The organism is Microbacterium trichothecenolyticum, assembly GCF_000956465.1.
Lineage (GTDB): Bacteria > Actinomycetota > Actinomycetes > Actinomycetales > Microbacteriaceae > Microbacterium > Microbacterium trichothecenolyticum.
Genome location: NZ_JYJA01000029.1, coordinates 1 through 115,343, shown reverse-complemented (window position 1 = coordinate 115,343; position 115,343 = coordinate 1). Strand labels below are relative to the sequence as shown.

Sequence of the window (115,343 nt, the reverse complement as noted above, 5' to 3'; positions counted from 1 at the left end):
GGGATGAACGCGGTCGTGATCGCCGTCGGCGGGCTCATGACCTGAGCCTAGGCCTGGACGCGGACCTTCGCGCGGTACTGCCCGAACACCTCGGGCACGGCCTCCCGAGGCGCCCTTGCTGTGCGTCTCGCACAATGCATCCGTCACCAGGGTCGCTCCAGCGTTGTGGACATCCACTAGAGGCTTTGAGTGGAGGTTGTGGGAGTCCTACGGTCTAAGGAAACTTGATCCTTCCCGTCGCACCGAGAGGTGATGCACATGGCTGACGCCGCCGTCCGCACCAAGAAGCCCGCCGTCCACAAGAACACACCCGCCGGCGGAGCGCCGACCGCTCCGCACACCGCTGCCGAGGCATCCGATCCCCGTATCGACATCGCTGCGGTCACCGATCTGCTCCTCGGGACGTGGGGCGAGACCCGCCGCGAAGCCCGCGAGATGATCAAGGACCCCGCGTTCTGGCGCATCGAGGGCCAGCCGATGCCCGAGCACCGCGAGCGTGTGCTGACGCAGCTGCACCTGCTCGTCGAGCACGGCGGCTCGCGCCGCGCGATGCCCGAGAAGTTCGGCGGACTGAACGACAACGGGGCGAACCTCGCCGGCTTCCAGGAGCTCGTGCTCGCCGACCCCAGCCTGCAGATCAAGTCCGGCGTGCAGTGGGGCCTGTTCGGCTCGGCCGTCTTCCAGCTCGGCACCGAGAAGCACCACGACAAGTGGATGCCGGGCATCACCGACCTCTCGATCCCGGGCGCGTTCGCGATGACCGAGACCGGCCACGGATCGGATGTCGCGTCGATCGGCACGACCGCGACCTACGACCCCGAGACCGAGGAGTTCGTCATCCACACGCCGTTCCGGGGCGCGTACAAGGACTACCTCGGCAACGCGGCGCTGCACGGCAAGGCGGCGACCGTGTTCGCGCAGCTCATCACGGGCGGCGTCAACTACGGCGTGCACTGCTTCTTCGTGCCGATCCGCGACGACGAGGGTGCGATGCTCCCGGGCATCATCAGCGAGGACGACGGCGTCAAGGGCGGCCTCAACGGCATCGACAACGGCCGCCTCGCGTTCGACCAGGTGCGCGTCCCGCGCTTCAACCTGCTCGACCGCTACGGTCAGGTCGCCGCGGACGGCTCGTACACCTCCGACATCCCGACGCCCGGCCGCCGCTTCTTCACGATGCTCGGTGCACTCGTGCAGGGCCGCGTGTCGCTCGACGGCGCCGCGACCACCGGCACCGCGCTCGCCCTGCACATCGCGCTCACCTATGCGAACCAGCGCCGCCAGTTCGACTCGGGCGCGGGCACCGAAGAGGTCGTGCTGCTCGACTACGGCAAGCACCAGCGGCGCCTGCTGCCGCTCCTCGCCCAGAACTACGCGCAGTTCTTCAGCCACGACGAGCTGCTGAAGAAGTTCGACGCGGTCTTCTCGGGCCGCACCGACACCCCTGAGGAGCGCGAGGACCTCGAGACCCTCGCGGCGGCGCTCAAGCCGCTGTCGACGTGGAACGCGCTGAGCACGATCCAGGAAGCCCGCGAGGCCTGCGGCGGCTCCGGCTTCCTCGCCGAGAACCGCATGGTCGGCCTCCACCAGGACCTCGATGTCTACGTCACCTTCGAGGGCGACAACAACGTCCTGCTCCAGCTGGTCGGCAAGCGGCTCCTGTCGGACTACGCCAAGCAGTTCAAGGGGAAGGATGCCGCGGCCCTCGCCCGCTTCGCCGTCGGCCACACGGCGGGCAAGGTGTTCCACGGAGCGGGCCTGCGCCAGCTCGGGCAGACCGTGACCGACTTCGGCTCGACGGCGCGCTCGATCGAGCTGGGACTGCGCACCGACCAGCAGCACGAACTGCTCGCCGGCCGCGTGCAGCAGATGGTGGCGGACGTCGCCGCCGCCCTGCGTCCGGCCGCGAAGCTGTCGCCCGCCGAGGCGGCGGCGCTTTTCAACAGCCACCAGTCGGAACTCATCGAGGCCGCCCGTGCTCACGGCGAACTCCTGCAGTGGGAGGCCTTCACCGACGGAGTGAACCGCGTCTCCGACGAGGGCACGAAGCAGGTGCTGACCTGGCTCCGCGACCTGTTCGGGCTGCACCTCATCGAGAAGCACCTTGCGTGGTACATCATCAACGGGCGGCTCTCGACCCAGCGCGCGGCATCCGTCTCCCGCTACATCGACCGGCTCGCGGCGCGGCTGCGTCCGCACGCGCAGGATCTCGTCGACGCCTATGGCTTCGCGCCCGAGCACGTCCGCGCTCCCATCGCGTCGGGTGCCGAGCGCACGCGCCAGGACGAGGCGCGCGAGTACTACCGCGCGCTCGCCGCGTCGGGAACCGCCCCTGTGTCGGAGAAGTCGCTCAAGAAGAAGTGACGGCGCCCGGCTCGCACCGTGCGAGCCGGCGTCCTCGAATGAGGAGCGGAGCCGGGATGAGGGCTGGTCTGCGCCGACGGCTCCGCTGCTCGGCAACGATCCTCGATCGAGGATCGGGATCGTCCGTCAGGAGGCGGTCCAGCCGCAGTTGCCGCATTCGCCCGTCGCGGAGACCTCGATGAAGCAGTTCGGGCACATCGCGCGCACGCGCTCGGGGACGACGGGCTTCGCGACGCGACGCTGCGCGGCCGGACGCGGGGACGACGACTTCGCGCGCGCGGTCGGCGCGGCCGCCGCCGGCTGCGGAACGATCGCCGCTGCGGGGACGTGGTACGCGCAATAGAAGCGCACGTAGCCGTCGTGGTTCTTGGGGTGACGGTGCTTGTACGCCCACAGCTCGGTGCGGGGCAGCAGCTCGGAGTCGGGGCCGCACGTGAAGCAGCGCGTCGCCTCGCCCGGGACCACGTCCGCGAGGAGCACGGGGTTCTCGAAGGGGACCGAGTCCCGCCAATCCGCCGACGCGACGATCTTCATGGTCCTGCCTCCCAGCTGCGCGGACCCGAACAGCCCGACATTCCAAGGTAAGCGACGCGGGCGGCATCCGGGAATCGGCGTGGTGACGCGCGTCTGAACTCCGGCGACGTCGGCGGGGGAGCCTAGGCTGGCGCAGTGAGCACCGATGTCCGCCTCGGCGCCGACGGCCGCGCGCGCTGCGCGTGGGTTGGCGACGACCTCGAGTACGCCCGCTACCACGACGAGGAGTGGGGTGTGCCCCTGCACGGCGACCGGGCCCTCTTCGAGAAGATGAGCCTCGAAGGGTTCCAGGCGGGGCTGTCGTGGATCACGATCCTCCGCAAGCGCCCGCGGTTTCGCGAGGTGTTCGCGGGCTTCGAGACCGAGGCGGTGGCGGCGTTCGGCGACGACGACATCGCACGTCTGATGACGGATGCCGGCATCATCCGCAACCGCGCCAAGATCGAGGCCACGATCTCGAACGCGCGCCTGGTGCTCGAGCTCGAGCCCGGCGAGCTCGACGCCTTCATGTGGTCCTTCGCCCCGGCATCCCACCGACGCCCGGCGACCTTCGCGGACGTTCCGGCGATCACCGCCGAGGCGGCGGCGATGAGCAAGGCGCTCCGAAAGCGCGGGTTCCGGTTCGTGGGCCCGACGACGATGTACGCCCTGATGCAGTCCGCCGGCATGGTCGACGATCACGTCGACGGCTGCTGGAGGGTGGCTCCGTAGAAACGGATAGTTCATCCGTTTCGGGTGTAGGCTGAGGGTGTGAGCCCCCGAGCCGATGCCCTGCGCAGCCGTGAGCGCATCCTCGAGGTCGCGCGCCGGCATGACGTGCGCGCGTTGCGACTCAACGACATCGCCCGCGATGCGGGCGTCGGCATCGGCACCGTCTATCGGCACTTCCCGACCGTGAGAGCGCTCGTCGAGGCGCTCAGCGTCGACACGCTGGTGCGGTTGGGCGACGCCGCCGACCGCGCGACCGCCGAACCGGACGCGCGGCAGGCGTTCCGGGGGTTCCTCGACGACGCCCTGACGCTCCAGCTCGAGGACGGCGGTCTCGAAGCCGTGCTCACCGACATGGCCCGCACGGATCCCGTGCTGCACGACGAGTGCGCCGCGGCGCGGGGCAAGGTGTTCGCGGGCTACGACGCGGTGCTCTCGCGGGCCCAGCGAGACGGCGTCGTGCGCGGCGACGTCTCGGCCGCGCAACTGCAGCTACTCCTCTGCGGTGTCGAGCACGCCGTGCGTCTCGGCGTCCCTGCCGACCGGGACCTGCTCCTCGACATCCTCCTTTCGGGCATGCGTCCCGACCCCCAGGCAGCCCCCGACTCACCGGCCGGCGTCGCAGCGATCCGTCGCCCCGCGGCACTCGGCTGAAAGGACCTCATGGACTACGGACACCCGCTCGAATTCGGCGCCTTCATCACCCCCTCCGCCGCGAGCCCCGAGGCCCCGGTGCTGCTGTCGCAGGTGGCCGAGGCATCCGGTCTCGATCTCGTCACCTTCCAGGACCACCCGTATCAGCCCGCGTTCCTCGACACGTGGACGCTCATGTCCTTCGTCGCGGCACGCACCTCCACCATCCGCATCGCGCCCAACGTGCTGAACGTGCCGCTGCGCCCGCCCGCCGTCGTGGCGCGCGCCGCCGCGAGCATCGACCTGCTGTCGGGCGGGCGGTTCGACCTCGGCCTCGGTGCCGGCGGATTCTGGGACGCCATCGAAGCGATGGGCGGCAGGCGGCTCACGCCGGGTCAGGCCGTGACGGCGCTGGGCGAGGCGATCGACCTCATCCGCGAGCTGTGGCGCACCGACGAACGGCGGGGCGTGTTCACCGACGGGAAGTTCCACGCGGTGCACGGCGCGAAGCGGGGGCCGCGGCCGGCGCACGACATCCCGATCCACATCGGCGCGTACAAGCCGCGCATGCTCGCGCTCACCGGGCGCAAGGGCGACGGATGGCTGCCGTCGCTCGGCTACATGCAGCCGGGCGACCTCGCCAAGGGCAACGCCGCGATCGACGAGGCTGCGCAGTCCGTCGGCCGCGACCCGCGCGAGATCCGGCGTCTGCTCAACATCGGGCAGCTCGCCGCCGATCCGCGCGAGTTCGCCGAGCGCCTCGCGAAGCTCGCGGTCGAGGACGGCATCGGCACGTTCATCCTCGCCGGCGACGACCCGAACCTGCTCCAGCGCTTCGGCGAGGAGGTGGCCCCCGCCGTTCGCGAGCTGGTGGCCGCCGAGCGCGGCACCCGCGGGGTCGACGCCGCGCCGGTGCGGTCAGCCGCGGCCCTCGCCGCGCGCCGGGACGGCATCGCGTACGACGACGTGCCGGCCGGCCTCCGCGCGATCGAGCCCGGCGACTTCGAGTACGGCGACGTGCGCGCCACCTACATGCGCGGCGGGCGGCCGGGGATCGTGCTCCAGCCCTCGTCGGCCGAACAGGTCGCAGAGTCGCTCGCGTTCGCGCGGCGGCATCCCGAACTTCCTCTCGCGGTGCGCAGCGGTGGCCACGGCATCAGCGGCCGGAGCACCAACGACGGCGGCATCGTGATCGACCTCCGCAGCCTCGACGAGATCGAGGTGCTCGACACCGACCGCAGGCTCGTGCGCATCGGACCGGGGGCGCGCTGGGCGCAGGTCGCCGCAGCGCTCGGGGAGCACGGCTGGGCGCTGACGTCCGGCGACTACGGCGGCGTGGGCGTCGGCGGTCTCGCGACGGCGGGCGGCATCGGCCTCCTCGCCCGCGAGCACGGCCTCACCATCGACCATCTCCGGGCGGCCGAGGTGGTGCTCGCCGACGGCTCGATCGTGCGGACGGATGCCTCGACCCACCCAGACCTCTTCTGGGCGATCCGCGGGGCCGGCGCCAACGTCGGAATCGTCACGGCGTTCGAGTTCGAGGCCCGGGAAGTCGGTCAGGTGGGCTACGCGCAGCTCGCGTTCCAGGTGGACGACGTGGCGGAGTTCCTCGAGGGCTACGGGCGCATCGTCGAGGAGTCGCCGCGCGACCTCACGCTGTTCCTGCTCACCGGCGGACCGCGCCCCGGTCAGCCGCAGGTCGTCCAGCTCTACGGGATCGTCGACTCCGACGACCCCGACACGATCATCGCCCGCCTGCAGCCGTTCGCCGAGCTCGCCCCCCTGGTCCAGCAGTCCGTGCAGCTGACGACCTACGCGCAGATCATGGCGAACGCCGACCTCGGCCCGCAGCACGGTGCCGGCGAGCCGCACTCCCGCTCCGGGCTCATCGAGCACGTCACGCCCGCCTTCGCGGAGGCGGCGTCACGGATGCTGGACTCCGGCGCCGTGCCGTTCTTCCAGCTCCGCTCGGTCGGTGGGGCGGTGGCCGACGTCGCGGAGGACGCGACCGCGTACGCGCACCGGTCGGCGAACTTCTCGGTCGCCGCACTCGGATCCCACCCCGACCGGCTCGACGCCCAGTGGCGCACGCTCGCGGATCATGTCGACGGCATGTACCTGAGCTTCGACTCGTCCGAGCGGCCGGAGCGGATCGCCGAGGCCTTCCCGCCCGCGACGCTCTCCCGACTGCGTCGCGTGAAGGCGACCTACGACCCGACGTGCGTCTTCCGCGACAACTTCGCGATCGAGCCTGCGGACTCCGAGGCGGCCTGAGGCGCAGCATCCGTCCCCCGTCCCCCGCGTTTGGGGCGCATTCCTTCCGTTGGGGCGCAGATTCTCCGCCCCAACGGAATAACTGCGCCCCAAACCCCCGAGGTGGTCCGGATCGAGCAGGATTCAGGAAGCGCGGTGTCCGGGGTGACCGGCATACTCGTCGGCATGGCATCCGAGTCCCACATCGCTGATTCGCACGAGGTCATCCGCGTCGTCGGCGCCCGCGAGAACAACCTCAAGGACGTGTCGGTCGACATCCCGAAGCGCCGCCTGACGGTGTTCACCGGGGTGAGCGGGTCCGGCAAGTCGTCGCTGGTGTTCGGCACGATCGCGAACGAATCGCAGCGCCTCATCAACGAGACGTACCCGACGTTCGTGCAGCAGTTCATGGGGCAGTTGAGCCGACCCGAGGTCGACGCGCTCGAGAACGTGAGCCCGGCGATCATCGTCGATCAGGAGCGCATGGGTTCGAACGCTCGGTCCACGGTGGGCACCGCGACCGACGCGCACGCGATGCTGCGGCTGCTGTTCAGCCGCATCGGCGTGCCCCACGTCGGCTCTCCGCAGGCGTTCTCGTTCAACATCCCCTCGGTCTCGGGCGCCGGCGCCGTGACGTTCGAGAAGGGCGGCAAGAAGGTCAAGGAGCGCCGCTCGTTCGAGATCACCGGCGGCATGTGCCCGCGCTGCGAGGGCCTCGGCGAGGTGAGCGACGTCGACCTCGATGAGCTCTACGACAAGACCAAGTCGCTCAGGGAGGGTGCCATCCAGGTTCCCGGCTACAACCCCGACGGCTGGATGGTGAAGGCGTTCACCGAGTCCGGCTTCGTGGACCCCGCCAAGGCGATCCAGGACTACAGTGCCGAGGAACGCGCCGACTTCCTCTACAAGGAGCCGACCAAGGTCAAGATCGCCGGCATCAACATGACCTACGAGGGTCTCGTGCCGAAGATCACGAAGTCGATGCTCCAGAAGGATCGCGACTCGCTGCAGCCCCACGTCCGCGCGTTCGTCGACCGTGCCGTGAAGTTCCTGCCCTGCCCCGACTGCGGCGGCACGCGCCTGAACGAGGGCGCGCGGTCATCGAAGATCAACGGGACGAGCATCGCGGATGCTGCGGCCATGCAGATCACGGACCTCGCGGTGTGGCTCGACACGGTGAACGACCCCTCGGTCGCGCCGCTCATGGTGGGCCTGCGCCAGACGATCGCGTCGTTCATCGACATCGGACTCGGCTACCTGTCCCTGGACCGCGCCTCGGGCACGCTCTCGGGCGGCGAAGCGCAGCGCACGAAGATGATCCGGCACCTGGGCTCGGCACTCACCGACATCAGCTACGTCTTCGACGAGCCCACGGCGGGCCTGCACCCCCACGACATCCAGCGCATGAACCGGCTGCTGAAGCTGCTGCGCGACAAGGGCAACACGGTGCTCGTGGTCGAGCACAAGCCCGAGGTCATCGAGATCGCCGACCACATCGTCGACCTGGGTCCCGGCGCCGGCCGCGCGGGCGGCGAGGTGCAGTACGAGGGGGATGTCGAGGGTCTGCGCACGTCCGGCACCATCACCGGCCGGCATCTCGGCGACCGCGCGCGCCTCAAGGACTCGACGCGGGCCGCGAAGGGCGCGCTCGAGATCCGCGGAGCCACCCAGCACAACCTCAAAGAGGTCGACGTCGATGTGCCGCTCGGCATCCTCACCGTCGTGACCGGCGTCGCGGGGTCGGGGAAGTCGTCGCTCATCCACGGCAACGTGCCCGGCTTCGACGACGTCGTGGTCGTCGACCAGTCGCCCATCAAGGGCAACCGGCGCTCGAGCCCGGCGACGTACACCGGCATCCTCGACACGATCCGGTCCGCGTTCGCGAAGGCCAACGGCGTCAAGCCCGCGCTCTTCAGCGCGAACTCCGAGGGCGCTTGTCCCGCGTGCCGCGGCCTCGGCGTGATCATCACGAACCTCGGGTTCACGCAGACGGTCGAGACCCTCTGCGAGCTCTGCGAGGGATCGGGTTTCAGCGACGAGGTGCTCGAGTACACGCTCGACGGCAAGAACATCGCCGAGGTGCTCGCGATGTCGGCGGCCGAGGCATCCGTCTTCTTCTCCAAAGGTCCCGCACACACGACTCTGATGCGCATGATCGACGTCGGCCTCGGCTACATCACGCTCGGCCAGGCGCTCAACACCCTGTCGGGCGGCGAGCGTCAGCGCCTGAAGCTCGCGATCTCGATGGCGAAGAAGGGCGCGATCTACGTGCTCGACGAGCCGACCACCGGGCTGCACCTCGCCGATGTCGAGAACATGCTGGGGATGCTGGATCGCCTCGTCGAAGCCGGCAACAGCGTGATCGTGATCGAGCACCACCAGGCCGTGATGGCGCACGCCGACTGGATCATCGACATCGGTCCGGGGGCCGGACACGACGGCGGCTCGATCGTGTTCGAAGGCACGCCCGCCGACCTCGTCGCGGGTGCAGAGACGCTGACGGCCCAGCATCTGCGGGAGTACGTCGGCGCGTGACCGAAGCCCGCGGCCGGGGATGGGTGTTTGTCCCCATCGATCATGTCTGATCAGGTGGAATACGATCTCCGGAGTTGACACTCCCTGTCTCGTCACACCCCGTGCCGCGGGTTAGGCTGGGGTGTTCCCCCAGGTCTTCTGTGAGCTCGCGACGCCCCTCGCCGGGGTCCCACGCCACGACAAGACGCACGATGCCCCGGAGGAGGCCGACGTCCCATGAGCTCATTCGCCTGGCTTCGCGCGCGCCCGCGCGCCCTCGCGTCGGCGGGCGCGGTGACGGCTGCGGCGGTCACGATCACGACGCTCGCGTTCGTCTATCAGGGCGTGCCCACCACTGAGGTCGACCTCCACGACGGCGGTGTCTGGGTGACGAAGCAGTCGAGCCTGCTCGTCGGCCACTTCAACCACGAGTCCCAGGTGCTCGACGGCGGCCTGCGCACCACGAGCGACGACTACGACATCCTCCAGTCGGGCAGCACCGTCCTCCTCGTCGACGACTCGGGCTCGTCCGTGAGTGTCATCGACCCCGCCATGGTCGCCCTGTCGGGGGCTGCCGGCCTGCCCGGCGACGCCGACGTGGCGCTCGGCGGCGAGACGGTCGCGATCCTGGACCGCGCCTCCGGCGACCTGTGGGTGGTTCCGAGCGCAAGCGTCGGCTCGTTCCAGATCGAGGGCACCGACCCCACCGCCAGCGTCGGCAAGGGAGCGGATGTCGCGGTCGGTGTCGACGGCGTCGTCTACGTGGTCTCGCCCGAGAGCGCCGAGCTGATCACGATCCGGGTCGGGGCGGACGGAACCCCGGAAGAGCCCTCGCGAGCCGGGCTGCCCGGAATCGACGGCAAGGCCGAGCTCTCGGTCACGGCTGTCGGCGACAAACCCGCCGTGCTCGACACGGCCACCGCGACCGTGATCGTCGACGGCCGTGCGTCCGAGATCGACGGCGGACGCAACGCCGTCCTGCAGCAGCCGTCCGCAGCGTCCGATGCCGTCGCGCTCTCCACGGCCTCCGCCTTCGTGCGCGTGCCGTTCGACGGGTCGGAGCCGACGAGCGTGAAGGCCGGTGCAGACGGCGCGCCGGCCGCGCCGGTGTGGCTCGACGGCTGCGGCTACGCCGCGTGGACGGGCTCGGGCCGGTTCGTGCGCGACTGCGCCGGCGAGGCCGACGACCTCGCGGCCGACATCGACGGCATCGAGCCGACATCGCTGCTGAAGTTCCGCGTCAACCGCGACGTGGTCGTGCTCAACGACGTCGTCGGCGGAGCCACCTGGATGGCCGCCGAAGACCTGCAGCGCGTCGACAACTGGGACGAGATCACCCCTCCCGAGGGCGAGACCGAGGACGACGAGCAGACCACCGAGGAGACGACCGAGACGGTCCTCCCGGAGCGCTCCGACATCAACACCCCACCCGACGCGAACGACGACGACCTGGGCGTGCGTCCGGGCCGCACCACGATCCTGCCCATCCTCGACAACGACAGCGATCCCGACGGCGACGTGCTGACGACGCGCGTCGTCGACGGCGGCCCCTCGGTGGGCGAGATCCAGTCGATCGACAACGGCCGGTCGCTGCAGATCGCGGTCCCGGAGGACGCCCAGGGCTCGACCTCTTTCACGTACGAGGTCTCCGACGGGCGTGGCGGCACCGACACCGCCCGTGTCTCGCTCGCGGTGCACGGCTGGGACGTCAATTCGCCGCCGAAGCAGAATCGCGTGACGACCGTCGCCGTCGAGGCCGGCGGCACCATCACATACAGCGTGCTGCCGGACTGGATCGACCCCGATGGCGACGACGTGTTCCTCGGCTCCGTCCAGCCGGCGGAGGGCGACGAGGCCGACTACACGTCGGACGGGCGCATCACGTATCGCGCGGTGGGCGGCACGCAGGGCCGCAAGGATGTCGAGATCACCGTCTCGGACGGGTCGGATGTGACCGTCGGCACCGTCCGCTTCGACGTGCGCCCGGTCGGCTCGATCGACCCGGTGACGAACGCCGACTACATCGCCGTCCGCGCCGGACAGACGGCCACCGTCTCCCCGCTCGCGAACGACGTCGGCGCCGGCCGCGAGCCGCTGCGCCTTGCGCGCGTCGACCCGGTGACGGGTGCCGACATCGTCCCCGACTACGCGAACAAGACCTTCACGTTCCGCTCGGCGACGCCGGGGACGTACTACGTCCAGTACATGGTCGCCGCAGGAGCAGCCGGCGTTCCGGGCATCGTGCGCGTCGATGTGCTCCCCGACGGCGAGACCGACCTGCCGCCGGTCGCCGTGCGCGACGTCGCCCTGCTGCCGAGCGGCGGCGAGGTGCTCGTCAACGTCCTGACCAACGACTCCGACCCCTCCGGCGGCATCCTCGTCGTTCAGTCGGTCACCGTCGAGCCCAACTCGGGCGTCGCGGTGGCCGTGCTGAACCACGAGACTCTCCGCATCAGCGACCAGGCGGCGCTGTCTGAGCAGGTGCGCATCTCGTACCGCATCTCCAACGGCTCGCAGTCGGCCGAGGGCGACGTCATCGTGATCCCCATCCCGGCCCCCGCTCAGCTGCGCCCGCCGGTCGCCAACGACGACCAGGTGGTGGTGCGCGCCGGAGACGTCGTGACCATCCCGGTGCTCGACAACGACTACCACCCGAACGGCGACACGATCCACGTCGCGCCGGAGCTGGTGCCGCCCCTCATCGAGCCCGAGGACGGTGAGATCTTCGTCTCGCAGGACACCGTGCGCTTCCGCGCCTCCGACGAGCCGGGCACGGTCTACGCGACATACGAGGCCGTCGACAGCACCGGGCAGAAGGACGCCGGCTACATCACGATCCAGGTGCTGCCGGTGAACGCCGACACCAACGCGGCCCCTCGCCCACGCGACCTCACCGCCCGCGTTCTCGGCGGCAGTCGCGTGCGTATCGCGGTGCCGCTGGACGGCATCGACTCCGACGGCGACTCCGTCGAGCTCGTCGGCCTCGCATCATCGCCGGGGAAGGGCCGGATCACCGAGACCGGATCCGACCACCTCGTCTACGAGGCGTTCGACGACACCGCGGGCGTCGACACCTTCACCTACCGCGTGCGCGACCGCCTCGGCGCGGAGGCCACGGCCACCATCCGCGTCGGCATCGCGCCTCCGGAGGGCGTGAACCAGGCGCCGTACGCCGTCAAGGACTCCGTGATCATGCGTCCCGGTCGCTCGGTCGCCGTGCCGGTGCTCGCGAACGACTCCGATCCCGACGGCGACGAGTTCGGCATCGTCAAGAACGGCCTGATCCTGCCCGACGTGGCGGGCCTGAAGGCGAAGGTCGACGGCAACCGCGTCGTGGTCACTTCGCCGTCGCAGCCCGTCGAGACGTCGTTGCAGTACACGATCCGCGACGCGCGCGGCGCCGAGGCGAAGGCCGTGCTGCAGATCACCGTCGCCGAGGACGTGCCCCTGCAGAAGCCGATCGCGCGCGACGACTACGTCCGCGCGGCCGACGTCGAGGACGGCGTCGTCGACCTCGAGGTGCTCGCGAACGACGAGGACCCCGACGGCACGGTCGACGACCTCGAGCTGAAGGTGGCCGACGCGGATTCGCGCGTGCTCGCCGACGGCAAGGTGCGGATCACGCTCGGCGACGCCGACCGGCTCGTCACCTACACGATCACCGACCGCGACGGGAACGAGGCATCCGCGTTCATCCACGTCCCTTCTCTCTCCTCGCTGCCGCCCACCCTCGTGTCGGCCGAGCCGGTCGAGGTCAACAGCGGCGAGACCGTCGAGCTGGCGCTCTCGAAGTACGTGCGTGCGGCGGGCGGCGGCAAGGTCGTCATCACCGAGGCCGCCAAGGTCACCGCCGCCCACAACGACGGCTCGTCGCTGATCAAGGATCAGACGACGCTCGTCTACACGTCGGCGCAGGGCTACTTCGGACCGGACGCCATCACCTTCGAGGTGACCGACGGGACCGGGCCCGACGACCCCGAGGGTCGTAAGGCCACGCTGACCCTTCCGATCACCGTGCTGCCGCCAGCGAACCAGCAGCCGACGTTCGTGAACGGGCAGATGGATGTCGCGCCCGGCGAGGACGCGACGACGCTCGACCTCGGCGGACTCACGACCGACCCCGATCCCGAGGACGCGGGCCGCATCGAGTACCAGATCGTCGGCGGCGCTCCCGAGGGCATGACGGCGACGATCGACGGCGACGAGCTGAAGGTCAGCGCGGCGGCCGAGACGAAGAAGGGCACCGCGGCGACGATCCGCCTGAGGATCGACGACGGCACCACCGAGCCGGTCGACGGCACCGTCAACGTGCGAGTGATCGCATCGACGCGCGAGCTGCCCACCGCCAACGACGACATCGTGCCGGAGGCCCACCAAGGCAAGACCGTCACCGTGGGGGTGCTGAGCAACGACGTGAACCCCTTCCCGGGGAAGCCGCTGAAGGTGACGACGGCGCTCACCGAGACCGGTCAGGGCGATGTCCGCGTGGCGGGCGACCAGGTCGAGGTCACGCCGGACGCCAAGTTCTTCGGCACGATGGTGGTGCGCTATCGCGTGCAGGACGCCACGGGCGATCCCGATCGTGAGGTCGAGGGCCGCATCCGGCTGACCGTGCAGGGCAAGCCCGATGCTCCGGGCACCCCGATCGTCTCGAGCGTGCAGGATCGCACGGTCGTGCTGTCGTGGACGCCGCCGGCCAACAACGGCGCCGAGATCGAGCGCTACCTCGTCACCTCGACGACCGGCGGCTACGAGAAGGTCTGCCTCGCGACCACGTGCACCCTCGACCAGCTGACGAACAACGTCGAGTACAACTTCACCGTGGTGGCCGAGAATCGCGTCGGCCCCTCCGACCCGTCGGCGCCGTCCGAGACGGCCCGCCCCGACGCCCGGCCCGACACACCGGCCGCGCCCACCCTCGTGTTCGGCGACCGGAGTCTCACCGTCTCGTGGGTGACGCCGACGACGCCGGGTTCGCCGGTAGAGAAGTACACGCTCGAGATCTCGCCCGCGCCGCCGTCGGGGCTCGGCCAGAAGACCGAGGTCACGGGCAACTCGATCGTGTGGGACGGGCTGCAGAACGGCGTCGCGTACCAGGTGCGCGTGCAGGCGCACAACCGCGCGCCCGACCCGTCGAGCTTCAGCCCGTGGTCGGTGAGCGAGATCCCGGCGCGCGCGCCTGAGGCCCCCGGTTCCCCGTCGGTGAACCGTCTCGACCCGGTGGGCAATCAGGCCCAGCTCGAGGTGGTATGGGGTGCGCCGGCCGACAACGGCGATGCGATCTCGGGCTACGAGGTGCAGGTGATGCAGGGCTCGAGCGTCATCAACACGGTCACCGGCATCCCGGGCACGCAGACCCGTCAGGCGATCAACGTCGCGACGTCCACGAGCGACTACACGTTCCGCGTCCGCGCCTCGAACAAGGCGGGCTGGAGTGCGTGGGGTGCTCAATCGGCACCGCGTCGCGCGTTCGGCGTGCCGGGTGCGCCGACGGCCGTGAGCGCGACGACGCCGCGCGGTGACAGCAGCATCGACGTGTCGTACTCGCCCGCGCCCGGCAACGGCGCGACGGCCGGCGAGGTCAAGTACGAGTACTCGCTCAACGGCGGCAACTGGCAGTCGCTCACCGGCAACACCATCGGCGGGCTCAGCAATGGCACCGACTACACGGTGCGGCTGCGCGCGTACACCGCGATGGACGGGGTGCGGTACAACGGCGACCCGTCGGCGGCGTCGAACGTGGCCAAGCCGTACGGTCCCGTCCGCAACCCGGGTGTGTCGGCTTCCGCCAATGGCCGATCGATCACGTACTCGTGGAGCGCCCCGTCGCCGAACGGTCGTGGCATCACCCAGATGCAGATCCGCATCGACGGCGGCGGCTGGCAGAACGTCGCGAACAACGGGTCGACGTCGGCCAACTACGGCTACAGCGAGACGCACCGGATCGACGCGCGCGCACAGGATGCCGCCGGCCAATGGAGTGCTGTCGTGTCGGACTCGGCACGGACGGTGGATGCCCCGAAGCCGCGCGCCTGGACCAGCAAGGGCTCGAGCGCCCAGGGCATGCCGGGCTGCAGCAGCGCGTCCTGCGGCTACATGGTGCTGAACGTCGAGAACTGGGTCGCCGGCAATTACACGCTCAATTGCAACGACACCGAGGGTCGATGGGGCAACCGCACCTTCTATGTGCCGGCCAACGGCAGCGTGCAGCTGGGCTGCTACACCGGCTACACCGGGTACACCAGCTGGGTGAGCTACAGCGGCCCGGGCGGCACGGGCAACGCCGAATCGATGGTCTGGTACTGACCGCTGTGCCCTACGAACACGACAGCAACGAGAGAACGAGAACACGCATGACGATGACCCCCGAACAGGCGGCCTGGTTCCAGGGAACCTTCGCGCGACTTGTCGACAACGTCGACCAGGCCCTCATGGGCAAGCGCGATGTCGTGGCGCTGGTGCTCTCGGCGATGCTCGCCGAAGGCCACGTGCTGCTGGAGGATGCCCCGGGCACGGGCAAGACGAGCCTCGCCAAGGCGCTCGCGGCCACCGTGCAGGGCACGTCGAGCCGCATCCAGTTCACGCCCGACCTGCTTCCGTCGGACGTGACGGGCGTCACGATCTACGACCAGACATCGCACCGCTTCGAGTTCCACCGCGGCCCGGTGTTCGCCTCGATCGTCCTCGCGGACGAGATCAACCGCGCATCGCCGAAGACCCAGTCGGCGCTGCTCGAGGTCATGGAGGAATCGCGGATCACCGTCGACGGCGTCACGCACGACGTCGGTCGTCCGTTCCTCGTGATCGCGACGCAGAACCCGATCGAGCAGGCGGGCACCTACAAGCTGCCCGAGGCGCAGCTCGACCGCTTCCTCGTCAAGACGTCGATCGGCTACCCCGACCTCGCGGTGGCCGAGCGGATCCTCGCGGGCGCGGCCGACCGCAACCCGTCGGCGCACCTGCCCGCGATCATCACGACCGGTGCCGTCGCCGACATGGCCGACCTCGCCGGCACCGTGCACGTCGACCCGGCTGTGCTGCGCTACACCGCGCAGCTCGCCGAGGCCACGCGCAACGACCCGGCCACGCGCGTAGGCGTCTCGGTGCGTGGTTCGCTCGCGATGATCCGCGTCGCCAAGGTCTACGCCGCCGCACAGGGCCGCCACTTCGTGCTGCCCGACGACGTCAAGGCGCTCGTGGCGCCGGTGTGGACCCACCGCCTCGTGCTCGACCCCGAAGCGGAGTTCGCCGGCACCTCGGCCGAGACCGTCATCGGGCGCGTCCTCGAGTCGGTCGCCGCACCGCAGGCGAGGTCCGCGGCCTGATGACGACGGAAGCACTCGGGCAGCCGGCGGCCACGGAGGACCGCCGCGCCTGGTACGGGCAGCTGGTGCTCGGCGCGCTGCGGCGCGTCGGCGCGGTGCTCGGCCGCGCGTTCGGGGTCGTGCGCCCCGTCGCCTGGGTGCTCATCGCCGGTGCGCTCACCTTGTGGATCGCCGGCCGGTCGCTCGGCTGGTGGGAGCTCACCGTTGCGGCGATCTCGATCACCGTCGTGCTGGCGCTGTGCCTGCTGTTCCTCATCGGCCGCACGGCCTACGACGTGTCGCTCGACCTCAACCGCACGCGCGTCGTGGTGGGGGAGCGGGCCGTCGGTGCGCTGACCCTCGCCAACACCGGCTCGCGCGCGATCCTCCCCTCGCGCGTGCTGCTGCCGGTCGGAGGTGGCCGCGGCGTCTTCGACGTGAACCGGCTGGCCGCCGGCGAGTCCGCAGAAGAGCTCTTCGCCATCCCGACGTCGCGACGCGCGGTCGTCAAGGTCGGCCCGGTGAGCGTCGTGCGCGGCGATCCGCTCGGCCTCTTCGAGCGCGTGCACCGCCGCGACGAGCCGGTCGACCTGTTCGTGCACCCGCGCACGGTGCTGTTCGACGGGCAGTCGCTCGGGTTCCTCCGCGACCTCGAGGGCCTTCCCGCCACCGACCTGTCGCCCGACGACGTCTCGTTCCACGCACTGCGCGAGTACCAGCCCGGCGACGACCTCCGCCACGTGCACTGGAAGTCGACGGCGCGCACCGGCCACATGATGGTGCGCCAGTACGAGGAGACCCGCCGATCGCACTTCGTGATCGGCCTGTCGACGAGCCCCGGCGACTACCGCGACGACGACGAGTTCGAGCTCGCGATCTCGGCGGCGGGCTCCCTGGGCCTGCGCGCCTTGCGCGACTCGCAGCGCGTCGAGGTGCGGGTGCAGGAGCGCGCGCTGCCGGCCGGCACGGGCAAGCAGTTCCTCGACTCGCTCTCGGCGCTCGGGCATTCGAAGGCGAAGGCGGGCTCCGTCGTCGAGCTCGCCGGCGTCGTCGCCGCGACTCTGCCCCTCGCGAGCGTGGTCGTGCTGGTGTGCGGCAGCAAGGTCGACTCCAACGATCTGCGCACCGCGTGCAGTCGCCTGCCGTTCGGCGCGCGCGTGCTCGCCGTGGTCGCGTCGCCGGGCGACTCCGCGCCGTCGCTGCGCAGAATCGGCGACGCGGATGTCGTGACCCTCGGTGCGCTCGACCAGCTCCCGAACGCCCTCCGGAAGGTGCTCGCATGAGCGCGTCCGTCACGCCGCTTTCCACGCGGGCCGAGGCTTCGACGCCGCCTCGGGCGGCGGCATCCGGTCCCCGCGCGTCGCGCGCCGACGCGCTCCCGGCCCGGCGCTGGATCCTCGACCTCGGCGCTGTCGCGCTGCTGCTGCTCATCCCGATCGTCGGATTCGCGCCGACGTTCGACGGCGCGAGCTATCTCGTCGCCGCGCTCGGCGGACTCGTGCTCGGCATGGGGCTGGGCGTGCTCGGACGGCTGTTCCGCTGGGGCATCCTGCTGCTGACGGCAGCTGCGATCGCCGTCTACTTCCTCTTCGGCGGGGCGCTCGCGCTGCCGCACACGACGGTCGCGGGCGTCATCCCCACCCTCGAGACGCTGGGGCAGCTCGCGCTCGGCGTGGTCATGTCGTGGAAGCAGCTGCTCACCACCATCGCTCCGGTGGCGACCGACGACGGTCACCTGATCGTGCCGTTCATCCTCTCGCTCGTCGCGGCGGTGCTGACGACGTCCCTCGCCCTGCGGCTGCGCAGCGCCGGCTGGGCGCTGATCCCTGCGGCCGCGTTCCTCGCCATCGAGATCGCGCTCGGCACGTCCGAGCCGTTCGTGCCCGTCGTGCAGGGCGTCGCGTTCGGGCTCGTGGCCGTGGTGTGGCTGGCGCTGCGCCAGGCGTGGCAGCCGCAGGCGGCCGCGATCTCGGTCGGCGAGGGAGCGGCGAAGTCGGGCGCCGGTCTGCGGCGCGTGCTGATGGGCGCCGCCGTCGTCGCGATCGCCGCCGTCGTCGGCGTCGCCACCAGCGGGTTCGCGGCGCCGTCGTCGCCGCGGTACGTGCTGCGCGACGTCGTGATCCCGCCGTTCGACATCCGCGAGTTCGCCAGCCCGCTGCAGTCGTTCCGCGCGTACGTGCGCGACCACCCCGAGGACCCGCTCTTCACCGTCAGCGGCCTGCCCGAGGGCGCCCGCATGCGTCTGGCCACGATGGACGCGTACAACGGCACCGTGTACAACGTGTCGGACGACGGAAGCGGTTCGTCGAGCGCGTTCACACCGGCGCGCACCAACATGTCCGCCGGCGCCGAGGGCACGCCCGCGACGGTGCACGTCGAGATCGGGGAGCTCGAGGGCGTGTGGATGCCGGATGCCGGCGCCGTCCGCAGCGTCACGTTCGACGGCGACCGCGCCGACGACCTCCGTCGCACCGCGCACTACAACGAGGCGACCGAGACCGGCGTGGTCACGGTCGGGCTCGAGAAGGGCGACGAGTACACGCTCGACGCGGTGATCCCGGAGGTGCCGAGCGACGAGGCGCTCGCCGACCAGAGGTTCGCACCGCTGAAGATGCCGAAGCAGACCGGCGTGCCCGAGGCGCTGGCCGACATCGCGTCGAAGACCGTCGCCGAGGCCGAGACGCCCGTGGAACAGGTGCGCGCGCTGCAGCAGATGCTGTCGGAGGGCGGCTACTTCAGCCACGGTCTCGCCGGCCAGCCGCTCTCGCGCGCCGGCCACGGCGCCGAGCGCATCGCGACGCTGCTCGGCTCCGAGCAGATGGTGGGTGACGACGAGCAGTACGCGACGGCGATGGCCCTGCTCGCGGGCCAGGTCGGCATTCCGGCGCGCGTCGTGATGGGGTTCTACCCTGACGAGGATGCCGCCGGAGAGCCCGTGTACGCCGCGACCGGCGAGACCCTCCACGCGTGGGTCGAGGTCGCCTTCGACGGCGCCGGATGGGTGCCGTTCGACCCGACGCCTCCCGAGGACCAGGTCCCCAGCGACCAGACGACCAAGCCCAAGGCCGATCCCAAGCCGCAGGTGCTGCAGCCACCGCCCCCGCCGGCGGAGCCCGTCGACCTGCCTCCGACGGTCGCCGACGACCGGGGCTCGGAGGACGAGAACGCGTTCGACGCGGGCCTGCTGTGGACGATCGTGTCGATCGGCGCGGGCCTGCTGGGCCTTCTCGCCGTGGTGCTCGCGCCCTTCATCGTGATCGGCGCCCTGAAGGCCACGCGCCGCCGCAAGCGGCGCGATGCCGAGCGCGCCGCCGACCGCATCAGCGGCGGGTGGGACGAGCTCGTGGATCGCGCCTCGGACTTCGGGGCGCCCGTGCGCCCCGGAGCGACGCGCCAGGAGGACGCCGGCGTGCTCACCGCGGCGTTCGCCGAGCCGCGGGTCGCGACCCTGGCATCCCGCGCCGACCTCGAGGTGTTCGGTCCCACCGAGCCGTCGCCCGATGACATCGCGGCGTTCTGGACACAGGTCGACGAGATCGTCGGCGGCATGGGGAAGGGTCGCTCGGTGTGGCAGCGTCTCGGCGCGAGGCTCAGCATCCGTACCCTCCTCGAGGGCACGCGATTCGCGCTGCCTGCGCGCCCGGCGCGCGCACCGCGGACGCGGACGCCGGACGCCGTCGCTGCCCCGCAGCCCGACGCACCGGACGCCGAAGCGGCCCAGACCTCGACCCGGCGCTCGCGCCGCGGCAGCAAGACCCGGAGCGCACCCGAGCGCTCCACCCACCCCGCACAGGAGAACGAATGACCGCGAGCCCGCCAGGCGCCGCCCCCGCGGCGACCATCGGACGCCGAGTGGGGGCGTTCGCGATCGACATCGGCGTCGCCTGGGTGATCGGCGCCGTGCTGGTCGGCATCGTCGTCGGCATCATCTTCGGCGTGGGCCCCGCCTGGGACCGCGACGGCCTGGCGGTCATGATCCTGCTCAGCTACGCCGGGATCGGCCTCCTGCTGTTCGCCTGGTGGCTCGTCTACTCGGCGATGCAGGGCGGCCGCGGCGGGTCCATCGGGCAGCGGATCCTCGGACTGCGCCTGCACGACGCCGCTTCGGCCGCCCCGATCGGCTTCTGGCGCGCGATCCTGCGCAACATCGTGTTCGGCCTCGCCGCGTCGATCGTGGTCGGCTACTTCACGCCCCTCTTCGATGCGAGCGGCCGCCGGCAGGGCTGGCACGACATGGCATCGCGTGCCCTCGTGGTCGATATCCGGAAACGGGATGCTGCGCCCCCTGCGCCCGCGGCGACGGCCACGGTGAACCCGTACCTGCCTCCGCCGACGGGGGCCGCATCGCTGGCGCCGGCGCCCTCCCTGCAGCCTGCGGGCCCGTTGCCCGCACCGGGGTTCATGCCGGCTCACGCAGCCCCGGCCTCGACGCGCCCGGCCGCTCCTGTATCGACCGGAGTGATCGCCGACGTCCCGTGGATCACGCACGAACCCGGGCCCACGCGGGCGGCCGGGTCCTTCCCCAGCGTCACCATGCCCTTCCCCGCCGCGACCACGACCGAGCCGCTCGGCGCCACCGCGACCGCCTCCACCGTCGTCCCCGCCTCCGCGGAGGAGGACGTCGAGTCCACGCGCATCGTGGTGCCGCCGCCGGCGCAGCGGGCCGCGCTCTACGACGGCGCGCCCGTGCTCGCGGTGCTGACGTGGGATGACGGCACGCGCATGGCCGTGTACGGGCGCACCCTCTACGGTCGCAACCCCGCGAGCGAGGACGGCGCGGTCGCGATCCCGGTGCGCGACGAGACGCTGTCGCTGTCGAAGACGCACTTCGAGGTCGGCGGCGACACCGCCGGCGCCTGGATCGCCGACCGGCACTCGACCAACGGCACCACGCTCGTCCGCGACGGCGGGCGGATCCCGCTCACCCCGGGCGTCCGCACGAACCTGCGCGACGGCGACACGCTCGAGTTCGGCGACCGGCGCGTGACGGTGGGGCTCGAGCGATGACCGGATCACCTCCGCCGATCGCGGTCGCGTTCGGGGCGTCGACGGACGCGGGCCTGCGCCGCCGCATCAACGAGGACTCGCATCTCGCGGTGTCGCCGCTGTTCCTCGTGGCCGACGGCATGGGCGGTCACAACGCCGGCGAGATCGCGAGCGCGACGGTGATCCACGAGTTCTCGGGCCTCTCCGGACGCGAGAGCCTGACTATCGACGACGTGCAGGCCGCGGTCGTCGCCGCGCGCCGCCGCGTCGCGGCGCTGCCGGCCGGCGCCGGTGCGGGTGCCGGCACGACGCTCGCGGGCGTGGTCATCGCCGACGTCGACGGTGAGGGTTACTGGCTCGCGATCAACCTGGGCGACTCGCGCACCTACCGCCTGAGCGAGGGCCATTTCGAGCAGGTGAGCGTCGACCACTCGGTCGTGCAGGAGCTCGTCGACAGCGGGCAGCTCGCCGCCGACGCCGCTCAGCGCGACTCCCGCCGCAACGTGATCACGCGCGCGATCGGGGCGGGCAGCGACGCCGAGCCCGACTACTGGCTCATCCCGGCCGAGGACGGCGACCGCATCCTGGTGTGCTCCGACGGACTCTCGGGCGAGCTCGAGCAGGACGCGATCCACGGCATCCTCCTGGCCGAGGCCGACCCGCAGGCGGCGGCGACGCGGCTGGTGCACGAGGCGATGGTGCGCGGCGGCCGCGACAACATCACCGCGATCGTCGTGGACGCCCTCGCGGTTCGCACGCGCACGAGCCGCACGTGCGAGCGCGACACGGTGCCGGCGAACGCCGCCGGCACCACCGACGCCGACATCGACGGCGACACGCTGCCCCGCGCGGTGTTCGCGGGAGGATTCTGATGCCCACGATCTACGCTCCGGGAACGACGCCGGTCGCCGTCACCCCACGCGGATTCGCCGTGCTCGAGCCCGGCGCCTCGGCGTCGCTGCTCGCCCGCATCCGGTCGGTGCTCGCCGACGGCCGCGGCTTCGGCGGCGTCATCGAGGCGCTCACCGGTGCCTACGGCGCGTCGCTGACCGCGATCCCCGCGTTCGCGGTGGCCCTCGCTGACGGCGACGGGATCCGCGTCGCCGTGCGCGGCGACTTCGCGTTCGACGTCGATGCCGCGGCGTCGGAGCGCGTATCGGGCGCCGGCGTCACGACGTGGACCGAGCGCGTGATCCCGGGCGCGGTGCGCGTCGCGCTCACGACGCCTGGGTCCGACACGCCGGCCGAGTTCGAGATCGCCGACGGCATCGTGCTGGCGAGCAGGATCGAATGGGATGCTGCGCCGGCGGGTGCGACGTCGGCCGCCGGTGACGCCCCGGTCGAGCCCGCACCCGGTCCGCGTCGGCGCGACGTCGCGGTGCCCGCGGCGTCGGAGCCGGCTCCCTCAGCCGATGCGCCGGCAGCCGCAGAAGCGCCGGCGAGTCCGGTGGAGCCCGTGGCAGCCCCTTCGTCGGGCGAGCCGCCGGTTCGCGGTCCGTGGTCCTCGCGCGTCGCCGTGCCCGACGTGCCGTCCTCGACCCCCGCCGCCGAGCTCATCGACTCGACGGCCGTGCCGTCGGTCGTCGACGCCGAGACCCTGCTTCCCCTCGACTCGGCCCTCATCCCTCCCGCCGCTGCGGACACCGTTGTGCCGTCGCCCGCCGCGCCCGTCGCCGCCGAGGATTTCGCCTCGACCACGGGCTACGACCACCTCTGGGGCGCCACGGTGATCCGCTCGGTCGAAGACGCCGCCGTCCGCCCCGAGGGCGAGGACGAAGACGGCGCTCCCACAGCCCCGCCCGCCGGCGACCACGACGGGGCCACGATCTCGCTGGCCCAGGCCCGCGCCCTGCGTGAGGCGGCGGGCGGAGCCGGAGTTCCCATCGATTCGACCCCCGCGCCGCTCGCGCCGCCGCGGCCGCCCGCCCCCGGACGCATCCGGGTGTCGACGGGGCAGGTGCTGCTGCTCGATCGCACCGTCGTGATCGGCCGGCGCCCGCGCTCGACGCGCGTGAGCGGCACCGACCTGCCGCACCTGGTGGCCGTCGACAGTCCGCAGCAGGACATCTCGCGCAGCCACGTCGAGCTGCGGGTCGAGGGCGAGAGCATCGTCGCGACAGACCTGCGCACCACGAACGGCACGACGCTGCTGCGCCAGGGCGCCGAACCGGTGCGGCTGCATCCGGGGGAGGGGGCGGTCGTGATCCCGGGCGACGTGCTGGACCTGGGCGACGGCATCACCGTCGCGATCGAGGGGCTGTCGTGAGCGCCAAGCGCGCGCCCATGGCGCCGCCGGATCTTCCCGGCTTCACCTACGTCGACCTGCTCGGATCGGGCGGCTTCGCCGACGTGTTCCTGTACGAGCAGCAGCTGCCGAAGCGCCGCGTCGCGGTGAAGGTGCTGCTCACGGACCGCATGTCGAGCGGCTCGGTCGAGGAGTTCACCGCCGAGGCGAACGTCATGGCGATGCTGTCGACGCACCCGGCGATCGTCACGATCTACCAGGCGGGTGTCGCCAAGGACGGCCGCCCCTACCTCGTGATGGAGTACTGCCCGCGGCCGAACCTGCAGGTGCGGTACCGGCGCGAGCCCTTCTCGATCGCGGAGTCGCTGCGCGTCGGCGTTCAGGTGGCCGCCGCCGTCGAGACGGCTCACCGCGCGGGCGTGCTGCACCGCGACATCAAGCCCGCGAACATCCTCGTCACCGAGTACAACCGCCCGGCGCTCACCGACTTCGGCATCGCCTCGACCACGAACGCGGCCGCCGAGTCGGCGGGCCTGTCGATCCCGTGGTCGCCGCCGGAGTCGTTCGCCGACGTGCCCCGCAGCGAGCCGCGCTCCGACGTGTACGCGCTGGGCGCGACCGTCTACACGCTCCTGGCCGGACGCTCGCCGTTCGAGCTGCCCGGTCAGCGCAACGGCGCGGCCGAGCTCATCCACCGCATCGAGACGCTGCCGCTTCCCACTCTCGGTCGCGCCGACGTCCCGGTGTCGCTGCAGCGCGTGCTCGAGCGCGCGATGGCGAAGGCACCCGCCGACCGCTACGAGAGCGCGCTCGCCTTCGCGCGTGCGCTGCAGACCGTGCAGATCGAGCTGTCGCACTCGGTCACACCGATCGACATCCTCGACGACCAGCTCCCGGACGACATCGAGGAGGACGAGGACGACGGCCTCACTCGCGTCCGCGGCGTCGTCAGCATCAACCCCGAGACGACTCCCGCCGCGGGCATGACCCGCCCCTCCGCCACGACCGCGCCGAGCCAGGCTTACGCGCCGCGGTTCGACGCGGCGCCCGTCGAGACCGAGACCGTCGCCCGCCGGGCGCCCGCGGCCCCGCCGTCGGCGTACGAGCAGACGGTCCGGCGCGATCAGTTCGGCCTGCCGGTGTCGCTCGACGAGACGATCGTCCGCGCTCCCGCCTTCGAGGCGGCACCTCCGCAGGAGGAGAACACGGATGCTGCGCCGCGTCGCCGCCGTACCGGTCTGTGGATCGGGCTCGGCGCCGCCGCGCTCGTGATCGTCGCGGTCATCGTCGGGGTGTCGCTGCCGGGCATCCTGTCTGGCACGGCACAGGAGCAGCCGAGGCCGACGGAGTCCTCGAAGCCGCAGGATCCGCTCTCGACCGTCGTCCCGGCGGTCGCAGACGTCGTCGGCGCACCGGTCGAGGGCGGCGTGAGGTTCACGTGGACGAACCCGGATCCCCAGGAAGGCGACTTCTACATCATCGAGGCCGTCTCGCTGACCGACGGCACGGGCGAGACCGAGCCGGTCGAGGCGCCCGAGATCACCGTGCCGGCCGCGACGACGGGGCAGACCTGTGTGGACGTCACGCTGGTGCGGGCCAACGGTCAGCAGCAGCCCGATCCCACCCGGGGGTGCACGCCGTGACCACCGCAGAGGCCGACGCGCTCACCGTTGAGTTCGCGGGCGAGGAGTTCTCCGTCGAGCCCGGCGCCGTCTTCACGGTGGGGCGCGAGGGCGACCTCGCGATCGACGACAACCTGTTCCTGCACCGGAACTTCCTCACGATCCAGAACGTCGAGGGGCTCTGGCTGCTCTCCAACGTGGGCTCGCGGCTGTCGGCGACGGTCACCGACTCCGGCGGGCGCGTGCAGGCCTGGCTCGCCCCCGGCGCACGGCTGCCGCTCGTCTTCGCCTCGACATCCGTCATCTTCAGCGCCGGCCCGACGACGTACGAGCTCACGATCCACGCGGCCGAGCCGACGTTCCGCGACACGCAGCCGCCCGCCGACGACGACGGCCTCTCGACGATCGGCGACGTGCCGCTGACGCACAGCCAGCGCGTCATGATCCTGGCGCTCGCCGAGCCCGTGCTGCGGCGCGAGGGCACCGGCATGAGCGAGCTGCCGACGTCGGCGCAGGCCGCCGAGCGGCTCGGGTGGACGCTCACGCGCTTCAACCGCAAGCTCGACAACGTCTGCGACAAGCTCGATCGTGTCGGCGTGCCCGGCATGCGCGGCGGGGTGCGCTCGTACGCGACCAACCGCCGTGTGCGACTCGTCGAGCACGCGATCGCGGCGCGCCTCGTCACCCGCGACGACCTCCCCCTCCTGGACGTCGAGCACGAGGGCTCCCTCCGCGGTGAGAACGACCTGGGAGAGGACGACGCGTGAAGCTCAAGTTCACGCTCCACCGGCCCGGAACGCCGGTGGATCTCGAGGTCACGGCCGACGGCACCTCGACCGTGGGCGACCTGGCGCGCACACTCGTGCTCGCCGATCCGACCGCCGAGATCGCCGACCCGGGTGCCGTGACCCTCGCGGCGGCCGAGTCGGCGGGGCCACGCATCGTCGACCCCGAGCGCGCCGTCGCCGAATCCGGCATCCGCTCGGGGCAGACCGTGCAGGTCGTCGCCGCGCCCGCGTACGTCGGTGACGACGCGCCCGCCGCGGTGCTCCGCATCCGCAACGGACCGCGTGCCGGCAGCGAGCTGCCGCTGCGCGCCGGATCGAACGTCGTCGGCCGCGACCGGGGCGCCGACATCGTCATCGACGACGCCCTCGTGTCCAAGCGCCACGCGCGCATCAACGTCGACGCGGGCATCGAGATCATCGACCTCGGCTCGGCCAACGGCCTCGTGATGGGCGGCGAGCAGATCGCCCGCACCACGCTCTCGCCCGACGACGTCGTGCTGCTGGGGTCGACGGAGGTGTCGGTCGTGCCGCTCACGCGCCCCGGCAGCGTGCACTCGGCGGCATCCACCGTCGAGATCGTGCGCTCGCCGCGCGTCGTGCCGCGCTACGAGAAGCCCGACTTCCCGGCGCCCAAACCGCCCCGGCCGCAGGCCGCTCAGCGGCTTCCGATCATCGCGCTCATCGCGCCGCTGTTCATGGGTGCGATCCTCTTCTGGTTCACCCAGTCGATCCTCGCCGTCGTCTTCATCGCGCTGAGCCCGCTCATCATGATCGCGGCGTTCGTCGACAACAAGCTCGCCGCACGGGCCGAGCACAAGAAGGCGGTGGCGCGCTTCGACGCCGGAATGGAGCAGTTCGACGCGCTGCTGCACCGCGAGCAGATCGAAGAGCGCGCGGTGCGCTCGGCCGAGGTGCCGGCGCTGGCCGATGCGCTCGCGTCGCTGTCGTCGTGGGGCGACCTGACGTGGACCCATCGCCCGGAGCACCCGGCATTCCTCACGGCCCGCCTCGGCACGGGCACCCTGCCTTCTCGCGCGGTCATCGAGCTCGGCTCGATCGAAGACACCGAGCCCGAGTTCACCGAGCGCCTGTTGGCCGTGCGCGAGCGCTTCGCGACCATCGACGACGTGCCCGTCGTGGCCGACCTCCGCGAGGCGGGCAACGTCGGCATCGCGGGCTCGCGCGGACAGGCGGATGCCGCGGCGCGCGCGTTCGCGATGCAGCTGGTGGCGACCCACTCTCCTGCCGAGCTCATCGTCACGGCATTCACGTCACCCGCGTCGCGTCCGGCCTGGTCATGGCTCGAGTGGCTGCCGCACACGAGCTCGCCCCACACTCCGCTGGACGGCGCGCACCTCGCCGCGAACCCCGGGACCGCAGCATCCCTTCTCTCCCGTCTCGAGGGTCTCGTCGACGAGCGCGTCGGCGACAAGGACGTGCACAAGGGCCGCGGGCCCATCGAGTCGGGAAAGCCGGCCGACGCCGCACCGTCGCGCGTGCCCGCGGTGCTCGTGATCGTCGAGGACGACGCCACTGTCGATCGCGCGCGCCTGACGCGCCTCGCCGAGCGCGGCCCCGACGTCGCGGTGCACCTCCTCTGGGTCGCGCCGACGGCGCTCGCCCTCCCCGCCGCGTGCCGGACGTTCCTCGTAGTCGACGGTGCCGCCGAGGGCACGGCGGCCGGGATCGTCCGCCGGGGCCTTTCGAGCACCCCGGTGCGCGTCGAACTGCTCGACGACGGCTCGGCGACGGCGTGGGCGCGCGTGCTGTCGCCGACGGTCGACGCCGGAACCCCCGTCGACGACGAGTCCGACCTCCCGCGCTCGGTGTCGTTCATCGACCTCGCCGCCGCCGACATCGGCGGCGATGCCGCGGTGATCGTCGACCGCTGGCGCGAGAGCGATTCGATCACCCCGCGCGACGGCCGGCCGCCGCAGCGCCGCAAGAAGGAGGGGAACCTCCGCGCGCTGGTCGGACACGGCGGTGCCGGGGCCTTCCACCTCGACCTCCGCACGCAGGGTCCCCACGCGCTCGTCGGCGGCACCACGGGAGCCGGCAAGTCCGAGTTCCTGCAGTCCTGGGTGCTCGGCATGGCGGCGGCGCACAGCCCCGACCGCGTGACGTTCCTGTTCGTCGACTACAAGGGCGGCTCGGCCTTCGCGGACTGCGTCGACCTGCCGCACACCGTCGGCCTCGTCACCGACCTGTCGCCGCACCTCGTGCGCCGCGCGCTCACGTCGCTGCGCGCGGAGCTGCGATACCGCGAGCACCTGCTCAACCGCAAGAAGGCCAAGGACCTCGTCTCGCTCGAGCGCACCGGCGACCCCGAGACGCCGCCGAGCCTCATCATCGTGGTCGACGAGTTCGCCGCGCTCGTGAGCGAAGTGCCGGAGTTCGTCGACGGCGTCGTGGACGTCGCGCAGCGCGGCCGCTCGCTCGGTCTGCATCTGATCCTCGCGACGCAGCGGCCCGCCGGCGTCATCAAGGACAACCTGCGCGCCAACACCAACCTCCGCGTCGCCCTGCGCATGGCCGACACCGAGGACTCCACCGACATCCTCGGCACGCCGATGGCCGCGCACTTCGATCCGTCGATCCCCGGCCGCGGCGCCGCGAAGACCGGACCGGGGCGCATCGCGTCGTTCCAGACCGGCTACGTCGGCGGCTGGACGACGGGCGAGAAACCGCGCCCGCAGATCGGCATCCACGAGCTGGACTTCGGCGTCGGCGCCCGCTGGGAGGTGCCGGCCGAAGAGGTCAGGGCGGTCGCCGATCCCGGTCCGACCGACATCGCCCGGATCGTCCGCACGGTCAGGTCCGCGGCATCCGCGCTCGCCATTCCCGCCCCGCGGAGACCGTGGCTCGACGAGCTCGCGACCGCCTACGACCTGGCACGCCTTCCCAGCCCCCGCACGGACGAACGGATGCTGCTGGGCGTGGTCGACGACCCGCACACGCAGTCGCAGCCGACGACGTTCTACGAGCCCGACCGCGACGGCAACGTCGCGATCTTCGGCACCGGCGGCTCCGGCAAGAGCACGGCGCTGCGCACCATCGCGGTGTCGGCGGCCATCACACCTCGCGGCGGCCCCGTGCACGTCTACGGCCTCGACTTCGGCGCCGGCGGCCTGCGCATGCTCGAGGGTCTGTCGCACGTCGGTGCGGTCGTGGACGGCGACGACGACGAGCGCGTCACCCGCCTGCTCCGGATGCTGCGCGACATCGTCGACGAGCGCTCGACGCGCTACGGCGACCTACGGGCGGGCACGATCGGCGAGTACCGGCGCCTCGCCGGCCGTCCCGACGAGCCGCGCATCGTGGTGCTGATCGACGGGCTCGGCGCGTTCCGCGAGCGGTACGAGTTCGCATCGGGGAGCTCCGGCTGGTTCGCAGTGTTCTCGCAGATCGCCGTCGACGGCCGCCAGGTCGGCGTGCACTTCGTGATGACCGGCGACCGCCCGAACTCGATCCCGACCTCGATCTCGTCGACGGTGCAGAAGCGATTCGTGCTGCGCCTGGCCACCGAGGACGACTACCTGCTGCTCGGCGTCCCGAAGGACGTGCTGACCGCGGCCTCGCCCCCTGGCCGCGGCATGCTCGACGGCGACGAGATCCAGTTCGCCGTGCTCGGCGGCAGCTCGAACATGGCGGTGCAGGCGCGTGAGCTCGAGCGCCTCGCCGACGCGATGCGGCGCCAAGGCGTCGCCGACGCCCCCGCCGTCGGCCGTCTGCCGGAGCGCGCGGACCTGGCGAAGCTGCCGCCGCGCACCCCGCGCGGCGACCTGGTGATCGGACTCGCCGACGAGGACCTCGGACCGGCCGGCATCGACGCGCGCGGGGCGTTCCAGCTCGCGGGCCCCCCCGGCAGCGGCCGCACCACGACCCTCGAGACGATCGGGCGCGCGCTGCGCCGCGCCGATCCGCAGCGGCCCGTCGTGCACCTGTCGGCCCGGCGCACCGCGCTGCGGCTGGCGACCGAGCCGGGGTACGCGGCACAGGACCCGTCAGCCGTCGCCGCGCTCGCCGCCACGCTCGCCGACGAGATCGAGTCGGGGGCGCTCGCGAACCCCGCGATCCTGGTCGAGCACCTCACCGAGTTCTCCGGCGGCGAGGCCGAGTCGCCGCTGGACCGGCTGATCCGTGCCGCCGTGCGCGCCGACGGGTTCGTGGTCGGCGAGGCGGAGTCGTCGACGTGGAGCCAGGCGTGGCTCCTCGGCCAGCCGTTCAAGGCCGCCAGGCAGGGACTGCTGCTCGCCCCCAGCGACGTGGACGGCGACTCCCTCTTCGGGCTGTCGCTCGGCCGCGTCAAGCGCGCCGACTTCCCGCCAGGACGCGGCTTCACGATCCATCAGGGGCGCGCACGGCGCCTGCAGGTGGCCGTCTCGGACGGCGTCTGGTGACGGTGCAACGTCGATGGGGATATGTCCCCATCGACGGTGTGGAAGCGGCGCCGATAGCGTCGTGGACATGAGAGGGAATCGCCTCTCGAAGGACTTCCCGGAACGACTCGGGGCCTGAACCGGAACCACTCGCCCGCTCGCCGGGCAACCAACGAAGGAGAACACCATGGCCGTTTGGGGTCTTGACGTCCAGCAGGTCCGCGAGCTCTCGACGCAGCTCAACAGCAAGGCCGGCGACATCCAGTCGATCCTGTCGCAGCTCACCTCGAAGCTGAACTCGACGCAGTGGACGGGCCCGGACGCCGAGCAGTTCCGCAACGCCTGGAACGGCGAGCACACCGCGTCGCTCAAGAAGGTCATCGCCGCGCTGCAGGAGGCCGGCCAGAAGGCTTCGGCGAACGCCTCGGCTCAGGAGAGCACCTCGTCGTCGCTCTGATCGACGCGTTGCAGGGGCGGTCCTCGGGACCGCCCCTGCACGCGTAGGTCGGGCCTGATCCGCCGGAAGGTGCGAAATGGGTGTCTACGGGGCAGACGTCGCGCAGCTGCGCGACGCGGCATCCGAGTTCGAGCGCGCCGCGCAGTCGCTCGAGTCGATCACGACGCTGCTGAGCGGCGAGCTCTCGAGGGCGCCGTGGCACGGCGCGGACGCGACGACGTTCCGCTCCGACTGGGACACGGACCATTCGCGCCGGCTGACCGATGCTGCGACCCGCCTCCGTGACGCGTCGCGGGCCCTGCGCACCAACGCCGACGACCAGGAGGTCACGAGCTCCGTCTCCGGCGGCCCCGGTGGCTCCGCAGGCCCGGGTGGACCCGGGACGAGCGTGCCCGGACCGACCACCGGCGGCGGGGGCACGACCACACCGCCGGGATCGTCCACGGACGAGGACTCGCCCAACTTCGCCGGCTGGGAGAACGGCGTCGTCGAGGCGGGCGACGGCGAGGTCGCGTGGCGCTATGGTCTGAACGCCCGCGGCGAGGCCGAGGCCGAGGTGCTCGGCGGCACGGCGAAGGCGGACGGCGAGATCGGCGCCGGCGTCAAGGCCAACGCGTCGGGCGACTACAGCTTCGGCGAATCGGACGAGACGCAGCGCAACGATGCGAACGACCGCAGCAAGCACCTGGGCGACGACGTCACGCAGAACAACGTGGGCATCGGCGTGGGCGGGGAGGCCTCCGTGAAAGCCGGCGCCTACGCCGAGGGATCGGCCGAGTACGGCAACGACCTCGGCCACGTCGGCGTCGAAGGCGAGGCGCTCGCCGGCGCCCGCGCCGACATCGGCGGCGGACTCACCCTCGGGCCCGAGGGGGCGCAGGCCGGCGTCAGTGCCGGCGCGTTCGCCGGTGCCGAGGCGAAGGGCTCCGTCGAGGCCGAGATGCTCGGGGTCGGCGGCGAGCTCGAGGCGGGCGTGCGCGCCGGCATCGGGGCGGAAGCCGCCGTCAACGCGCAGTTCGGCGTCGACAAGGTGGATCTCGAACTCGAGCTCGGCCTCGCGCTGGGTGTGGGATTCTCGGTGAAGCCGTCGATCTCCTTCAGCCCGAAGGACATGGCCGACGGCATCATGAGCCTGTTCTGACCACGCCCGCCCTACGACGACCCATACGGACCTGACACACCGAGAGGACCTCATGTCCCAGGCATCCTTCCCCAGCGACGCCTTCCCCGCCTTCCCGGCGGTGACCCTCGACGCGCCCGACGGCTGGGAGCCGCGGGCGTTCGCGGGCACGGTGCTCGCGCTCATCGACGACCGCGGCCCCGAGGCGTTCTCGCCCAACGTGGTCGTCGGGTTGACGCGCGCCGAAGCCGGACACACGCTCGAGGCGGCGGCCGCCGCAGTCGAGGAATACGTCGCGCAGCTTCCCGACGTCGCGCCGGTCGACTCCGCGCGCGTCGAGTTGTCCGGCCGGACGTGGGCCGTGTCGGAGTTCGCCTATGCGACGGCCGCCGTCGGCACCGTCGTGCAGGTGGTCGCGGTGACCGTGGTCGAGCACGGTCCAGTCACGGACGTGGTGCGGGTCACGGGCACGGCCACCCCGGCCGACTACGAGACGTCGCTGCCTGCGATCCGCCAGATCGTCGCAGGCGCCCGCATCGGCTGACCGGCGAGGCGCGTCAGCGCCCGGCGTCGTACAGGTGGCGCCCACCGTGGCTGACGACCTTCACCACCACACCGCGGCGGTGCAGCTCCGCGACGGTGCGGGTCTCCTCGTCGATGTCGCGCCCGAGCGCGTGCACGTTCGCGACCACGAGCACGTCGCCGCGCACGAGCGTGCCGTACAGGCGGACGAGCCGCTCCTCCCACGACTCCAGCGTCTCCGGTGCGGGGTGGCGGAAGCCTTCGATCGGCACGCCGAAGCGCGTGAGGTCATTGCGCTGCTCGACGACGGACGGCATGTCGTCGCGTGCGATCACGAGCCCGACGAGACGTGAGCCGGCGGGCTGGGCGAGCCACCAGTTGCGGTTCTGCTGCAGCTCGGTGAAGCACTTGGGGCACTCGGCCGCCTGGTGCGGCAGATGCAGCGGCGCGGTGTCGGACGCGACCGACCCCGGAGTCGGCGCCGCGTGCGTGTGCGCGGCATCCGGCGTCTTCGTCGTCTCGCTCATGTGAGGCCCCCTCGCTCTCGACCATTGTCCCCCACACCGCCGTGACCTGGCGACGCGGTAGCCTCCGGAGGCAAGTGCTGCACTTTCCGGCACCTGCTGCGTCGCGCGACGCAACAGGCGCCAGGAACTGCAGCGGTCGCGGAAGACCCGTGCTCAGTCCTCTTCGTCGTCGAGGCGCAGCTCGAGGCTGAGCTGGTCGGCGTCGAGCTCGGCCAGTGCGTGGCGCAGGGCGGGCGTGCTGTAGTCGCCGCCCGATGACAGCTCGTTCAGGCGCACGCGCATCGCTTCGATCATGGCCAGCCGGAGCTCCAGCAGGTCGCGGGTCGGGAGCCCGTCCGCGTCGTCGGGCGGATCGACCATGCGGCTGCCGATCCGTTCGACGAGCTCCTCGTCGAACGCCGATCCGTCGCGGCGGCGGAGCGCGGGGCTCGACAGTGCGCCGACCGCGGCATCGCGCAGCTCGTCGTCGAGCGCCGACTGCTCGGCGCGGTCGAGGCTGTCGTCGCCGGGCCGTTCGAGCCGCAGCGCCTTGACCACCCACGGCAGCGTGAAGCCCTGCAGCATGAGGCTGCCCACGGCGACCGCGAACGCGATGAACACCAGCAGCGCACGGTCGTCGGTGACGTCGCTCGAGATCGTCTGAGCGGCCGCGAGCGTCACGACGCCGCGCATGCCGGCCCACACGATGATCGCGCCGTGCTTCCAGCCGAGCGGCGACGCCTGGTAGTAATCGAGGTCGCTGAGCGCTCGCGAGACGCGAGACCGCATCGACGAGAGGCGCCGCTGGGCACGCGGGTCGTCGAACGAGGCCTCGCCGCGACGGCCGCGATATCGCGGATCCGGCACGACCGAGCCGTCGGCGATCTGGTCGAGCCGCGTGTTCATCGCCTCGAGGCGCGTGCGCTGCCGCCCGCGGGCGCGGCGGCTCTGCAGCCACACCAGCAGCGAGACGTACCCGGCGCGCGCCGCGATGATGATCGTCAGCGCGCCGAGCGCGATCCCGAGTCCGGTGCCGATGCCGTTGTGCTGCTCGACGTTCTGCTCGACGATGTCGCTGAGTTCCAGGCCCATGATGAGGAAGACGGCGCCCTCGAGCACGAGCTCGATCGTGTGCCAGTTGTGCTCATCCGATCGTCGCTGCTCGGGCGTGAACCACCGGGCCGCACCCTGGCCGGTCACGATGCCCGCGACGACCGCGGCGACGAGGCCGGATCCGCCGAGCTCCTCGGTGGGGATGTACGCGATGAAGGGCACCACGAAGCCGATCGCGGTGTTCGCTGCGGAGTTCTTGATGAGCGACCGCAGGCGCAGGTTGAGCCACCCGACGATCGCGCCGACCACGACCGCGACGACGACGCCCCACGCGAACGCCGGGATGAACCCGAACCCGATGCGGGTGTCGCCGGTGACGCTGGTCGCGAGTCCGACCGACGCGATCATGGTCCGCAGCAACACCAGCGCCGTCGCGTCGTTGAGCAGGCTCTCGCCCTCGAGCATCGTCACCACGCGCCGCGACACACCCAGGCGCTTGACGATCGAGGTGGCCACAGCATCCGTGGGACTGAGGATCGCCCCGAGCGCGACAGCGACGGCCGGATGGATGCCGGGGATCACGGCCATGAAGAAGAACCCGAGCAGCACGGAGCTCAGGATGACGAGCAGGAACGACAGGCCGGCGATGGGCCCGAAATCACGGCGGAACTCGATCGCGGGGAGCGAGACGGCCGCCGAGTAGAGCAGTGGGGGCAGCACGCCGACGAGGATGAACTCGGGGTTGATCTCGGGGATCTCGAGGAACGGCAGCAGGCTCACCGCGCCGCCCACGAGCACGAGGATCAGCGGTCCCGCGATCCCGAGCTTGGGCGCGACCGCCGTCGCGAGGGCGATCACCACGATCGCGATGATGACGACGATCAGGGCTTCCACGACTCAGAGCCTATTGCCGCCCGTTCCGGCCTCCGGCGAACCGCCCTCCGCGTCAGAGCACGCCGAGCGCCCGGACCGCGTCGCGCTCCGCGACGAGTTCGTCCACGGATGCCGCGACCCGGGCGCGCGCGCGGGCGTCGAGGTCGAGTCCCTCGACGACTTCGTACCCGCCGCCGTGCGATCCGACGCCGCGCGAAGTCACAGGGAACGAGCACACGAGCCCCTCGGGCACCCCGTACTCGCCGCGCGAGACGACCGCGGCCGAGGTCATGCCGCGGCGGGTGCCGTGCTGCTCGTCGCGGACGTGGTCGATCGCGGCGTTGGCCGCGGACGCGACCGACGACGAGCCGCGCACCTCGATGATCTCGGCCCCGCGCTTGGCCACCCGCGGGATGAAGACGTCGTCGAGCCATGCCGCGGCCGCGGCCTCGCCGCCGAGGCGCTCGGCCAGAGCCTCGAGCACCGACGTCGCGTCGGGCAGGATCGCGTGCGCGACGTCGGGGAACTGGGTCGCGGAGTGGTTGCCCCAGATCACGACGTCTGCGATGTCGCCGGCGGCGACATCGAGCGCCTCGGCCAGCTGGCCCACGGCGCGGTTGTGGTCGAGGCGCGTGAGGGCGGTGAAGCGCTCGGACGGGATGTCGGGCGAAGCGGATGCTGCCGCGATGAGCGCATTCGTGTTCGCGGGGTTGCCCACCACGACGACACGCACGCTGTCGTCGGCCACCGCGCCGATCGCGTTGCCCTGCGGCCCGAAGATGCCGGCGTTCGCGGCGAGCAGGTCGCCACGCTCCATGCCGGCGGTGCGCGGCCGCGCGCCCACGAGCATCGCGATGCGGGTGCCGTTGAAGGCCGTGAGCGGGTCGTCGGTGACGTCGACGTCGGTCAGGAGCGGAAACGCGCAGTCCTGCAGCTCGAGCGCCGCGCCCTCGGCCGCGCGCATGCCCTGGGGGATCTCGAGCAGGCGCAGCCGAACCGGACGATCCGGGCCGAGCATGTCGCCCGCTGCGATGCGGAACATCAGTGCGTAGCCGATCTGGCCTCCGCCGCCGGTGATGGTCACGGTCGTGGGTTCGCTCGCCATGCCCCGAGCCTAGACCGCGGCATTTTACTCATTCCTGCCGATTAGGGAATGGTTCCTGCTCTGGATCGGACTGTCGCGGTACCGTGACGGCATGACGTTCAATGAGAACGCCAACGTCGGGGGGAACACGGCGCGGCGTCGAGGAGCGGGCGTGGCGGTGGCAGGCGGCGGTATCGCCGGCCTCGGCGCGATCGCGGTGATCCTGTTCCAGTTGTTCACCGGACAGGACCTGTCGAGCATCATCCCCTCGCAGCCGCAGGTCGGATCCGGCGAGGAGTCCGAGATCCAGCAGTGCGAGACCGGCGCCGACGCGAACAGCAACGACGCGTGCCGCCTCGCCGCGGGCACCGTGGTCCTCGACAAGTACTGGGGCACCCAGGTGCAGGGCTATCGCGCCCCGCAGCTGATCATCGTCGACCAGCAGACCAGCACCGCCTGCGGTACGGCCTCCAACCAGACCGGTCCGTTCTACTGCCCGCCCGAAGAGACGGTCTACGTCGACCCGACCTTCTTCGGATTGCTGCGCCAGCAGTTCGACGCGACCGCCGGCGACCTCGCCCAGCTCTATGTGCTCGCCCACGAGTACGGCCACCACGTGCAGTACATCACCGGCATCATGGACCAGCACCCGAGCAACGGCACCGGTCCAGACAGCAACGGCGTGAGGACCGAGCTGCAGGCGGACTGCTTCGCCGGTGCGTGGGTGGGCGACATGACCACGCAGGTCGACGAGAACGGCGTACCGTATCTGAAGGAGCCCACGCAGCAGCAGATCGCCGACGCGATCAACGCGGCCGGCGCGGTGGGCGACGACCACATCCAGCAGGAGTCCGGGGGCATCGTGAACCCCGAATCCTGGACCCACGGTTCGAGCGAGCAGCGCCAGCGCTGGTTCGAGACCGGCTACCGGAACGGTCCCTCCGCATGCGACACCTTCGCCGTCTCGGGGGCGAGCCTGTGAACGAACACCTCGACGACATCCTCTATCCGCCCATCGAGCCCTACGACACCGGCACGCTCATCGCCGGCGAGGGCAACCGCATCGCGTACGAGCAGAGCGGAAACCCCGAGGGCAAGCCGGTGGTGTTCCTCCACGGCGGGCCGGGCGCCGGTACGTCGGCCTGGCACCGCCGCTTCTTCGACCCCGAGCGGTATCGCATCATCCTGCTCGACCAGCGGGGCTGCGGCCGCTCCACTCCGCACGCGAGCGAGCCCGACGCCGACCTCCGCCACAACACGACGTGGCACCTCGTCGCCGACATCGAGCTGCTGCGCAAGAACCTCGGCATCGAGCGGTGGCAGGTGTTCGGCGGCTCGTGGGGGAGCGCGCTGGCGCTCGCCTACGCCGAGGCGCACCCGCAGGCCGTCACCGAGATCGTGCTGCGCGGCATCTTCACCCTGCGCCGCCACGAGCTGGAGTGGTTCTACGAGGGCGGCGCGGCATCCATCGTCCCGGATCTGTGGGAGGACTTCATCGCCCCCATCCCGATCCTCGAGCGCTCGCAGCTCATGCAGGCCTACCACCGCCGGCTCTCGGATCCCGACCCCGCCGTGCACGTGCCGGCTGCGGTCGCGTGGTCGCGCTGGGAGGCCGCCAACCTCACTCTGCTCCCGGATGACGAGCTCATCGAGGCGATGACCGAACCGCGCGCGGCGGTGGCGTTCGCCCGCATCGAGAACCACTACTTCCTGCACGGCGGCTGGTTCGAACCCGAGCAGCTGATCGCGAACGTCGGCCGCATCCGCGACATCCCCGCCGTCATCGTGCAGGGCCGCTACGACGTCTGCACCCCTGCCATGACCGCGTGGGACCTCCACCGCGCCTGGCCCGAGGCCGACTTCGTCATGATCCCGGATGCTGCGCACGCCGCGTCCGAGCCGGGCATCGCGTCCGCCCTGCGCGCTGCGACCGACCGCTTCGCGGAACAGACGCCGGCGGAGAAGACGCAAGCGCCCGCGGAGGACGCGGAGGCGCCGGCGGAGGACGCGGAGGCGCCGGCGGAGGCGACGGAGGCGCCGGCGGACGAGCCCGGCGCTGCCGGGATCGCAGCGGAGTCCGAGGAGGTGCCCGAGTCGGCAGACCCTGAGGGTGAACCGACGGAGGAGGAGTCCGACACGTCAGAGTCGGCGATGGACGAGCCCGACGAGCCCGAGTCGGAAGCGGAGTCCTCCGCGCCTGAGGCTGACCTCGAGGCCGACGACCCCGACGACGCCCCCGACCCCGAGGCCGCCCCGCACGCCGAGCCGGCACTCCGCCGGGAGCGCATACGCAAAGGGTCGAAGAAACGCAAAGACACCGCCGGCCTCTGACGGCGGAGGGCAACGCCCAGCCACCCACTGGTAGGGTGGAAACCCTTGCAGCGCATTCTTGCGCTTCTCGCGTCGTAGAACGCTTCCCTCGCCGGCATCCGGACCCCGCTCCGAAGAACCGCGCTGACATCTTTCGTACGGCGACCCGCGGGCGAGATACGCCCCGGCCACCGACAGGGCACCCGTGTGCCCGGAGAACATCCACTCATGACCGAAACCTCGTTCGGCGCGCTCGGCGTGCCTCAGCCCCTTGTCGACGCGCTCGCCGCGAACGGCAAGACCACCGCGTTCCCGATCCAGGTCGACACGCTCCCCGACACGCTCGCCGGCCGCGACGTGCTGGGCCGCGGCAAGACCGGCTCGGGCAAGACCCTCGCCTTCTCGATCCCCATGGCCGCGCGCCTCGGCGGCAAGCTGGCCGGCGGCAGCCGTCGCAAGGGGCGCCCGCTCGGCCTCGTGCTGGCGCCGACGCGCGAGCTCGCCACGCAGATCGATGCGACCCTCGCCCCGCTCGCCAAGGCGTACGGCCTCACCACCACCACGATCTTCGGCGGCGTGAACCAGAACCGTCAGGTCAACGCCCTCAACGCCGGCGTCGACATCGTCGTGGCGTGCCCGGGCCGCCTCGAGGACCTCATGAAGCAGGGCTTCGTGCACCTCGACGCCGTCGAGGTCACCGTCATCGACGAGGCCGACCACATGGCCGACCTCGGCTTCCTTCCGGGCGTCACGCGCATCCTGAACGCGACGCCGGCCGGCGGCCAGCGCCTGCTGTTCAGCGCGACCCTCGACAACGGGGTGGACAAGCTCGTGAACCGCTTCCTGCAGAGCGAGGTGCTGCACTCCGTCGACGAGGCGCACTCGCCCGTCGCCGCGATGACGCACCACGTCTTCACGCTGGCCGACGCCGACGCCAAGAAGGACGTCGTCACGGCGCTCGCCTCGGGCATGGGTCGCCGCATCCTGTTCATGCGCACCAAGCACCAGGCGAAGAAGCTCGCCAAGCAGCTCACCGGTCAGGGCATCCCGGCCGTCGACCTGCACGGCAACCTGTCGCAGGCCGCGCGCGACCGCAACCTCGCGGCGTTCTCGTCGGGCTCCGTCAAGGTGCTCGTGGCGACGGATGTCGCGGCCCGCGGCGTGCACGTCGACGACGTCGAGCTCGTCATCCACGTCGACCCCCCGACGGAGCACAAGGCGTACCTCCACCGCTCCGGCCGCACGGCCCGCGCGGGCGCCGAGGGTGCCGTGGTCACCCTCGTGCTCCCCGAGCAGAAGCGCGACGTGTCGCAACTGCTGCGCAAGGCCGCCATCTCCGTCGAGCCCGTCGCGGTCACCGCGACCTCGCCCGAGGTCGTCGAGCTCGTCGGCCAGGTCGCGCCGTACGTCAAGCCGGCCCCGGTCGCCGAGACGCCGCGCGGCACCAGCCAGGGAGCCAACGCTCAGCGCAAGCGTGCCGCTCGTGACGCTCGCGATACGGATGCCGCAGCCGGCGCCGGTCGCTCCGGCGCCGGTCGCTCGGGCGGCGGTCGCCGTCGCGGCTCCGGCCAGGGCGGTTCCGGCCAGGGCGGTTCCGGCCAGGGCGGTTCGGGCTCGCGTCAGCAGGCGTCGGGCGGTGAGCGTCGGGACGCTGCCGCCGCGCACGACAAGGCGTCGCACCAGCGTCACGACCAGAGCGCCGGCCACTCGCGTTCGGCCCAGCCCACGGGCAACCCCCGCACCTCGGGCCGTCGCGCCTCGTCGGGCGGCAGCGGCAAGCTCATGGTCGGCTCGGTCGTCCGCCCCAACGGCACCAACCGCCGCGGCGGCCGCTGACCCCAGCGCACGCTTCCCAGACGCCCCGCCGCCCCCCGCGGCGGGGCGTCTTCGTTGTGTACGCGCCGCGGCCGGGGGTCGCAGCATCCGTCCCTCCATCCCGCAACAGGTCAACCGGGCTTCCGCAGGACACGAGCGCGGAGATCGGTCCTGTGGAACCGCGGTTGACCTGTTGACGGGGTATGCGGGGATCGCTGACCCGAGTCACGTTTGCTCGAGGCCCCCGCTCCTCGCGAGGGGGCGTCTCGCTGTGTACGCGCCGAGGCCGGGCTCGAAGCATCCATCCCTCCATCCCCCCGACAGGTCAACCGGGCTTCTGCAGGACGCGTGCGCGGGGGCCCGTCCTGTGGAACCGCGGTTGACCTGTTTACGGGGTGGAGGAGGGCCGGGTCCAGGCGCCGCCCGCGCCGTCGCCGGCGATCGCGGTGACCGCGCGGGCGAGCTCGTCGCCGGTCGGCAGGGACTCGGGGCTGATGATCCACAGCAGACCGAGGCTCTGCACGAGCACGAACTCGAGCTTGGCGATCGCATCGAGGTCGGCGGGGCCGAGGTCGGGGCGTGCGGAGCGCAGCACCTCGACGATGCCCAGGTGCGCCTGCTCCGTGGCATCCGCCAGCGCTCGGCTCGCACCGGCGTCGCGTGACACGCGAACGGAGTTCTCCAGGCTGGCGACCAGCGCCTCCCGGTTGGCCGCGAAGATCTCGGGCATGCGGTCGAACAGCGTGGCGAAGCCGTCGATCAGGGGGAGTGCGGCCGTCTCGTCGACGATGGCCTCCATCGCGTCGCCGATGCCGCTGCCGAGGGACTCGGTGAGCGCGGCGCTGATCAGCTCGTCCTTCGAGCCGAAGTGATAGCCGATCGCAGCGAGGCTCACACCTGCCGCGGCGGCGATGTCGCGCGCGGTGGCCTTGGCGACGCCGCGCTCGAGGATCACCTGTCGTGCACCGGCCAGGAGGTCTTCGCGATTGCCCATGCGCCCATCGTACCGATGTGTCTGAGACGAACGTGCTAGACAAACGTCTGACAAGTCTGTTAGACATATGTCTCATACAGATGTCTAAGAGATGGGACACCTCATGAACGACTTCGACGCGACGCCTCACGTCCTCGTCTCCGGCGCCGGGATCGCCGGTCTCGCCCTCGCCGTGCAGCTGGTGCGATCCGGCATCCGCACCACCGTCGTGGAACGTGCGGAGGCTCCGCGCCCGGGCGGGCAGGCGGTCGACCTGCGCGGTGCGAGTCGCGAGGTCGCCGAGCGCATGGGGATCATGCCCGGTGTCAATCGCCTGCGCGTGCACGAGGAAGGCATGTCGTACGTCGACGGCGAGGGGAGGGTGTTCGGCCGCATGTCGATGGCGGACTTCGACGGCGAAGGAGCGGTCGCCGAGATCGAAATCGCCCGCGGCGACCTCGCGCAGGTGCTGCTCGACGCGCTGCGCGCCGCCTCCGACGCGTCACCCGGGCTGCTCGAGCTCCGCTTCGGCGATCGCCTGACCGCTCTCGCCCAGGATGCGACGGGCGTCGACGTCGAATTCGAACACGCCGAACCCGGCCGCTTCGACGTCGTGGTCGGCGCCGACGGCGTGCACTCCCTCACCCGCGGGCTCGCCTTCGGGCCGGAGGACCGGTTCGCCACCTACCTGGGCGGATACGCCGCGTTCTTCACGATGCCGACGCCAGCCGACCTCGAAGAGCACTGGTTCGCGATGCGGTTCGTGCCCGGAGCGACCTTCGGAATCCGACCGGACCGCGATCCGGCGACCTCGAAGGCGATCCTCACGTTCCGCATGGACCGCGACACCGCGCTGCGCGGCGACCGAGCCGCGCAGGAGTCGCTGATCCGCGATCGCATCGCCGGCGCCGGCTGGCATGCGCCGGCTGTGCTCCGGGCGCTGGCCGAGGCATCCGATCTGTACTTCGATGAGCTGGTGCGCATCGACGTGCCGGACGTCGCAAACGGCCGCGTGGTGCTGCTCGGCGACGCCGCGTCGTGCGGCTCGCCGATGACCGGTCAGGGCACGGCCACGGCCCTCATCGGGGCGTACCTGCTCGCGGCACGGCTCGCGGCGACGCCCGGCGACGCCGTGGGTGCGCTGCGCCACTATTCGGCCGACATCGCGCCGTTCGCCGAGAAGGGCAAGGAGATCCCCGGCGGCGGCATCAGGCGGATGGTCCCGGCGACCCGGTTCGAGGCGGCGATGTCGCGGGCGCTGACCCGCGTGATGTTCTCGCGCGCCGCGCTGCCCCTGGTCCGGCGCATGTTCGCCGGCGGTACGCCGCTGGCGCTCCCCGAGGTCGCGGTGCCGGCGCCCCACCGCTGAGGCGCCCCGCGGTCACCCACCGGGACCGCCAGGGCCGGTCAGACGCGTCGGCCGAGCACGAGGTCAGCCGCGACCTCGCCGATCACGATCGACGGAGCGTTCGTGTGGCCGCGGATGACCGTGGGCATGACCGAGGCGTCGGCCACGCGGAGGCCGCTCACGCCACGGACGCGGAGCTCGGGGTCGACGACGGATGCGGCATCCGTCCCCATCCGTGCCGTGCCGACGGGGTGATACAGGGTGTGCGAGTAGCGGCGCAGGGACAGCTCGGCGCGATCGGCCGGCGTCATGTTCTCGCCGCCCTCGGGCAGCACCCACCCGCCGGTCGTGATCTTCCGCAGCGCGTCGGTGTCGATCAGGCGCTCGCACTCGGCGAGGCCCGCGCGCAGCGTCGTGGCGTCGATGTCGCCGGCGTCCGACAGGTAGGCGGGGTCGATGAGCGGAGCCTCGGCCGGGTCCGCCGACGCGAGGCGGATCGTGCCGCGGCTGACGGGCCTGAGCAGGATCGCGGCGACCGTCAGCCCGTGCGCCGGCATCGGGACCAGGCCTTCGCCGACGTACGGCCCGGGCACGAAGATGATCTCGATGTCGGGGAGGCTCTCGGGGACGCCGGCCGCATCGGCCACGGGTGTGCGCACGAAACCGTACGCCTCGGCGGCGTTCGAGGTCAGCATCCCCTTGCGGGCCAGGAGGTACTTCACGAGCTCGGCGGGCTTCTCGGCATCGTAGAGCGTTCCGCCGTGGGCCGCGGGGGCGAGCCCGGCGACGAGGTGGTCCTGAAGGTTCGCGCCGACCTCGGGCGCATCGACGACCACGTCGATGCCGTGTGCGGCGAGGTGCTCCGCCGGGCCGATGCCGCTCAGCATCAGCAGCTGGGGGGTGTTGACGGCGCCGCCTGACAGCACGACCTCTCGCCGCGCGCGCACGTGGCGCGTGATCCCGTCGATGTCGGCGTACACGCCGGTCGCACGCGGTTCGCGCGGAGTCCCGGTCCCCGTCGAAGCGGCGAAGGTCACGCGTCGCACGTGCGCCCGCGTCACGACGCGCAGGTTGCGCCGCCTCTTCGCCGGCCGCAGGTACGCGTCGGCGGTCGAGGCGCGGGCGCCGCGGTGCTGACTGACCATCGTCTGCGAGAACCCCTGCCCTGCGGGGAGGTTCGGCGGAGTCACCGGATGCCCCGCCTCCCGCGCCGCTGCCAGGAACACGGCCGTGTGCGGCCGGGGGTCGCGCTGGTGCTCGACCGACTGCGGGCCCTGGGAGCCCTGCGTCAGGTCGACCGGGTCGGCGGTGCGCTCGACGCGCTGGAAGTAGGGGACCAGGGCGTCCCACGACCACGCCGGGCCGGCAGCATCCGCCCACTCGTCGTAGTCGGCGGCGAAGCCCCGGATCCACATCAGGGCATTGAGCGACGACGACCCGCCCAGCGTCTTGCCGCGCGGCCAGTAGACCGTGCGGCCTTCGAGCTGCGGCTGGGGCACCGTGTCGTAGTTCCAGTCGTACTCGCCGCGGAACAGCTTCGAGAACGCAGCGGGCACGTGCAGCTGAGGCGCTCTGTCGGGGGCGCCGGCCTCGAGCAGCAGCACCGAGACGTCGGGGTCCTCGCTCAGCCGGGTTGCGAGCGCCGCACCCGCCGAGCCCGCGCCGACGACGACGTAGTCGGCCTCGAGCCCGTCGTCACCGAAGCCGGCGGTCACGCCTGCATGGCCTTGGTCAGGGTCTTCACCAATCCGGGGAGCTTGCCGTCGACGAGATAGCGCGTGAGGCCGGCGCTGACCTCGGCGCCGGTGCGCGAGCTCACGAACCACGGCGGCGTCGGCAGGATCGTGAACACGCCCTTGCCGGCCGACCGGGGGAAGGGGCGGAACGGGCCGCGCGCGACCGAGCGCTCGACCCGATCCAGCAGCAGCGCGTTGTGCACCACGCCGATGCCGCTCGACACGTCGGCGAGCGTCGCTCCCGGAAAACCGCCCCACGTGAGGCGTGCGGTCAGGAAGTTGAAGGCCGTCCATGTGTTGATCGCGACGTCGCCGTAGCGGAGGTCGGCGATCGCGCGCTCGAACCCTTCGCCGAGCGCCTCCTCGGTGGCGGGGTCGATGATCACGTTCGCGCCGAGGGTGCCGGTGAGGCGGTCGTTCGCGTGCGCCACTGCGCCATCGAGGAACTCCTGGCCGGTGCCGCCGACCTCGACGACCCCGAGGATCGGTGCGAAGTACTCGACCGTCTCGACCTCGTCGTCGCCGTCGCCGGCCGCGACGATCGCGCGCGTGCGGTCGGCGCTCCACACGGCATCGGGATAAGCGGATGCTGCGGCCTCCAGCCGCTCTTCGCTGCGGGGGTACCAGACCGGGCGCTGCGGGGCCGCGGCGTACGCCGCGTGCAGTTCGCGCAGGAAGTCCGCGCGCTGCGGCCAGTCGGAGCTCACGATGACGACCTGCCCTGCGATGCAGTTGTGCCCGGCGTTCACGAGGCGCATGGTCGCGACGTGCTCCGCCTGGTACTTCAGGTCGGCCGCCGACCACCGGCCCGGCACCACGATGATGGGCGAGACGCCGCCGAGCTCGGCGGTGATCGGCACCTGCAGCTTCGGGGTTCCGGACTCGCGTGCGGCATCCGTCCCGGTGCCCCATACGATCGCGTCGAACGTGACCGCCGAGCCGGTGATGTGCACGTGCGCGAAGCGCGGGTGCGAGGTCAGGTAGGCGCCGGTCGCGGCCCCGCCGCGCACGATGCGCACGAAGCCGGGCTCGATCAGCGGGGCGAGCGCGCGCTCGAACACCGGCACGAGTGCGTCCTGCGTCGGGTTGACCTTGAGCAGCGCCACGCGATTGTGCGCGAAGAGCTCGTACAGCACGTCGGCGACCGGGATGGAGGTCACGTTGCCCGCGCCGAGCACGAGGCCGACACCGCCGGAGGAGGTCGGGCTGAGCTGGGCGAGGCCGGCCGCGCGGGTCGCCTCGATCGCGGAGACGCCCGGCTCGAACCACACTTCGCCGGTGAAGCCCGACAGCAGGAACTTCTCGGTGCCGTTCAGCGGGAACGTGTGCGCGCGCAGACGACCGCCGGGAGCCTCGTCGAGCGTGACGCCGTCGAGTGGACTGCGGCCCTTCGCGAGCGCCTCGAGCGTCTCGCGGAGGGCGTCGAGCAGTCCGATGACGGCGTAGGGCCCGCCGAGCCACTCTTCCCCCGACAGCGGATGCCCTGGCGTCAGGCCCTTCGACACCGTCGCGGCGTCGGCCCACTCCTGTGCGACGACGCCGACGGCATCGCGGACGCGGCCGAGCAGGCGGGCCCGCTGGTCGAGGGTCAGCGCGACCCACACCTTGGCGCCCGCTTCGAGCCGATCGATGTCGGCATCGAGCGCCGCCCGCTCGTCCGCCGGCACGTCGGACTTCGGCGCGTTCCCCGGCGCCTTGCGCGGCTTCGCCGGCGTCGCGGACGAGGTGGGGGACATGTGTTCTCCTTCGAACTCGCGCGCGACTCCCGCTCGTGAGTCCGTCACCGGGCATCCTACGTCACGGCGCCAGACACTCGGTGTCAGCAGGTGTGCGACCCGATCCCACGTCGTCGTGCACAGAATCGGCGGTGCGGCCCGACACGCCGGGAGGCGGCATCCGTTCGTCCGCGTGTCGGCGAAGATCTCCGATTCTGTGCCGGCGGACGGATGCTGCGGCGCCCGGCCGTCAGCCGTGATCGATGTCGGCGCGGCGCAGCGGGTAGCGGGCGAGGGTGAGAAGGCTCAGCGCGATCAGCACGGCCGGCGCGAGGCTGAAGCTCACGACGATGCCCGTGATCGCTGCATCCGGCTGCTCCACCACCTGCGTGCCCGTCGACGAGACGTATCCCGTCACGGCCAGGATCACCGCCAGCGTCGTCGCGCCGAGCGCGAAGCCCACCGTCTCGCCGGCGGTCCACACGCCGCTGAACGACCCTGCGCGACCGGGTCCGTGCGTGCGCTCGTCGTGCGAGATGACGTCGGGGAGCATCGCCATCGGCAGCGACTGCATGCCCGCGTACGCGATGCCGGCGACGCCGACCGGCGCGTAGATCCAGTCGCCCGGCGCCCACAGCATGCCGACGATCGACAGGGCCGCGATCGCGAACACGACGCTCGCGATCGTGAACGTCCGTTCCTTGCCGATGCGGCGCGCGACCACTCCCCACGCGGGGGCGGCGAGCAGGGCCGGCGCGATGAGCGCGACGAACAGCAGCTCGACCGCGGCCTGAGAGTGCAGCACCCACGTCGCCACGTACTGCGCACCGGCGAGCATGAGCCCGGTGGCCAGCGCCTGCAGCACGAACGTCGACAGCAGCAGCCGGAACGGCCTGCTGCGCGTGAGGGCACCGATCCCCGAGGCGAAGTGCTCCCGGATCCCCGCCGAAGGCTCCGCGCTCGCCGAAGCTGCAGGTGCAGCAGCGGCCCCGGAGGCGTCGACCCGGCGCCTGGCGACACCGGTGGCCACCAGCATCCCGATCCCGATCACCACGCCGCAGACCACGCCCATCACCAGGTACTGGACGAACGGGTCTTCCGACACACGACGCAGCGCCGGGCCCCCGGCGCCGAAGAGCAGGATCGCGAGCGTCAGCACGACGACGCGCCACGTCAGCAGGCGCGTGCGCTCGTCGTAGCGCGGCGTGAGCTCGGCGGGAAGCGCGATGTACGGCACCTGGAAGAGGCTGAACGCCGTCGCCGTGAGCGTGAACGCGAGCAGCACCCAGATGCCGGCCACCACGGGACCGAGCGACGGCGGCACCGCGAACGTCAGCGCGAACAGCACCGGCAGTGCGAGCGCGCCGATGAGCATCAGGCGTCGCCGGCTGCCGTGGCGGGCGAGGTCGCGGTCGGTGAGCGCCCCGATGACCGGGTCGATCACGACGTCCCACACCTTCGCGACCGTGATCACGGCGCCGGCCGCGAGCGCCGCGACGCCGAGCGAGTCGGTGAGGTAGTAGGTCAGCACCAGGCCGGGCAGGGTCGCGAACCCGCCCGTGCCCAGCGACCCGGTCGCATAGCGCGCGATCGTGCCCCGGCTGAGACGTGCGGAGGAGATGGATGCCGGAACCCCAGTCGCCGGCGGAGCCTCATTGCTCATCGCGCCAGTGTAGGTCAGCAGTGTCGCTTGCTCGGCTCGGCCTGTGGACGCCGATCCCGCCGTCAGGACTCCGCGCGGACCGCGGCCTCGACCGCCCGAAGCCCGGCGATGGTCTCGGTGAAAGACGTGGACAGCGGGGAGAGGCCGATGCGGAGGCCGTCGGGATCGCGGTAGTCGGGGATGACGTCCTGGGTCCACAGGCGGCCGGTGACCGCGCGCATCGACGGGTGCGAGAGCGTCACGTGTCCGCCGCGCTCAGCGGGATCCCGCGGCGACGCCACCGTGACCCCGAGCGGGGCGAGCAGCTCGTCGGCCACCCGCACGGCGAACTGCGTGAGCGCGATGGACTTCGCGCGCACGGCCTCGATCCCGACCTCCTCGAGCAGGTCGAGGGTGTCCTGCATCGCGAGCATGCCGACGATGGGCGGCGTGCCCGACAGGAAGCGCCGCATGCCGCCGGCCGGGCGGTACTCCGGGCCCATCGCGAAGACGTCGGCCGCGCCCATCCACCCCTGGATGGGCTGGGCGAGCCGATCCTGCAGCCGCGAGGCGACGTAGGCGAACGCCGGCGAACCAGGACCGCCGCCCAGGTACTTGTACGTGCAGCCCACCGCGAGGTCGAATCCCCACGCGTCGGCCTCGACCGGCACCGAGCCCGCCGAGTGGCAGAGGTCCCACACGATGAGCGCGCCGGCGGCGTGCGCGATGCGGGTGAGGGTCGCGGCATCCGTCAGATATCCCGAGCGGTACGCGACGTGCGACAGCAGCACGACCGCCGTCTCGGAGCCGACCGCCGCGGCAAGCGCCTCGGCGGACACGCCGCGGGCGAGATCCACGTCGATCCAGCGCACGCGTCCGCCGCGCTCCGCGGCGATGCCCTCGACGAGGTAGCGGTCGGTGGGGAAGTTGTCGCGATCGACGACGATCTCCACGCGCGCCGGATCCGCGGCGAGGGCCGCGTCGAACGCGGCCCGCACCAGCTTGTAGAGGAGGACGGTCGTCGAGTCGCCGATCACCGTCTGGCCCGCCGCGGCGCCGATCGCGGCGCGCCCCACGGCGTCGCCGATGTCGAACGGCAGCTGCATCCACGACTCGTCCCAGCCGCGGATGAGGCGCCCTCCCCACTCGTCGCGCGCGAACGCGGCGAGCCGATCGACGCTCGCCCGCAGCGGACGACCGAGCGAGTTCCCGTCGAAGTACACGAGCGATGTCTCGGCTCCGACGAACGCGTCGCGGTGCGCGCGCAGCGGGTCTGCGGCGTCGAGAACGGATGCCTCGTCCTCGAGCCGCTCGGCCACCCGCGCCTGCGCCGGGTCAGTGGTCGTCATGGATGAGCTCCTCGGTGGGGACGACGGTCGCTCCCCGCAGCCACTCGGCGACCTCGTCGAGTCCAGTGGGCGGGGGGCCGGGGACGAAGGTGCAGACGCCCGAGGGCGGATCGGCCAGGGGCCAGGGGTCGGCCAGCGTGGAGATGAGCGCTGCACCGCGGATGCCCGCGCGGTCGAGCGCCGCGACCTCTTCGGGGTTGACGCCCACCGGCTGCTCGCCGTTGCCGAGATCCGTGCCGTAGAGCACGCGCCCGCCCGCGGCGGCGAAGCCCGCGAGGTTCACCCGCGCGTACTCGGCGGACTCGGCGTCTGCGCGGTGGATCGCGAGCGTCGAGATCCACACCTGACCGGCGGCGACCGCGTGGGCGGTGAAGGTGCGTCCGACGAACTCGGTGAACGGCGTGTGGGCGAAGCCGTCGACGCCCGCGTCGAGTGCGAGCTGCGGCATCCCGTCGCCCTCCGCATGCGCGACGACGGGCAGCCCGCGCTCGCGCGCGACCTCGACGATCGCGGCCAGCGCCTGCGCGTCGAGCACGGGACCCGCCGCGCTGTTGAGCGCGGCTTTGATGACGGATGCCCCGAACGACGCCTGCTCGTCGACCGCGGTCCCCGCGCCGCCGGCGACGCCGGGGTGGGTCGACGCGTCCGCGATCTCGCGGGCGATCTCCGCGGGTGCCCAGGACCGGCCGAGCGGGTATCCCCCCACCGCAGTGAGGAACGCGCCGGCATATGCCACGCGCGGAATGCTGTGGTTCCCGCGCCGTGCCAGCGCCACCGGGTCGCCGCCGAGATCGACGACTCCCGCGATGCCGCCCGCGGCCAGACCGCTCTCATCGATGAGATGCAGGTGCACGTGGTGATCGGTGAACGGGGGAAGCGAGACACCGTGCTCGCCGGTGATGGCCCGGTGGCAGAGCGCCGCATCGGCACCGAGGAGTTCGCGCAGTGCGTCGGGATCGTGCGACATCACAGCTCCGTCCGCACGGCGTACAGCTCGGGGAAGAAGGTGAGATCGAGGGCCCGCTGCAGGAACGGCACGCCGCTCGATCCGCCGGTGCCCGTCTTGAAGCCGATGATGCGCTCGACCGTCTTGAGATGACGGAAGCGCCACAGCTGGAAGTTGTCCTCGAGGTCGACGAGCTCCTCGCACGTCTCGTAGGCCGCCCAGTGGGCCTCGGGGTCGCGATAGATCTCGGTGAACACCGGCACGAGCTCCGCCGTGTAGGTCCACGCCTTCGTGACATCGCGCCCGAGCACCTCGGCGGGGATCGGGTAGCCCGAGCGGGCGAGCAGCCCGAGGAACTCGTCGTAGAGGCTCGGCGCCTCGAGTGCGGCGCCGACGAGCGCGTGGGCGGCGGGGTCGGAGGCGAACACCCGCAGCATCGCGGCGTTCTTGTTGCCGAGCGTGAACTCGACGGCGCGGTACTGCGCCGACTGGAAGCCGCTCGCGTTGCCCAGCACGCCGCGGAACTGCCCGTACTCGGCGGGTGTCAGCGTCGCGAGCACCGACCACTGCTCGGTGAGGGTCTTCTGGATGTGCTTGACGCGCGCGATGCCCTTGAGCGCGGGTGCGAGCTGGTCCTCGCGCAGCAGCCGGCACGCGGCGCCGAGCTCGTGCAGCACGAGCTTCAGCCACAGCTCCGTGGTCTGGTGCTGCACGATGAACAGCAGCTCGTCGTGGTGCTCGGGGTTGCTGAGCGGGCGCTGGGCCGACAGCAGGGTGGCGAGATCGAGGTAGCCGCCGTAACTCATGCGGTCTTCGAAGTCGGTGACGACGGATCCCTCGATCGCCCGGGTATTGCGTTCGACGCTCACGGCCTCAGCCTAATGAGGAGGGATGCCGCGGCGTCAGGGTGTCGAGATGCCGGATCGCCGACCCCCCGACAATCCCCTCACCCGGGGCAAGACAGGTGGGCGGCCTCAGATGAGGGAGAGCTCGCGCAGCTTCGACTCGACGTCGGCGTTCGACGGCTCGACGTGGTGCGAGGCATCCGGGTACACGACGACCGGGATGTTGGTGCGGCCCGAGATGTCGCGGGCGACGTCCGCCGCGGCGGGGTCGGCGACGAGGTCGACGTACGTGTACGAGATGCCGAGCTCGTCGAGCTGCTTCTTGGTGCGGATGCAGTCGCGGCACCAGTCGGCGCCGAACATCGTGATGGTCGAGGAGGAGTCGGGCGTGTAGGTCACCCTTCCATTCTCCGGGATGGATCCTGGGCGCGGGCCGGGTGAGGCATCCGGTGTGCCGGCCGTGCGTCTCCCATGCGTCTGCTGAACCCTGAGTGGACCATTCACCGACGCGTGGGAGGATAGCCCGCGATGCTGTTGTCCATCGTGGTTCCGACGTACAACGAGGCTCCGAACATCGCGGAGCTCGTCCGGCGTATCACCGCCGCGGTGCAGAACCGGCTCGATGCCGAGATCGTCTTCGTCGACGACAGCACGGATGCCACTCCCGACGTGATCCGCGAAGTCGCAGCATCCGCTTCCCTGCCGGTCCGGCTGATCCACCGGGACCGACCCGTCGGCGGCCTCGGGGGAGCGGTCATGGAAGGCTTCGCCGCTGCCGAGGCGGACGCCTGCCTCGTCATGGACGCCGATCTGCAGCATCCGCCCGAAGAGATCCCGGAGCTCTGGCACCGCTACTCGCGCGGCGACGTGGACGTCGTGATCGCCTCGCGCTACGCCGGCGGAGGCACCGCGGGCGGACTCGCCGACCGCACCCGGGTGACGGTGTCGAAGGCGTCGACCGCCGTGACGCGAGCGATGTTCCCCATCCGGCTGAAGGACGTCTCCGACCCGATGACGGGGTTCTTCCTCATCGACCGCCGCGCCATCGAGCCGGAGCAGCTCCGCCCCCGGGGGTTCAAGATCCTGCTCGAGATCCTCGCGCGCCGCCCGATGCGCATCGCGGAGGTCCCGTTCGACTTCGCCGACCGCCATGCGGGTGAGTCGAAGGCGTCGATGCGGCAGGGCCTGCACTTCCTCACGCAGCTGACCGCGCTGCGCTTCGGCAAGATGTCGCTGTTCGCCGTGATCGGCGGGCTCGGCGCCATCGCGAACGTCGGGATCGTCTGGGCGCTCACCCACTGGGGCGTCGACTACATCGTCGCCGCGATCATCGCCGCCGAGGTGACCATCATCGGCAACTTCCTGCTGCAGGAGCGCTTCGTCTTCCAGGACATGCGCGAGAGCGCCTCCGGAGTGTGGCTGCGCTTCGCGAAGTCGTTCACCTTCAACAACGCCGAGGCCGTCATCCGGATCCCGATCGTCGCGATGATGGTCTCGACCGGGCACATCTCAGCGGTCGTGGCGACGGCGATCACCCTCGTTGTCGCGTTCTTCGTGCGCTTCCTCTTCCACTCGCTGGTCGTCTACGCGCCCCGCAAGGCCGGCGCCGAGGTCAGCCCCGCCCGCCGCTTCGTCGAGGACCTCGACCGCGAGGCCATGCAGCCCGGCGAGCTCTAGAGGACGGATGCCTCGGCCCGAGGCATCCGTCAGTCCACAGGACGGAGTCGCTCGCCCTCCTGGATGTAGCGGTCACCCGACTCGGGGCAGACCCACGCGCCACCCTCCTGGACGAGTGGCTTGCCGACCTTGCCGACCCACCCGATGCGTCGCGCAGGAACACCCACGACCAGCGCGTAGGCGGGCACGTCCTTGGTGACGACCGCCCCGGCCGCGACGAGGGCCCACTCTCCGATCGTCACCGGAGCGATGCACACTGCGCGCGCCCCGATGGAGGCGCCGTCGCCGATCGTGACGCCGACCGCATGCCAGTCGTCCGCGCTCTTGAGGGAGAGGTCGGGGTTCGCCGCCCGCGGGAACTCGTCGTTCGTGAGCACGGCGGCCGGCCCGATGAACACTCCGTCGCCCAGACGCGCGGGCTCGTACACGAGCGCGTAGTTCTGCAGCTTGCAGCTGTCGCCCATGATGACGTCGGGGCCCACGTACGCTCCCCTGCCGATGTTGCAGTCGGTGCCGAGCCGCGCACCTTCGCGTACCTGCGCCAGATGCCAGACGCGCGTACGGGCGCCGAGCTCGGCACTGTCGGCGACATCGGCGGATGCTTGGATCACGGGTGCGTCTGACATGTCTTCTGGTTCCTCGCGTCGCGGGGCCGGGGTCTGCTTCGAAAGATGTATCAGTCGAGGGCCCGGGCTCTCCCTCAAGAGTGGGTAAAGGTACGCCATGCTCCCCCTCCACGGAGGGGCGGCATGAGGATATACTGCCCGCGGGGAGACCCGAATCGTTGCGCCATGGGGATTTGACGGCGCGCGATCCGGAGCTCGCGCTGCGACGGGGGTCGCAGCGTCGGATGACCGCGACGTCGGCGGGGACTGGGGATCATGACGAACTTTGCAATGGGGACGGTCGGAGTTCGTCGGCGGTGGCCCCGTGGTGCCCGGATCAGCACGTTCGTGGCCGTGGTCGCGCTCATCGCAGCGGCGTTCGTCGCCTTCGCGCCGACGCCCGCAGCGCAGGCCGCGGGCAGCCCCTGCGGGGCGACGATCAACCCCATCGTCTGCGAGAACCAGAAGCCGGGCACGGACCCGGACGTGTGGGACGTCTCCGGCGCCGGCGACTCGAGCATCCAGGGCTTCGCGACCGACATCTCCGTCAACGCAGGCTCGAAGATCGACTTCAAGATCGATACGGATGCCTCGGCCTACACGATCGACATCTATCGCACTGGGTGGTACCAGGGGCTCGGAGCGCGGTTCATCACCTCGGTCCCCGTCACCGCGCCGCTGCCGCAGCACCAGCCCCAGTGCATCTCGGAGGCCAGCACCGGGCTGTACGACTGTGGCACCTGGGGCGTCTCGGCATCATGGGATGTGCCCACGAGCGCGGTCTCGGGCGTCTACATCGCCAAGCTGACGCGCTCCAACGGCGATGCGAGCCACATCACATTCATCGTGCGCAAGGACGGCAACACCTCGGACGTGTTCTTCCAGACCTCCGACACGACGTGGCACGCGTACAACACCTACGGCGGCGCGAACTTCTACCAGGGAGGTGCCAACAACCGCGCGTACAAGCTGAGCTACAACCGCCCCTTCGCGACGCGCGACTCCACAGATCTCAACTCGCCGTCGGGTGACACTCAACGCGACTTCTATTTCGACTCCGAATACCCCACCGTCCGCTTCCTTGAGCGCAACGGCTACGACGTCAGCTACACCACCGACATCGACACGGACCGCCGAGGCTCCGAGCTGCTCAACCATAAGGTCTTCCTGTCCGTCGGTCACGACGAGTACTGGTCCGGCGCTCAGCGCGCCAACATGGAGGCGGCGCGGGACGCCGGCGTGAACTTCCAGTTCCTGACAGGCAACGAAGGCTACTGGCGTGTGCGCTGGGAGTCGTCGGTCGACGGCTCCCACACGCCCTACCGCACGCTGGTCACGTACAAGGAGACCTGGGCGTACGGGAAGATCGACCCCGACGAGCAGTGGACCGGAACCTCGCGCGACCCCCGATACGCCACGTCCGCGCAGGGAGCGCACAACCCGGAGAACGCGCTCACCGGCACGATGTACATGGTCAACGACATCGACCTGCCCATGAAGGTCACTTCGGAGGAGGGCAAGCTCCGGGTCTGGCGCAACGCCGGTCTGTCGAACATCGCATCGGGGACCAGCGTCAGCCTGGGCGACGGGATCCTCGGCTACGAGACGAACGAGGACGTCGACAACGGATTCCGCCCGGCGGGCCTGATCCGCATGTCGACCACCGTCGCGCCGACGACGCAGTACCTGCGCGACTACGGGAACGTCGTGGCCGCGGGAACCACGCAGCACCACATCACCCTGTACCGTGCGCCCAGCGGTGCGCTTGTCTTCTCGGCGGGTACGATCCGCTGGGGCTGGGGCCTGGACGACGTGCACGACGGACGCCAGGGCACTTCCGATTCGCGCATTCAGCAGGCGACCGTGAACCTCCTGGCCGACATGGGCGCCCAGCCCTCGACGCTGATGTCGGGACTGTTCGCGGCCACCAAGAGCACGGACACCACGGCGCCGACCACCACGATCACTTCGCCGGCGGCCGGCCAGGCGATCCCGAACGGCACCGCCGTCACCGTGACGGGCACGGCCTCGGACGTCGGCGGCCGCGTCGCCGGCGTCGAGGTCTCCACCGACGGGGGCACGACGTGGCGCCGAGCCGAAGGCACCACCTCTTGGACCTTCACCTACGTGCAGCAGGGCGACGGCGCCCAGACGATCACGGCCCGCGCGATCGACGACAGCGCCAACTACTCGTCGACCGGCGTGAGCCGCGCCATCACCGTCGGCGGTCCCTACTCGGCGCTGGGCAACGCCACTCCGGCCAACCCGTCCACCGATGACAGCCAGGCGGTAGAGCTCGGGCTGCGCTTCTCGACCGAGTTGGACGGATATGCCAGTGGCGTGCGCTTCTACAAGGGAGCCGGCAACCTCGGCCAGCACGTCGGGTCGCTTTGGGACGAGGCGGGCGTACGCCTGGCCACGGTGACCTTCGCGACCGAGTCGGCCACCGGCTGGCAGACCGCTCGGTTCTCCTCACCCGTGCCGATCATCGCGGGCCAGACATACACGGTGTCGTATACGGCGCCCCAGGGCGGCTACGCCTACCAGGAACGCTACTGGCCGTACAATGCGCGGCCCTCGTCGCCGGTGAAGGTGACGTCGGCCACCGGCGCGAACACCGCCGGCGTGTACGGCGTGGCCGGGCAGTTCCCGACCTCGACCTGGTCCGACGCGAACTACTTCGTGGACGTGGAGTTCACCAAGTCCGACACGTCGCCCCTGCGGATCCAGCTGCGCACGCCCGGCGCGGGGGCCGCCAGCGTCGCGTTGGACGCCCCGGTCACGGCGACCCTGACGAGGCCGGCGACGCCAGAGTCCGTCGGTCTGACGATCAAGGATCCCTCCGGCGCCACCGTGCCGGGGACGGTCACCTACGACTCGGCCACTCGCGTGATCCGGTTCGTTCCCACGGGGACGTACGCGCCGAGCACGGCGTACACGGTGACGCCGGTCGCGCAGGACGCCGCGGGAGTGGGCCTGGCGCCCGATTCCGGCTGGACGTTCACGACGCGTGCAGACGGCCAGTCCGATGGGCAGTGCCCGTGCAGCCTCTTCGACGAGAGCCGCGTGCCGGCGATCCAGAGCGACTCCGACACGTCGTCGGTCACGCTCGGTGTCGGGTTCACCGTCGCCATCCCTGGCAAGATCAGTGCGCTGAAGTTCTTCAAGGGACCTGGCAACATGGGCGCTCACGTCGGCACGCTCTGGGACGATTCCGGCACTGCGCTGGCGACCGTGGACTTCACCAACGAGTCGGCCTCCGGGTGGCAGAAGGCCAACCTATCGACTCCGGTGACGGTACAGCCCGGCGTGCGATACGTAGTGTCCTACCGCGCCTCGCAGGGCGGGTATTCGGCCACCCCGGCGACGTTCGCGCAGGAGTACACCCGCGGACCCCTCACCGTCGCCGCCGCCGGATCGGTCTTCACCTACTCCAACGGGTTCCCGACGCAGAGCTCGACCACCGACTACGGCGTGGACGTGGTCTTCCAGCCGCTCGGCGACAGCCCCGTCCTGACGAGCTCGTCGCCCGCCGCCGGCGCGACCGCCGTCGCGGCGAATGCGCCGATCTCTGCGACGTTCAGCGGCGCGCTGCGCGGCGGATACACCGGCACGGTCAAGGCGAACGGCAGCCCGGTGGCTGGATCGTGGTCGCTTTCGGGCGACAAGAAGACGCTGAGCTTCACGCCCTCGGCACCGTACTCCTCGTGGGCGCAGGTCTCGGTCGCCATCACCGGCATCGTCTCTGAGTCCGGCGTGGCCGGCGCTGATGTCGGCTGGTCGTTCACGGCCGTCGGCTCGGCGACGATCTTCTCGCTCCTGGGCGCAGCGACTCCGGCGCAGACCGAGGCGTCGGACACGGCATCGGTCGAGCTCGGGATGTCGTTCACCACGGCGTCGGACGGCAATGCCACCGCGATCCGGTTCTACAAGTCGACCTCGAACACCGGAACCCACGTGGGATCGATCTGGAATGCGGCGGGCGAGCGCCTGGCGCAGGCCACCTTCGTGTCGGAGACCGCCAGCGGCTGGCAGCGCGTGGTGCTCCAGCAGCCGGTCGCCCTCACCGCCGGACAGGTGTACACGGTGTCCTACCTCGCTCCCCGCGGCGGCTACTCATACACGGGTGGATACTTCGCGGCGCCAGTGTCGTCGGGTCCGCTCACCGCTGTCAGTCCCGCCAACGGCGTCTTCCGCTATGGCGATGGCGCGGCGATGCCGACCTCGACCTGGAACTCGACCAACTACTTCGTGGATCTCGAGTTCGTCCCCGACTCGCAGGGAGAGACCCCGCTCGCCGTGGAGTCGACCTCGCCGGCCGACGCCGCGACGGCGGTGGCCATCGACGCGCCGATCGCCGCGACGCTCAACCGCGATGCGGCCGGCCAGTCCGTCGGGATCACGGTCGTGGCCGGCGGCGCCGAGACCGAGGGCGAGGCCACCTACAATGCGGTGACCCGCACCGTGTCGTTCCAGCCGGACAGTGCGCTCGCGTATGCAACCTCGTACACCGCCACGGTGACCCTCGGGGGGCTGGGCCTGCACTCCTGGACGTTCGAGTCGGTCGGGCCGCCGGCATCCGGCGAGGTCCAGACGCTGTTCGGCGATGCGTCGCCCACCGTCGCGTCCGTGGCCGAGACCGACCCGGTGGAGCTCGGCACCGCGTTCACGGTGGCCAAGGCGGGCAACGTGACGGCGTTGCGCTATTACAAGGGCGAGGGGTCCACTGGCACGCATCGGGGAACCCTGTGGACCTCGACCGGCCAGGAGCTCGCGCACGTAACGTTCGAGAACGAATCGGCCTCGGGATGGCAGCGGGCCGTGCTCAGCACACCGACCCTCGTGAAGCCCGGCGTCACCTATGTCGTGTCGTACTTCGCGCCGAACGGCGGCTACGGGTACACCAGCGGGTACTTCTCGCAGGCACGTGTCTCGGGCGACATCACGGGGCCGTCCACCGACAACGGGCGTTTCTTCTACGGGGCGAACGGCGGCTTCCCCACCTCGAGCTGGGGTGGGTCGGCCTACTTCGCCGATGTGGAGATCGACTTTGGGCCGCCGCCGACCGTCGTGCCGCCCTCAGCACCGGCCCTGTCGTCGCGGACTCCGAGCGCCGATGCGACGGGGGTCTCGACGACGACGGTGATCAATGCGACCGTCGCGCATGCGACGTCGGCGACGATGGCGGTGTCGACAGGCGGCACCGCCGTCGCGGGCGCGAGCACCTTCGACGCCGCCACGGGCGTGGTGAGCTTCGTGCCGACGGAGGCTCTGGCGCGGGGCAAGACCTACTTGGTCTCGGTCAGCGTGGGTCAGCAGCCGGTCGCGGACGGCACCTGGTCGTTCTCGACGCTTGCGGCGCCGTCGATCAGCAACCGCACGCCCGCCCAGTCGGCCACCAACGTCGATCCCGCGACGGCGACGCTGTCGGCCACGCTCGTCAACGCGACCGCCGCGTCGATGACCTTGAGCAGCGGCGGCGCAGCGGTCCCCGGATCGTCCGGCTTCGACCCGTCCACGGGCACCGTCACGTTCGTCCCGGCGGCCTCGTTGCAGTGGGGCAAGACGTACGAGCTCTCGGTGACGGCGGACGGCGCGGCCGTGACGGGCGGGGTGTGGTCGTTCTCCACCCTCCCGGTGGCGACGCTGACCGCGACGACACCCGCCGCAGGAGCCAGCACGGTCGATCCTGCCACTGCCCAGGTCACCGCCACCCTGACCGGCGCGGTGAACGCGACCCTCTCGCTCAATGCCGGCGCCAACGCGGTGGCCGGAACCTCAAGCTTCAACGCCTCGACGGGCGTCGTCACCTTCACTCCGACTGCACCACTGGACCGGGCGAAGACCTACACCGCGACCGTGTCGGCGAACGGCACGGCCGTGGCCTCGGGCACGTGGTCGTTCACCACCATCGCCAACCCGGCGATCACCGCCAGGACGCCCGGGTCGTCGGCGACCGGGGTGCTCGTCAACGCGCCCATCACGGCGACGATCTCGAACGCGTCGTCCGCGGCGATCAGCGTCGCGACCGGCGGCGCCGCGGTCGCCGGCGCGTCCAGCTTCAACGTGTCGACGGGGGTGGTCACCTTCACACCGGCGGCGGCGCTGGGCTTCTCGCGGACCTACTCGGTCACGGCAACCGCGAACGGAGCGGCGCTGGCCGGCGGCACTTGGTCGTTCACCACGATCGCCCAGGCGACCCGGACGTCGAGCTCGCCGGCGTCGGGCGCGACGAACGTGAACCCGTCGGCGCTCACCATCACGGCGACTCTGTCGAGCGGCGCGCAGGCCGGGGCGATCACGCTGGCGCAGGGAGCGACGAACATCGCCGGCACGTCGACGTACAACGCGACGACGCGCGTAGCGAGCTTCGTGCCGGCGGCTGCCCTCGACTGGACCAAGACCTACACCGCGACGGTGACCGCCAACGGTGGTGCGGTGACCGGCGGAACGTGGTCGTTCACCACGATGGCCAAGCCGGACCAGGTGAGCCTGTTCGCGACCGGAACTCCCACGAACTCCAACGCGAGTGCGGTGCTGGCCTACCAGGTGGGCACGAGATTCCGCACGAGTGCTCCCGGTGTGGTCACAACGATCAAGTACTACAAGGGCACCCTCAACACGGGCACCCACACGGGCTACCTGCGCAGCGCGACCGGCACGGTCCTCGCCCAGGTCACGTTCCAGAACGAGACATCGTCCGGATGGCAGAGCGCGTTGCTCTCGTCGCCGGTGAGACTGACCGTCGGCACGGAGTACCGGGTGACGCTCTATAGCTCCTCCGGACGGTATGCCGTGACCGACGGTGCACTGGCCTCTTCCGTAACAGTGGCCCCCTTGTCTACAGTCGCCAATGGGGGCGTGGCCGGATTCGGGACATCCAATCCGACCAACATCAGCAGCAACAAGTACTGGGTAGACGTCATCTTCGATCCCGACAACTAGTCGACGGGGTTCTGCAGCAGTGATCACTCCGGTTTGGGGACTGGAGAGAAGGAAATGGGGGTAATCCGACGTGTCTTCACGACTGAGCGTCGCCGTCATCGGTGCGGGGTATTGGGGGCCGAATCTGGCCCGCAACTTCCGTGCGTCGGCGGACTGGAACCTGGCTGCGATCTGCGATCTGGACCTCGAACGCGCCCAGCGCGTGGCCGACAGCGTCGGCGGGGTCCCCATCACACCGAGCCTCGATGACGTGCTCGCCGACCCGGCGATCGATGCCATCGCCATCGCCACGCCCGCGCGCACGCACCATCCGATCGCGCTGGCCGCGCTGGATGCCGGGAAGCACGTCATGGTCGAGAAGCCCCTGGCCGACACCCGCGAGCGCGGCGTCGAGATGGTCGAGCGCGCCGGTGAGAACGGTCTGGTCCTCATGGCGGACCACACCTACTGCTACACGCCTGCGGTCCTAAAGATCCGAGAGCTCATCGAGGACGGGGCGCTCGGCGAGATCCTCTTCGTCGACAGCGTGCGCATCAACCTCGGCCTGATCCAGCCCGACGTCGACGTGTTCTGGGACCTCGCCCCTCACGACCTGTCGATCATGGACTTCATCCTCCCCGGCGGTCTCGACGTCACTTCGGTGTCGGCGCACGGCTCGGACCCGCTGCGCACGGGCAAGGCGTGCATCGGCTACCTCGCGATGCCCCTGACCAGTGGCGGGATCGCTCACGTCCATGTCAACTGGCTGAGCCCCACCAAGATCCGGCAGATGGTGATCGGCGGCACCAGGCGCACGCTCGTATGGGACGACCTCAATCCGCAGCAGCGGGTGAGCGTCTACGACCGTGGCGTCGACCTGGCCCTGCAGTCCAAGGCGACGGCCGACACGCGTGCGGCGAACATCTCGTATCGACTCGGCGACACGTGGGCGCCCGCGCTGCCCGAGCGCGAGGCGCTTGCGAACGTCGCGGGCGAGTTCGCCGCGGCGATCCGCGATGCCCGCCCGGCCCGCACGAGCGGCGAGTCCGGCCTGCGCGTGCTCTCGGTGCTCGAAGCGGCCTCCACCAGCCTGGGCGCAGACGGTGCGCCCCATCACGTCGCATCTCACATCAAGGAAGTGCAGGAAGCATGACCACTCTCGAAGGCACCCGCGTCCTCGTCACCGGCGGCGCCGGGACGATCGGCTCGACACTCGTCGACCAGCTCCTCGACGCCGGCGTCGCCCACGTCGACGTTCTCGACAACCTCGTGCGCGGTCGCCGGGCGAACCTCGACGCCGCGCTGGCGACCGGGAAGGTTGAGCTCGTCGACGGCGACATCCGCGACGCGAAGCTCATCGACGACCTCACCGCCGGCAAGGACGTCGTCTTCCACCAGGCGGCGATCCGCATCACCCAGTGCGCGGAAGAGCCGCGGCTCGCACTCGAGGTGCTCGTCGACGGCACGTTCAACGTTGTGGAATCCGCCGCGAAGCACCGTGTGAAGAAGCTGATCGCCGCATCCAGCGCGTCCGTCTACGGCATGGCGGAGGAGTTCCCCACGACCGAGCGCCACCACCACGAGAACAACGACACCCTGTACGGGGCGGCCAAGACGTTCAACGAGGGCCTGATCCGCAGCTTCCGTGCCATGCAGGGGCTCGACTACGTGCTGCTGCGCTATTTCAACGTGTACGGCCCGCGAATGGATGTCCACGGTCTGTACACCGAGGTGCTCGTGCGGTGGATGGAGCGCATCGCCGACGGCAAGCCGCCGCTCATCTTCGGCGACGGCCAGCAGACGATGGACTTCGTGTGCGTGCCCGATATCGCGCGCGCCAACCTGCTCGCCGCGCAGAGCGACGTGGTCGAAGGCACCTACAACATCGCCAGCGGCGCCGAGACCAGCCTGCTCGAGCTCGCCGAGGCGCTGCTGCGCGTGATGGGCTCGGACCTGGGTGTCGAGCACGGCCCGGAGCGTGCCGTGAACGGCGTCGCGCGGCGCCTCGCCGACACGTCGGCCGCGCGGCGCGACCTCGGATTCGAGGCGACCATCGGCATCGACGAGGGCCTGCGCCAGCTCGTCGACTGGTGGCAGCCGCTGCGCGAGGAGATCGCGGCGGGTCGGGCGGTCCCCGTCTCATGAGCGACCGCATCAACGTGATGGTGCCCTGGCTCGGCCAGGAGGAGGCGGATGCCGTCGCCGCGGCGATCGCCAGCGGATGGGTCGCACAGGGCCCACGGGTGGCGCGCTTCGAGGAGGAGTTCGCGGACGCGATGCAGGCCCGCTTCGCCGTTGCGACCAGCAGCTGCACGACGGCGCTGCATCTCGCGCTCATCGTCGCGGGCGTGGGCCCGGGCGACGACGTGGTGGTGCCGTCGTTCTCGTTCATCGCCACCACGAACGCGGTCACCTACGTCGGGGCGAACCCCGTGTTCGCGGAGGTCGACGCCGTCACGGGCAACGTGACCGGTCACACGGTCGCGGAGGCCCTGACTCCTCAGACGCGCGCGGTGATCGCCGTCGATCAGGGTGGCGTTCCGGTCGACATCGACGACATCCGGGCCTTCACCGATCAGCTGAACATCGTCGTCATCGAGGATGCCGCGTGCGGCGCGGGCTCGACGTACAAGGGCCGTCCCGTCGGGGCCGGCGCCGAGATCGCCGCGTGGTCCTTCCACCCCCGCAAGCTCCTCACGACAGGCGAGGGCGGGATGATCACGACGTCGAATCCCGACTGGGCTGACAGGGCACGGCACCTCCGCGAGCACGCGATGAGCGTCTCGGCGGCGGACCGCCACGCGTCGCTGCTGCCGCCCGCCGAGGAGTACACCGAGGTCGGCTTCAACTTCCGCATGACCGATCTTCAGGCCGCGGTCGGGCTCGTGCAGCTCGGGCGACTGCCCGAGATCGTCGCGCGGCGCCGCGAGATCGCCGAGCGGTACCAGGGGGCGATCGAGGAGATCGTCGGGCTGCGGGCAGTCACCGATCCCGAATACGGCACGGGCAACTTCCAGTCGTTCTGGGTCGAGGTCGGCGATGAGTACCCGACCGATCGCGACGGTCTTCTCGAGGCTCTTGCGAACGCCGACATCTCGGCGCGCCGGGGAATCATGGCAGCGCATCGGCAGCCCCCGTACCGTGATCTCACCCCCGAAGGGGGCCTGCCGGTCACCGAGAGACTCAACGAGAAGACGCTCATCCTTCCGGTCTTCCACCAGCTGACGCAGGAGGACCAGGATCGCGTGATCGCCGTCCTGCGCGCGCCGATCGGAGCGGCGTAGTGGCGGCAGGACTTCTGCTCGTGGGGGCGAGCGGGCTGGCGCGCGAGGTGCTGGCAGCGGGGATCACGGGTGTCGTCGGCATCCTCGACGACAATGTCGAGCTGCATGAGACGGAGATCGACGGCGTTCCCGTCGTCGGCTCCGTCGCCGACGCCGTCGCACGCGCCGAGTCGCTTCTCGTCTGCGTCGGCCCGAGCCAGAGCCGCCGCAACGTCGTGCGCCGTTTTCGCAAGTTCGGCGTCGACGAGGAGCGGTACGCGACCTTCGTCGCCCGCTCCGCGCGCATCGGTAGATCGAGCGACATCGCGGCCGGCAGCATTGTGCTGGACAGCGTGGTGGTGACCGCGGATGCCGTGATCGGCCACCACGTTGTGGTCATGCCGAACTGCACGATCACTCACGATGACACCCTCGAGGACTTCGCGACGCTCGCCGCGGGGGTCTCGCTCGGGGGAGCCGTCCGGGTGGGGGAAGCCGCCTACGTGGGCATGAATGCGTCCGTACGGCAGGGGCTGACGATAGGCTCCGAGTCCACGGTGGGGATGGGGGCCGTCGTGCTGCAGGACGTCCCCACGGAGGCGACGTGGGCCGGTGTGCCCGCCCGCGAGATCGGAGCACGCGCGTGAGCACCAATGTCCCCTTCCTCGATCTCACCGCCCAGCAGGCGGAGATCGCCGAGGAGGTCTTCCCGATCTGGCGCGAGCAGCTGACGTCGGCGTCCTTCATCGGCGGCCCCCAGGTCGAGACGTTCGAATACGAATACGCCGCATACATCGGCGTCGAGCACGTGGTGGGCGTATCCAACGGCACGGATGCGCTCGAGCTCGCCTACCGGGCGATCGGAGTCGAGCCGGGCGACGAAATCATCATGCCTGCGAACACCTTCATCGCCACCGCAGAGGCCGCCTCGCGCATCGGGGCGGTGCCCGTCTTCGTGGACGTCGACGACGAGTACCTGCTCATCGACCCGGACGCGATCGAAGCGGCTATCACCCCCCGTACCAAGGCGATCGCGCCCGTGCATCTGTTCGGTCAGACGGCGCCGCTGGAGCTCGTCACCCCTATCGCCCGGAAGCACGACCTGGAGGTCGTCGAGGACGCCGCACAGTCCCAGGGTGCGTCGGGTCCCGCCGGGCGTGCCGGCGCCTTGGGCAGGGTCGCCGCGACGAGCTTCTACCCCGGCAAGAACCTCGGTGCGGCGGGCGACGCGGGTGCGGTCATGACCGATGATGCAGGCGTCGCTGCGCTCATCCGCAACCTGGCCGCCCACGGCAGCTCGGTCAAGTACGTGCACGACCACATCGGCATGAACGCGCGGCTCGACGCCGTGCAGGCCACGGTGCTGCGGGCGAAGCTCCGCCGGCTCGACGGCTGGAACTCCGCGCGACGCGCGGCCGCCGCCCGATACGGTGACCTACTCGCGCAGGTCGACGGCGTGCGGCTGCCCGCGACGCGTCCGGGCAACGAGGACGTCTGGCATCTCTACGTCGTCCGCGTCGACGACCGGGACCGCGTGGCGGCCGAACTCGGTGCCGCCGGCATCGGCGTCGGCATCCACTACCCCACTGCGGTGCATCTCACCGAGGCCTACGAGGGGCTCGGATATCGCCGCGGGCAGTTCCCGGTCGCCGAGCGCGCTGCCGACACGATCCTGTCGCTGCCGATTTTCCCTCACATCGTGCCCGACCAGCAGGTGCGGGTCGTTCACGAGCTGTCAACCGCCACGCGGGGCCATGGCTGACCTCGCGGCAGCATTCTCTGCGGACGCGGCCGCACGGCCGCGTCTGGCGTTCTTCCGCCTGAACGACACGGATCTGCCAGAGTTCATCCGCGGTCATTTCGATGATCACGTCAGGTGCCTCGAGCAGTTCTTCAACGTCACGGTCATCGCCGAGAACTGCGACTACGACGAGGTTGTCGACCGCGTCCGACCCGACGTGGCCCTGTTCGAGTCCGGAGTGTATGCTCGGCCGGACCGCTCGATCACTCGCACCGACACGCATCCGCAGATCCCGAAGATCGGTCTCCTCGACGCGGACGCCTACTGCCTCACGCGTTCGGTCTTCCTCTCCGACATGGACGACTGGGGGGTGGAGACCTTCTTCACGATCGCGGCCTCGGCGACCGGCTACACCCCCGATATCGCCGACCGCACCTACGTGTGGCCGAACTTCGCCGACCGGGCGGTGTTCCATTCCTACCCGGAGGGCAAGTCCCAGACGATTCTTCTCAGCGGCAGCCGGGCGACGAACTATCCGTGGCGGGTCAGGGTCGATCGCCTGCTCTCCGAGCGTTTCCCTGTGCGCGCCTTGCCGCATGCGGGATGGTTCGGACGCGATGCCTCGATCGGGATGCCCAGCGGTGAGGCGTATGCGCGATCGTTGAGCTCGGCCCTGATCGTCCCCACCTGCGGGACGATCGCCAACGAGTTGGTGCGCAAGCACTTCGAGATCCCGGCCGCGGGAGCGATCCTGCTGACCGAGCGGACCGAGGCGGTCGAGGCGGCGGGGTTCGTCGACATGGAGAACTGCATCTTCGCCGACACCGCGGATGTCGTCGAGAAGGTCGAACAGGTGCTCGGCGACGAGACGCTCCGGGAGCGGATCGCGCGGTCGGGCCAGGAGCTTGCCCACGCGCGGCACTCGATCGAGAATCGCTCCCAGATCCGGGACTGGTACGACCTGAGCCGGCGGGCCGGTGCGGGGCAGCGTGTCGTTCAGCCCGGTCTCTTCGGCCCGCTCGCACTCGAACACCCGTACCCTGCGCCGGCTGCGAGTGCGGTGAGCCCGATCGCTCCGGCGGGCGTGGATCGCATCCTCGTCGCCTCTGGACGGGAGCGGCTGCGATCGGGGCGCCCCGAGCTCGCCCTGGATGAGTTCGCGAAGGTCCTCAACATGCATTTCGAGCCCGAGGCGGCGTACGGCATCGCGCGCAGCTGGCTCCAGCTCGGTGAGCCGTCCCGCGCACGGCGGATCCTGGAGTACTCGACCGGCGTCGTCGTTCGTGCACATGGCGCGTCCCAGCCCGACCCTGTGGAGTGGGCAGGGCTACTGCGGGCGGTGCTCTGTGAAGGCAAGCCGGGCGAGGCTGTCGAACTGTCCGAGCGTTATCCCGGCCTCCGTCATCCAGAGCTCGACCGCACGCGGTGGGTGCTGTCGCACCTGACCGACCTGCCTGTGGGGTTCGCCCATCGCGCCCGCCGGCGGTCGGTCCACGGCGCATCCGCGCAGCGTTGGGAACTATGGCGGGCGGAGTTCCGCGGTGAGCTCGAGGCCGCGGGCCGACCCGAGCTCGCGGCGCGCGTGGCGCACGTGGCCGAGCCCAGCGCCGTCGACCTCGCACGCGGGCCGGCCCGCCGCCGACCGCCGCGTGTGTCGGTCATCGCCCGACGGGGAGTGCGAGCTGGCCGACGCGTCACGGGCCGTGCGGTTCGCGAATGGTCCCGCCTGCGGGGCGTGAGCCGAGAGCCGGACCGCACCGCGATCTCGACGCTCCTGGCCGGGCTGCCCGTCGATGTCGTCATCGCTCTGCTCGTCGAGGACGCGATCGCCGCGCGTGCGGAGTCGGCCGTCGTGAACGACGGCACGGACGTCGCGTTCGTGCGTGTCGGCCGCGCGGCCTCCCCCGATGCTTCGGCTGCCGAGGTTCCTCACGGCCTCCGGTACGCGACGAACGAGCGGGTGCTAGCCGGCGTGCTGGGCTCGGGGCGAGCCGTCGTCGTAACCGGGGCGGTCGGCGCCGCCCATCTCGCGCCGCCCCAGCTCGACGACACCGTCCTGCTGGTGATCGTCGGCGAGCAGGTCGAGACCTCGATCGAACCGCGCATAGAAGAGGCTGGGCGGTGGCATCGCGCCGCTGCGGAGGTAGAGGACCGGCTCACGCGTCTATGGGACGGCAGGACGGTGCGCGTGTGGGTGCACGGCGCCCTCGACGGCGTCGGCAGTTCGTGACGGGGAGGGATGAGGTGACAGGACAGGAGCCGGGACTGCGCGCGAAGGCGACCCGGGCGGCCGCGTGGAGCGGGATGAGCACGATCGTGCTGCGGCTGGGCAGCCTGGTCGTCGGGATAATCCTGGCGCGCATCCTCAGCCCCGAACAGTTCGGCGTCTATGCGGTGGCGCTCACGGTACAGTCCATTCTGATCACCGTCGCAGATCTCGGTTTGTCCGCCGACCTCATCCGCTCCGATAAACCGGACCGGATCGCACCCACCGTCGCGACCCTGGGCCTGGCGATGGGCACCACGATGACCATCATCACCGTCCTTTCCAGCGGGTTGCTTGCCGATCTGCTGGGGAGCCCGGAAGCGGCTCCCGCCATCTCAGTGCTCGCCTTCACCCTCGCACTCGCGGGCGCGTCGGTCGTGCCCTACGCCCTGCTGCAGCGTCGCTTCCAGCAGCGGGAGATGTTCCTGATCGGCGTCGCCGACTTCATCGTCTCGACCACGGTCACGCTGGTTCTCATCGGTCTTGGCTTCGGCGTGCTCGGCCTGGCGATCGGCCGCGTCGCGGCGCAGATCGTCTCTTCCGCCCTCCAGTTCGTGCTGGCCCGGGTGAAGCCGCGCTACGGGATCGATCGGTCGGTCGTCGGCCCGGTGCTCGCCTTCGGCCTGCCCATTGCGGCCGCCAACATGCTCTCGTGGGGGCTGCTCAATGTCGACAACATCGTCCTCGCGCGAGTCGCCGGGGCCACGGCGCTCGGCTATTACGTCCTGGCATTCAACATCTCGAGCTGGCCGATGAGCGCTCTGGCACAGGTCGTGCGATCGGTCTCACTGCCGTATTTCTCACGATCCACCGAGGGCGGTAGAGGGCTGGCAGCGCTCACGGCCGTCGCGTGGGCCGGTGCGCTCCCCGCCGGCGCCACACTGGCGGCCCTGTCCGCGCCCGTGATCGAGGTCGTGTACGGCGCCAAGTGGCTGCCTGCCGCCCCGGTCCTCGCGGCGCTCGGTGTTTACGGGAGCATGCGTGTCGTCTTCGATATTTTCGCGGGGTACCTCTACGCCCGCGGGAAGTCGGGCGGAGTCCTGATCATCCAGATCGTGTGGCTCGTCGCGCTGACGGTGGGCATGATCTTCGCGACGCGCGCGTACGGCATCGTCGGCGCGGGGTGGGTGCACGTTGTGGTCGCGGCCGTCGTGATCCTCCCGGCCTACGCCATCGCGCTGCGCGGCACGGGCGTCCGCATGGCGGAGTTCGTCCGCGCCGCGTGGTGGCCGACTCTCGCCACGGTGCCGGCGGTGCTCGCTGCGCTGGGAGCGCGTTGGCTGCTGCCGGGTGCGCTGCTGGAGCTCCTGGTCGGCGGAGGGGCGGCGGTGCTCGTCTACGGTGCGCTGATGTGGCCATGGTTGCGCACACACGTTCGGGCGATCCGTGCGGGCGGCGACAGTGCCATCGTGGAGGTGTCCGATGAGTGACTCGCGGTGGACGAGGTTCCAGGAGGAGCACGCGCTCGACGGGACGGTGCATCGGCTGCTGGCGAGGCTGTCGCCGCGCGCCCCGCGCCCGATCCGGGCCGGCACGGCGCCGCGGGTGAAGCCGGCGACACAGGCGACGGCATCCGTCGTCATCCCCTGCTACAACTACGGGCGGTTCCTGCCCGACGCCGTCCGGTCGGCGCTGAGCCAGGACGGAGTCGAGGTTGAGGTCATCGTCGTCGACGACCAGTCCACAGATGATAGCCGCGAGGTCGCGGCCGGGCTGGCCGAGGGCGATGCCCGGGTGCGGCTCCTGGTCAATCCGGTCAACTCCGGCCACGTCCGCTCTTTCAACGCCGGCTGGGAGGCGTCGACCGGCGAGTTCGTCGTCAAGCTCGACGCCGACGACCTGCTGACGCCCGGATCGCTCTCACGTGCGATCGCGCTCTTCGAGGCGAACCCGTCGGTAGGCCTGGTCTACGGGCACCCGCGCCACTTCACGACGAGCACGCCGCCGGACGGCCGCGTGGCCACCGTCCGCTGGTCGGTGTGGGCCGGGCGCGACTGGCTAGCCGAGCGGTGTCGGCTGGGTGTCAGCGCGATCACCAACCCCGAGATGGTCATCCGTGCGTCCTTCCTGCGGGAATCTGGAGCGATGAATCCCGCCGTCGACTATGCGCCGGATATGGAGATATCGCTCCGGGCGGCGGCGGTGTCCGACATCGGCTACGTCGGCGGCGCCGATCAGGCGCTTCACCGGGAGCACGGGGAGAGCATGAGCGAGACCGATGGCGCGGGCACGCTCGTCGACCTCAAGGCGCGTCGCCTCGCGTTCGAGCACGCTCTGGAGGCGCTGCCCGAGCCGGACCGCTCACGAATGCTCGCGCTGGCCGGGCGCGGCCTCGCAGAGGATGCGCTGCGCTTCGCGTCTTCGGCCCGAGATCGCGGGCGCTCTCGCTCCGAGACGGAAGATCTCCTGCGCTTCGCGCGGGAGGCCAGCGCCGAGGTCTTCGATAGCCCCGAGTACCGGCGCCTGCTGCGCCGCGCCGACGGCGGGGGCACGCGGGCGGCGGCAGCGCTCCGTCGGGCACGACGCCGGTGGCGGCAGGAGAGGTACCACGTGCGTTGGATGATGTCGGGTGTGTGAGAGCGGGGGACCGATGCGGGTGAGTGGAGCATGAGCCGGATAGACAGGACTCTGGCCAAGGCGCGGCGCGCGTGGGCCGTCGGGCCCCGCGGCGTGGCGCAGCGCGTCGCCTGGCGTGCCTACAGTTCCAGCGGCGCCGCCGACCTCTTCTTCCAGCTCGACGCCGCCGACATCCTCACCGACGTTCCCGCGTCGCTTCCCGAGCCGGAGACCAGGCCGGCCGCCGGAGCGCCTCTCACCGTCGGCTGGGTGTCGACGGCTCCCGCTCCCGGATCGGGCGGGCACACCACGCTGTTTCGCATGGTGGCCGCACTCGAGGCCCGCGGCCACCGCTGCGTGCTCTACTTCTACGACCGGCACGGCCTGGACGTGGCCGAACTGTCCGCCATAGTGCGCCGCCACTGGCCGCAGCTCGGGGCGGAGGTGCGGGACGTGCGCGAGGGGATCGCCGGCGTGGACGCCGTCGTCGCCTCGGGATGGGAGTCCACCCATCTCATCACCAAGTACGCACAGGAGCCCACCCGTCGCCTGTACTTCATGCAGGACTACGAGCCCTACTTCTACGGGCACGGCGCCGAGTACGAGTTCGCGGCGATGTCGTATCGGCTGCCCTTCCGCCGGATCGCACTGGGCGAGATGCTGGATGGGATGGTGCTGCGGGAGACGGGCCTCGCGAGCGATGTCGTCCCCTTCGGTTGCGACTCGGCCGCCTACAGCCCACCCTCGCCGCCGCGGTCGAGGGCGGGGATCGTCTTCTACTGCCGCCCCGACTACCCGAGGCGCGGGTACCAGCTGGCCTGCGTAGCACTCGGGCTGTTCCACCGGATGCATCCGGAGCACCAGATCCACGTGTACGGTGCCCGCCCGCGCCAGGTCGACTTCCCGTTCACCTTCCACGGGCGTCTTTCCACGAGAGAGCTCAACGACCTGTACGGCGCCACGATCGCCGGACTCGCGATGTCGTTCACGAATATCACGCTGGTCGCGGAGGAGATGCTGGCGGCGGGCAACATCCCCGTCGTCAACGACATGGACCTCGCGCGAGTCGTGCTTCCCAATCCGCATGTGCGATGGGCGGCGCCGACTGGCAGCGCTCTGGCCGCCGCGTTGGGGCAGGCAGTCACAGCGCCTGATATCGGTGCGCGGGCAGCGGCGGCAGCCTCTTCCGTCGAGGGCCGGTCGTGGGACCCCACGAAGGAGGCCGTAGTGCGCATCATCGAGGAAGAGGTCTACGGTTCATGACGTCACCCCATGTCCTGATCATCGTTCAGAACCTGCCTGTGCCGCTCGACAGGCGCGTATGGCTGGAATGCCAGGCGCTCGTCGCGCGAGGCTACCGCGTCAGCGTCATCTGTCCGAAGGGACCCGGAGATCCCGACCGCCAGCACATCGACGGCGTGGACATCTATAAGTACGCGCCCGCGCCCGAGGCGGAAGGACTCCTCGGGTTCGCGTGGGAATTCGCGTACAGCTGGGTCAGGACGGCCTGGCTCTCGCTCGCAGCGTGGCGTCGCCGCCGGTTCGACATCATCCAGGCCTGCAACCCGCCGGACACGTATTGGCTCTTGGCTCTGCTGTGGCGTGTCCGCGGAGTGAGGTTCGTCTTCGACCACCATGACCTGAACCCGGAGCTCTTCATCTCGCGCTTCGGCCATCCCACGGGGTTGCTCAAGCGGCTGGAGTACCGGGGGCTGCGGTGGCTGGAGCGGCGGACGTTCCGCGCGGCCGATCGGATCATCTCCACCAACGAGTCCTACAAGGCCGTCGCAGTCCGTCGTGGCAATCGTCGGCCCGGCCATGTCACTGTCGTCAGGAGCGGGCCGGACACTGAGCAGATGCGACCGATCTACCCCGCCGACCCCCGTCCGGCAGAGGGCATCGAGCTGGTCTATCTCGGCATCATGGGTCCCCAGGACGGCGTCGACCAGGTGCTGCTGGTCGTCGATGAGTTGGTGAACAAGCGAAGTCGCGGCAACGTGACGGCGACGCTCCTGGGTTTCGGCGACTGCCTCGAGGAGCTCAGGGCCCAGTCCGCTCGCCTCGGGCTGGAGGATCGGGTGACCTTCACCGGGAGGGTGGACCGCGTAGCGATCGCCGAGTACCTGAGCCGAGCCGACATCGGTCTCTGTCCCGACCTGAAGACTCCGCTCAACGACCTGTCGACGATGAACAAGACAATGGAGTACATGTCCTACGCCCTGCCGGCGGTCTCCTTCGACCTCGTCGAGACCCGCGTGTCGGGCGCCGACACCCTGCTGTACGCGCCGTCGGGCGACATCCACACGTTCGCGGACCAGGTGGAGCGTCTCATCGACAACCCGGCGCTGCGCGTCGAGCTCGGCCGCAAGGCGCGTGCCCGCGTCGCAAGCGAACTCGACTGGCGTCCGCAGGCCGAGGCGTATGTCGCGGTGTTCGACGAGGTCTCCGGCTTCTCGCAGCCGGGACCTGCGGTGCCGGCGGGGGAGGGGCGGCGCGACACTGCTGACGCGCAGGGGCGGCGCTACGTCGATCTGGACGACGATGCCGAGTTCGATCGCTACGTCACCGAGAGGCGCGCGCCGTGATCCGCACGAACTTCCACCACCTGCTCGCGGGTGCGGCTGCAGCATCCCCCGACGCTCCGGCGCTCAGTTACAAGGGTGGGACCGTCACCTACGCGGCGGCGTGGGGCGGTGCGCAAGCGCTCTCCGCCAGGTTGCTCGACCTGGGACTGGCGCGCGGCGACCGCGTCGCGATCTACCTCGAGAAGCGGATCGAGACGGTACTCGGGCTGTTCGGGGCCTCGGTGGCTGGAGGCATGTTCGTTCCGGTGAACCACGTGCTGAAGGCTCCGCAGGTCGGGCACATCCTCTCCGACAGCGGTGCGCGCTACCTGATCACGTCGGCCGACCGCCTCGCCCAGATCGCCGACACCCTGCCGGACACCGCGGTGGAGCACGTGATCGCCGTGGGCTCGGCAGACGCGGCAGCACCCGGCGTGACCGTCCACCCCTGGCCGGAACGGGAAGAGGTCGAGGCATCCGTTCGCCCCGCTGCCGTGCTGGACGTGGATCCGGCCGCGATCCTCTACACCTCGGGAAGCACCGGCAAGCCGAAGGGGGTGGTGCTGAGCCACCGCAATCTCATCGTGGGGGCCGAGAGTGTGAGCACCTACCTCGGGAACACCGCGGACGACGTGATCCTCAGCGTCCTGCCGCTCAGCTTCGACGCCGGCCTCAGCCAGGTGACCACCGCCTTTGCCGTCGGCGCGCACTGCGTCCTGATGAACTACCTGCTTCCGCGTGAAGTTCCCAAGCTGTGCGCGCAGTATGGGGTCACCGGGCTCACCTGCGTGCCGCCGCTGTGGATTCAGTTGGCCGACGTCCCATGGCCGGCTGAAGCCGCTGAGCGCCTGCGCTACTTCGCCAACACGGGAGGACGGATGCCGCGGGCCACGCTCGAGCGGCTCCGGGAGATCTTCCCTCAGGCGGATCCTTTCCTGATGTACGGGCTGACCGAGGCGTTCCGGTCGACGTACCTGGACCCCGCGGAGGTGGATCGGCGGCCGGACTCCATCGGCAAGGCCATCCCCAACGCCGAGATCCTCGTCCTCCGCCCCGACGGCACGCTGTGCGATCCGGGCGAGGAGGGTGAGCTCGTCCACCGTGGAGCTCTCGTCGGCCTCGGGTATTGGAAGGACCCGGTGCGCACCCGCGAGAGGTACAAGCCGATCGAGCGCGTGGGGGACGAGTGGCGCACCCCCGAACTGGCCGTCTGGTCGGGTGACACCGTCGTGGCTGACGACGAAGGCTTCCTGTACTTCGTCGGCCGCAAGGACGACATGATCAAGACGTCGGGCTACCGCGTCAGCCCGACCGAGGTCGAGGAGGCCGCCTACAGCACCGGCCTGGTGCGCGACGTGGTGGCCGTGGGGGTGGACGACGCTGCGCTCGGGCAGCGGATCGTGCTGGTCGCGACCCCGACGGACGGCGTCCTCGATGTCTCGGGGCTCACGACGGCCCTGCGCCAACGACTTCCGATGTACATGGTGCCCGGGCAAGTCGAGATACGTGACGAGCTGCCCCGGTCTCCCAACGGCAAGTTCGATCGCAATCTGATCAAGGCGGAGGTGTCGGGATGAAGCCGGCTGAGCATGTCGCGGCATTCGGGACGACCGACGGTGAGTTGCGGGTGGGCGGCATGCCGCTGACCCGGCTGGCCGCGCGCGTCGGTTCCACACCCTTCTTCGCGTACGACCGCGCGCAGCTGGATGCGCGGGTCGAACGGCTCCGCGCCGCGCTTCCGCAGCGAGTCGAGCTGAGCTTCGCGATGAAGGCGAACCCGATGCCGGCGATCGTGCAGCACCTCGCACGCCGTGTCGACCGGATCGACGTCGCGTCGGGGCTTGAGATGCAGGCTGCGCTCGACACGGAGATCCGGCCAGAGCGGGTCAGCTTCGCCGGGCCCGGTAAGACACCGGCCGAGATCCGGCAGGCGGTCGCCGCGGGCATCATCGTGGAGATCGAATCGACGACGGAGCTGCGGCGGGTACTCGCCGCTGGAGACGACCTGGGCATGACGCCCCGCGTCGCGATCCGGGTCAATCCCGACTTTGCGGTCAAGGGGTCGGGGATGCGGATGGGGGGCGGCCCGCAGCAGTTCGGAATCGACGCCGAGCAGGTTCCCGATGTCCTGCGGGAATATGCCGGATCGGGCATGGACCTCCTGGGCTTCCATGTCTTCGCCGGCTCGCAGAACCTGAACGCCGAGATCATCGCGGAGGCCCAGCGTCGCACGGTCGACCTCGTCACGGACCTCGCCGCGGGGCTGGCGGGACCGTTGCGCTACCTGAATCTCGGCGGCGGCTTCGGGATCCCCTACACCGAACGCGACCGGCCGCTCGACCTCGACGCGGTCGCGGCGAGCCTCCACAATCTGGTCGATGGGCAGATCGCTCAGCGATTCCCCGAGGCGAGCCCAGTGATCGAGCTCGGCCGGTACCTCGTCGGCGAGTCCGGGGTGTACGTCACGCGTGTCGTCGACCGCAAGGTGAGCCGCGGCAAGACGTTCCTGGTCGTGGACGGCGGCATGCACCACCAGCTCGCCGCCTCGGGGAACTTCGGGCAGGCCATCCGCCGCAACTATCCGCTCGTCGTGGGCAATCGCGCGGACGCGGCCGGCGACCAGGGGGTCAACGTCGTGGGCTGCCTTTGCACGCCCCTCGATCTGCTTGGCGACGACGTCGAGTTGCCGCCGGCCGACATCGACGACCTGATCGTCATCTTCCAAGCAGGAGCGTACGGACTCACCGCGAGCCCCACCGCCTTCCTGGGGCACCCGGTCCCAGCCGAAGTCCTCGTCTGAACCCGAAGGAGAACCATGACCGCCACGATCGATGCCATCCGCGGTGTCCTCATCGAAACGCTCGAGCTGCAGCAGTCGCCGGAAGAGCTCACCGCCGACACCGCGCTGTTCGGCGCGCTCCCCGAACTCGACTCGTTCGGCGTGGTCGCGCTTGTTGGCGCCCTCGAGGATCGTTTCGACATCACAATCGACGACGACGAGTTCGGTGCAGACCTGTTCGAGACGGTCGGCACGCTCACGGACTTCGTCGACTCCAAGATCCCAGACTGAGCACCGCCGGGATCGCTGATGGAGCGACGCACTCTCGGCGGGCTGGAGGTCTCGATCCTCGGCCTGGGGACGTCTCGCCTGGCATCGATCGGCACAGGGCGGTCCAAGTCGGACGCCAAGGCACTTTTCGATGCCTGCCGCGAGTGCGGGGTCAATGTCATCGATACGGCCGACGCGTACGGTTCGACGATGGCCGAACGATGGATCGGCGAGCTGACGCGGGCCGATCGGGAGCGGTGGGTGGTGGTCACCAAGATCGGACTGCCCACGGTCGACCTGCCGGGTCCTTTCCGTGTGTTCGGCCAACGGGCGCGAAAGACCACGCAGGCGCGGGCCGGAAGTGCATTCGCGCTGGATCATGCCTCGCTCACGCGGAGCATCGAGCGGAGCCTGAAACGTCTGCGGCGGGATCGAATCGAGATCTTCCTGCTGCACCTGCCACCGGCTTCGATCGTCGAGGACGACGAGGCGCACGAGATACTCCAGGAGGCGCAGCGGTCCGGGGTGATCGCTCATTTCGGCGTGTCGACCGACATGCCGCGGACGATCGCCGCGGTTCGTGATGCCTGGGGCTGCCCCGTGGCCGAAACCGCAGTGAATCCCTGGTCGCTCGCGAGCGCCGCTCCCGCTTCCATGACCGGCGTCGACCTCATCGCGAACCGGGTCATGGGATCGGAGGCCCTTCGCGTCCAGCTTCTGGATCGCGAAGCCGCGTCGTCTGCGCCGCACCGGGCTGCGCCGATCGCTCGGCGGCTGTTGCGCCACGCCGCCGCAGTGCCCGGCGTGAAGGTCATCCTCACCGGCACCATGGAGCCGGCCCACCTGCGGGACAATGCCCGGGCGATCGACACCCCCGTCACTGCGGAGGACCTGATCGCATGAGCTTGAGAACGCGACCGCCTGTCCGCAGCGCGAGATGCGCCCGGCTCGAGCAACATCAGCGCATACTGCGAGGAGCACACATGACGCACATTCCCGAGACGACCGGCCGCCCTCCGCGCCCCGAGCGGAAGCTCTGAGCGGCCATGCAGCCTGACCAACTGCTTCCCGGAGCCCTGGCCATCGCCGGACCGGCGAATCCGCCTGTGCCGTTTCCGGCCGCCGCGATCAGAGCCGACTGCGGCCCTATCGTCATCTGGCACTGGGGGGTGGACCCCCTCGCTGAAGTCGGTGACGCGAGTCTCGCTCTCGTGCTGAGCAGAACCGCGCGGCGCGCGGACGGCCGAGTCGCGCACGCCGACATCGTCGCCCTACTCCGTCACCGCCCGGACGCGCTGACGCGGCTCCTGCCGCCGTTCGGCGCCCTCGGGGCGTCTCCTGAGGGCGCGGAGGCGGTAGCGGACTCCATGGGCTTCCAGCATATTTTCCATTCGGATCCAGGCGAAGGGACCGTCCCCCTCGTCTCGACGTCCGCGCTCCTGGCAGCGCGCGCGCTCGATGCGCAGCTGGACCCCATGGCCGTCGGCATCCAGTCGCTGCTCGGCTGGCAGCTGGGAGGCAACAGCCTCTTCGCGGGCGTCAAGAAACTCGAAGCCGGCGCCGTCGTCACGCTCGACGAGCGAGGTGTGACGCTCACGAAGACGTCGGCGCGGCGCCATGAGCCCATCTCGCCGGCCGAGGCGGTCCAGGAGGCAGCGGATCTGCTGCGCACATCGCTCAATGCCGTGCTCGACGACTACCCGGACGCCGTCCTCCAGCTCACCGGCGGCATGGATTCCCGGCTGCTGCTCAGCGCGATCCCGCCCGCGCGTCGCCGCGGCCTTCGAGCGATGACCCTCGATGTGCCTGGCAAGGGCGATACCGCCATCGCGAGCATGATCGCGCAGCAGTACGGCATCCGGCACGACGTCCGTGGGCTCACCGACGTCGCCGGCGTGAGCGCTGTTGAGGCCTGGGAGCTGTGCCGGATCGAGGCGACGCGCCTGGACGCCATGGCGGACCCCGTCGCCCTTGCCGCCCAGCGCATCGCCGAGCGCGCGTTCGACCAGGGCGTGCGCATCTCGGGACTGGGCGGTGAGATCGCGCGAGGCTTCTATTACGTCGGGCGCGTCCGGGACCGGACGTACGACCGCCAGGATGCCGCACGCCTCGCGGCGTGGCGGATGTTCGTCAATGAAGCCGTGGAGCCTGGCCTGCTTGTCGGCGAGTTCGCCGCATGGGCCGAGAGCGTCGCGACGGCGCAGGTGCACGACGCGCTAGTCGACGGTGGCGAAGAGTGGTTCCGCGCGACTGACGAGCTGTACCTGCGTCATCGCATGCAGCGGTGGGCGGGTGCGACGGACCTCGCGGTGAGCGTGGAGAGGATCGTCATCAACCCGATGCTCGACGAGGGCTTCCTCGATCTGGCATACCGGCTGAGGCCGCAGGACAAGGTGAACTCCCGCTTCCTCGGCGCCCTGCAGATGGAGCTCGACCCCGAGCTCGGGAAACTCCCGCTCGACGGACGGCCTGCTCCTGCGACGTATGCGGCGCCCTCGCGCTGGGAACCGGTGACCCAGTTGGCGAGCACGGGCAAGCGCTTCGCGCGAAAGGCGATCCAGCGCGTGCAGCGGGGCAACCGCCCTCCCGCCGGCGGCACCATTCTCGCGGCGAAGGTGGTCGAGCACTGGCGTGCCGAGTCGCAGGTGCTGCGCCCTCTGGAGGAGCTCGACTTCGTCGATCCGTCGTGGGTGTCGCGGGTGCTCGACGGCAGCGTGGATCCGCGGCCCAGCAGCGTCGCGTTTCTCACCAACCTGATCGTCGCGACGAGCGACGCGGGTTGAGGCTCAGGCGGTCGTGCCTGTCACCTCGTCGTAGATCCGATCCATCCGGTCCAGACGCCCGGACCACAGGTGGGTGGTTTCCGCACGTCTGCGCCCCGCGTCGCCCATCCTCTCGCGCAGGTTCGGATCCTCTGCCAGCGCCCGCACGGCCGCCGCACAGTCCGCGGCGAGCTGGGTAGGGTCGTCGGCGTCGAGAAGGAAGGCGCATGATTCGTCGACGTTCGCGCCCGGGCCGCCGCGCCGGCAGACCACGACGGGCAACCCCCAAGACATCGCCTCGAGGCTGACGTTGCCACCGGGCTCACGGTAGCTCGGGAAGACGAAGACATCTGCGTTTCGGTAGAACTCGTCGACGACAGCTCGAGGCACGGACCCGTGCAGCGTGATCCGCTCACCGAGGCCGAGCTCCTCGATGAGCTCTTCGCAGGCCCCGCGATCGTTGCCGTCGCCCAGGACATCCAGCACCACATCGAGGTCGCGCAGCGCACCCATCGCGCGGATCGTGTCCCGCAGTCCCTTGGTGCGGACGATGCGGCCGACATGCAGCAGTCGGAGCGGTCCGCTCCTGCCCGTTCGGTCGACCGGCGGGTGGACGGATTCCACCGCGGTCTCGCTCATGATCTCGAATCGCCGAAGATCCAGTCCGGCGAGGAACTCTCGAACGTAGTCGGCCACGCCGACCACGCAGTCGGCCCGCTCGTACGTGCGCCGCAGCAGCGGGTCATGCCGGATGCGCCATCCGTCGAGCGCGCGCAGCCGCTGGTACCAGGGCGTCGCGCCTTCCTCCTCGACGAACGCAAGAGGTGAGTCGAGGCTTCCGCCTACGGGACCGATGACGAACGGAATCCCCAGACCGACGACCGGCGACGGGTAGCGCATCGCGACCGGCACAACCTGGTGCGCGATGTCGAAGTGCTCGCCCGCTTCGAGACGCTGACGGATCCACCGTCGGGACCGCGCGTAGAAGGGCACGTAGCCGGGCTGCATCAGACTGTTCAGCCGCTCCAGCCGGCCGACGCCGGGCGGCTCCTGCCATTCGATGACCCGTGCACCGGGCAATTGCCGGGCCATCGGGGTATGGCCGCGCTTGTACGTCGTCAGGAGCGTCAGCTCGTGACGTGCGGCCAGACGGAAGGCCCATTGGGCCGCCACCCAGGCTTCGCCGACATCCTCGCCGTCACAGGCGGGGGCGACCATCAGGAGCTTCTTCATCGGGCCCGTGTCTCCGTCAGCGGGGAAGGATACTGCCGCCGGCGTTGAGTGCCGGCGGCCTCAGGGACGGGCGCAGGAGGGCGCGCACCGTGGGCCAGGATTTGTCGTGACCCAGCAGCGCGCGGCGCAGCTCTATGAGCACCGTCATCCCGTAGTAGAACCAGGCATGCGTGGTCCCCGCCCTTCGGCGATAGAGGCGGATTCGGTTGACCTGCTTCATGATGTGCGTCGTGGCGCTCTCACCGGAGCCGCCTCCGATATGCATCGCACTCGCGTTCGGGGTGTATACGGTGGACCATCCGGCGTCCTTCGCCCTCAGGCTGAAGTCCGTCTCCTCCGAGTAGAGGAAATAGCTCTCATCCATTCCGCCGAGCCGCTCGTAGCACTCTGCGTCGACCAACAGGATCGCGCCGACCGCCCAATCGACCTCGTGTTCGGTGTCGTACTCGGCGGCCTTCTCGATGCGTTCGGTGAACGCCGGCCAGCCGGTGAAGCTCAGCCCGCCGACCCGACCCAATGTCGGGCCTCGGCGGAGCGTGGGTGACAGGCTCCCGTCCGCCTCCCGCACCCGTGGTGCGACGATCCCCACACCCGGTTTGCGCAGTACGTCGAGCATGGCGGGAACGGCGCCGTTGTCCAGGGTGGCATCGGGATTGAGGATGAGGACCGCGTCGGCGGGCGGGGACGCACGCACGGCTCGGTTCATGCCGCCGGCATAGCCGACGTTGGAGGAGCGGACGGCGATCACGTCGGCCCTCTGCTCGAGCAGCTCGACGGTGGAATCGGAGGATCCGTTGTCGACGACGACGACGGAGTAGGCCAGCGTGCCCATCGAAGCGGGGATGCTGTCGAGGAGCTCCTCGATGTGTTCCGCGCTGTTGTAGGTGACCACCACAGCTGCGACATCTACACGCACGATGTCATCTTAGGAGGGCAGCGAGGCCCGCTTTGGCATCTTCTACGCGGCGGAGCGCTCCGGCGAGTCCCAGGGTGAGGAAGAGCGCGCCCATAGTCATAGGGAACGCGAATGCGTCGAACATGAAGAGGCAGCTGAACCCGGCGCAGATGGCGGCCGTCAGGGCCATCGCGAGATCCCGGGATGCCTCGTCGCGCAGACGTGTGCGAAGACGGATCGTCGTGACGACAGCGGTGACTGCCAGAGCGAGGAACGCCACGGTGCCGGCGATGCCGACCGTGACGAGCAGCAGGAGGTACTGGTTGTCGAAGATCCGGTACTTCGGCAGGAAGGTGCCCAGGCCCCGGCCGAACCAGGGACTCCTCTCGATGAACTCGAGCGCGAGGGCGAAGCTATCGGTGCGTGACGTGATGCTGGGGTCCTCACTCGCCCCGGTGAACAACCCGATGATCGAGTTGAGGAAGTTCGGGGCGACAACGGTCATGGCGAGGAGCCCGATGACGCCGACCCCGATCACGCGCGCTCGTCGCTGCCTCGTCCAGCCGATGAGGCATACGACCAAGGCGATCAGCGCCCCGAGGTAGGCCGAGCGGGACGACGTGAGGGGGAGGATGAGGGCGACTGCGGCTGCGGGTGCCCACCGGAGCAGGACGTGACGGTGAGTGTGGTGGAACGCGACATGGAGGGTGACAGGCAGAATCATCGCGAGGATGACACCGTACTCGATGGGGTGGATCGCCGTGCCTGCGGGCCGGACGTACCCGCCTCGTGTGCTCAGCCCGTATCCGGGAGTGCTGGTGAGTCCGGGAATGGACAGCTGGTCCACCCACAGCTGGCGGGTGACCACCTGGAGCAGGCCCAGCGCCGCGATGGCTCCTCCGCAGAGGGCGAATCGCCAGATCAGGGTGTCGAGCCGACCCCGGTCGCTGATGCCGTCATGCGTGAGTAACAGCGTTCCGGCCCAGGAGGCGAGCGCCAGCAGCGCGACGTCGCCGGGACTGGCTTCGTCGGGGATGAGCGGATTCGACATCGCGAGGGCGTAGCTGACTCCGACGCAGAACAGGAAGACGCCCAGCGCGATGCGGATCGGCTGGGCTTCCGTGGCCGCCCGTCGTGCGGCTCCGAGGAAGGCGAACAGCCACAGCAGCAGACTTCCGAGTCCGAAGAGCATCGACGGGGCCCCAGCGCTTCCCAGGGGTCCGAGGATGAGCCGTGAGGGGATGAAGAGCAGGAGCCCGAGATAGACGGTGAGCCAGGCGACCGCGTCGATCCACCGCGTTCGCTGGCCGATCCCGAGCGAGGTGATGGTCAACGATTGCGTCCTGCGCGCGAATCGAGACCGGCGCGACCAGAACCGGACGAGACTCTCTCGGGGTCACTGACACGATCCCGGGCCGAGCGCGAGCTGCCCTGCTGCGGGTCGGCGGTCTCATTCGGATCGTCGGCCGGGCTCTCGCCTCCGACGGGATCGTCCACGGCGGGATCATCGGACGGGATGATCTCCTCGGCGCCGACCAACGCGTCGTAGTCTGCCGCCGCTTCGGGTGCGGGGTCGGCGTCAAGCGCTACCGCCTCCGTATCGACGGATGTGCTGGGGCCGAATTGCGCGGCGGCCTTCGCCCTGCGGCGCGTACGCCTACGCATCAGCACGCCGTCCAATGCGAACGTCGCGACACCGGTCGCGACGATTCCTGCTGCCAGTGCGGCGATCGTGATCCGCACCGTTCCCGAGTTGTCCGCCTCGGGCTCGTCATCGGTGACGAGTTGCATCGAAGAAATGATGGAGGGCGCGGGCGCACCCACCTCGTTCTGCAGTCTTTGCAACTCCTCGGGCACCCGCGCCGCGAGGAAGTCGAGCGTCTCGATCGTTCCCTCCGCCGTCTGGTCGGTCACGTCGATGGCGATGACGGGACCGCGCGTGGAGGCATCGAGTTGAACCGAGAACTCTGCGGTGTCCGAGACCCCCGCCACCTCCTCTTGCGCAGCCGTGCTGCCGAAGTAGGCGACGACGATGCTGGCGGGCTGTTCCAACCCGCTCAGTGCGAGGAACGGGTTGCCGCCGTCGGGCACGGCGTTCGCGCCCGGAAGGAGGAGGACCAGACCGCGCGCTTCGTACTCGGGCGGCGTCGCCTGGTACGCCGTCCACGTGAGGGCGGCAGTCAGGATAAGCCCGGTCAGAACGATGTACCATCGACGTGCCATCGCTCGCATTACGTCCAGGATCACTGCTGACTCTCCCCCTGCTGAGATGGCGGATGGCCACCGGTGCGAGGTTTATCTTAGGTACGGGGACTTATGACTTTCTGGGAGTTGCTGGCGGCTCTTCTCCGGCGGTGGCCGATTCTACTGGTCGGCGCGTTGGTGACTGCCTTAGCAGGCTACGCGGTCGTCAGCGACAGAGGGGTGTATTTCACCCGCACGGAGATCGTTTTCCTCGCTCCGACGAGTTCGGCGAATCCGAATGCCTTGCGCACGCAGTCGGAGGACATCATCGACCTGGCCGGAGTGGTCGCCAAGCGGCTGACCGGGCCGGGCGAGGTCACCAAGTACGCTTCGCCCGACGTCATGCTGGCCGGACTCGGCGTGCGCGACGGCTGGTCGCTGGGCCTGCCTGACACGGGCGGGCAGTGGGGGACGAACTTTGCGACGCAGCAGCTCGTGCTCGACATCGTGGCCCCTACACGCGAACGCGTGCAGGAGCAGCAGGACGAACTCGTCGGACAGATCATGACTCAGTTGCACGAGCTCCAAAGCGACAAGGGGGTCGATCCGGTCAACGAGGTGACAGCCATCGTCGCACCGCAGACGACGATCATCCACCACGTCGGCGGCAGTCGCCCGCGGGCGCTGGGGATGACTGCTGTCCTGGGCCTGGGCGCAACCATCGCCGCGGTGACGTTCCTCGAATACCGCAAGCGTCGGGCTCTGTGGGATCGTACTGCTCGGCACGGGCAGCCCGCGGGGGAGGTCGCGTGACCGGCACCCAGGTGCCCGCTCGCCCGATCGTGGTGCCGATCGGCGAGGCGGAGGCTCCCGAAGCGGCGGAGTTCCTCCACCGTCATCTCAATCCGCGAATCAGTCCCCAACGCTGGCTCGCCGTACTGGCGCCACCCTGGGCGGACGGCCCGAATCGTGGCTTCGCCCTGCTGAGCGGCGGCTCGGTGGTCGGGGTGTATGCCGCGATCTACTCAACGCGGACGCGGCGTGGTGCGACGTTCGGGGTGTGCAATCTCGCCGCGTTCTGCGTTCTTGAACCGTACCGCGCCCACTCGCTGAGGCTCGTCCGTGCGCTCCTCGGCCAGAAGGATCTCGTCTTCACTGACCTGTCGCCGAGCGGCAACGTGCCGGCGATGAACGAGCGTCTCGGGTTCTCCACTCTCCCGTCGGCGACGCGCCTCATGGTCTGCCTGCCCCGGATCGGTGGTGGTGCCCGGCTGACCGAAGCGCCGGACGTGATCGCTCGCACTCTGAGCGGACCGGACGCCGGCGTGTTCGCTGACCATCACGACGCAGCTGCCGCACGCCATCTCGTCGTTCAGGATGGGGAGCGATACGCCTATCTGGTCTACCGCCGGGACCGGCGGAAGCGGCTGCCGCTCTTCGCATCACCGCTCTACGTCGGCGGGGACCCCGTGGTGCTCGAGTCGAACTGGGGAGCCGTCGCGTCTCACCTGCTGCGTCGCGGATACGTTGGCGTGCTCGCTGAGAGGCGAGTCCTCGGCTTCACACCGCGCGGATGGGGCTTCGAAGTCCGCCATCCGCGACCCAAGATGTTCAAAGGCGCGTCCGACCCCGAGGACATCGACTACCTGTACAGCGAATTGACGTTGCTGGAGTGGTGATCCGAGTCGATCGGACCACCACTCCAGCAACGTCTCACAAGCCGTCGCTGGTCAGTTGGCCGGTGCTACGGCAGTGCCGTCGTCGTACAGGTTGTTGGTCCAAACATTTCCAGGTGCGTTGCGGTCGAAGGACGTGATCGCGCCCCAGAAGCCGCATTTCCCGGAAGAACCCTTCTGATAGACGTTGTTCGTGAACTTGATGTTCTTCGTCTGTCCGGAGTAGGGCTTGCCCGCAGTCGATCCACCGTAGGAGCAGTACCCTCCCGAACCGGCGATGATCAGGTTCCCGTCGACTGTGTTGTTCTGAACGGGGTCGAAGTCGGGGTAGCCGGTGATCGCGGCCGAGCACCCGGCGTCCGGCGGGAAGTCCGGCGCGTCGCAAGCGATGGTGTTCCCGATCAGCGAGCTGTTCGTGTTGATCCGGATGCCGGACTCGTGGTGCACACCTGTCGTGTCGTGCAGCTGGCCGTGGACGTAGGAGTCGCGGACCGTGCAGTTGGCGTAGCAGTTGATCGAACGGGTTCCACCCGTCACCTCGACACGGGTCGCTGTGAACCAGGCATCGCCGATCCCGGTCCACGGACCGTCGCCGGCGTCCACCTCACTGTCCGTGATGGTGAACGATCCCTGGTTCTGCGTGTAGTCGGCGTAGACCGTGCCGTTGATCTTGGAGTTCTTGATAACGACATCCTTGGCGAGGATGCGGAGGCTGCAGTCGACCTGCTTGCCGTCGATGACGTAGCCAGCGGTCTGGATCGTGCACGGACCCGTGTACTTGGTCAGCGTCGTACCGGCCGGAACACCCGTCGTGTTGGCGTTCGGGAAGCTCCTACCGAGTACCACCGTTCCACCGGAGCTGGATGGAGGCGGGGTCGTCGTCGGCGGGGTCGTCGTCGGGGGCGTCGGCGTAGGCGTCGGGGTGGCCGTGGGAGTCGGCGTCGGGGTCGGCTTCGGCGTCGTCGTGGGAGTCGGCGTCGGCTTGGGCGTCGCGGTGGGGGTCGGCGTCACGGTCGGCTTGGGCGTCGCGGTCGCCGTGGGGCTCGGAGTCGCCGTGGTCGACGGCTTGTACACGATGTCGACGAGGTAGTTCGAGCCCGAGTACGTCGAGGTCGGGACCTTGCCGGTCGCGCCGTAGCGGTACACGCCCGCGCCGGATTTGAGCGTGAAGCCGTTCTGCACCCTTGTGCGAGTGAGGTCGTTCTCGGTGACGGCGTATCCGCCGCTGGGTGCGTTGTAGGACGCCACGTAGGACGCCCCAGCCGTCAGGGTGACGGGCTTCGAGAGCGCGACGGTGCGCCAGCCCACGGTGGTCGACGCCGTGAACGAGACCTGCGAGAGTACCGTGCCGTCTGACGACCACAGCGTCGCCGTCGTGACATTCTTCGCACCCTTGCCCTGGTAGTACTGCAGGGCGGTCACGGTGCCCGATTTGTCGGGGGAGAATTTCACCCCGAGCTCGACCGCGGTCCGGTCGGAGTCGGCGGCGATCTTCGGCTGGAGGTCGTCGGCGAAGATTCCGGTCGTCGTCGGGGCGGCGATGGCAGGGACGACGGCGAATCCGGCGGCGACCAGGACACCCGCGACAAGAGCGGTGAATCCGATGTTGGCGCGGCGTATGCGAGTACGAAGGCGTAGGCGAGCGCGTAGTGCTTTTCGAGACATGATGATTCCGGGTCGGGGGATGACTTATTCGGGGTAATGGAAGTATCACCTACCCTCCTGCGCCCCATCAACGGATGAGAGAAGACTCATGTACACTTCCCCCGCCCTTAATGTGGACCCGGGGGCATCAGATCCGCGCTTGTGCACACCGAGGGGAGCCGTGCATGTCGGAAGGCGCATCCGTTCGTCGTCGCTGGGTGATCGCCGGGCTGGCGGCCTACGCACTGGTCGTGGGGCTCGTCCTGCTCCTGCCCGTGTCGTACTCGGGCATCGTCAACCGGATCGGCGACTGGCTCCGCGACGGGTTCGGGATGGACTGGTTCGGGACGGGCTGGATCGAGTTCGGTGCGAACATTCTCATGTTCGTGCCCCTCGGATTCCTGCTCACCCTACTGTTCCGCCATCCCTGGTACGGCGTCGCGCTCGCGCTGGCACTCTCGGCCGCCGCGGAACTCGCGCAGGTGATCATCCCGTCGCGTCAGCCGACGATCCGCGACATCCTCGCCAACACGCTCGGAGCGGCGCTGGGTGCCGCGCTGGCCTGGCTGATCGTCCTCAGGGCGCAGCACAAGTCCGCCCGCAAGGCGGCTGTCAGCGACGCACCACCGACGGCGACCAGGCGTGCTCGATGAGGACCGCGGGGTCGCCTGAGCCGTCGGCGGCGAGCGCCCACACGTCGTAGTCGCCCGCCTGGTCGTCCCGCGGCATCCCGTAGAGGATCGTGTCATCGTCCAGCCACTCGATCTGATCGTCGACGTTGCGTGGCTCCGGGAGCAGTTCGACCTCGCCCGTCGCGAGATCCATGACCGCCGGCGTCCAGTGGACGGTGGGGCCGGAACCCGCGGTCACGGACTTGAAGGCGATCCGCGTGCCGTCGGGTGACAGCGACGGGCACTCGACATCCTCCGCGATCGTGGTCAGCGTGCGCGACGGGATGTCCCCCTTCACGAGGTAGGTCTTGCCCGAGTTCGTCATCCCCGCAGTTGCATAGAAGGCCTCGTCGTCGATGAAGGTGACACCCCAGAAGTTCCGGTCCAGCGGTGCGCTGGGGGCGCCGTCGACGATGAACGTCCACTCTTCGAAGTTGCCGAAGTCGCCACCGGCGTCGTCGTGGATGACCGTCTCGGTCGAGAAGCCGATCGTGGCGTACGAGTGACCGGTGACGAAGGATGTCGTGGCTATGCGCGTCCCGTCGTCCGAGATGCGTGTGCGGCTGGGGATGCCGGGAAGCGGCCAGGTCTGCCGCACCACCCCGTCGTTCGTGTACAGCGACGCGCTGTAGGACGGGACGACGCCGCGCTCGGTGCGCAGACACGAGAACTCTTCGGGCGTCGCGTCCACGCGGTCGCACGCGACAGCGGTGAGCGCCCGCACGCCCGACGGCTCGGCGAGCGGCACACTCGCGACCAGACCGTAGCCCTCGCCCAGCGCCGTGTTGCGGAACACGACCCGGTCGCCGGTGGCCCAGTCGTCGGACGCCGTCGTCTCTGCCGCGCTGGGCGCGACCTGTCTCGTCTGGTACTGCTGCCACGCGACCACGCCGACGGCGGCGGTGGCTGCGAGGGCGACGGCCGAGACGCCGGCGACGACCAGCCACTTGGTGCGGTTGTTCACTCGCCGGAGACCTCCGTGGGCTCGCTCTGGTCGGTGTCGGGGTACAGCGGTCGCGTGGTGGCGAGATAGGGGCGCAGCAGCAGCGCGACAAGGGGGATGGCGACGACCAGCAGGACGGCCACCACGATCATGGCGTACTCCGGGCCGACGGCGTACCAGAGGAAGCCGAAGCCCGTCGCCGAGACGAAACGCGTCAGTGCCACGACCGTCTGGGCGGCGGCGATCCCCGTGCCTCGCGTCTCGGGAGTCGTCAACTGGCTGGCGAGGGCGGCCAGCACCCCGTCGGTGGAGGCGTAGAAGGCGCCCAGCAGCACGAGGCAGAGGATGGTGGCGGCGATGTCGGTGATCGGCATCGCCGCGACGAAGTAGGCGGCCACGAGCGCGACGTGCCCGAAGACGAAGACGCGGCCACGTCCGACGCGGTCCGACAGGCGTCCCAGAGGGATGGCGAACGCCAGGAACGCGAGGTTGGTGCCCACATACATCAGGGGGAACCATTGCGCCGCGAAGTCGCTGCGATCCTGCAGGACGAGGTAGATGAAGCCATCGCCGATCGTCAGGATGCCGAGGATGCCGGCGGCGGCCAGGACGCGACGCATCGGCCCCGTCGTCACGGCCGCCCAGTCGAACTTCTTGCGCAACGGTGCGGGCGCGGCCGGCGTGCCCTCGCCGGTGCCCGGAGCGCCTTCGCGCCCGCGGGTGCGGACGTTCGGGACGACCAGCCCGAGGATCAGCACGCCGATGAGCGCGAAGGCGAGGGACGCTACGAAGACCGTGTGGAAGCCGTCGGGGATCAGCAGCAGGATGAAGAATGCGATCAGCGGCCCGATCGCCGCGCCGATGTTGTCGAGCGTACGGTGCACGCCGAAGGACTTGCCCAGGTTCTCCGGCTCGGATGTCGCCGTGATGAGAGCGTCGCGGGGTGCGGTGCGGATGCCCTTGCCGATGCGATCCGCCGTGATCACCGCGGTGATCGCCGCGAACCCCGAGGCGAAGAGCAGCCCGACGCGAGCGACCGCGGCCAGAGCGTAGCCGACGAACGCCACCCACTTGGGCTGGTCGGACCGATCCGACACGTAGCCGCCGCCGATGCGCACCAGCGCGCTGACTCCCTGATAGAGGCCGTCGAGGAAGCCGAAGGCGATGGTCGACAGGCCCAGTACCCCCGTGACGTAGAGGGGGAGGATCGCCGCGACCGACTCAGACGAGATGTCGGTCAGCATCGAGACGATGCCGAGGGTGATGACCGTGGAGGAGACCGTGCGCGTCCCCGGTGGCGTGCGCGGCGCGTCGCCCGTCTTGTCTTCAGGCTCGGGCGAGTTGGAGAAGGAGATGTACAAGCGGTGCTCAACTCGTGCGGAAGACGCCGTAGATCATGTACACGGTGCCGGTCCCCGACGACTCCGAGAATGCCAGCGACAGCGACGAGAAGGCGTCGGAGTACGTGATCGACCCGTCGCCGCCGCTGGTATCGGTCAGACCCAGGTCGGCCCACAGCTCGCGGTAGTGCGCTCGAACGTCGTCGTCCGCAGCATCCGTCCGAGCCACGAGGCTGACCTGCATGGTCGAGCCTTCCGTGGAGATCGAGCTCTCGAGCACCTGCGAGTCCGGCACCGGACCCATCAGGTCGACCGGGAAGCCCTTCACGAGCTCTCCGGATGCCGAACCAGAGGCAGGCAGCGGGTCGCTGACGAGCGGAGACGAGGTCGGAAGTGGCGGGAGACGGTCGATCGGCGCCGCGGTCTCGTCCGGCGGCTGCACCTCGCTGCCGGTCGTCGGAGTCGCGCCCGGGATCGGCCCCTGGGTCACCGTCGCAGTGGGGGTCGATCCCGCATCCGGGTCGGCGCCGTCGACTCCGGCGGTCCCGCTGCCGATCGTGAGCAGCCAGATGGTGACGGCGATCCCGAGTACCACCACGGCAGCGACGATCCACAGCACCGTCCGCATGCCCGTCGTGAGCCGCGTGCCTCCGCCGGCGCTTGTCGGCTCCGTGCCGTGGCCATCGCTCGTCGCCTCGGTGGCGTCGCCGTGGCCGGTCGGCTCCGCAGCCGCCCCGGGCCGCCCTTCCTCAGGCGTTCCCTTTTCATCCCCCATGTCGCGTCCCCCAAGACGACGATCCGGCATCCTCGGTCGGGATGCCTCTGTCCAACGCTACCCCGTCCGCCGGGGATCACCGCACGCGCTTGACCGCGCTGGCCAGCACATTCCTTGCTTCGTGGAGGCCCGGTCGGCCCCTCGCGATCCGCGAAACCGATTCCACCGTGTCGTCGGCCGTGACGCTGTAGCGCGCCTGCAGCCAGGACGACTTCCGTGCGGGGAACCGGTCGCTGGTGAAGACCGTCCGGTAGCCCGCCGCCTTGAGACGGCGCAGCGCCGACCGGTCGTACCGGCCGAGTGGGAACGCCGCTTCGGAGATCTTCGCTCCGCTCGCTCCTTCGAGGGCGCTCCGGGCGTCGATGAACTCGCGCTTCGCATCCGCGCTGGTCAGGCCCCGCCAGGGGATGTGACTCCATCCGTGGGACCCGATCGACATCCCCTCGGCCCGCAAGGCCCGCAGGTCGGCCGCATCCAGGCTCGCCGGGTCGTCGAGCCGACCCGCCAGCACGAAGAACGTGGCCGTGAGTCCGCGCTCGCGCAGCGCGGGAAGGGCGATCTCGGCGTCGGAGCGGTTGCCGTCGTCGAAGCTCAGCGCGACGTCGGCGCGGTCCGCGACGGCGTCGAGCACGCCGAGGAAGACGTCCTCCTTCATCCAATACCGCGCCTCGCCGGGCTCCCGCTCGCGCTCGCACACACCGAGGCCGTGGAAGCAGAGATTCACCATCATCCGGTCGAGCCTATGAGATCCGGGGTCATCTGGCGCGTGCTCTCATCGCGGCCCCACGCGTCGGCCGTGTCAGGAGCGCGCCGCGCGCGGAGAGCGGCCGTCACGGTGATCACCAGGTAGGGAACGGCGGCGAAGACCAGGTGCGGGTTCGGCAGGATCACGTCGCGGAGCCACGCCCACTTGTCTGACGGACGGATCGCGACCGCGACCTCACCGCTCGCGGATGCCGAGCGCATCTCGGCGTTGCCGCGGCGCACGCGCACGAGCCGGTTCACGAGCGCCTTCGTCGTGCGTGGTGCCTCGACGACGACCTCCACCGAGGTCGCCTCTGCCTTCTCGGCAGCCGAGAACTGCGAGTCGAGGAAGAGGTCATCGGCGATCATTGCCGGGAACCGATCGAAGCGCCGCCGGCCGCTCTCCGACACGGCGATCATCCCGCGGCCGAAGAGTCCGTCGCGGAACACGGGCAGACGCTCGTTGATCGCGAAGTAGGCCCTGACGGCGAGGGGGCGTCCCGAGGTGTCCACACGGCGCCGGGGGACCGCCGCCAGCGCGCCCTGGTCGAGCAGTCGTTCCAGGGCGGCCACACCCCCTTCGGGGACTCGGATGTCGGCGTCGAGGTACACCCGGGGGTAACCGGTCGCCAGCTCGTCGGCGGCGTTCAGCGCGCCCGGCTTCCCCGGCTCGGGCCGGTCGATCACGGCCGCGCGGTGCTCGCGTGCCACCTCGACCGTACGATCGGTGCATCCGTTGGCGCTCACGATGATCTCCGCGTCCGTGCGGAGGCCGTTGCGAATCGCGTCCAGACATGACCCGATCACAGGCTCTTCATTGTGCGCTGCGATGATGATGCTCAGCATGTGTTGGCCCCCAGAGCCGTTGTCGTGACCTACCCCAGTCGGTCTGTTCGCTTGTCGTCGTGTGCGATCTGCACACTTTCCCCAGGGATCCGCGGCCACGCCCCCTTGGGGGAAGGGCACCGTCTCGGGTGGCCGCCAGTGCGCACTGGCGGGGTTCGACGGATGGGTGGCCGCGGATCCGGCTCATGTCGGCCGACGACGCCGTTGTCGTCGACCGAGCGCTGTGCGGGCCATCAGTACGCCCCCGTGGGGGCGATCATCACCTTGGCCGTGCGCCACATGATCATGAGATCGCTCGTGATGGACCAGTTCTCGACATACCGGAGGTCCAGCCGCACGCTCTCCTCCCACGAGAGGTCGCTGCGCCCGCTCACCTGCCAGAGCCCCGTGATGCCGGGCTTGATGAAGAGGCGGCGGTAGACCTTTCCCTCGTACTCGCGCACCTCCTTCGGCAGCGGCGGGCGCGGTCCGACGACGCTCATGTCGCCGATCAGCACGTTCCAGAACTGCGGGAGCTCGTCGATCGAGTACTTCCGCAGGATGGCGCCGATCCGCGTGATGCGCGGGTCGTTCTTCATCTTGAACAGCACACCGTTGCCGTCGCTCTGCGCCTCCAGCTCAGCGAGTCGCTCCTCGGCGTCGGCGCGCATCGTGCGGAACTTCAGGATGCCGAACTCCTGGCCGTCGCGGCCGATCCGCGTCTGACGGAAGAACACCGGACCGCCGTCGTCGAGCTTGATGAGCAGTGCGATCACCGGCATGACGATGAGCGAGAACGGGATCATCACCAGGGATGAGAACGCGACGTCGACTGCTCGCTTCAGGGCGTGCTTGCCGCCCTCGAACTCCGGGATCTTCACGTGGATGAGGGGCAGCCCGTCGACGGGACGCAGCGAGATGCGCGGGCCCGCGACGTCGGCGACGCGGCTCGAGATGATCAGCTCGGACGCCGTGCCCTCGAGCTCCCAGCTCAGGCGCTTGATGAAGTCGGGGTCGTCCTCTGGCCGGGTGGCCACGATGATCGTGTCGGCCTCGAGCGTGCGGGCGTGCATCGCGACGGAACTCATGGTCCCGACGACGTCGTGGACGCGGCCGTCGATCACGATCGGCTCGTCGCTCTGGTCCGATGGCGCGGCGCCGATGGTGACGTAGCCCGATCCGCGCTCGTCGAGTGTGCGCAGCACGTACTCGATGTCGTCGCGGCTGCCGGTGACGATCGCCCGCGACGCGTAGTGGCCGTACCGGCGCTGACCAAGCAGCCACTTGCGCCACAGCCAGCGTCCGACGAGGAGCGCGAAGAGTCCGGCGGGCAGCGCGGCGATGAGCTGCAGCCGCACCCCCTGCCACTGGAAGAGTACGAAGATCATCGCGATGACGCCGAAGGCGAACCCGGTGGCGTGGATCACGCGCTTGTACTCGGTGGCGCCGGAGCCGCTGATCGATGCAGCGCGACTCTGCACGAGCGCGAGGCAGAGCAGCCACACCACCGTCGTCAGCACAGCGACCCGCCCCACCGCGAACGCGCCGGTCGACCACACCGACGTGTCGATCAGGGCGGTGAGGGCGGTCGCGCTGATGACGACGACCGCATCGGTGGCCTGCAGACGGCGTGCGTAGCGGTGCTCCCAGAGGCGCCGCCGCTCGATCGCGGGCTCCGTCCGCGGCACCAGCGTCGTGAGCGGCTTCGTGGCGGTCGCGCGTGGGGTGAGGATCGGCGGGAACGCAGGTGCGTCCAGCCCGGTCACGGTACGTGCGCCGGCGTCGATGGCCGTCATCGTGCAACCCCCAGGCACGATGAGCGCACGGCATATGGATATGCCATTGCGATATTCCCCAGTTTTTTGCGGTGGCCGGGTAACCAGCCGCGTTATCCCCAGTGCGCCCACCGGATCCCCATCCAGTGCCGACATCGGATCCCAAACCCGATGTCATAGGAGAGCCCGAAAGCTCCCACGCAGTTGTCACAATACAGCGGGCGCATCGACTTAAGAAGCGCGATTGCTCAAGCTTCGCTGTGTTTCAGATCGTCCTGCTGTTGACAGAGGAGCCTGTGTCATCTCGTGTGATACACGATCACTGACGGATGCTGCGGCCCGCAGCATCCGTCACCCCCACGCGATCACCCGATGAGGTTGATCAGCGCGTCCAGTCCCATGCCGTAGTTGATGCGCACGGTGGGCAGTGCGAGCTTGTCGGTGCCGATCGTGACGTAGCCGGGCTCGATGGTGCGGGCCATCTCCCAGCCCGCCTGGCGCAGGCCCTCTTTCGCGGTGTCGTTGTAGTGCCCGAACGGGTAGGCCATGATCTCCTTGGCCCCGAGCACGCCGTACGACGCCTCCATGTCGGCCACGATCTCGGGCACCGAGAGGTTCGTGATGAGCCCGTCGCCGTTCGCGCCCGCGCGATGCATGTCGTGCGTGTGCGAGCGTCGCAGGACGTAGGGGTTCGGCGGCGGATCCTGCCGGTAGGCCGTGATCATGAACGAGGTCGTGAGCACCTTGTAGGTGGAGACAACGGGAGCCGCGAGGTCGAACCAGGTCTGGTCGGCGTCGTCGTCGGTGACGATCACCGAGTGGTTCGGCAGGAAGAGGCGTCCGTCGATGAAGGCCGACAGCTCGTCCCACGTGGGCAGGTAGAAGCCTGTCGTCGCGATGTGGTTCATGTGCGCGTCGAAGTCGCCGATGTAGGCGTAGTTGCCGCGCAGCCAGCCGCTCTCACCGCCGGGGTCGGCGGTGAACTGGTGGTACATGAGGATCGGGATGCGGGCGTTCTCGGCCGCATTCTGCTCGGGGCTCATCCACGCACCGTGCAGCGTCACGCGCTGGTCGGTGCAGACGACGGGTTCCGAGCCGTTCACGCGTCCAGGGATCGCGAACGCCGCGGCATCCGCCGGCGTCGCGTACCAGCCGGCGAACACGAGTCCGTCGCGCGAAGGGATCGGCAAGCCTGCGTACAGCGCGCCCTGCGTCTGCAGCATGGGTGCGTCGGCGATCCCGTCGCCCATGAAGCTCACCGCGCACGCCGCAGGGTCGGTGGTGGAAGCGAGCAGCTGCTCTTCGGGTGTCAGTGGCGTCGGGGTGGGAGTGGGCGTCGGCGTCGCCGATCCGGTGGCGGTGGGCGCGGCATCCGTCTCCTGGTCGTGGGCGCCCGCGCGTGCGAAGCCGATCGCCGCGACCGAGCCGCCGATCACGGCGAGCAGGACGACAGCGCCCGCGATGCCCGCGAACAGGCGCCGGCGACGCACCCGCTCCGACGGCCGTCGGGCGGGAGGTGTGCCGAAGGTGACCATACGACTCCCCGCGTCCGGACCGCGCATCCCCACGTGCGATCTCTGAAGCGGATGCTACCCGGATGCCGCGGCCCACTGCCCGACCGCGGTGCGGGTTGTGGATGATCCGCGTCGCCTGTCGGCGTCGGTGTCGGTACGCTCGTGTCCCATGCTGCCCGCGGACTGGATCGAGCACCGCCGCGCCGACGGCGAGATCCTGGGATGGATGCTCCCCTCCGGCGACGGCTTCCGCGTCTTCGACCTGCTCGGCCGCGAGCGCACGCCCGAAGGCGTGGGCGGCGTCGAGTGGCTCGCTGCCGAGGTGCTGCTCGAGCAGCTCGGCATCGGCTATCTCGCCGACCAGTGGACCCTCCGCCTCGCGGACGGCACCGAGCGACCGGTGCGGATCGCCGAGGCGAGCGCCCGCGGCGTCACCGTCGTCGCGGACGAGTACGGTGCGGCGTCCGCTGTCGGCGCCGATCCTGAGCGCTTCCGGCTGCCGTTCCCGGTGACGTCAGAGCTCGCCCCGCGCTGAGCGCGCGCGGTCGCTACCCTGACAGGTATGACGACGCTCGTGCTCACCCTTGTCGGAGGCGATCGAGCCGGTCTCGTGGCGGCCGTCGCCGATGTGGTCGATCGGCACGGCGGCAACTGGGAGAACAGCCAGCTCGCCGAGCTGTCGGGCGTCTTCGCCGGCGTCGTCGAGGTCTCCGTGGCGGCAGCGCGCGCGGACGAGCTCCGCGAGTCCCTGTCTGTGCTCGACGGGCTGCTCTCCGTCACCGTCAGCACAGGGGTCGAGCCTTCCCCGGAGGAGGCCGCGATGCGTCCGCTCACCCTCCAGCTGATCGGCAACGACCATCCGGGCATCGTCCGGGAGATGACGACGGTGCTGCGCTCCCACGACATCAGCATCGACCGGATGACCACCGAGACGCGTGAGGCGGCGATGTACGGCGGCCGGCTGTTCGAGGCGACGGTGACGGCCCGGATCCCGGCATCCGTCGATCTCGCCGCCCTCACCCGGGAGCTCGAGCGGCTCGCGTCCGAGATTCAGGTCGACGTCACCTTCGAGTCCTGAGTGCGCGGCGGTCAGGCGAGGTCGCGCAGCCGGGCCGCGAGGCCGGTGCCATCGCCCGCCCGCCGCTCGTAGCCGACCGCGATGATGAGCAGCACCGCGCCCACCACCGACAGCGTGATCCACCACGGCATCGCTTCGATGCCGCGGCCGATCTGCACCATGAACGCCAGCACGTTCTCGACAGGCAGCACGACGATCCCGATGAGGAACGGCGCGGCGAGACGCCGGGTGGCGCCCACCAGGATCGCGACCAGTGCGATCGCCATCACGAGGATCGCGCGCCACGTGCGAGGGTCGGTGTAGGTCGCCGCGACGGACGCGCTCAGCATCGTGATCAGACCGGGCGCCAGGAGAGGCCACGACCCCGTCCAGCCGGCGGGCCACGCCTGGAGCGACCTCGCGCGCGCGAACGGTGCGGGCCTTCGCAGTGCGAGCGCCCCCGCCGCGAGGAGGAAGAGCCCGAGCGGTAGCGAGAACCATTCGACGCGCAAGTCGCGAGGACTCCACGCGACCACCGCGGTCGTGAACGACACCGCGAACAGGAACCACACCGGGGGCAGCGCGGTCGGCGCCCGAAGGCCGCGTGCGGCCACCCCCACCATGAGCGTGAGCAGCGCCAGCAGCAGCGCCCACATCGTCCAGATGACGGACCAGTCCCGCTCGATCGCCGGCCAGGTCGCGATGCCGACGATCAGCACGGCGGGGGCGCCGAGCCAGCGCGTATGGGCGATCAGCGTCTCCGGTGTCGCCCCGCGGTGCAGGGAACGCGCGGCGCACGCCGCTGCCCCGCCGCCGACGAGCCCGAACACGAGCGCCGCGACGATCAGCGGATCCGTGGGCGCGGCATCCAGCCCCGTACCCCACCGCACGCCCTGCACCGCAGCGGCCGCGGCTGCGACGATCGCGACGGCGAGCGTCGGCGCGCGCAGCACCCGCAGGCGGCGCACACGCGGCGCGGACGCGCGAGACACGACGACGGATGCTGCCACCAGCGCCCACGCCGCGCCCACGAGCGCGTACGCCCGGGCGGGGAAGCCGGCGTCGATCGCGAGCGCGGGCGTCGCGGCATCCGTGCCGTCCAGCGCGAGTGCGATCAGCACGGGGACCACTGCGACGGCGAGCCCGACCGTGTAGAGGCCTGCCGCGGGGCGCCCGCGGGCGGTCAGCCACGCCGCCACGACGGCGACCCCGAGCGCAGGCGGCAGCAGATACGGCTCGAGGCCGGTGACGCCCACGAGGCCCCACGCGCTCCACAAGGCGCCCGTGAACGCCGCGCCGGCGAGAGGCCACGCGTAGTGACGCGGTGAGAAGAGTGCGGTCGCGACGAACCCGATGCCCAGGATCACGAGCACGAGCAGCGTGGTGGGCAGCCCCGCCGACGTGCGAACCAATGAGAGTCCGACGGCGATCACCGCCGTGAGGAGAGCGGATGCCTCGACCGCGAGCCCTGCGGCCCGCACGTGCGCCGCCGGCAGGCGTCGCGAGAGCGCCGCGGCGAGGAGGTCCGCCGACGCCAGCACGCCGGCGACGATCGCCGCGATGACGGGGAGCACGATCGGCGAGCCGCTCATCGGCAGCAGCTGCGCGCCGAGGCACACCGCGACCACCGCGACGGCGGGCACCAGGGTCGCCGCGGCGAGTGTGCGCACGACGATGCCGAGCCCCGGCCGCGTCGTCGTGACGAGTGTCAGGGCGAGGCAGAAGATCACCGCTGTCGACAGAGCGGTCCAGCCGCTGCGCTCGAACACCACCTGCAGCACGCCGATGGCGAAGGGCACGGCCGTCACGACGAGCACGGCGTACCACTCGCGCGACGGGACCCGGCGGGCGAACGTGACCGCGATGGCCACCGCGCCGGCGGCGCAGGTCGTGAGGCAGACCACCACGAGCGGATCCGCCCCCGCACGGGCGAGCGCCGTCGCGACCATGACCAGCGCGTAGGCGAACCCGACTCCCACGTGCACGAACCGGGCTGCGCGCGGCACCGTGAGCGCCAGCACGCCGAGGGTGGCGACGACGGCCGCGCCCGCCCACACCGTGAGGTCGTCGTCGCGCCACGACAGCACCGCGGCGAACACGACGGCCGCGTGCGCACCCACCACGAGCGGCATGCGGACGGCGGCCGGGGCATCCCGCAGCCGCGTCGTCGACACGGTGCCCGCGATGACCGCGGCGACGAGCCCGAGCGCGATGCGCGCCCACACCCCGAGGTCCGCCAGCGCGAGCACCGTGAGGAACGCGAGCACCGCGTACCATGCGCCGAGGAATCCGAGCCACCGGGTCCCGATCGCCGACGGCCGCCACGGCTCGACCGTTCCGGCGTCGGGGATCCGGGGCGCATCGGGTGCGTTCGGGGCGTACGGCGCGCGCCCAGAAGGCGCGGCGTCCGCCCCGAACCTGTGGGCAGGGGGGACGGATGCCTCGTCCCGGGTCGCAGCCGTCACCGCGACGCCGTGCGGGGTCGTGATGGCCGCGAACGACGCGAGCGACAGGGCCAGGGCCGCCAGCCCTGCTGTGAGCCCGAGCCCGGTCGCCGACACAAGGACGGTTCTCGGGCTGGCGATGACGCCCCCCAGCGTCAGGAGAGCGGTGAGCGTCGGGATCACGGCGACGGCCGCGACGACCGCGACGGCTCCGGCGAAGAATGCACCGCGCGCGATCATGCGATGCAGTGGGCTGAGCGCGCCCGCGACGACGAGCCCCAGGCCTGCGGCGACGGGGAACGCCGCGAGCCAGTAGCCTCCCGTCGCCGAGGCGAGCGGCAGCACCGCCGCGGAGGCGACGATCGCCCCACCGGCGAGACCGCTCCACAGCGCTCCCGCGAGGTGCCGGGCGGATGCTGCGGCCAGGCCGGCGATCGTGACCAGGGTCGCACTCGCGAGGTACGCGGGGGAGACGCCGGTGGAGGCATCCGCTGCCCACACCGTCACGAGCGCCGCAGCGGCGAAGCCGAATTGGACGACGGTGAGGGTCACGACCTCCGCCGTGAGCGGGCGGGCGAAGCCGGCCGACCCGCGGGACGCGAAGGCGACCAGGGCGCTCGCCGCGGCGGCGGAGGCCAGGCAGCCGGCTGTCGCCGCGAGCGCCGAGGGGGTCGCGAGGCCGAGCATCAGCGGGACGAAGGCCAGAGCCACGAGACCGCTCCAGAGCCACGCGCGAATGCCGGCGCGTGGGCCGAGTACCGCGAGGGCGCCGCCGGCGACGAGCGTCGACAGCGCGGTGAAGACCCATCCGTCCAGGCCGGGTGGAAGCAGCGCGAGCGCCGTCGCGATGGTGAGGGCGAGGAAGACCACGCCGAGAGCGCCGATCGCCTCGGCGGAGAAGCGCAGGCCGCGGCGCGCGAGGAGCGCCGATCCGCCGAGGAACGCCGCGGCGATGCCGCCGACGATCGCGGCACGCGGCAGCGGGTCTGCGAGGTCGGGGTTGAAGAACGTGAACACCACCGCCGCCACCGCGACGAGCCCTGCTCCCGCGACCGCGAGCACCGACTGCACGGTCGCGGACGGGCCGGGGCGTGAAGCGCCTGCGACGGCCGGAGGCGGCGCGGCCACCGGTGCCGATGGCGCGGCGGACGGGGCCGGGGTCTTCACCGCCGCTGCGATCGGGGCGATCGGCACCCGGTCGAGGACCGCCTGGCGCACGCGGAGCGCATCCACGGCGTCCTGAGACGCCGCCCACAGATCGCGGCCGATCGCGCCGCGGAAGTCCGCGCCGCATGCCGGGCACCGCCGCTCGGCGACGACGCCCGAGCCGCACACCGGGCAGCGCACGACGTCGAGCAGCTCCGCGATCGCCGTGGAGCTCCACGCCGGCGTCGCCCTGCCACTCGCCGTCGCTGCTGTCATGCCTCGCCCTCCGCCGCGGCGATCGCCGCCGGGTGGTCGTCGGGCACCCATTCGAGGATGTCGCCGGGCTGGCAGTCGAGCACCCGGCAGATCGCGTCGAGCGTCGTGAACCGCACCGCCTTCGCCCTGCCGTTCTTCAGCACGGAGACATTGGCGGGGGTGATCTCGATCGCGGCGGCGAAGTCGGTGACCGACATCTTCTTCTTCGCCAGCTGCACGTCGAGGTTGATGATGATCGGCATCACACCACCTCCGAGAGGTCGTGCTCGAGCTGCGAGGCTTTGCGCAGGAGGCTCCGCAGCACCACGATCAGCAGCGACAGGCCGGCGCCGACCACGACGCCGAGCAGCAGGAGCAGGGTGATGGACGGCGTCATGAATCCGGTGAGGCTCAGTGCGATGAGCGCGACGAGCACCAGGAACGTCGCGAACGCGACCGCCGCCAGACTGACATCGACGTCGGGGAACGCGCTCTCGCTGAAGATGCTGTCTTCGCGCACCAGCGACAGCAGCCGCCACACGCACACGAGCACCACCTGCACGCATAGCAGGAAGAGGATGCCGACGATGGTGCCTGGGATCTCGAAATAGGCGATCTCGGAGTAGCGGACCGCCGACTGCGCGGCGACGGCCGGAACCACGAATACCTGGCAGCACAGCAGCAGCACGAGCAGTGCCGCGATGAGGACTTTCAGGACGACGATCGTGGTGCGTTGCATGCGAGCCTGCCTATCGATAAACGGTACGTAGCTATCGAGAAACAATAGCCGCAGCATCCGTCCCCACCGCAAGTGGTGGTTGCTGACGATTCGCTGGCAACGCGGGAACGGTGGCCCGCGAGCGACGTGCCGGGTAGCCTGCCGACGCATGGGGTCACTCATCTATTTCAACTCCGCCTCGCTCGACGGCTACATCGCGGGTCCGGACGGCCGATGGACGTGGGCCACGCCGGACGCGGAGGTCCACTCGTTCGTGAACCGGCTGCTGGCTCCGGCACGCACTCACCTCTACGGCCGCAAGGTGTACGACGTGATGAAGGTGTGGGACGACATCCCGCTCGACGACCTGCCGCCCGCCGAGCGCGAGTTCGCTCTGCAGTGGCGCGACGTCGACAAGATCGTGTACTCGCGCCGCCTGGGCGCGGTCACCACCCGGCGCACCGAGCTGCGCTCCACGTTCGACGCCGACGAGGCGCGGCGACTGAAGGATGCCTCGGCCGACCCACTCGCGATCGGCGGCGGTCAGCTGGCCTCTGTGGCGGCGCGAGCCGGCCTCCTCGACGCGGTGCACGTCGTCTTCTGCCCCGTCGTCGTCGGCGGCGGCATCCGCTTCCTCGACGAAGGACTGCGGCTCGATCTGGAGCTGACCGACGAGCGTCGCTTCGAGAACGGCTTCGTGTATCTCGGGTACCGCGTGCGGCGGGGTTAACGAAGAAACCCCCTCCATGTAGAAGCTAGGAGAGGGTTTCAGTGGCTCCGACCGGCATCGATCCGGTGACCTTTCGATTTTCAGTCGTCGCTGAGGGCTTCCGTCTGGGGCGGATTCGGTCCGATATCCGCGGAATCACGCAGATCGGGTCTCTTCGCGAATCCGCCTCGATCGGGCCGGATCTGCGGCGTTCGTGGGTGAAATGTGGGCAAATCGGTGATCGTTGCGTGTGCAACTGATTGTGGTCATCGGGTCACTTCCTCGACAGGTGGTAGACGGTGGTGCGGTGGATGAGAACGGCGGAGTCGACCTGAAAGCCGAGTTGCGTCAGGAGCGCGACATCCGGCGGGACCGTCGTGCCCTGTGCGGCTTCCACCGCCCACGCCTCGCTGGTTCCTCGCATGCGTGATGTCGCGTCGGCGTTCGGGGCGACGGCGTCCCACAGGCCGGCTCGCTCGGCGAGCGGCGTCTGCAGGGCGACGTCGTCGACCGAGGCGAACGCGGCAGGGTAGAGGTCGAGCACGATGCGTGGGGCGCGTGACGGCTTTGTGGTCTGGTCGAACAGCACGGCTCCGTCGTGCGCGTGCTGCTGCACGTACTCCGCAACAGCCCGCCAGTCGCTCCCGCCGTCCTTCGCCCACGGCGTGCGCTGGCCGAGGTAGACGGGGACGGATGCCGCCACCAGCGCCGCGGTGAGAGCGGTGCTGATTGCGAGCCGGCGATGCGGTGCCGCGAGCTCGCCGATGGCCGCGACGCCGAGCGCCATGACCAGCGCGGCAGCGGGCACGCAGAACGACAGGTACCGCACGTTGTACATCGGCGACAGCAGGGCGTTGCCGATGAGCAGGGCGGCCGTCGGGATGAACAGCCACACGAGGGAGAACACGGTCGCTTGGAGTCGAGCCCCGCGCGGCAGCCGGCCCATGACAGCAAGGACCAGCCAGACGACTGTCGCGAGGATGAGCAACCACGCGACGACCGCGAGAACGGGATAGCCGAACCATTGCCGGGTGAGGACGTTCGCGGGTGTGGCGTAATGCCGCCGAGCGAGGAAGCCGATCTGCTGCCGTTGGAGAGATGCCACCAAGATGATCGGAACAGCCAGCAGCGTGGCGCCTCCCGCGGTCAGCATCCAGCGTGCGAGCGATTCCCGGTAGAGGATCGCAGCGACGACGCCGTGCACGACGAGCATGAGGCCCAGGTAGAGGAAGAGGTACATCGCGCCTGCACAAGCGATGCCGTACAGGAGCCACTGGCGACGTGAGGCATCTCGTGTCACCAGGCGGGTGAACAGCACCGTGATCCACACGGCGATCGCAGCGCCGATGGCATAGGAGCGCGCTTCGGCGGCCATGCAGGTCGACCGCGGCAGGATCGCGCAGACGGTGCCCGCGATGACGGCGATGCGGGTGCCGACGAACCGTCTCGCCAGGACGACCGTGCCGCCGGCCATCAGGCCGACGGCGATCGCGCTCGGAAGCCGGGTCGCTGCCTCGGACGTGCCGAACAGCGCCGTCCACAGCTTGAGAAGGGCATAGTACAGCCCGTGTACGCCGTCGATCTGCCCGAGCAGCGCCCCGAGGCTCGGCCATGAACGTGACGTCGAGAGGATGCTCGCCGCCTCGTCGCCCCAGTACGACGGGATCCACGACCCCGCGAATCCGACCATCGCACCGACGAACCCAACAACGAGCGCGGGGTGCGCAAGCCCGGCACGGATGCGCGAAGGGAGAGTGAGGCGAGGCGGGTCGCGCTGTAGCATCCGATTCCTCCCTCGATCAATAGGCAGTACGGTCGTCGCCACGCCGAGCCGCGTATAGGCCCAGGACTGGGTTCGTGTCCACCAGTTCGCTCATGGTGGACGTGTGGGCGGCAGCAGGCTGCGGGGAGGGCGGGGTCGTGAGGTCGTACATCGTGATGCCGGACTTTTGTTGGGGCGCGAAGTTCTGCTCGACCCACGATCGGATCGCGCCGTGGCCGGAGGCGATGAACCAATGAACCTGCCCGCTGGTGACGTACAGCTGGAACTGATCGAGAGTGGGCGATGGGTCCGTGCTCTTGAACCCACCGATCGCCATCACCGGGTATCCGCTCGCTAGCTGGTAGCGCGCTGCCCGCGGTGATCCGATGGTGGCCGCCACCCAGCGAAAGTCGCGACCGTTCTGGGCGAGAGCGTCGACCACCCTCGGATCCAGGCCGAACGTTGAGGAGCCGTCGGCGCTGTGAGGCGAGACCGCCGCGGCCCCGGAGCCGGCGTGTCCGACGCTCGCGATCGCGACGGAAGCAGTCACTGGCCCCGCCATCACGGCGGTGATCGCGAGGACGGCGGCTGTGGACGATCCCCACCGCGTCGTCGGCGCGACGCAGATCAGGGCCGCGCCGATGACCGCTGCAATGATGACGAGGACCTGCGCGGCGAGTGGCCCTCCGTCCGATGCGAGCAGCGCGCACCCCCAGATGCCGGATCCGGCAACCGTCGCTGCGAGGGTGAGCCGGCGACTCGAGTGTGCACGCTCGCGCCACAGGACGCTCGCTCCGATGGCCACGCAACCCGCGATGCTCGGCGCCGCAGCGACCGAGTAGTAGGCGTGGAAGATCCCGCTCATGGCGCTCAGTGCGGTGAGCGTCGTGACCATGCTTCCCCCGAGGAGAATCAGCGTGGCACGGGCGGGGTCCGTTCGCGGTGCCTTCCTCTGCCAAATCTGGGCCGCGACTGTCAACGCCAGTGCGGCGGGGATCAGCCAGCCGATGAGCCAGCCCGCGTTTCCGATGAGCAGTCTGTCGATCCCGGCGCCGGAGGGTGAGTTGTTGCCCTGCCCGCCGAAGATGCGTCCGAGCCCGTTGTAGCCGAGTGTCAGGCCCAGAAAGCTGTCATCCGAGGTGCCGCCGATCCAGGGACGTCGGCCGGAGGGCACCAGAGTCACGAGGGCGACCCACCAGCCGGCGGAGACCACCGCAGCCGTCATCGCGATGCCGACACCCCGCATCCGCTCACGCAGCCCTCCGTTCCCGGCCCACAGGTAGACCGCGAGGACGACGGGCAGCACGATGAATGCCTGCAGCTGCTTGGTGAGGAACGCGAGTCCGAACGCCAGCCCGATGAGCAGCGTCCACCGGATCCGATGATCGTCGAGGGCGCGGACCGTCGCGTAGAGCCCGATCGTGACGAGCAGCACGAGAAGAGCGTCGGGGTTGTCGTAGCGGAAGATCAGAGCAGCGGCAGGCGTCACGGCGAGGATCCCGCCGGCCAGCAGCGCCGTTCTCGCTGAGTGGTGGCGGCGCACCAACGCGTAGGTCACCGCAACCGTGGCGACTCCGAGGAAGGCCTCCGGAAGGAGCATGGACGCCGGGCTCACTCCGAACAGCCGACCGGACAACGCCATCAGCCAGAGACTGGCCGGCGGTTTGTCCACCGTGATCGCGTTCCCTGCGTCCGAGGATCCGAAAAGGAATGCGGTCCAGTCCACCGACCCGGCTTGCGCCGCCGCCGCGTAGTAGGCGTTGCCCCAGCCCGACTGCCCGAGTCCCGCCAGGTAGAGGGACGCTGCGCCAAGCAGCAGAGCCGCGAGCGCGAACTTCTCCCGGCGAGTCGAGCGTGCGGGCCGCGATCTCATCGCTGCGACCCCGCGGCGACTGCCGCGACGACCGACGCGCGGCTCGTCGTGGCGGCATCCGTCGTGAGCGGGAGGCGGAACACCCACCGTCGGAAGAGTGCGAAGCGCAGGACGGTCGCAAGCAGGTTCGCGACCGTCAGCACGAGAACCTCGACCGTGGGGCTGGGTTGTATCCACGCGGCGTGCAGAAGCAGGAGAGCTCCTGCCGACATCGCCCACGAGAGTGCGAACACGAGCAGTCCCTGAATGTGATGGCGCGTCATTCCCGCCCGTCCCTGGACGCCGAACGTGAACCGCCGGTTCGCGGCGGTGTTCGCGATCGCCGTCAGGAGGAGGGCGCAGAAGTTCGCTGCTTGCGCGGGCAGAAAGGAAGCGAACCCGACATACAGCACGGCGAAGGCGATGGTCGACATCCCGCCGACGAGGAAGAAACGCAGCACTTGCCCGAAGAACGAAGGCGTCCGGGATCGAAGAAGTGGCTTGCGGCCGAGTTCCGAGTAGATCGTCTCGATCGGTATCGCGCCGACGGCGATCGACCTGGCGATGCGCATCACCCCTTTGATGTCTGCCACCGCGGTTGCGAGGATGTCGACGCTGCTCAGTTCGTCATCGACCCAGTCCACCGGCACTTCGTGAATACGCAGCCCTGCGCGTTCCGCGATGACGAGCAGCTCGGTGTCGAAGAACCACCCGGTGTCGTAGACGTAGGGCAGGACCGCTCGGGCGACATCCCGTCGCAGGGCTTTGAACCCGCACTGCGCGTCGGAGAAGCTCACCCCCATCGCGCCGCGCAGGAGGAGGTTGTATCCGCGCGAGAAGAGTTCGCGCTTCGCTCCGCGAACCACCCGCGACGAGCGCGCGAGGCGCGTGCCGATCGCGACATCGGAGTGACCCGAGAGGAGCGGGGCGATGAGTGCCGGGAGCGCCCGCAGATCCGTCGAGAGGTCGGCGTCCATGTAGGCCACGACGGTCGCCTCCGAGAGCAGCCATGCGATCTTCACCGCGTGCCCGCGCCCCTTCTTCTCGAGACGCAGGACCCGCACGCAGGACAGCTCCTCGGCGAGCCGGGCGGCGACGTGTGCGGTCGAGTCGGTGCTGGCGTTGTCAGCGATAGTGATCAGCCACGGCACCGGGATGATCGAATCCAAGGTGCGGTGGAGTTCTCGCACCGCGGCCTCGAGTGAGAGTTCCTCATTGTGGACGGGAACGACGACATCCAGTCCCAGCGCACCGTCTGCGTTCATGCTCCGACTCTCGGGACTCGACCCGAGCGGACCATTTGAACGGGATCGCCGTGGGATGAGACAGTTCTCAGAATGAGAGTTCTCGCAGTGAGCGCATCCTCTCGGGCGCCGATCTTGACACTCCGCCGACCGTGCCGGCGGCCGCAGAGTTCTGACTGCAGGCTGAGCAGCTGACGCGGATTCAGTCTGGAGTCAGCGCCTCGTGAGTATCTTGCAGTTGTCGAAGGAGGATGTCATGGAACGTAGGAAGCGGATCGCACTCACCACCGCTGCTATCACGGTGGGACTCGTCGCGGGAGGAACCGGAGTCGCCCTGGCAGCGACGGTAGACGATGACTCGACAGAGACGTCGATCACGGGCAGCGCGCTCGACAAGGCGAGCGCTGCAGCGCTCGAGTTCGTCGGCGAGGGCAAGGTCACCGGCACCGAAGTCGGTGATGAGGAGAGCCTGTACGAAGTGGAAGTCACACGGAACGACGGGACGCAGGTCGACGTGCAGCTGGATGATGGCTTCGCCGTCGTCGGCTCCAAGGCTGACACCGAGGACGCCGGCTAGCTCGCTGCGAGACATGCCCGTGGGCCGAAGCCGTCGTACGCTGAGAAGCACCGTATGCCCCGACGACCTGCGGGTGGCTGCCTGCGCAGGTAACCTGAGGGGCGCGCGTGAAGGTACTCGTAATCGATGACGATGCGGCGCTGGTCTCGACGGTGGAGCGCGGGCTGATGTCGGAGGGGTTCACCGTCGAATCGGCGGACAACGGCATCGACGGTCTCTGGCGAGCGCGCGAGGGCAGCTACGACGTCATCGTGCTCGACATCATGCTCCCGGGAATCAGCGGGTACCGAGTGTGCGCCGACCTCCGCTCGGACGGCGACTGGACACCCGTGCTCATGCTGACGGCCAAGGACGGCGATCTCGACGAGGCCGAGGCGCTCGACACCGGCGCCGACGACTACCTGGTCAAGCCCTTCAGCTTTCCTGTGCTGGTCGCCCGGCTGCATGCGCTCACCAGGCGCGCCTCGCTGGGCGTACCGCCCGTCACGAATGTCGGGGCTCTGCGTGTCGACGTCCGTGCGCAGCGCGCCTGGATCGGTGAGTCCCAGCTGCCCCTGACGGCGAGGGAGTTCGACGTGCTCGTGTTCTTCCTGCATCGCACCGGCCGGCTGCTGTCGAAGAGCGACATCCTGGCCGGCGTGTGGCAGGACGACTTCGAGGGCGATCCCAACATCGTCGAGGTGTACGTCGCCCGCCTGCGGCGCAAGATCGCCGCGCTCACGAACACATCGGTGATCGAGACCGTGCGTGGCGCGGGGTACCGGTTGAGTTGATGGGCGTCCGTGCGGGTGTCTCAGCGATCGCTTCGATCGTGGTGCTGCTCGTGCTCACGGTCGCGGCGGCGGCGCTCGTCACCGCGCAGCGCGCCGTTCTGACCGACAGCGTCGACGAGGTGCTGCAACGTACAGCGCGGTCGATCTCCGACTCCCTTGATGCCGGCACCGGCGGCGAGATCCTTCCGGGCAGCGGCGATGAGGAGTCGTTCGCTCTGGTGTTGGACGGATCAGGTGATGTCATCGCGGCAACATCCGCGGCGCCGAAGGTCGAGATCGATCCGTCAGCGAGTCCGAAGAGCGCAACGGTGGAGATCGGACCTGACGCCGCTCGTTTCCGTGTGCGGGCAGAGCCTTACGGTGAGGACCTCACGATCCTGGTGGGGACGCCGCTGGATGACGTCGACGAGAGCGTGAGCGCGCTGACGCGGAGCCTGCTCATCGCCGTCCCGGCCACGACGGCGCTGCTCGGTGTGGTGATCTGGCTGCTGGTCGGCCGCGTTCTGCGTCCCGTCGAGCGGATTCGAGCCCGCGTCGCAGAGATCAGTGCATCCAACCTGGACCAGCGTGTGCCTGAGCCTGCCACTCGCGACGAGATCGCGCGGCTGGCTCACACGATGAACTCGATGCTCACCCGGCTCGAGGCGACGGCAGCACGCCAGCGACGTTTCGTCTCGGACGCATCCCATGAGCTCCGCAGTCCGCTGACGCGGATCCGCGCGGCCCTCGAGATCGATCTCGCCCACCCGGAGACGGCGGACCTGCGCGCAACACATCGGGGTGCCCTGAATGACGCCGCGCAGCTGCAGAGCCTCATCGACGACCTGCTCCTGCTGGCTCGACTCGATGAATCCGTTCCGTCGCGCACGAGCGCGCCGGTCGACCTGGACGACATCGTGCTGGAAGAGGTGCAGAACCATGGCCTCACCGACCTGACGATCGATGCCTCACGTGTCTCGGCTGCACAAGTCATCGGCGATGCCGGCCAGCTCACCCGCGTCGTGCGCAATCTGCTCGACAACGCCCTGCAATACGGCAGATCGCGGGTCGTCATCGAGCTCGCCGAGGACGACGAGACTGCGGTGCTCCGGGTGTCGGATGACGGTCCCGGCGTCCCACCCGGAATGCAGGAGCGCATCTTCGAGCGATTCGCGCGCGCCGACGACGCGCGAGCGTCCACTACAGGGGGAGCAGGGCTCGGCCTGGCGATCGCGCGCGAACTCGTCGCCCTGCACGGCGGTTCCCTCATCCTCGACGCCGATCACCGCGGTGGCGCCAGCTTCCTGGTGCAGCTTCCGGTCGCCGGCTCGCGGTGAATCCGCTTGTCAGGTCGCGCTCAGCACTCCGGTCAGCAGCAGCACGGAGATCAGCGCGGCGAGGCCGACGCGGTACCAGATGAAGACGGTGATGGGGTGGCGCGCGACCAGGCGGAGCAGCCACGCGATGGTGGCGTAGGCGACGACGAAGCTGACGACGGTTCCCACGATCACCGGTCCCCAACCCACGGCGGCGCTGACCGCCGACCCCTCGCTGACGCCTTCGAACAGCCCGGCGCCGACGAGCGCAGGGATCGCCAAGAAGAACGAGAGCCGCGTGGCGGCCACGCGACTCAGATCGCGGAACAGACCGGCGCTGATCGTCGCGCCCGATCGAGAGACGCCAGGGATCAGCGCGACGCACTGGACGAAGCCGATGATCAGAGCATCCTTGAGTGTCAGGCTCTCCTCAGGCCGGGTCTGTCTGCCGACGCGTTCCGCGACGTACATCACGACGCTCCACAGTGCGAGGCCGGCGACCACCACCCACAGATTTCGCAGCGGTCCGGCGATGAGGTCTCTCGCGAGGAAGCCGACGATGCCGACCGGAATCGAGCCCGCAATGACGTACCAGGCGAACCGGTAGTCGGGGTTCTGGCGCGCGTCACGGCTGAACAGACCGCTCCACCACGCGGCGATCAGGCGGCCGATGTCCGCCCTGAAATACAGGATCACCGCGAGGATCGCGCCGAACTGAACGATGGCGGTGAACGCCGTCACCCCGGGATCGTCGATCGACAGCCCGAGAAAGTTCTCCGTGAGGGTCAGGTGCCCCGTGCTCGACACCGGGAGGAACTCGGTGACCCCTTCGACGAGGCCGAGGATGACGGCATCCAAGAAGTCCATGCGGTGTCCGTTCCGTCGGTGGCAGATGGGCAACCGCGCTGTCGCTCATCGAGGCTATGTCGCCATATCGGTCGTTGCCGGCCGTCTGAACGAACTCTCAGAGTCAGGCCACCTCACGGTCGCGCGTTCCTCAGCACCGTTCGGGAGGATCCTGGCGGAGGTGTCATGCGGATCCTGTTAGTGGAAGACGATGCGCTGCTGGCCGCGACCGTGGCGCAGCTGCTGCGCGAGGCCGGGTACGCCGTCGACGTCGAAGGGGATGCCGGGTCGGCGCTCGTCACGTTCGAGATCGAGCCGGAGGATCTCGTGGTGCTCGATGTTCGGCTGCCCGGCATGCCGGGGGGCGGGATCGAGCTGTGCCGCCGGATCCGGGAGTCGGCTGCGGATGTCCCGATCCTCATGCTTACAGCCATCGGGGCCCGCGCCACGATCGTGCAGTGCCTGGATGCCGGTGCCGACGACTACCTGGTCAAGCCGTTCCACGTCGAGGAGCTGCTGGCCCGCATCCGTGCGCTCCTGCGCCGCGCACCCACTGCGCTCCCGCCGCGATTGACAGTGGGATCGCTCACCCTCGATCCGGGCCGCCGTGTCGTTGAGCGTCGCGGACGCGTCATCGCGCTCAGCCCGAAGGAATTCTCGGTGCTGGATTATCTGATGCGTCACCCGGACGCGGTCGTCACCAGCAGCGATCTCATCGACCATGCCTGGGATCGCAACTACGAGGGGTACAGCAACGTCGTGCCCACCTACATCCGCTATCTCAGGCGCAAGCTCTCCATGCCCGGGGAGGCAGACCCGATCGTCACCCACCGTGGCGCCGGGTACTCCGTGACGAGCGAGACCGGATGATCCTGCGACGTGCACGCTGGCGGCTCACGCTCGGGTTCACCGCGGTCCAAGTGCTCACCTACGCCGCCTTCGCCCTGGGCGTCTACGCGTTCGTCACGGCGACCTTCGACTTCGACGGCGTCGAGGACGGCGGGTCGGCGCCCACCGCCGAGGCGGGCTTCGCGACGCTGCGCACCGCTCTCCTGGTCGCCTTCGCCGGACTGCTGCTGGTCGCGCCACTGTCCAGCTGGATCCTCGCCGGAGTCGCGATGAGGCCCGTGGCCGCTGCGCTGGCCGCCCAGCGGCGGTTCGTGGACGATGCCTCGCATGAGCTGCGCACGCCGCTGACCGCGATCCAGGCCCAACTCGAAATGGCGCTCCTGCGGCCGCGGAGCGTCGCCGAGTACCGCGCCGCGTCTGAAGCGGCGCTCGCCGCGACGCACACCCTCGGCGCGATCGCGAACGACCTGCTCGCCGCCTCCGAGGATGCCGGCGAGCGGTCCGACACCAGCTTCGTCGCGGTCGGCGACGCCGTCGAGTCGGCGCGCGCGCTGCTGCGGCGACCGGAGCGGGTGACGGTCGGCGTCACCGGGCGGCCGACGGTCGAGGCATCCGCCGCAGCCCTGCAGCGCGTGCTGCTGAACGTGCTCGTGAACGCGTGCCGATACTCCGGCGACGACACGCTCGTCGGCGTGCGTGTCTTCGCACGAGGGCGCTGGGCGGTCGTGGAGGTCGAGGATCACGGCATCGGGATGACGCCGGCCGAGGTTCGCCACGCGTTCGACAGGTTCTGGCAGGCTGACCCCTCTCGGGGCGGCGAGGGCAGCGGGCTGGGGCTGTCGATCGTGCGGGACATTGTGATCTCGCTGCGCGGCCGTGTCTCGATCAGCTCGCGCCCCGGCGCCGGAACGACCGTGCGCCTGCGGCTGCCGCTCTCACGTTCATCCCACGATCGCCTTCGTAGCGTCAAGGCGACGGCAGATTCCGTCTGAAAGGAACCCACCCATGGAACCCGAGAAGAAGCAGCTCCCGATCGCCATCGGATCGGGCATCGCCGCCGCAGTCCTCGCGACGGGTCTCGCGATCGGCATCCCGACCATCGCGCAGGCCTCGTCGCCCTCGCCGACTACCACGGTCGGTGTCGAAGACGGCACGAACGACGGCGAGACGGCCGATGATCAGGGCGTCGAAGACGGCACGAACGACGGCGAGACGGCCGATGATCAGGGCGTCGAAGACGGCACGAACGACGGCGAGACGGCCGATGATCAGGGTGTCGAAGACGGCACGAACGACGGCGAGACAGCCGATGATCAGGGCGTCGAAGACGGCACGAACGACGGCGAGACGGCCGATGATCAGGGCGTCGAAGACGGCACGAACGACGGCGAGACCGCCGACGACTGACCGCACAGCCCGCAACGCCGACCGCGGACTCGCGTCTTGCGCGACGAGCGGTCGGCGTTGCGGTCTGTGCCGGATCACCTGGCCGACGGATCTTGCGAGGCCGCGACCGCCCGCCGCTGTGCGATATCGCGGATGCCGGTGATGAGCGCCCACGCGAGCAGCGCCGCCGATGACCCGAGAACAGCGCCCGCCAACACGTCGGTGAGCCAATGCGCTGCGAGATAGGTGCGGCTCCAGGCCATCATCGCGACCCACAGTGCGGCTGCCGCCCAGAGCATCGGTCTCCTCAGCAGCAGAGCGAGCACCACGGTCACGGCGGCGGCGAGCGACGTGTGTCCCGAGGGGAACGAGGTCATCGCCTCGGTGACCAGAGAGTCGGCCGGTCGCGGCCGGGCGAACGACAGCTTCAGGACGCTCGTGGTCGCCTCCGCAACCAGCATCGCGGCGACGACCGCCAGCGCGTCCCACGGGCGGTGGGCGATGAGCAGGCTCACCACGAGAACGATCCCGATGACGATCATCCACACCACTCCACCGATGACATCGAGGGCGCGAGCGACGGCGAGCCCGGCATCCGTCCGCGAGGCCAGCATGAGGTCGTGCCACCACGTGTCGACGGGCAAGGGCCCGTTTCCGAGGGCGTGGATGACTAGGCCGAGCAGCACGACGGCACTGAGGCCGGCGAGGCCGCCGACCACGATTGCCGCTCTCGACGGGGATCGGCGTGCGGGCATTACGCCTCCGAGTGTGTCGTCGTCACCGGGTGGGACGAGTCTGATGTCCACGCTAGAGCGGCGATCTGATCATCCGCGGCACCGGGCAGGGGCCGCGCCTGAGAGATCGTTCAGGATCGGGAGCCCGGGTGAGAGTTCCTTCAGGAACGGCTCCGAGCGGGGCTTCCTGAGAGAACGCTCACCCCCACCGACGCGCCCGCTGGGCAAACGCCAAGCCCACATCGGGAAAGTGACGGCATGACCAAGCCCATGCCGGAACACATCAGAACTATCCTCTTCAACCGAGTGCCGGAGGTGACCTTCGCCTTCTGGGTCATAAAGATCCTCTCGACCACGACCGGTGAGACCTTCGCCGACTACCTCAACCTGGATGTCGGCCTCGGCCTCACCGTCACAACCTGGATCATGAGCGTGCTGCTCTCCGTCGCCCTTGTCGCGCAGTTCCTGACGAGGCGCTACAACTCCGGGATCTACTGGACCGTCGTCGTCCTGATCAGCATCGTCGGCACCCTCCTCACCGACAATCTCACCGACAACCTCGGTGTCGAACTCTGGGTCAGCACCGTCATCTTCAGCGCCGTGCTCGCGATCACCTTCGGGATCTGGTTCTCTCGCGAGCGCACGCTGTCGATCAAGACGATCTTCACTCGTCGTCGCGAGGCGTTCTACTGGATCACGGTCCTCTTCACATTCGCGCTGGGGACGGCCGCCGGTGACCTCATCTCAGAGGGACTCGGGCTCGGATACCTGGTCGGCACGATTCTCTTCTCGGCGCTCATCGCGGTGATCGTCGTCGCGCGATTCGCGTTCAAGGCGAACCTCGTCTTCTGCTTCTGGGCGGCGTACATCCTCACCCGTCCCCTCGGTGCATCGATCGGCGATCTCCTCTCGCAGGCGCCCGCCGATGGCGGATGGGGCCTCGGCACGACGGTCACCAGCGTGGTCTTCCTCGCCATCATCGTGGTCATCGCGGCGTATCTCGGCATCAAGGTCCGTCGCCAGCGGGCTGAGGCGGTCAGCGAGTTCGGCGGCCCGGTTGCCGTTGCGAGCTGGGCGCAGGTGCCGGCATAGCACCATCCATGGTCGGCCGTCTTCCGTGCTCCGCCGTAGGATCGCAGCAGGGAAGGGGTCGGCCCATGGCATTGCGAATCTTGACAGTCGAAGACGAACCCGAGATGGCTGACCTGCTTGCCCGCGGCCTCCGCTCCGAGGGATACAGCGTGGATGTCGCCGACAACGGCATCGATGCGCTGACCCTGGCCAAGGACGGCAACTATGACATCGCCGTGCTCGATGTCATGCTTCCCGGGATGACGGGAATCGAGGTGTGTCGTTGGCTGAGACGTCAGAACGATGGCCTCGCGATCATCCTGCTCACCGCCCGCGACGCGGTCGACGACCGCGTCGCGGGACTTGATGCCGGAGCGGACGACTACCTGACCAAGCCGTTCGAATTCGCGGAACTCGCCGCACGGCTGCGCGCTTTGCGGCGCCGGGACGCGATCGGCACCGCACGCCTCGACATCGGCGGGCTGCAGATCGACATGCTCCGACATGAGATCTCGGCCGGTGGGCGGGAACTCCGCCTCAGCCGCACCGAGTTCGACTTGCTCCGGCTTCTGGCGGTGAACTCGGGACAGGTGATGCCCAGGGCCGAGATCCTCGACTCGATCTGGGGATCGGCGAGCTACATCGACGCCAACATCGTGGACCAGTACGTCAGCTACGTCCGCCGCAAGCTCGATGCCGTCGGTGCGCCGGTGCGCATCGCGACCACTCGCGGGGTCGGCTACGAACTCGTCGCCACCGGCTCGTGAACCTGTCGCGGCTGTCGATCCGGGCGCGCATCACCGGCGGCAGTCTGCTGATCGCGATCCTGATCTCGATCGTGGCGGGCATCGTGATCTTCGCCCAGGTGCAGCGCATCGTCAGCGACGGCCAGGAGCGACTGCTCGAAGGCATCGAAGGCCCGTACGTCACCGCCATCCACAGCGGAGACACGGAAGAGATGGACCTGCCCGGGCCGGGCCAGTTCGTCGCGGTCGTCGACCCGACCGGGCAGGTGGTGCTCAATACCCTTCCCAACGGGCTCGCCGACGCGGTGACGACGATCGCGGGCGAACCCGATGGGGTGCGGACGATCGGCGAGGACTATCTGGTGCGATCCACCTCGGTCACCACGGCCGACGGCTTATGGCATGTGATCACCGCCAGTATGAACGACGACGAAGTCCTCAGAGAGGTGGCGCTCTTGCTCATCGGCAGCCTCACGGTGATCAACCTCGCGTTCGGGGCGGCGGCGTGGCTGATCGGCTCCGCGGCGCTCGCGCCCGTGACGCGCCTCCGGCGAAGCGCCGAAGAGCTGGTGGCGGCGCCGGGCACCGACTTGCTTCCCGTCGGTCCGGCGAAGGATGAGATCTCGGAGCTGGCTTCCACTCTGAACGAGCTGATCGGCGACCTGCGCACATCGGCCGAGCGCGAACGACAGATCGTGTCGGACGCAAGCCATGAGTTCCGGACCCCGCTCGCCATCATCCAGACACGCCTCGAGCTCGCGCAGCGTCAGGCGACCAGCCTCGCCGACATGAAGGCCGACGTCACCGCCGCGCAGAAGACGGTGGCGCGGCTGTCGTCCCTGGCCACATCGATGCTCGAACTGTCGCGAATCGACTCCCAGGCCGAGCCGGGGCGCGCGTCGATCGCCGAGCTTGCGGCCGAGCTGGCGGATGCCGCGGACCGCGGGCGTCACCGGGCGGCGGGTCTCGGCATCCGTATCGACTACACCGCCGAGACGCACGACGACGACGCCATCGCGTTCGTCAGCGAACCCGACTTCGGACGCGTGTGCGACAACCTGGTCGGCAACGCGCTGGACGCGGTGGGGGAGGAGGGCACGATCGAGATGCGCCTCGTGCAGGAGGCGGGGTCCATTCGCCTGAGTGTGAGCGATGACGGCGGCGGCATGGACCCGGCCTACGTCCCGCACGCGTTCGATCGCTTCTCCCGCGAGAGCACGGCGCGCACTCGCGGCGGGGCAGGATTGGGGCTGTCGATCGTCGCGGGGATCGCTTCCGTCTCCGGAGGAACCGCGACACTCGACAATGTTCCGGGCGTCGGCCTGCGCGTCGACGTCGCATTCCCCGTCGCCCGCGTCGAAACCTAGGGACGTCCACTCCCGGCGGACGATGGCGCGGGCAGGCCGCAACCCCCTTGCCCCGCCGGGAGTTCTGCCACGAACCGTGCCGGTGTGAGCGAACGAACCCTCTCTGCGGGGTAACAAAGGGCGGTGGATGCAGCTCTGTGCAACTGACGGAGCCCTATGACAGTGGGGCCGCTGCTTTCTGCTTGAGGCGCTCGTAGGGTGTTTGGCCGCCGAGGGCGCCGTGGGGTCGATCGTAGTTGTAGTGGTCTTCCCATTGTTGGAG

Annotated in this window: 88 protein-coding genes and 1 pseudogene (1 of these 89 running past the window's edge); 54 read left to right on the top strand and 35 right to left on the bottom strand. The window is 70.1% G+C overall.

The window, feature by feature from the left end:
- Positions 1–38, bottom strand: partial view of a VOC family protein gene (locus RS82_RS06085; protein ID WP_045297658.1) — the 5' portion only. The gene continues 319 nt to the left of window position 1, outside the view; the window shows 38 of its 357 coding nt (coding positions 1–38); it begins with the start codon at positions 36–38; its stop codon lies beyond the left edge, outside the window.
- Between the two features lie 220 nt (positions 39–258).
- Here RS82_RS06085 and RS82_RS06080 point away from each other — a divergent pair, with 220 nt between their 5' ends.
- Entirely contained in the window at positions 259–2,364 is a 2,106-nt protein-coding gene (locus tag RS82_RS06080; RefSeq protein ID WP_045297706.1) for an acyl-CoA dehydrogenase family protein, read from the top strand.
- 126 nt (positions 2,365–2,490) lie between these two features.
- Here the strand turns inward: RS82_RS06080 and RS82_RS06075 are convergent, their stop codons facing one another.
- The gene (locus RS82_RS06075; RefSeq protein ID WP_045297657.1) at positions 2,491–2,898 is read right to left on the bottom strand and encodes a hypothetical protein; all 408 of its coding nucleotides are present in this window, start codon (positions 2,896–2,898) and stop codon (positions 2,491–2,493) included.
- A 135-nt stretch (positions 2,899–3,033) separates the two neighbouring features.
- Here RS82_RS06075 and RS82_RS06070 point away from each other — a divergent pair, with 135 nt between their 5' ends.
- The 17 genes from RS82_RS06070 to RS82_RS05990 all read left to right on the top strand — a co-directional run bounded on the left by RS82_RS06070 (position 3,034) and on the right by RS82_RS05990 (position 32,451).
- On the top strand, positions 3,034–3,609 hold the full coding sequence (locus RS82_RS06070; protein ID WP_045297655.1) for a DNA-3-methyladenine glycosylase I: 576 nt from the start codon (positions 3,034–3,036) through the stop codon (positions 3,607–3,609).
- A gap of 39 nt (positions 3,610–3,648) precedes the next feature.
- Positions 3,649–4,260, top strand: coding sequence for a TetR/AcrR family transcriptional regulator (locus RS82_RS06065; RefSeq protein ID WP_045297654.1), 612 nt, complete (start codon positions 3,649–3,651; stop codon positions 4,258–4,260).
- A 9-nt stretch (positions 4,261–4,269) separates the two neighbouring features.
- Positions 4,270–6,513 carry an LLM class flavin-dependent oxidoreductase gene (locus RS82_RS06060; protein WP_045297653.1) on the top strand — a complete coding sequence of 748 codons (2,244 nt, stop codon included), beginning with the start codon at positions 4,270–4,272 and terminating at the stop codon, positions 6,511–6,513.
- Between the two features lie 165 nt (positions 6,514–6,678).
- Entirely contained in the window at positions 6,679–9,027 is a 2,349-nt protein-coding gene (locus tag RS82_RS06055; protein WP_045297704.1) for an ATP-binding cassette domain-containing protein, read from the top strand.
- Positions 9,028–9,243: 216 nt separating this feature from the next.
- Complete coding sequence (locus RS82_RS06050) at positions 9,244–15,312, top strand: Ig-like domain-containing protein (RefSeq protein ID WP_045297652.1); 6,069 nt, start codon at positions 9,244–9,246, stop codon at positions 15,310–15,312.
- Between the two features lie 47 nt (positions 15,313–15,359).
- Entirely contained in the window at positions 15,360–16,331 is a 972-nt protein-coding gene (locus tag RS82_RS06045) for an AAA family ATPase (RefSeq protein ID WP_045297651.1), read from the top strand.
- Positions 16,331–17,593 (top strand): DUF58 domain-containing protein, encoded by a 1,263-nt coding sequence (locus tag RS82_RS06040; protein ID WP_045297649.1) that lies wholly within the window; start codon positions 16,331–16,333, stop codon positions 17,591–17,593. Before RS82_RS06045 ends, RS82_RS06040 begins: the two co-directional genes overlap by 1 nt.
- Complete coding sequence (locus tag RS82_RS06035; RefSeq protein ID WP_084695480.1) at positions 17,590–20,115, top strand: transglutaminase TgpA family protein; 2,526 nt, start codon at positions 17,590–17,592, stop codon at positions 20,113–20,115. Before RS82_RS06040 ends, RS82_RS06035 begins: the two co-directional genes overlap by 4 nt.
- Entirely contained in the window at positions 20,112–21,317 is a 1,206-nt protein-coding gene (locus tag RS82_RS06030) for an RDD family protein (RefSeq protein WP_045297648.1), read from the top strand. Before RS82_RS06035 ends, RS82_RS06030 begins: the two co-directional genes overlap by 4 nt.
- Positions 21,314–22,168, top strand: coding sequence for a PP2C family protein-serine/threonine phosphatase (locus RS82_RS06025; RefSeq protein ID WP_045297646.1), 855 nt, complete (start codon positions 21,314–21,316; stop codon positions 22,166–22,168). Before RS82_RS06030 ends, RS82_RS06025 begins: the two co-directional genes overlap by 4 nt.
- Positions 22,168–23,562, top strand: coding sequence for an FHA domain-containing protein (locus tag RS82_RS06020; protein ID WP_045297645.1), 1,395 nt, complete (start codon positions 22,168–22,170; stop codon positions 23,560–23,562). Before RS82_RS06025 ends, RS82_RS06020 begins: the two co-directional genes overlap by 1 nt.
- Complete coding sequence (locus tag RS82_RS06015; RefSeq protein WP_045297644.1) at positions 23,559–25,184, top strand: serine/threonine-protein kinase; 1,626 nt, start codon at positions 23,559–23,561, stop codon at positions 25,182–25,184. The genes RS82_RS06020 and RS82_RS06015 overlap by 4 nt, the downstream gene beginning before the upstream one ends.
- Entirely contained in the window at positions 25,181–25,930 is a 750-nt protein-coding gene (locus RS82_RS06010) for a hypothetical protein (protein WP_245619530.1), read from the top strand. Before RS82_RS06015 ends, RS82_RS06010 begins: the two co-directional genes overlap by 4 nt.
- Positions 25,927–30,351, top strand: a complete 4,425-nt coding sequence (locus RS82_RS06005; protein ID WP_045297641.1) for a type VII secretion EssC family protein — start codon at positions 25,927–25,929, stop codon at positions 30,349–30,351. The genes RS82_RS06010 and RS82_RS06005 overlap by 4 nt, the downstream gene beginning before the upstream one ends.
- 166 nt (positions 30,352–30,517) lie before the next feature.
- Positions 30,518–30,787, top strand: a complete 270-nt coding sequence (locus tag RS82_RS06000) for a WXG100 family type VII secretion target (protein ID WP_045297640.1) — start codon at positions 30,518–30,520, stop codon at positions 30,785–30,787.
- A gap of 76 nt (positions 30,788–30,863) precedes the next feature.
- Complete coding sequence (locus tag RS82_RS20640; RefSeq protein WP_052676721.1) at positions 30,864–31,928, top strand: WXG100 family type VII secretion target; 1,065 nt, start codon at positions 30,864–30,866, stop codon at positions 31,926–31,928.
- Between the two features lie 52 nt (positions 31,929–31,980).
- A complete protein-coding gene (locus tag RS82_RS05990) occupies positions 31,981–32,451 on the top strand; it encodes a hypothetical protein (RefSeq protein WP_045297638.1) in 471 nt (156 codons plus the stop codon).
- A gap of 13 nt (positions 32,452–32,464) precedes the next feature.
- On the opposite strand, the gene RS82_RS05985 is transcribed toward RS82_RS05990, so the two are convergent.
- The 3 genes from RS82_RS05985 to RS82_RS05975 all read right to left on the bottom strand — a co-directional run bounded on the left by RS82_RS05985 (position 32,465) and on the right by RS82_RS05975 (position 35,966).
- Positions 32,465–32,956: a recombinase family protein gene (locus RS82_RS05985; RefSeq protein ID WP_045297637.1), complete on the bottom strand. Its 492-nt coding sequence runs from the start codon at positions 32,954–32,956 to the stop codon at positions 32,465–32,467.
- A gap of 153 nt (positions 32,957–33,109) precedes the next feature.
- Positions 33,110–34,882, bottom strand: a complete 1,773-nt coding sequence (locus RS82_RS05980; protein ID WP_045297636.1) for a cation:proton antiporter — start codon at positions 34,880–34,882, stop codon at positions 33,110–33,112.
- Between the two features lie 52 nt (positions 34,883–34,934).
- Positions 34,935–35,966, bottom strand: a complete 1,032-nt coding sequence (locus tag RS82_RS05975) for a malate dehydrogenase (protein ID WP_045297634.1) — start codon at positions 35,964–35,966, stop codon at positions 34,935–34,937.
- A gap of 91 nt (positions 35,967–36,057) precedes the next feature.
- Between RS82_RS05975 and ypfJ the strand changes: the two genes are divergently transcribed.
- From ypfJ to RS82_RS05960, 3 genes and pseudogenes are all read left to right on the top strand, one after another.
- Positions 36,058–36,927: a KPN_02809 family neutral zinc metallopeptidase gene (gene ypfJ / locus RS82_RS05970; protein WP_045297633.1), complete on the top strand. Its 870-nt coding sequence runs from the start codon at positions 36,058–36,060 to the stop codon at positions 36,925–36,927.
- Positions 36,891–37,889, top strand: a pseudogene (pip, locus tag RS82_RS05965) (prolyl aminopeptidase); the annotation flags it as partial. The gene ypfJ and the pseudogene pip, both read left to right, overlap by 37 nt.
- A 594-nt stretch (positions 37,890–38,483) precedes the next feature.
- Positions 38,484–40,091 carry a DEAD/DEAH box helicase gene (locus RS82_RS05960; protein ID WP_045297631.1) on the top strand — a complete coding sequence of 536 codons (1,608 nt, stop codon included), beginning with the start codon at positions 38,484–38,486 and terminating at the stop codon, positions 40,089–40,091.
- Between the two features lie 367 nt (positions 40,092–40,458).
- Here RS82_RS05960 and RS82_RS05955 read toward each other — a convergent pair whose 3' ends face one another.
- Positions 40,459–41,064, bottom strand: a complete 606-nt coding sequence (locus tag RS82_RS05955; protein WP_045297630.1) for a TetR family transcriptional regulator — start codon at positions 41,062–41,064, stop codon at positions 40,459–40,461.
- Between the two features lie 103 nt (positions 41,065–41,167).
- On the opposite strand from RS82_RS05955, the gene RS82_RS05950 reads away from it, so the two are divergent.
- Complete coding sequence (locus RS82_RS05950; RefSeq protein WP_045297628.1) at positions 41,168–42,412, top strand: FAD-dependent monooxygenase; 1,245 nt, start codon at positions 41,168–41,170, stop codon at positions 42,410–42,412.
- A 38-nt stretch (positions 42,413–42,450) separates the two neighbouring features.
- Here the strand turns inward: RS82_RS05950 and RS82_RS05945 are convergent, their stop codons facing one another.
- From RS82_RS05945 to RS82_RS05915, 7 genes are all read right to left on the bottom strand, one after another.
- Positions 42,451–44,106, bottom strand: a complete 1,656-nt coding sequence (locus RS82_RS05945) for a GMC family oxidoreductase (RefSeq protein ID WP_045297627.1) — start codon at positions 44,104–44,106, stop codon at positions 42,451–42,453.
- Positions 44,103–45,863, bottom strand: coding sequence for an aldehyde dehydrogenase family protein (locus RS82_RS05940; RefSeq protein WP_045297626.1), 1,761 nt, complete (start codon positions 45,861–45,863; stop codon positions 44,103–44,105). Before RS82_RS05940 ends, RS82_RS05945 begins: the two co-directional genes overlap by 4 nt.
- A 229-nt stretch (positions 45,864–46,092) precedes the next feature.
- A complete protein-coding gene (locus RS82_RS05935) occupies positions 46,093–47,505 on the bottom strand; it encodes an MFS transporter (protein ID WP_045297624.1) in 1,413 nt (470 codons plus the stop codon).
- Positions 47,506–47,567: 62 nt separating this feature from the next.
- Positions 47,568–48,833: a kynureninase gene (locus RS82_RS05930; RefSeq protein ID WP_045297623.1), complete on the bottom strand. Its 1,266-nt coding sequence runs from the start codon at positions 48,831–48,833 to the stop codon at positions 47,568–47,570.
- Entirely contained in the window at positions 48,820–49,800 is a 981-nt protein-coding gene (locus RS82_RS05925) for an amidohydrolase family protein (protein WP_045297621.1), read from the bottom strand. The genes RS82_RS05930 and RS82_RS05925 overlap by 14 nt, the downstream gene beginning before the upstream one ends.
- Positions 49,800–50,648: a tryptophan 2,3-dioxygenase gene (gene kynA / locus RS82_RS05920; RefSeq protein WP_045297620.1), complete on the bottom strand. Its 849-nt coding sequence runs from the start codon at positions 50,646–50,648 to the stop codon at positions 49,800–49,802. Before kynA ends, RS82_RS05925 begins: the two co-directional genes overlap by 1 nt.
- Positions 50,649–50,753: 105 nt before the next feature.
- Positions 50,754–50,987, bottom strand: coding sequence for a glutaredoxin domain-containing protein (locus RS82_RS05915; protein WP_045297699.1), 234 nt, complete (start codon positions 50,985–50,987; stop codon positions 50,754–50,756).
- A 165-nt stretch (positions 50,988–51,152) separates the two neighbouring features.
- Between RS82_RS05915 and RS82_RS05910 the strand changes: the two genes are divergently transcribed.
- Positions 51,153–52,301 (top strand): glycosyltransferase, encoded by a 1,149-nt coding sequence (locus RS82_RS05910; RefSeq protein WP_045297619.1) that lies wholly within the window; start codon positions 51,153–51,155, stop codon positions 52,299–52,301.
- A 29-nt stretch (positions 52,302–52,330) separates the two neighbouring features.
- On the opposite strand, the gene RS82_RS05905 is transcribed toward RS82_RS05910, so the two are convergent.
- Positions 52,331–52,927 carry an acyltransferase gene (locus tag RS82_RS05905; RefSeq protein WP_045297617.1) on the bottom strand — a complete coding sequence of 199 codons (597 nt, stop codon included), beginning with the start codon at positions 52,925–52,927 and terminating at the stop codon, positions 52,331–52,333.
- Between the two features lie 327 nt (positions 52,928–53,254).
- Between RS82_RS05905 and RS82_RS05900 the strand changes: the two genes are divergently transcribed.
- From RS82_RS05900 to RS82_RS05825, 16 genes are all read left to right on the top strand, one after another.
- Positions 53,255–59,851, top strand: a complete 6,597-nt coding sequence (locus RS82_RS05900) for a DUF4082 domain-containing protein (protein WP_052676720.1) — start codon at positions 53,255–53,257, stop codon at positions 59,849–59,851.
- A gap of 70 nt (positions 59,852–59,921) precedes the next feature.
- Positions 59,922–60,983 (top strand): Gfo/Idh/MocA family protein, encoded by a 1,062-nt coding sequence (locus RS82_RS05895; RefSeq protein WP_045297616.1) that lies wholly within the window; start codon positions 59,922–59,924, stop codon positions 60,981–60,983.
- Positions 60,980–61,975 (top strand): NAD-dependent epimerase/dehydratase family protein, encoded by a 996-nt coding sequence (locus RS82_RS05890; protein WP_045297614.1) that lies wholly within the window; start codon positions 60,980–60,982, stop codon positions 61,973–61,975. Before RS82_RS05895 ends, RS82_RS05890 begins: the two co-directional genes overlap by 4 nt.
- Complete coding sequence (locus RS82_RS05885) at positions 61,972–63,114, top strand: DegT/DnrJ/EryC1/StrS family aminotransferase (protein ID WP_045297613.1); 1,143 nt, start codon at positions 61,972–61,974, stop codon at positions 63,112–63,114. Before RS82_RS05890 ends, RS82_RS05885 begins: the two co-directional genes overlap by 4 nt.
- On the top strand, positions 63,114–63,740 hold the full coding sequence (locus tag RS82_RS05880) for a NeuD/PglB/VioB family sugar acetyltransferase (protein WP_045297612.1): 627 nt from the start codon (positions 63,114–63,116) through the stop codon (positions 63,738–63,740). The genes RS82_RS05885 and RS82_RS05880 overlap by 1 nt, the downstream gene beginning before the upstream one ends.
- A complete protein-coding gene (locus tag RS82_RS05875) occupies positions 63,737–64,855 on the top strand; it encodes a DegT/DnrJ/EryC1/StrS family aminotransferase (RefSeq protein ID WP_045297610.1) in 1,119 nt (372 codons plus the stop codon). Before RS82_RS05880 ends, RS82_RS05875 begins: the two co-directional genes overlap by 4 nt.
- Entirely contained in the window at positions 64,848–67,064 is a 2,217-nt protein-coding gene (locus RS82_RS05870) for a glycosyltransferase (RefSeq protein ID WP_052676719.1), read from the top strand. Before RS82_RS05875 ends, RS82_RS05870 begins: the two co-directional genes overlap by 8 nt.
- Before the next feature lie 14 nt (positions 67,065–67,078).
- Complete coding sequence (locus RS82_RS05865) at positions 67,079–68,530, top strand: lipopolysaccharide biosynthesis protein (protein ID WP_169748675.1); 1,452 nt, start codon at positions 67,079–67,081, stop codon at positions 68,528–68,530.
- Positions 68,523–69,677, top strand: coding sequence for a glycosyltransferase family 2 protein (locus tag RS82_RS05860; protein ID WP_052676717.1), 1,155 nt, complete (start codon positions 68,523–68,525; stop codon positions 69,675–69,677). The genes RS82_RS05865 and RS82_RS05860 overlap by 8 nt, the downstream gene beginning before the upstream one ends.
- A 30-nt stretch (positions 69,678–69,707) precedes the next feature.
- Positions 69,708–70,919 (top strand): rhamnosyltransferase WsaF family glycosyltransferase, encoded by a 1,212-nt coding sequence (locus tag RS82_RS05855; RefSeq protein WP_045297609.1) that lies wholly within the window; start codon positions 69,708–69,710, stop codon positions 70,917–70,919.
- Positions 70,916–72,241, top strand: coding sequence for a glycosyltransferase family 4 protein (locus tag RS82_RS05850; RefSeq protein WP_045297608.1), 1,326 nt, complete (start codon positions 70,916–70,918; stop codon positions 72,239–72,241). The genes RS82_RS05855 and RS82_RS05850 overlap by 4 nt, the downstream gene beginning before the upstream one ends.
- The gene (locus RS82_RS05845; protein WP_211255872.1) at positions 72,238–73,797 is read left to right on the top strand and encodes an acyl-CoA ligase (AMP-forming), exosortase A system-associated; all 1,560 of its coding nucleotides are present in this window, start codon (positions 72,238–72,240) and stop codon (positions 73,795–73,797) included. The genes RS82_RS05850 and RS82_RS05845 overlap by 4 nt, the downstream gene beginning before the upstream one ends.
- On the top strand, positions 73,794–75,020 hold the full coding sequence (locus RS82_RS05840; RefSeq protein ID WP_045297606.1) for a pyridoxal-dependent decarboxylase, exosortase A system-associated: 1,227 nt from the start codon (positions 73,794–73,796) through the stop codon (positions 75,018–75,020). Before RS82_RS05845 ends, RS82_RS05840 begins: the two co-directional genes overlap by 4 nt.
- A gap of 15 nt (positions 75,021–75,035) precedes the next feature.
- Complete coding sequence (locus tag RS82_RS05835; RefSeq protein ID WP_045297605.1) at positions 75,036–75,290, top strand: acyl carrier protein; 255 nt, start codon at positions 75,036–75,038, stop codon at positions 75,288–75,290.
- Between the two features lie 18 nt (positions 75,291–75,308).
- Complete coding sequence (locus tag RS82_RS20635) at positions 75,309–76,172, top strand: aldo/keto reductase (RefSeq protein WP_052676716.1); 864 nt, start codon at positions 75,309–75,311, stop codon at positions 76,170–76,172.
- A 308-nt stretch (positions 76,173–76,480) separates the two neighbouring features.
- Complete coding sequence (locus RS82_RS05825; RefSeq protein ID WP_157005418.1) at positions 76,481–78,052, top strand: asparagine synthase-related protein; 1,572 nt, start codon at positions 76,481–76,483, stop codon at positions 78,050–78,052.
- A 3-nt stretch (positions 78,053–78,055) separates the two neighbouring features.
- Here the strand turns inward: RS82_RS05825 and RS82_RS05820 are convergent, their stop codons facing one another.
- The 4 genes from RS82_RS05820 to RS82_RS05805 are packed head-to-tail and all read right to left on the bottom strand — an operon-like array spanning position 78,056 to position 82,250.
- The gene (locus tag RS82_RS05820) at positions 78,056–79,249 is read right to left on the bottom strand and encodes a glycosyltransferase family 4 protein (RefSeq protein WP_245619529.1); all 1,194 of its coding nucleotides are present in this window, start codon (positions 79,247–79,249) and stop codon (positions 78,056–78,058) included.
- 31 nt (positions 79,250–79,280) lie between these two features.
- The gene (locus tag RS82_RS05815) at positions 79,281–80,156 is read right to left on the bottom strand and encodes a glycosyltransferase family 2 protein (protein ID WP_052676715.1); all 876 of its coding nucleotides are present in this window, start codon (positions 80,154–80,156) and stop codon (positions 79,281–79,283) included.
- 28 nt (positions 80,157–80,184) lie between these two features.
- The gene (locus RS82_RS05810; protein ID WP_052676714.1) at positions 80,185–81,492 is read right to left on the bottom strand and encodes an O-antigen ligase family protein; all 1,308 of its coding nucleotides are present in this window, start codon (positions 81,490–81,492) and stop codon (positions 80,185–80,187) included.
- On the bottom strand, positions 81,489–82,250 hold the full coding sequence (locus RS82_RS05805; RefSeq protein WP_157005415.1) for a hypothetical protein: 762 nt from the start codon (positions 82,248–82,250) through the stop codon (positions 81,489–81,491). Before RS82_RS05805 ends, RS82_RS05810 begins: the two co-directional genes overlap by 4 nt.
- Before the next feature lie 225 nt (positions 82,251–82,475).
- On the opposite strand from RS82_RS05805, the gene RS82_RS05800 reads away from it, so the two are divergent.
- Positions 82,476–83,156, top strand: coding sequence for a hypothetical protein (locus RS82_RS05800; RefSeq protein WP_211255871.1), 681 nt, complete (start codon positions 82,476–82,478; stop codon positions 83,154–83,156).
- The gene (locus RS82_RS05795) at positions 83,153–84,022 is read left to right on the top strand and encodes a hypothetical protein (protein ID WP_052676713.1); all 870 of its coding nucleotides are present in this window, start codon (positions 83,153–83,155) and stop codon (positions 84,020–84,022) included. The genes RS82_RS05800 and RS82_RS05795 overlap by 4 nt, the downstream gene beginning before the upstream one ends.
- A 51-nt stretch (positions 84,023–84,073) precedes the next feature.
- On the opposite strand, the gene RS82_RS05790 is transcribed toward RS82_RS05795, so the two are convergent.
- A complete protein-coding gene (locus RS82_RS05790; RefSeq protein ID WP_045297599.1) occupies positions 84,074–85,684 on the bottom strand; it encodes a DUF4082 domain-containing protein in 1,611 nt (536 codons plus the stop codon).
- A 164-nt stretch (positions 85,685–85,848) separates the two neighbouring features.
- Between RS82_RS05790 and RS82_RS20630 the strand changes: the two genes are divergently transcribed.
- Positions 85,849–86,316, top strand: a complete 468-nt coding sequence (locus tag RS82_RS20630; RefSeq protein ID WP_052676712.1) for a VanZ family protein — start codon at positions 85,849–85,851, stop codon at positions 86,314–86,316.
- On the opposite strand, the gene RS82_RS05780 is transcribed toward RS82_RS20630, so the two are convergent.
- From RS82_RS05780 to RS82_RS05750, 7 genes are all read right to left on the bottom strand, one after another.
- On the bottom strand, positions 86,276–87,298 hold the full coding sequence (locus RS82_RS05780; RefSeq protein WP_045297598.1) for a TolB family protein: 1,023 nt from the start codon (positions 87,296–87,298) through the stop codon (positions 86,276–86,278). The two genes, RS82_RS20630 and RS82_RS05780, sit on opposite strands and share 41 nt — an antisense overlap.
- A complete protein-coding gene (locus RS82_RS05775; protein WP_245619528.1) occupies positions 87,295–88,638 on the bottom strand; it encodes an MFS transporter in 1,344 nt (447 codons plus the stop codon). Before RS82_RS05775 ends, RS82_RS05780 begins: the two co-directional genes overlap by 4 nt.
- A gap of 7 nt (positions 88,639–88,645) precedes the next feature.
- Positions 88,646–89,392, bottom strand: a complete 747-nt coding sequence (locus RS82_RS05770; RefSeq protein ID WP_045297597.1) for a hypothetical protein — start codon at positions 89,390–89,392, stop codon at positions 88,646–88,648.
- A gap of 76 nt (positions 89,393–89,468) precedes the next feature.
- The gene (locus tag RS82_RS05765; RefSeq protein ID WP_052676711.1) at positions 89,469–90,122 is read right to left on the bottom strand and encodes a polysaccharide deacetylase family protein; all 654 of its coding nucleotides are present in this window, start codon (positions 90,120–90,122) and stop codon (positions 89,469–89,471) included.
- The gene (locus RS82_RS05760) at positions 90,119–90,982 is read right to left on the bottom strand and encodes a glycosyltransferase family 2 protein (protein ID WP_045297594.1); all 864 of its coding nucleotides are present in this window, start codon (positions 90,980–90,982) and stop codon (positions 90,119–90,121) included. Before RS82_RS05760 ends, RS82_RS05765 begins: the two co-directional genes overlap by 4 nt.
- Positions 90,983–91,215: 233 nt before the next feature.
- Entirely contained in the window at positions 91,216–92,757 is a 1,542-nt protein-coding gene (locus RS82_RS05755) for a sugar transferase (protein ID WP_045297593.1), read from the bottom strand.
- 344 nt (positions 92,758–93,101) lie between these two features.
- On the bottom strand, positions 93,102–94,271 hold the full coding sequence (locus RS82_RS05750; RefSeq protein WP_052676710.1) for a polysaccharide deacetylase family protein: 1,170 nt from the start codon (positions 94,269–94,271) through the stop codon (positions 93,102–93,104).
- A gap of 148 nt (positions 94,272–94,419) precedes the next feature.
- Here RS82_RS05750 and RS82_RS05745 point away from each other — a divergent pair, with 148 nt between their 5' ends.
- Positions 94,420–94,785 (top strand): hypothetical protein, encoded by a 366-nt coding sequence (locus tag RS82_RS05745; protein WP_045297591.1) that lies wholly within the window; start codon positions 94,420–94,422, stop codon positions 94,783–94,785.
- A 27-nt stretch (positions 94,786–94,812) separates the two neighbouring features.
- On the top strand, positions 94,813–95,328 hold the full coding sequence (locus RS82_RS05740; protein WP_045297590.1) for a glycine cleavage system transcriptional repressor: 516 nt from the start codon (positions 94,813–94,815) through the stop codon (positions 95,326–95,328).
- An 11-nt stretch (positions 95,329–95,339) separates the two neighbouring features.
- On the opposite strand, the gene RS82_RS05735 is transcribed toward RS82_RS05740, so the two are convergent.
- From RS82_RS05735 to RS82_RS05725, 3 genes are read right to left on the bottom strand one after another with little or no spacing between them, the layout of a single operon-like run.
- Entirely contained in the window at positions 95,340–99,173 is a 3,834-nt protein-coding gene (locus tag RS82_RS05735; RefSeq protein WP_045297589.1) for an SCO7613 C-terminal domain-containing membrane protein, read from the bottom strand.
- The gene (locus RS82_RS05730) at positions 99,170–99,415 is read right to left on the bottom strand and encodes a helix-turn-helix domain-containing protein (protein WP_045297587.1); all 246 of its coding nucleotides are present in this window, start codon (positions 99,413–99,415) and stop codon (positions 99,170–99,172) included. The genes RS82_RS05735 and RS82_RS05730 overlap by 4 nt, the downstream gene beginning before the upstream one ends.
- Positions 99,415–99,891, bottom strand: a complete 477-nt coding sequence (locus RS82_RS05725; RefSeq protein WP_045297586.1) for a DUF2975 domain-containing protein — start codon at positions 99,889–99,891, stop codon at positions 99,415–99,417. The genes RS82_RS05730 and RS82_RS05725 overlap by 1 nt, the downstream gene beginning before the upstream one ends.
- A 148-nt stretch (positions 99,892–100,039) precedes the next feature.
- On the opposite strand from RS82_RS05725, the gene RS82_RS05720 reads away from it, so the two are divergent.
- Positions 100,040–100,600 carry a dihydrofolate reductase family protein gene (locus tag RS82_RS05720; RefSeq protein WP_045297584.1) on the top strand — a complete coding sequence of 187 codons (561 nt, stop codon included), beginning with the start codon at positions 100,040–100,042 and terminating at the stop codon, positions 100,598–100,600.
- Between the two features lie 253 nt (positions 100,601–100,853).
- Here RS82_RS05720 and RS82_RS05715 read toward each other — a convergent pair whose 3' ends face one another.
- Genes RS82_RS05715 through RS82_RS05705 form a run of 3 tightly spaced genes read right to left on the bottom strand, consistent with a single transcriptional unit; the run spans position 100,854 to position 105,458 of the window.
- On the bottom strand, positions 100,854–102,362 hold the full coding sequence (locus RS82_RS05715; protein ID WP_052676709.1) for a glycosyltransferase family 39 protein: 1,509 nt from the start codon (positions 102,360–102,362) through the stop codon (positions 100,854–100,856).
- A gap of 16 nt (positions 102,363–102,378) precedes the next feature.
- Positions 102,379–104,214, bottom strand: a complete 1,836-nt coding sequence (locus RS82_RS05710) for an ArnT family glycosyltransferase (RefSeq protein WP_052676708.1) — start codon at positions 104,212–104,214, stop codon at positions 102,379–102,381.
- Positions 104,211–105,458 carry a bifunctional glycosyltransferase family 2/GtrA family protein gene (locus RS82_RS05705; RefSeq protein ID WP_045297583.1) on the bottom strand — a complete coding sequence of 416 codons (1,248 nt, stop codon included), beginning with the start codon at positions 105,456–105,458 and terminating at the stop codon, positions 104,211–104,213. Before RS82_RS05705 ends, RS82_RS05710 begins: the two co-directional genes overlap by 4 nt.
- A gap of 235 nt (positions 105,459–105,693) precedes the next feature.
- Here RS82_RS05705 and RS82_RS05700 point away from each other — a divergent pair, with 235 nt between their 5' ends.
- From RS82_RS05700 to RS82_RS05690, 3 genes are all read left to right on the top strand, one after another.
- Positions 105,694–106,014 carry a PepSY domain-containing protein gene (locus tag RS82_RS05700; RefSeq protein ID WP_045297582.1) on the top strand — a complete coding sequence of 107 codons (321 nt, stop codon included), beginning with the start codon at positions 105,694–105,696 and terminating at the stop codon, positions 106,012–106,014.
- A gap of 107 nt (positions 106,015–106,121) precedes the next feature.
- On the top strand, positions 106,122–106,787 hold the full coding sequence (locus tag RS82_RS05695) for a response regulator transcription factor (RefSeq protein WP_045297581.1): 666 nt from the start codon (positions 106,122–106,124) through the stop codon (positions 106,785–106,787).
- On the top strand, positions 106,787–108,103 hold the full coding sequence (locus tag RS82_RS05690; protein ID WP_045297580.1) for a sensor histidine kinase: 1,317 nt from the start codon (positions 106,787–106,789) through the stop codon (positions 108,101–108,103). Before RS82_RS05695 ends, RS82_RS05690 begins: the two co-directional genes overlap by 1 nt.
- A gap of 9 nt (positions 108,104–108,112) precedes the next feature.
- Here RS82_RS05690 and RS82_RS05685 read toward each other — a convergent pair whose 3' ends face one another.
- Complete coding sequence (locus RS82_RS05685; protein WP_045297579.1) at positions 108,113–108,949, bottom strand: undecaprenyl-diphosphate phosphatase; 837 nt, start codon at positions 108,947–108,949, stop codon at positions 108,113–108,115.
- A gap of 180 nt (positions 108,950–109,129) precedes the next feature.
- Between RS82_RS05685 and RS82_RS05680 the strand changes: the two genes are divergently transcribed.
- Genes RS82_RS05680 through RS82_RS05670 form a run of 3 tightly spaced genes read left to right on the top strand, consistent with a single transcriptional unit; the run spans position 109,130 to position 111,184 of the window.
- Complete coding sequence (locus RS82_RS05680) at positions 109,130–109,798, top strand: response regulator transcription factor (RefSeq protein WP_245619527.1); 669 nt, start codon at positions 109,130–109,132, stop codon at positions 109,796–109,798.
- Complete coding sequence (locus RS82_RS05675; RefSeq protein WP_045297576.1) at positions 109,795–110,769, top strand: sensor histidine kinase; 975 nt, start codon at positions 109,795–109,797, stop codon at positions 110,767–110,769. Before RS82_RS05680 ends, RS82_RS05675 begins: the two co-directional genes overlap by 4 nt.
- A 13-nt stretch (positions 110,770–110,782) precedes the next feature.
- The gene (locus RS82_RS05670; protein WP_052676707.1) at positions 110,783–111,184 is read left to right on the top strand and encodes a hypothetical protein; all 402 of its coding nucleotides are present in this window, start codon (positions 110,783–110,785) and stop codon (positions 111,182–111,184) included.
- Positions 111,185–111,258: 74 nt separating this feature from the next.
- Here the strand turns inward: RS82_RS05670 and RS82_RS05665 are convergent, their stop codons facing one another.
- Complete coding sequence (locus RS82_RS05665) at positions 111,259–111,918, bottom strand: phosphatase PAP2 family protein (RefSeq protein WP_045297575.1); 660 nt, start codon at positions 111,916–111,918, stop codon at positions 111,259–111,261.
- A gap of 237 nt (positions 111,919–112,155) precedes the next feature.
- Between RS82_RS05665 and RS82_RS05660 the strand changes: the two genes are divergently transcribed.
- From RS82_RS05660 to RS82_RS05650, 3 genes are all read left to right on the top strand, one after another.
- Complete coding sequence (locus RS82_RS05660; RefSeq protein WP_045297574.1) at positions 112,156–112,989, top strand: COG4705 family protein; 834 nt, start codon at positions 112,156–112,158, stop codon at positions 112,987–112,989.
- Between the two features lie 65 nt (positions 112,990–113,054).
- Entirely contained in the window at positions 113,055–113,735 is a 681-nt protein-coding gene (locus RS82_RS05655) for a response regulator transcription factor (RefSeq protein ID WP_157005412.1), read from the top strand.
- Positions 113,732–115,081, top strand: coding sequence for a sensor histidine kinase (locus RS82_RS05650; RefSeq protein ID WP_045297572.1), 1,350 nt, complete (start codon positions 113,732–113,734; stop codon positions 115,079–115,081). The genes RS82_RS05655 and RS82_RS05650 overlap by 4 nt, the downstream gene beginning before the upstream one ends.
- Before the next feature lie 154 nt (positions 115,082–115,235).
- Here the strand turns inward: RS82_RS05650 and RS82_RS22025 are convergent.
- Positions 115,236–115,343 (bottom strand): integrase core domain-containing protein (locus RS82_RS22025; RefSeq protein ID WP_157005214.1); only part of this gene is annotated, 108 nt, incomplete at its 5' end.

What these genes read in the sequence shown, in the direction of transcription:
- RS82_RS05705 (WP_045297583.1), bottom strand. Translation starts at nt 105,458, where the DNA reads ATGAACGCAGACGGTGCGCTGGGACTGGATGTCGTCGTTCCCGTCCAC.
- RS82_RS05675 (WP_045297576.1), top strand. Translation starts at nt 109,795, where the DNA reads ATGATCCTGCGACGTGCACGCTGGCGGCTCACGCTCGGGTTCACCGCG.
- RS82_RS20635 (WP_052676716.1), top strand. Translation starts at nt 75,309, where the DNA reads ATGGAGCGACGCACTCTCGGCGGGCTGGAGGTCTCGATCCTCGGCCTG.
- RS82_RS05800 (WP_211255871.1), top strand. Translation starts at nt 82,476, where the DNA reads ATGACTTTCTGGGAGTTGCTGGCGGCTCTTCTCCGGCGGTGGCCGATT.
- RS82_RS06075 (WP_045297657.1), bottom strand. Translation starts at nt 2,898, where the DNA reads ATGAAGATCGTCGCGTCGGCGGATTGGCGGGACTCGGTCCCCTTCGAG.
- RS82_RS06045 (WP_045297651.1), top strand. Translation starts at nt 15,360, where the DNA reads ATGACGATGACCCCCGAACAGGCGGCCTGGTTCCAGGGAACCTTCGCG.
- RS82_RS05835 (WP_045297605.1), top strand. Translation starts at nt 75,036, where the DNA reads ATGACCGCCACGATCGATGCCATCCGCGGTGTCCTCATCGAAACGCTC.
- RS82_RS05720 (WP_045297584.1), top strand. Translation starts at nt 100,040, where the DNA reads ATGGGGTCACTCATCTATTTCAACTCCGCCTCGCTCGACGGCTACATC.
- RS82_RS05715 (WP_052676709.1), bottom strand. Translation starts at nt 102,362, where the DNA reads ATGCTACAGCGCGACCCGCCTCGCCTCACTCTCCCTTCGCGCATCCGT.
- RS82_RS05960 (WP_045297631.1), top strand. Translation starts at nt 38,484, where the DNA reads ATGACCGAAACCTCGTTCGGCGCGCTCGGCGTGCCTCAGCCCCTTGTC.
- RS82_RS06060 (WP_045297653.1), top strand. Translation starts at nt 4,270, where the DNA reads ATGGACTACGGACACCCGCTCGAATTCGGCGCCTTCATCACCCCCTCC.
- RS82_RS05925 (WP_045297621.1), bottom strand. Translation starts at nt 49,800, where the DNA reads ATGTCGCACGATCCCGACGCACTGCGCGAACTCCTCGGTGCCGATGCG.
- RS82_RS05760 (WP_045297594.1), bottom strand. Translation starts at nt 90,982, where the DNA reads ATGCTGAGCATCATCATCGCAGCGCACAATGAAGAGCCTGTGATCGGG.
- RS82_RS05840 (WP_045297606.1), top strand. Translation starts at nt 73,794, where the DNA reads ATGAAGCCGGCTGAGCATGTCGCGGCATTCGGGACGACCGACGGTGAG.
- RS82_RS06080 (WP_045297706.1), top strand. Translation starts at nt 259, where the DNA reads ATGGCTGACGCCGCCGTCCGCACCAAGAAGCCCGCCGTCCACAAGAAC.
- RS82_RS05930 (WP_045297623.1), bottom strand. Translation starts at nt 48,833, where the DNA reads ATGACGACCACTGACCCGGCGCAGGCGCGGGTGGCCGAGCGGCTCGAG.
- RS82_RS05685 (WP_045297579.1), bottom strand. Translation starts at nt 108,949, where the DNA reads ATGGACTTCTTGGATGCCGTCATCCTCGGCCTCGTCGAAGGGGTCACC.
- RS82_RS05910 (WP_045297619.1), top strand. Translation starts at nt 51,153, where the DNA reads ATGCTGTTGTCCATCGTGGTTCCGACGTACAACGAGGCTCCGAACATC.
- RS82_RS05985 (WP_045297637.1), bottom strand. Translation starts at nt 32,956, where the DNA reads ATGAGCGAGACGACGAAGACGCCGGATGCCGCGCACACGCACGCGGCG.
- RS82_RS05955 (WP_045297630.1), bottom strand. Translation starts at nt 41,064, where the DNA reads ATGGGCAATCGCGAAGACCTCCTGGCCGGTGCACGACAGGTGATCCTC.
- RS82_RS05655 (WP_157005412.1), top strand. Translation starts at nt 113,055, where the DNA reads ATGGCATTGCGAATCTTGACAGTCGAAGACGAACCCGAGATGGCTGAC.
- RS82_RS05770 (WP_045297597.1), bottom strand. Translation starts at nt 89,392, where the DNA reads ATGGGGGATGAAAAGGGAACGCCTGAGGAAGGGCGGCCCGGGGCGGCT.
- RS82_RS05750 (WP_052676710.1), bottom strand. Translation starts at nt 94,271, where the DNA reads ATGGTCACCTTCGGCACACCTCCCGCCCGACGGCCGTCGGAGCGGGTG.
- RS82_RS05755 (WP_045297593.1), bottom strand. Translation starts at nt 92,757, where the DNA reads ATGACGGCCATCGACGCCGGCGCACGTACCGTGACCGGGCTGGACGCA.
- RS82_RS05670 (WP_052676707.1), top strand. Translation starts at nt 110,783, where the DNA reads ATGGAACCCGAGAAGAAGCAGCTCCCGATCGCCATCGGATCGGGCATC.
- RS82_RS05725 (WP_045297586.1), bottom strand. Translation starts at nt 99,891, where the DNA reads ATGCAACGCACCACGATCGTCGTCCTGAAAGTCCTCATCGCGGCACTG.
- RS82_RS05660 (WP_045297574.1), top strand. Translation starts at nt 112,156, where the DNA reads ATGACCAAGCCCATGCCGGAACACATCAGAACTATCCTCTTCAACCGA.
- RS82_RS06050 (WP_045297652.1), top strand. Translation starts at nt 9,244, where the DNA reads ATGAGCTCATTCGCCTGGCTTCGCGCGCGCCCGCGCGCCCTCGCGTCG.
- RS82_RS05975 (WP_045297634.1), bottom strand. Translation starts at nt 35,966, where the DNA reads ATGGCGAGCGAACCCACGACCGTGACCATCACCGGCGGCGGAGGCCAG.
- RS82_RS06035 (WP_084695480.1), top strand. Translation starts at nt 17,590, where the DNA reads ATGAGCGCGTCCGTCACGCCGCTTTCCACGCGGGCCGAGGCTTCGACG.
- ypfJ (WP_045297633.1), top strand. Translation starts at nt 36,058, where the DNA reads ATGACGTTCAATGAGAACGCCAACGTCGGGGGGAACACGGCGCGGCGT.
- RS82_RS06000 (WP_045297640.1), top strand. Translation starts at nt 30,518, where the DNA reads ATGGCCGTTTGGGGTCTTGACGTCCAGCAGGTCCGCGAGCTCTCGACG.
- RS82_RS05915 (WP_045297699.1), bottom strand. Translation starts at nt 50,987, where the DNA reads ATGTTCGGCGCCGACTGGTGCCGCGACTGCATCCGCACCAAGAAGCAG.
- RS82_RS06025 (WP_045297646.1), top strand. Translation starts at nt 21,314, where the DNA reads ATGACCGGATCACCTCCGCCGATCGCGGTCGCGTTCGGGGCGTCGACG.
- RS82_RS05700 (WP_045297582.1), top strand. Translation starts at nt 105,694, where the DNA reads ATGGAACGTAGGAAGCGGATCGCACTCACCACCGCTGCTATCACGGTG.
- RS82_RS05950 (WP_045297628.1), top strand. Translation starts at nt 41,168, where the DNA reads ATGAACGACTTCGACGCGACGCCTCACGTCCTCGTCTCCGGCGCCGGG.
- RS82_RS06055 (WP_045297704.1), top strand. Translation starts at nt 6,679, where the DNA reads ATGGCATCCGAGTCCCACATCGCTGATTCGCACGAGGTCATCCGCGTC.
- RS82_RS06020 (WP_045297645.1), top strand. Translation starts at nt 22,168, where the DNA reads ATGCCCACGATCTACGCTCCGGGAACGACGCCGGTCGCCGTCACCCCA.
- RS82_RS05745 (WP_045297591.1), top strand. Translation starts at nt 94,420, where the DNA reads ATGCTGCCCGCGGACTGGATCGAGCACCGCCGCGCCGACGGCGAGATC.
- RS82_RS20630 (WP_052676712.1), top strand. Translation starts at nt 85,849, where the DNA reads ATGTCGGAAGGCGCATCCGTTCGTCGTCGCTGGGTGATCGCCGGGCTG.
- RS82_RS05735 (WP_045297589.1), bottom strand. Translation starts at nt 99,173, where the DNA reads ATGACAGCAGCGACGGCGAGTGGCAGGGCGACGCCGGCGTGGAGCTCC.
- RS82_RS06040 (WP_045297649.1), top strand. Translation starts at nt 16,331, where the DNA reads ATGACGACGGAAGCACTCGGGCAGCCGGCGGCCACGGAGGACCGCCGC.
- RS82_RS05860 (WP_052676717.1), top strand. Translation starts at nt 68,523, where the DNA reads ATGAGTGACTCGCGGTGGACGAGGTTCCAGGAGGAGCACGCGCTCGAC.
- RS82_RS06030 (WP_045297648.1), top strand. Translation starts at nt 20,112, where the DNA reads ATGACCGCGAGCCCGCCAGGCGCCGCCCCCGCGGCGACCATCGGACGC.
- RS82_RS05885 (WP_045297613.1), top strand. Translation starts at nt 61,972, where the DNA reads ATGAGCGACCGCATCAACGTGATGGTGCCCTGGCTCGGCCAGGAGGAG.
- RS82_RS05710 (WP_052676708.1), bottom strand. Translation starts at nt 104,214, where the DNA reads ATGAGATCGCGGCCCGCACGCTCGACTCGCCGGGAGAAGTTCGCGCTC.
- RS82_RS05740 (WP_045297590.1), top strand. Translation starts at nt 94,813, where the DNA reads ATGACGACGCTCGTGCTCACCCTTGTCGGAGGCGATCGAGCCGGTCTC.
- RS82_RS05820 (WP_245619529.1), bottom strand. Translation starts at nt 79,249, where the DNA reads ATGGTCGCCCCCGCCTGTGACGGCGAGGATGTCGGCGAAGCCTGGGTG.
- RS82_RS05935 (WP_045297624.1), bottom strand. Translation starts at nt 47,505, where the DNA reads ATGAGCAATGAGGCTCCGCCGGCGACTGGGGTTCCGGCATCCATCTCC.
- RS82_RS05690 (WP_045297580.1), top strand. Translation starts at nt 106,787, where the DNA reads ATGGGCGTCCGTGCGGGTGTCTCAGCGATCGCTTCGATCGTGGTGCTG.
- RS82_RS05990 (WP_045297638.1), top strand. Translation starts at nt 31,981, where the DNA reads ATGTCCCAGGCATCCTTCCCCAGCGACGCCTTCCCCGCCTTCCCGGCG.
- RS82_RS05665 (WP_045297575.1), bottom strand. Translation starts at nt 111,918, where the DNA reads ATGCCCGCACGCCGATCCCCGTCGAGAGCGGCAATCGTGGTCGGCGGC.
- RS82_RS05790 (WP_045297599.1), bottom strand. Translation starts at nt 85,684, where the DNA reads ATGTCTCGAAAAGCACTACGCGCTCGCCTACGCCTTCGTACTCGCATA.
- RS82_RS05730 (WP_045297587.1), bottom strand. Translation starts at nt 99,415, where the DNA reads ATGCCGATCATCATCAACCTCGACGTGCAGCTGGCGAAGAAGAAGATG.
- RS82_RS05870 (WP_052676719.1), top strand. Translation starts at nt 64,848, where the DNA reads ATGGCTGACCTCGCGGCAGCATTCTCTGCGGACGCGGCCGCACGGCCG.
- RS82_RS20640 (WP_052676721.1), top strand. Translation starts at nt 30,864, where the DNA reads ATGGGTGTCTACGGGGCAGACGTCGCGCAGCTGCGCGACGCGGCATCC.
- RS82_RS05890 (WP_045297614.1), top strand. Translation starts at nt 60,980, where the DNA reads ATGACCACTCTCGAAGGCACCCGCGTCCTCGTCACCGGCGGCGCCGGG.
- RS82_RS05940 (WP_045297626.1), bottom strand. Translation starts at nt 45,863, where the DNA reads ATGTCCCCCACCTCGTCCGCGACGCCGGCGAAGCCGCGCAAGGCGCCG.
- RS82_RS05850 (WP_045297608.1), top strand. Translation starts at nt 70,916, where the DNA reads ATGACGTCACCCCATGTCCTGATCATCGTTCAGAACCTGCCTGTGCCG.
- RS82_RS05905 (WP_045297617.1), bottom strand. Translation starts at nt 52,927, where the DNA reads ATGTCAGACGCACCCGTGATCCAAGCATCCGCCGATGTCGCCGACAGT.
- RS82_RS05855 (WP_045297609.1), top strand. Translation starts at nt 69,708, where the DNA reads ATGAGCCGGATAGACAGGACTCTGGCCAAGGCGCGGCGCGCGTGGGCC.
- RS82_RS05765 (WP_052676711.1), bottom strand. Translation starts at nt 90,122, where the DNA reads ATGATGGTGAATCTCTGCTTCCACGGCCTCGGTGTGTGCGAGCGCGAG.